Origin of the sequence: Pseudomonas sp. TR47 (assembly GCF_044143025.1) — a bacterium.
Taxonomy (GTDB): Bacteria; Pseudomonadota; Gammaproteobacteria; order Pseudomonadales; family Pseudomonadaceae; genus Aquipseudomonas; species Aquipseudomonas putida_E.
Genome location: NZ_JBHFCS010000020.1, coordinates 1 through 101,439 on the forward strand (window position 1 = coordinate 1; position 101,439 = coordinate 101,439).

A 101,439-nucleotide genomic window follows, 5' to 3' on the forward strand; every position below is an offset into this window, starting at 1 on the left:
AAGGCGCTTGGCCAACCTCGCTAGGAATCCGCTCCCTGGGGTACCTCGCACAGGCAGTCGACCTCAGCACCCGTTAGCTCATTGCGCGCAGCTTTGCCAAAATAATGGAAGAATGACTGATCGGACCAATTACCTCATGCGTCCTTTGCGCCATACCCAGCATGGCACTTGGGACATTCCCACTGACCGACAAATCGGAATTCGCTGGCCAAGTCGGTCAAGCGCATCTTGCGCTCATCGCTGTCCCAGCAAGCGGTGCAGAAGCGACCAGCCTCGCCTTCAAAGGTATAGACCCCTCAGAGTTGTAGGTGAGTTTACCTTTGTCTCGCTGCTCGATCAGCTGCTTCAGCCTGACTATCTCCTCTTGCGCCAATGCCAATTTCATCTTCAACTCCCCAGACTCAAGTTTCGCATCAGCCAAGGCGCTGTGAAGATCTGCCAGTATCATTTTGAAATCCGCGTCTCCGACCTTTTTCGAGAGGTCTCGCAGCTTCCCTGACGCTTCAAGCGCCTGCTGAATCAGAGCCATCAAATCCATAGAAATACACCGCCTTGCTGAGTGATATCGGTCGAACGTATGCAGTTCGATGATTGTAGGTGTGGAATTGAAAAAGGTCGGGCCTTTAGCCGCTGAGCCAGCCTATACCGGGAACCCGCGCCTTAATGCGATCTTGACCATCTTAATCGTGCCGAAGGAAACTCATCGGCGACCTTAATCCTAGAGCTGAGTATGGATGAGCATCGCGATCCACCTGCACGGGAAACGCCGCCGGCCTCAGCAAAATCACTCGCGGCTGATCGGAAAACCGAACGGAGAATGCTGAGTGATGCATACTGCTAACAGTTATGTGAAAAGGCTCCGGCGGGTATCAGCCATATCTGCTGCAGCGATCCTTAGCTCCTTCGCTGGAGGTGCTTGTGGCTACTCCCTTCGCACGCATCCAGATTAGGCGCGAGCCTCCCACTGAATCGAAGGCGCCTGAAAGAAAGGCAGCCTTGATTGCTACCTTGTCGATTGAGGCCAATTCAGACCGGACGATCGATGCGTACCTCAGCGGGCTGCACATGTACAACGACCTATTCGAGTGGAGGCTGAGCGAATATCCCCAAAAAGCGCTAGACCTCATTATCGACTGCTTCCTCCCCGCAGAATCGGTACCCCAATCGATATTGGAGGAAGGCGTTTCTGCAGGCATAATCCGCTCTAAGCTTTTCCAAAGCGGAGACTGGATATCAGCCAGGCAGTGGATGCATCTGGCCTCGTTCAGCAACCCTGGGGTCGAGCTAGACCCTAATGAGTTGCTAGCTAGTGGGAAGATCTTTTCTCTGCGACCGGGCAAGGTTGATTTTTTTCCTATATATGGGTTGGACGGTAGCAATGGATACCAACCGATTCACAGCCTTTGCGATGTTTTGTCGGTGCTAACTGCCCGGATGAATGACTGGTCAATCGCAGCATGGTTCCAGTCGGAAAATACTTCTCTTGGCGGGGTCGCACCGAAAGCACTGCTGGCGTTTGCACCAGACAAGGTACTGGCCGCGGCGAAGATAAAACCTAGGCGGAATCGTGTCAGCAGATAATTGCATCCAGATCCTGCGCAAGGACTTACGACGCCTCTAAACCCGGCGTCCCTGGCCAACGATTTTTTGAGTGCGCTTCGCCACATGCGTACGAGACGTTCGGCGCCTGCTGCCCTTTCCAATTGCGAATGGCGCCTCAAGGAATATAAGATGAAAAGTAACCAAGCACTCCCAAGCCCCGACATCCAACGACCTCTCTTCCGCGATTGCTACTCGACATTGATCAGCGCAGTTGATGCGAGGTATGACGTTCGCGGATATTTGCTCTCGGAACTAGTGAAGTTATGCCTAAAAAACCGAGCGACAATCCCGCTTGCCAAGCGCCACTATTACGAAGGGTGTGTTCGGACAGAGGCCATAACTTATTTGGAGCAACTAACGACTCATCTACTATTCGGCCCTAATGGACGACTCTCGCCCGATGAATATCGATACAGCCAAAATTGATGCTTTTAAGGTTTTCGCTCTAGCGCGAAAGTCGATTGAATGCCGATTAATCACAAAGCAGATTATCGCTGAATTGGTCAACTTGGGCGAACTAATATTACGTAAATTTAGCAGTAAACGCCGTACTCGATTCGCAGTAAAAAATCTTGTACTTCCTCAAATCCGGAATGACTAACAAGCAACGCACAAGGTGAAATCCGGCCAAGACCCAATGCCGCTTCACACATCCAACGCATAGCAAGCGCTCGCCCTCCGAGCACTCTTTGAGCCTCGGCTAGGATCCATGCTTTTCGCCATTCGTAATAGCGCTGACCTACGGCCCAACACCCGAATTGAGCAGCCTCGCAAGGGCCGATGAGTCGAGTCGGTATCATTGACAAAGTTCCTTTCGGCCAAACCAAAAAAGCCACAGAAGGAGGATGTTAACTCAGATACGACCGAAGCCAGAAGCTTGAAGTTGACGTCACCTGATGGTTTTTTCTCAACGGGCAAGGAGGCATGCAGATGGAGGAAGGCGTCAATCGCTCGACATACACCCGACCAGAATGCACGCTAGTCGCATAGGTCTGTGGGCAGAAGCGATTGCGGGGTGCATTTCAGCTCAGTCGCTATTCTATAGAGCTTCTCGATAGTCAAATTCACTTCCCCTCTCTCTATCCGCCCTATGTAGCTCCGATCCATCTGGCAGGCGAAAGCTAAAGCATCTTGCGAAATCCCGACCACCCCTCTCTGCTCCCGGACTTTGCGTCCTAGAGCCCTCGCCAACTTTTGCATATCCGCCTCGGTGTACATAAGGCGGGACTATCAGCGTTTGCGGGTTGATCGGCGACGGATTATAATCCGCATTTGATGTATTTCTGCTAGCTAGGTGCCTGTATGAAACCTGCTTCATTCGCTCTCGACAGGCACGTCTACGAGCTCTTACAAAGCGGCGAGCTAGAAAGCTTCACCTGCCGCGGCTTTCGAGACGCTTACGCGCGGTCACATGGGGTCGCGCGCGAGCATACCTCTGATCTCCGCCGCTATATTTTCAGGCAGATCCTACGCCTCGAAAGGATCGAATGGGTCGTACGAGACCCAGAAAAGCGAGGCCGCGACCAGCTCTATCACCTCCGAGATCTACCATCGTCAGTCAACCTCCGATTGATTGACGAGGGGTTTCAATTCGTCGCACCTCGCCCCGAACTACCTGCAAGCGACATCGAAAAATATGCCTCGACCAACGAACATACAACTCGACGTCTCCAAGCAATGGTCAAAGAAACCCGCTTAGACTTCCTCACCTCAATGGGTGAAGCAGAAAGATACAAGCAACTATTGGATGATCTGCCACACCTTTACTCGAAACTGGAAAGCGACTACGTGGAAGCGAGAGATCGTAGCTCCCGCCTGCTAGGTCACCTTAAAGCGGTGGAAAAAACCCTAAAAATATTAGGTATTGAATGAACAGTAATCTAAGAGAGTGGCAGACATCATGTATCGAAAAAGCACTAAAACACTTTCAGGTGAATAGGCATTTCTTTTGCCAAGCAACGCCAGGAGCAGGTAAGACGAGAATGGCCGGCGAGCTGGCAAAAGAGCTGCTCAAAAAAGATGTTATCGATCTCGTGCTGTGCTTCGCGCCATCCTGTCAAGTAGTCGATGGCTTTAGGGCAACATTCTCAAAAATTCTTGGACGTCGAATGGATGGATATGTGGGAGCAATTGGTGATGCTTCTACTTACCAAGGAATGGATGCGAAAGGTGAAGAGTTTTGGGACCTATTTAAACAGTATAGAGTGTTCGCCATATTTGACGAAATTCACCATTGCGCAGGTTATGACCTTCAAGCCAGCAACACTTGGGGAGCGACGATTATAGCCAAAATAGAACAACAAGCGACGCTAACATTATCGTTGTCAGGCACACCTTGGAGAACAGATGATAAGGCTATTGCACTTGGACGGTATTCAGCGCCGGCGAGAACTTTGACCTGCGATTATCGCTATGGACTTCAGCAAGCCATCGACGACAACGTTTGTAGATCCCCCAGAATAACCTTGATTGACAATCACAATCTGCAGTTGACCCAAAAAAACCAGCAGAGCCGACTAACATCTAATTATGAAAACTTCGCGCATCTACTTGAAAGCTCACCACTTTGCTTCGAGGATATTCTTTGGAATGACGATATAATAGATCACATTCTCGAACTGGGATGTAGAAAATTAGCTGAAATAAGAAAAGGAAATCCATCTGCTGCTGGACTTATCGTCGCAACAGACACTAATCACGCCAAGTTAATCGAAAACAAGCTGCAAAGCCGTGGCGAAAACTGCCGTGTGGCTACGACGAAAACTGGTAGCGCGCAGGCTAGCATTAACGAGTTCAGATCGGGGATAGGTTGCTGGATTGTTGCGGTTGGCATGATCAGCGAGGGCACTGACATCCCACGCTTACAAGTTTGCTGTTATCTCAGTCGCATTCGTACAGAGCTGCATTACCGTCAGGTCCTTGGTAGAATTTTGAGGCGAACAGGGATCAATGATGATCAAGCATGGTTGTTTGTGGTAGCTGAGCCTTCACTAATAGAATACTCAAGGCGCATCTCTGAGGATCTACCTGAGGATCTGGCTGTTTTCAGCATGCAGACAGCAACGCCAATTGAGGAGCAAGAAGCTTTAACAGGCTGGGAGAATAAAGACTTTGAAGCTTGGCCAATGTCCACAGCAGATACTCATCTACCATCCAAGGTCGATTACCTTGCATATGCGCCAGATTGGCACTCAGCCACGACCTACGAACTGGGCGTATCTTCGCAGTTTCGATCCGAGCTATTGGAAATCTTATAGATATACACGATCGCGAACTCCTAAAGCCAATCAGGCCGACTCAATTGCTCATACCAGGATCTGGTCTAGACTATAAGTACTGCTCCATACACACCCGCTTTCAATGAGTTAGGCGATGCGAAGCTGCTTACCATCCAACCGATACTTGCCAGGTGTTTGCAATGGCTTACGTCATAAAGGTTAAAGCCCGCTACCAGAACGACCAAACCGGCCGAACCCTAAAGCTCCCAGCATTATTGACCGAAAGTGGATTATTAATATCACATCTTCGCTACCTTGCTTATAACAGCAAGAAGAGCTCTTCTTGGAAAGAGAAATCTACACAAGCCGTTAAGCTACTAATAGAGTACATTAACGCTAACGTGGGCTTATTTAAAAAAACAACAAAGCTTCTCACCTCATTTGTAAGAGCCTTAGAAGAAGGTACAATTGATCCTAGAACGCTAAAAGACCCCTCGCACCTCTATTGGCTTCCAAAATCTAGCGAACACTGCTCAGACCTCCTGTTCTTAATAACAGATTATACCGATTGGCTTACCCGCCAAAATGAGTTCGAAATTAAACCCGCCAATCCTTTCAGGCAAGCCACCTCTACGGAGCAGCGGATGAACTGGTGCGCTTTCCACCACAAGCGAAATAGAATATTTTTGAATCATCTCATGGACCCGGACAAACACGCCGAAGCTTTAAGCACCATTCGCGAAATAAAAGGACCGCAGCGTCCCCCTGAAAATATTGCACCTGCAATCAGATTCCCTGAAGATAAAATTGATTCATTGATAAAACAGGGCTTTATTATCCCTAACACCATACATCCCGACAGATCGACTCCTGACTACAAAGGTCAAGCCTTAACTCTGCTAATGCACTATGGTGGTTTGCGTAAGTCAGAAGCGCTGCATCTTTACTTGTCAGACATTATTGTAGACAGCAAGAATAACGAAGCCATTGTTAGAGTTTTCCACCCGTCTAACGGTAAACCCCCAGACAAACAATATTTTACCCGTAAGCAATTTCTAGCAATACATTACGGGTTAATACCTCGCACCGAATATCTGAAAACAGAACGGTTGCATTTGGGATGGAAAAATCCAGTACTTGACAACAAAGATGGTTACTTTGCGGTTCAATTCTTTCCACCCTATAAAGCGTCAGAGTTTTTGAATATATGGATCAAGTACTTAAAAGAACAGCGTATTGATCCAGATTCTGCCCGAGACCACCCATATGCATTCACGAACTCTCAGGGAGAGCCTGAAACGCTAAAAAATGCTCAACGCCTGCACAAATCAGCTGTTGAACGAATTGGCCTACTGCACCGAAAAATTGTTGGCACGAGTGAGCACGGGCATCGACACAGCTATGGGTACAGGTTGCGAGAACACGGATTCAATCAGATCGAAATTCAGAAAGCTATGCATCACAGAAGCCCAGATTCATGCTTGGTATACATTCAGCCCACGCACGAAGAAATCCGACAGAAGATGTCAGCAAGCCATAGAAACAGCCTATGCTGAATAGGAGATTACCTACAGCTGAGGCGAGGTCAAATGCCAATAGCAAGCAAATATCAAACCTTAGCCGAGGCGAGGGCCGCAGTTGAGAAGCTTGGCATCAGAAATAGCTCAGACTATAGACTTCGCCGAACACAAGATCCAAAACTTCCGGCTTGGCCAAATAAAGTTTATGCTAGCGAATGGACTTCCTGGTACGACTTATGCGGAAATATAAAACCAATTGAAAAATACGCAACACTAGCTGAGGCTAGGATTTCAGTGAGGCAGCTTTCCATAAGAAACAGCCTTGAATATCATCGTTACTACCAGAAGGATCCGAAACTACCATCTAATCCCGAAGTGGAATACGTACATGAATGGATCTCATGGTACGACTTATGCGGCACACAAAAGCCGCATGATAAATATCAAACATTAACACAAGCCAAAGCTGCCGTCAGGAAGTTAGGAATTAATAACAGCAGGGCCTACAGACTTCGCTGGCAAGAAGACCCCAAGCTTCCGGCTAACCCTTATAACAATTACGCAAGCGAATGGCTGTCATGGTACGATTTTTGTGGTAGTGAAAGGCCAATCGAAAAGTATCTAACACTTGAAGAAGCACGTGAAGCAGTAATACGCCTGGGCATTTGGACTGTAGCCCAATATCAGACTGACCACGATAAAGATCCGAAACTCCCGGGCGACATGAGGTTTTACCCCGACTTCAAGGGTTGGCCAGCCTTTATCGGTAGAAGTAAATATAAAGATTTTTACCAAACGCTCAGTGCAGCAAGCAGAGCCGCGTTGACGCTCGGAATTAATAGTTACCACCAATACCACACAAAAAAAAGGTACAAAGAAGACCCGAAACTCCCTGCCAACCCTAGCACCGTTTATCCCGAGTGGCAAAATTGGAATCATTTCTTCGGAACCACTCATTCAACCCCACCGTATGAAAGTTATGAACTAGCTTCTGCGGCCGCTGTATCTCTGGGCATCAAATATTCAACTGAATATTTCAATCGCCGTGAAGAAGATCTGAAACTACCTATTGACCCTAAAAGCAAATACAAAGAGCAGTGGAAGGGCTGGGTACAATTTCTCCATCCAGGGAAAACAAGAAACGCTTATGATACTTTCGATGAAGCTAGATCTGCAGCCCGCAGCATGAAATGCCAGTCACGAAAAGACTATTACAATAGATTTAAACATGACTGGCGCCTACGACGAGATCCAACTTGCGTTTATCCGAATCAGTGGACATCATGGAAGGACTACCTAGATCTAACGGAACAGTATGACTGTTTACTTGAAGCTCGCGAAGCAGCACAACGATTGGGTATCAGCACAAAGCGGCAGTACGAACTTAACTACCACAAAGACCCACGACTTCCGAGCAGCCCAGAACAATTCAAGAACGAATGGAAATCATGGGTCCATTTTTTATTGCCTGCCAAATACGACCACCTAAACGACATTAGAGCAGCGGTAATTAAGCTTGACATTAAAGACAGTCAAGATTATAGAAACCGTTATAAAGATTACCCACCTCTTCCTGCACATCCTGAGCGGGTATTCAAAGATGAGTGGAAAAGCTGGTATGACCTGTGTTCCATAAGAACATTTTACACCTACGATGAAGCAATAAAAATTATTCATCCGCTCAATCTGTCATCCATAAAAGAATACAAGGAGTATGTAAAATCCTCTAAAAATGATAAATTACCAGCAACTCCTGACAAAGTGTACTACCGAGACTGGACGACCTCATATGCTTTTCTCGGAAAAATGGAACCCTTCTCAGAAAGCTCTATTGATGAAGTTCATTCCAAGTGGCTTGAAGATTTAAATCGTTTCAAGAAAGAAGCTCGCGGCGGCCGAATAAAGCAGATATCAATTTGCCGATTTTTGGCAACCTATATTCAACCAAATGGTTTCGGCACGACACCGGGAGAGTTCCTTTCAAACAAACACATAGACTTGCAACATTTCAAGAACTATGTCACCACTTCAATCCAAGAGCCTCTTAGGCGTAGCTTCGTCATGGCAATCAACGAGCTTTTGCGTTTCATCATACGTGAAGATTTTACCCTGGAAGATGACGAAACCGGCGAGTTGATAATCGCAGAAGGAATGAGCAATCCACTACGCGGCAGTGAAATTGAATACTCAGCAACGGCCAATAACAGCAGTCCTGGTGAAACGGCCAAACCAGCTTTGGCTTATCAATATGTCGCAGCCGTGCAGAAATGGATAACACCAGATACTGCTACCAGCTTCTCTGACTTAACCCACCTTCATAGTTTCGACGCCGACTGGATTGAGATTGACGTTAGTAATTTCCCATTGGATTATAACGATCCCGATCTAGTCACACGATGGATTGGAGGAAAGTTTAAAGCTTGGTTCCCAATGTATTGGATGCAGGTACTCACCCTAGTATCTGTCCCGTCCAGAGGTAGGCAAATTGCGTACTGCGATTCAGGGGAAGGCGATGCGTACATTCCCATCTATGATGATAGTAAGGTCGTCTGGACTAAAAATGAAGCTTCACTTGCAGGGGTCACAAAAGATCAGGGATTCATTAAACGTTACCCTGGCGACAACTGTGGAATGTTCGTCACGAGCAATAAAACCAGTATTGGGTACAGGGGTTATAGTGTGCCGTGGATGCCCCCACATTTAATCCCCTGGATAATCAAACTCCGTCAGTGGCAGGAAAAATATAATCCTATAGTACGCCCGATGCCCTGGATTGAATGCATTCGAACTAACTTAAATGAAAGCCAGCGCCATGCAAAAGGGGCAAACTGCTTCTTGTTCCGGCTCTATGGCGCTGAAGAACCAGGATCGCCGACAAATATATTAACTCCCCGGCTTGCCGCCGCACTCTACCACTCGCAGCCTCGGGATTTACCATTAGCGACGCTAACAGGGCCAAAAGAAAAATTAACCTGCTACTCCTCCATATACACCCCACACAGTATGAGGGTAAGCCTTATCACGGCATATGTCCATGAGTTCGGACTACCCATTGAGATCACAATGAAGATTGCTGGCCATTCCTCAATCGTCATGAATTTATACTATGTAAAGATCGGCAGCGTCGAACTGCAGCGTCGATTTACTGAGGGTGAGAAACGTGCACTCCAAAATCAGGCCTTTATCGCACAGAGCATGATTGAGCAAGGCAGGATCGACCAGATCAAGGGGCAGCTAGTAGCAAACAGCCAAGATGCCCTTGAGTTGATTTACAGACAAAAGTCTCCTGGTAGTTATTTATTTCGTGATTACGGATTTTGTCCGTATGCTGGGGCTAGATGCGATGACGGAGGGTCGCTCGGTAAAGGCGATATTTGGCTTCCAGTACCTGGCGGATATCTAGGTAGTCAAAATTGCATAAGATGTCGCCACTTCGTAACCGGACCGGCATTCATAGGCGGCCTGCTAGCTCTCGGCAACGAAATATCATTGCAAGTAAATTTTCAATTTGCAAAATACGATGAACTTCAGAATAAAGCTGAAGACCTGAGAACTGAAATTGACGACCATGACGAACGCGAATATGAGTTAGTTAAGTCGGGAGGGCAATTCGAAGGTCGAGACTTGGGCCTAGAAGTTAAGCATCGTAAGCTGCTAGCCGAAGCGAAAAGCGCAGCTAAAAAGCTCGACGTATTGATTTGTGATGTACAGGCTAGCGCTAGCCTTATAAAACAAATTGAACAGGTAACCCTTATAAGGTCCGAATCAGCGCAACAAGACTCGCTCATGCTTATTGTACAAGATGGTCACGAACTTAGGCTCGCGCTTGAAGAAACCACTCACTTCCATCAGTTAAGCGAGGTTTGCGAAAATGCTGAGATTTATGAATGTGCTTCGGCCAGTTCTGCATTGACAGCAAGATCACAATTATTGGACAAAATGTTAGAAGACAACAAATCCCCGCAGCGCATGTTCAGACTAAACGAAGATCAGCAGCTTTTGGTTGGCAATCAAATTGCAAGACTGTTGATATCAAGACTCAGAAGCTGGGAGCGTATTGATTCACTAATTGAAGGTAGATTCAGGCTCGCTGAATTGGTCGGCCTTGAAAGTATTTCACTTAAAGAGATTAGTGAAGTCTTCGTAAGTAAAGGCAAAAGCTTACCTCAGGTCTAAAATCATGACACCATCTGAAACTCTGGAGCACTTGAAACAGAATTGCAGCGCAAAAAAACAACGCACGTTAGACGCTGTGTATAAGGTATGCAATGAGCTGCTATCTAGCAGGGAAAAAGACTTCTCATTTTCGAGAATTGCCCGCGCCGGAGCTAACAGCGGAGTGCCAAACGCCCAAAGCATGCGAAATAGCTCCGGTCAAGCGTATCGGGTGCTGATACTAGCGTTTAAAGAGGCGGCAGGACCAGCTCATCAGGAACGAGAGCCCTCAGATTGGATAGACTCTATAAAAGACGGCAAGGCTAAATTTTTGGCGCGCGCGCAAGAGGCGGAAAACCACCGTCTCCGAAGTCTCTTAAGGGAAATTACACCACCTAATCTCGAAATCCAGGTAGATGATCGCATTCCATTTTCAGCCGAGAATAAATTATCTGAAATAGAACGGAGGGCTCTTTTATATTTAATGTCTGAAGAGTTCAGGCTACAATGGGGGTGTACTCTGGGCAAGCACGGCGACTTGATTGACAAAAAGGGAGCAAAGGTTTTTCGCCCAGGAACACTTGATGCAATACAGAAGGCTCTCAGGGCATTGTGACCGATCTTGAATCAATAACAGGCAAAAAATGGCTACCAATCTCATTACTGAAGCTGGCTATCAGTCCTTGAAAGATGAACTAGATTGGCTCTGGCGCGAAGAGCGGCCGGAGATCACCAGAAAGGTAACCTGGGCTGCGTCTTTGGGTGACAGGAGTGAAAATGCTGACTACCAATACAATAAAAAACGGCTAAGGGAAATAGATCGCCGTGTAAGATATCTCCGTAAGCGGATCGAAGATCTTCGCGTAGTTCCATATTCCCCTACTCAGGAAGGTAAGGTGTTTTTCGGAGCTTGGGTAACCATTGTCAACGACGAAGATAAAGGAAAAAAATTCCGCATTGTCGGTGCTGATGAAATCTACGATAGGAATGACTTCATCTCTATCGACTCTCCGATGGCACGCGCGTGCATTGGCAAGTGTGTAGGAGATGAGATTGTAGTTCGGACTCCAACTGGCGACGCTTATTGGGAGGTCACCGAAATTGAGTACAGTGCGGCGGAAGACGCACCTCGGTTCATTAAGCCCTGAGGTGCTTCCAAATCGGCCACCACTATTTCAAGAGCAGGCTGCAGTGATGGCCGATATTCAATAGTACGATGCACGAGTACTGTACTATTCCGAAAAACGAGTAAAATCAATGCCTAAGACGTAATAGTACAGCAGTTTGGGGTTCTACTTTCCAGTCGGCATTCTCGCTGCGATCCCCCAGCGAGGCAGCCCAAGCCACCTTCTGGGTGATTTCCGGGCGATACACCCGCCACAGATGGTCCAGCTCTTTCTTCAGAGCTTCATGGCCTTCTGTCGTGATGATATTGGTACTCAACAGCGGGTTCCTCAGCGTCGGGTAATCAGGCCCTGGCGTGCGATGCGGGTGAGGTGGCCGATCACTTCGGCAGCGTCTTGCGCGGCAGGTGCCTGGATCACCGCCAGATCGAAGCGGTCGTTGCCAAACTGCTCCAGCCGACACGCGGTTTCGGCAAACTGGATGAGGAAGGCGCGGGCCTGGCCTTTGCGACGGGACAAGCCTTCGAGATGACGCAAAAGAGTGGGCTGATGCTGGCCACCGAGCAGAATGCGCGGTGTGCGGGTGGCCTGGCTGGCAGGCAGTGGGCTCAAGCAGACACTGGTACGTGGGCAACTCATGAAGTGTTTCTCCGCCTCGCAAATCCCGCTGGGCAGCGGTGGGAGGCGTCACCGAACCAGCGCTTTAGCGGTATTTCGGATGACCCGGGGCTGGGTTTTCCTGCGCCCCGCAAGTAGCTGTTTAAATCGGCGCAGGCGGTATGCTAGAGCTACACGCGGCAAGCTGCAAGCCCCAAGCTGAAAGTCATCAACTTGAGGCCTGCAGCATGAGCTGTCAGCGGGCGATCAATCGGTCTACGGAGAAGCGACCAGCGCCTTCGATCAGTACCGCGACGGTACCCGCCAGCAACGCCAAGGCGAACTCATAGCCATTGTTGGACATGAACAGGCCGTTACCGATGTGTACCGAGAAAATTGCCACCACCAGGGTTACGCTCAGTGCCAGCGCCGCCGGGCGAGCCAGCAGGCCGATCACCAAGGCCAGGCCGCCGAAGAACTCGGCGCTGCCGGACAGCAGGGCCATCAGGTAGCCGGGGGCCAGGCCGATGCTCTCCATCCACTGGCCGGTGCCCTCCAACCCGTAGCCGCCGAACAGGCCGAAGAGTTTCTGCGCACCGTGCGCCATGAAGATGATGCCGACCAGGATGCGAACCACGCTCAGGCCCAGGCCAGCGTGGGTGGAGAGCAGTTTGATGATTGCATTGTTCATTGGGTGACTTCCTTGAAAGCTGGGATGTTGTGTTGGGATGGGCGCCATAATAATCGACATGAAAGATATATAAATCGCAAAAAACCCAGCATACCAATCAAATAAATCGATTTATCAGCGATTCCCCCTCCGTTCCAGCACCGCACGCTCGCGGTTGAACGCCAGGAAGTACTTGTTCACGCTATTGACGAAGTTGACCGGCCCCATGCCCACCTGCTCCATCGCGACCCGCTCGGTCTGAAAGAACCATTGGTTGCCATTGAGCCCACGCTTGCGAGCCTCGACACGCATGGCCTGGACCCGCTCGGGCCCAAGGTTGTAGGCGGCCAGCACAAAGGCCATGCGCTCACGCTCGTTGATCTTCGGGCTGGCAAAGAACTTGCGGCGGATCAACGCCAGGTAACGGGCGCTGGCCTGGACATTGCCATCCACCGTTGCGGTATTGCTGACCCCGACCCGTTGGGCAGCTGCAGGAGTGATCTGCATCAGGCCATGCGCCCCGCCACTGCCGCGCGCCGCCGGGTTGAGGGTCGACTCCTTGAAGGCCAACGCAGCAAGGTTCAGCCAGTCGATCTGTTGCGCCTGGCCATGTTTCTGCAGCACCGCGCGCACAGAAGCCAGGCGCTGACGGTCCTTGCGCGCAAGCGGGTTGTGCACGCGGTACTGGCGCCGGTAGATGCGCTCGAAGGCAGCGTCCTGGTTCTCGGGCGCGCGGTAGCCCTGCAGAAAACGATCGACCGTGACCTGCAGCAGCGTCGCATCTCGGCGCACATACCAGCGCATGGCTTGCGGCGGGCCCAGTTGCAGTCGGCTATCCAGGCGCAGGCGTGGCATTACCCGGGCCCAGCGCAGCGCGATCGGCCGCTCCACCACGGTCAGGTGATAGATGCCGGCCTGGACCATCTCCAGCACGTCCTCCACCGCCAGGGTCGAATCGACCCACTCGATCTTGACGGGCGGGCGCTTGCGCAGCGCCAGGTGCTGGTTGATCTGCTGGATCAGCGCGCCGGCGGCACTGGCACTGGTCAACGCCACGGTGCGCCCGGACAACTGCTCGACGCGGGTGAAACTGCGCTCGCCCTTGCGCCCGACCAGCCACAACGGCACCTGGTCCAGGACCGGAGCACTGCTGTTCACGCCACCGACCAGGCTCGGGTCGAGCAATTCGCCCGGGGCGGCAAGGTCGCCCTCACCGCGCTGCAGGGCCCCGAGTAGTTGCTCTTTGGCTCTGGGGATGAGTTTGAGCCGCACCTGTTGCCCGTCGCCGGCCCGGGCGTTGAGGTAATGCTCAAGCGCACGCAAGCGGTAGTACTCGATGCCGACGGGCTCGCCCTTGACCTCACCGGAACTGTTGCGGCTTTGGTTGACCAGTACCCGCAACACCTTGCTGCTGCGGATCTGTTCAAGGTCACGGGCCTTGCTCACCGGCACGTTCTGCTGCGGCCCCGGCAGGCGTGCGTAGGCGGGACCGACGCTCATCAGGCCAAGCGCCAGCAGCAGGGCGAGCAGGTATCGCAGCATGCGAAGACGTATCCGAGGTCGGTGGGCAGCATCCATGTGTGCGAGCAACTCGTGATAAATGACGGCAAAAGACCATCGCAACAGCCTGAAGTTCTTGGCTTTTTCCCGGAAATCGCGCTTTTTGCTATGCTGGCCGTCCCGCGGCACGAGGTAGCACCATGCAACTGATCGATATCGGCGTCAACCTGACCAATAGCAGTTTCCACGACCAGCAGGCCGCCATCGTCGAGCGCGCCATCGAAGCCGGCGTAGTGCAGATGATCCTTACCGGCACCAGCCTCGCGGTCAGCGAGCAGGCGCTAGAGCTGTGCCAGCAGCTGGACCCCGCCAGCGAGCACCTGTTCACCACAGCCGGCGTACACCCGCACGACGCCAAAGCGTGGGACGCCAACAGCGACCAACGACTGCGCCAGTTACTGAATGAAGCGCGTGTGCGCGCCGTAGGCGAATGCGGGCTGGACTTCAACCGCGACTTCTCCCCTCGCCCACTCCAGGAAAAAGCCTTGGAAGCTCAGTTGGCGCTGGCCGCCGAGTTGCGCCTGCCCGTGTTCCTGCATGAGCGTGATGCCAGCGAGCGCTTGCTGGCGATTGTGAAGGACTACCGCGACCACCTGCCGGCCGCCGTGGTGCATTGCTTCACCGGCGAGCGCGACGCACTGTTCGCCTACCTGGACATGGACCTGCACATCGGCATCACCGGGTGGATTTGTGACGAACGCCGCGGCACGCACCTGCATCCGCTGGTGGGCAATATCCCACAAGGGCGCCTGATGCTGGAGAGTGATGCCCCGTATCTGCTGCCGCGCAGTCTGCGACCGAAACCGAAGAGCGGGCGCAACGAGCCGGCGTTTCTGCCAGAGGTGCTGCGGGAGGTAGCGTTGCACCGAGGTGAACGTGTTGAAGATACCGCGGCGCACACCACTGCAACGGCTCGGGCATTTTTCAAGCTGACCTGAGCTTGATCGGGCATAAACGGTTTGTTGATACACGTCAAAACCTCCCAGGCGTGAGCGGGCACAATGATGGCACCTTGCCAATAATGTTTCCGCTCAACTCAGAGAAGACCTACCCATGGGTGCCTGGCTTAGCAATATTTCCCTGAAGTACAAGTTCTGGGCCGTCAACGCAGTGGCCTTTGTCACCACCTTGATGCTGGTGCTTTATGCCGTGCACCTAGAGCAGCGAGCCCGCGCCGAAGCTGTGCAGATCCAGGCGCAATCCCAGGCACAGCTGCTGGCCGCCTGGCCGCAAGGGCTTGCCCTGCCCCGCCAGGCCAACGTGATCACCTGGCAACCCGGCCAAACCCCGACCTTTGCCGGCCAAAGCCTGGATGCACTGCGTAATGCACAAGGCTGGGTAGCACTCCCGGCCGCCTGGCTCTTCGGTAACAACCCGCTGCGGGGTGCTCAGGTACTGCGCCATGGCGACGAGCAGGTGGCGGTACTGGCCCAGGCACCGAGCGTGCGCCAGGTGTTCTTCGAGCGTTTTGCCAACTACGCGGTTTGTGTGCTGATCCTGATGCTGGCCATGCTCTGCGCCTCGCAACTTTTGATCCGCTTCCTGCTGAGCCAACTCAACACCCTCAAGGACGTCATGCTGCACGTGGAAAAAACCGGTGACCTGTCGGCCCGCGTGCCTCTGGCTTGCGGAGACGAAGTGGGCCAGATGGCAGGCGCGTTCAACGCCATGCAGTCGACCTACCACCGCGTGGTCAGCACCGTGGCACGCACAGCCGCGCAACTCGATTCGGGCGCCGCGCGCCTGGCCACGAGCATGAACGAAGTTCGCCACGGCATGCTCGGCCAGCAAAGCGAGACCGACCAGGCAGCTACGGCGATCAACGAGATGTCCGCCACCGTGCACCATATCGCCCAGCATGCCGGTGCCACCCGCGACCTGTCGCAGACCGCCGACACCCTCGCTGGCAGCGGCAAGAATGTGGTCAACCGGGTGCAGGATTCGATTGCCGGGCTATCCAGCGGTGTGCAGCAGACCGCCGAAATGATCCGCCAACTGGCCGAGGACAGCCAGAAGATCAATGGCGTGGTCAACGTCATCCACAGTATTGCCGAACAGACCAACCTGCTGGCGCTCAATGCCGCCATCGAAGCAGCGCGCGCCGGCGAAATGGGCCGTGGCTTTGCGGTGGTCGCCGATGAAGTGCGCAGCCTGGCCAAACGCGTGCAAACCTCCACCGACGAGATCACCGGCATGGTGGCCGACCTGCAGGCCGGTACCCGCGATGCGGTGGAGTTCATGCAGGAAAGCTCTTACAAAGCTGACGACTGCGTGCGCCAGGCCAAGGAAGCCGGCGCAGCGCTCGCCGAAATTACCGGCGCCGTGGCGCAGATGCGCGAGAGCAACACCCAAATAGCCGTCGCCGCCGAGCAGCAGAGCCAGGTGGCGGAAGAAATGAACCGGGCAGTAGTCAGCATCCGTGATGTCACGGAGGAAACCGTGCAGCAGACTGTCGACTCGGCCACCACCAGCAGCGAACTGGCGACCCTGGCCGGCGAGCTGAACAAGGCCATCGGCCAGCTCAAACTATAGTCACCATAGCCAGCCTCGATTGGCTGTGACCACCGGGCCGCACTAAGCTTTGGGCATGACCGCGAGGAACTGCCCATGAGCAAACGACTGCCCAACTTGCCCGCCTGGCAATGGCGCGGCTATCACCACAACCACCGCCATCCGACCAACCTGGTGCTGCACCTGATTGCCGTGCCGCTGTTCATCCTTGGCGCTCTGCTGGTGCTGTCAGGCTTGTTCGCCCTGGACCTTGGCCAGATTGCTGTCGGCATCATTTCCCTGATCGCCGGCCTGGGCCTGCAGCGTCAGGGCCACCGCCTGGAGGCCGAGCAGCCGGAACCGTTCGCCAACCGCAAGGACGCCGTGCAGCGCCTGCTGACCGAGCAATTCATCACCTTCCCGCGTTTTGTGCTCAGTGGTGCCTGGTGGCGCGCCTGGCGCGAACGGCACAAACATCGGCGTTGAATCTCAAGCGAACACTGTGACCGTCTGCCGGCTCAATGCCAGCAACTCACCTTCAGCCGTCCACAGAGCAGCTGCGGCATGCCCGTAACCATCGCGGGCGTGTTCCGTCTCGACGCAGTAGCGGCACCAGTCCAACGTCGACAGCCTGGCAACCGGCTGGATGAATTCGATGGTCCAGGTCAGCGTACTGCCTGCTGCGGGCTGCTTCAGGTAAGGCATGAGGCTGGGCGGCCAGGCATCGACCAGCGCTAACAGGTGGGCCTCGTTGACCTGCTCCTGGGCAACATCCCGCAAGCGCACCCAGCCGCCCATGTGCCGTGACTGATTGCCACTGAACGGCAACCCACCAACCGCCCAGCGCAGGGCAACATGGCGCATGAACTCAGGTGTGACGCCTTTGATGTAAGGAAGCTCAGGGGCGGCATCCTCAAGCGCCTTCATCTCCATGGCCGGCACTGCAGGAACATTCACCACCGATGCCCGCCCGGCGCCGAAATTGCCCTGCACCAAAGTCACCACTTGGCCATCCTGAATCGCTCGACCAAGCAGGGTGCTGACGGCTTTGCCCTCGCGCAGCACTTCGACTTCAAAACGGGTTGGCACGTCGGGAGCGGCGGGGGCGACGAAACTGATGGCCAGGGAACGCACCGGGCGGCTATCGGCGAGCTTCAGGCGCATGGCCTCATACACCATGGCGGCCATCAGGCCACCGAATGCGGCACGCCCTTGGGCCCAGTTGGGCGGAACACTGACGCCGTCGGGGTGTGCGCGCACGGCGTCGAGCAGTTGGTTGAAATTCATGGGCCGGCTCCTGCAGCAGCGAAAGGTGTCAGCCAATACTAGCGAGCAACTTTGCGTCGAACAGCCCGCATATCGGTCATTTGCCGGGCTTGCGCCGCTGCAGCGCTGCCTGCAAGGCATCCAGTGTCACGTCGGACTGGCGTTCGGCGTCATCCAGCTCCTGCTCCCAATCGACCTTGCAGGGCGCGAGATCCGCATGCGATTGAGCCTGCAACAGCCATTGCAAGCGATCATGCCAGTTACCCAAATCGCTCTGGGCTTGTTTTAGCATGCGCTGCAGCGGCTTGCCGGCATGATCGAGTTGCGGATAGGCCTGGTCGCCATAGCGCACACGTTTGATCAACAGGCGCAGGCGGTGGCGGTCGTGGGCCGGGTCCTGCAAGGCTTCCTGCAGCTTGCGCCATTGCTTGACCAGGCGTTTGTCGACACGCTTGCGCAGTGACTTGGCCAACCCTTCACGGCCCGCTGCGCGCAGGAACAGCGGGAAGGCATCGAGGATGGCAAGTACACGGCTCAGCTGCGCGCTGGTGGCCACGCCGGCAAAGGTGGCAGCCCGCCCTTGCAGACGCCGCTGCCCCGCCTGGGCAACGCCGCGCTTGATCAACTCGGCCGCCAGTACCTCACGGTCACGTAGCGGCGTGGTCAAGGTACCAAGGGCTTTCGCAGCGTCCTCCAACTGCTCGACCCCCGGCAAGCCCCTCAGCGGCCGTAACAGGCTGCGCAAGCGCCTCAGGCCTATGCGCAGATCGTGCAAGGCCTCGCTGTCGGTATCGGCAGCAAGGCGCTCGCGACAGGCCAGCAGGTGCACCTGCAAGGCCACTACCTGGGCAACCACATGGTCGAGCATGCTGGACATACAGCGCTCCTCGGTCAGCGCCCGGCGCGCGACTCACGAATGTAGAAACGCGCCTTTTCGGCTTTATTGGTGCAACCTTCGAAGCCTTCGAACTGCTGCTGGGTCTTGGCCCCGGTCAAAAGCGACAAAGCCTTGGAATAGCTGACAGTACCGGCAAAGCCTTCAGCCTTGGCCAGGTCAAGCTCCTTCCAGGCGGCATCGAGCTGCGACGCGCAGCTGTCACGGTAAGCCGTCTTGCCCGCACAGCCGGCAAGGGCCAGGGCAATCAGAGGAAGGCAGATCCAGGCTTTCATCGGTAATACCTCAGAGGTTCAAATAGAATGGCTGTTCGACGCTTGGGCACCTGAAAAGTGCCGCGCCCGGCACGTTTTGCCTAGAGTCTACATTGAAGCACAGGCAACGCTCGGTGCATTGTAGGACCATGGATGCAGAAGCCGGGGATGATCATGAGCAAACGTGTAGCACTGGTATTGGGATCGGGGGGCGCTCGGGGCTATGCCCATATCGGCGTGATCGAGGAAATCGAACGGCGCGGCTACGAGATCGCCTGCATTGCCGGTTGCTCGATGGGCGCGGTGGTCGGGGGCATATACGCGGCGGGCAAACTCGATGAATACCGCAACTGGATCGAAAGCCTGGATTACCTGGACGTACTGCGTCTGGTCGATGTCAGCTTCCGCCTTGGTGCCATTCGCGGCGACAAGGTGTTTGGGCAAATCCGCAAGATCGTTGGCGAAATCAATATCGAGCAATTACGCATCCCCTACACGGCAGTGGCCACCGACCTGACCCACCAGCAGGAGATCTGGTTCCAGGAAGGCTGCCTGCACCAGGCAATGCGCGCTTCGGCGGCAATTCCAAGCCTGTTCACGCCAGTAATGCAAGGCAACCGCATGCTGGTCGACGGCGGCATCCTCAACCCGCTACCGATCGTGCCGGTGGTGTCCAGCCACTGCGACATGATCATTGCGGTGAACCTCAACTCCACCAACCAGAAGCAATACCAGTTGCCTGTCATCGAGCGGCCGGCAGCATTCAGGATGCGCTTTGACGCGCTGATCAATTCGCTGGGGTCGCGCATGCCGTTTCGGCGCAAGCCCGTCGAGGAACTGATGCGCATCGAGCAGGAGATCACCGGCGAGGGCCTGATTCCACCCAACCCCTGGCTGACCGATGCGGCCGACCCCGAAGCGCAGCAACCGGCGGCGGCACCGCAGAGCGAGGGCGCGCCAAAATCAGCCACAGGGTCGATCATCGTCGACAACGTGGGGCCAGCTTCGCTGCTGGACCTGATCAACCAGAGTTTCGAGGTGATGCAGACGTCGTTGGCGCAATACAAGATCGCGGGGTATCCACCGGACGTGCTGATCAACGTGCCCAAGCGGGTATGCCGCTTCTTCGAGTTCTACAAGGCGCCGGAGCTGATTGCCTTGGGCCGGGAGATTGCGCGGGATACGCTGGATAACTATGAGGGGGAAAAGCGCTGAGGCGAACCCGGCGCTTACGCCCGTGCCACAGAAACGAAACAGGCCGCATCATGCGGCCTGTTTCATTACCAGACAGTCACTCAGTAGCGAGTGATGTCCGCACTGCCTTCGAGCTGCTTGCGGTATGCCGCAAAGTCCTGCTGGCCCGCACGCGAAGCGAGATAGCGGCGGATCTGCTGCTTCTCTTCAGCGCTGGCGGCGGCACCTTCGTTGACACCTTTGAGCTGCAGCACGACCAGGCTGCCATCGGCCAGAACCACGCTGCCATATACCGGCTTGCCCTTGGCTTGCGGCTTGGCCAGGCGGAACAGTGCCTGCAACTCGGCCGGGTCGATACCGTCCTGGCTGCGGGTGACTGCTTCGTAGGCCTTCCAGCTCTGGCCTTCCTGGGCAGTATCGGTAGCGACCGAGCCGTCACGCAGGCCGGCGATCAGCTTGTCCGCCTTGGCCTTGAGCTCGGCGGTTGCCTTCTCCTTGGCCAGGTGTTCGCTGATGCTCTTGGCCACGGCTTCGAGCGGCATCTGCTCCGGCTTGCGGTGCTCCTTGACGCGCAATACCACCGTGGTTTCCGGGTCCAGCTCGATGGCGGTGCTGTTGGCAGCCTCCTCCAGCACTTCCTCGGAAAACGCAGCCTGGACCACGGCACGGTTGGCCGTGATGCCTTCACCGCCCTCACGGCCGAATGGCGCCGACGTATGCACCTTGAGGTTCAGGTCCTGGGCGGGCTGGGCCAGGTCGGCAGCCTCGTAGGCAGCATCCTGCAACTGCTTGCTGGCATCGACATAGCGCTGCTCGACCAGCGGAGTCTTCAGGTCTCGCGTGAGCTTGTCCTTCAGGCTGGCAAAACTCGGGACTTCCGGCGCCTGCTTGCCCAGCAGCTTGATCAGGTGATAACCGAACTGGGTACGCACCGGTGCAGACACCTGGCCATCGTCGAGCTTGTACAGCGCGTCCTCGAAGACCGGGTCATACACACCCGGGCCGGCGAAGCCAAGGTCGCCACCACTGTTGGCCGAACCCGGGTCCTGGGAGAACTCCTTGGCCAGTTTGGCGAAGTCTTCACCTTTGGCCAGGCGTTGCTCGACCTCTTCGATGCGGGCCTTGGCCTGGGCATCGGTGACCTTGTCATTGACCTCGACAAGGATGTGCGCAGCGTGGCGCTGTTCGGCCAGGTTGGCGATTTCCTTCTCGTACTGGGCCTTGAGCTCGTCGTCGGTAACCTTCACCTGATCGAAGAATGCCGACTTCTTCAGCTCGACATAGTCGATGACCACTTGATCCGGCGTCATGAACTCCTTGGCATGCTGTTCATAATGGGCCTTGACCTCGTCATCGCTGACCTTGACCGCAGCCGGGTTGGCCTTGAAGGTCAACGAAGCGAAGTCGCGGGTCTGGTTTTCCAGGCGAGCGAAGGCGTCGACCTGCTGGTCGGTCACGAAGCTGCTGCCGGCAATACCCGTGCGTACCTGGCCGATCAGCATTTCTTCGGCGAGCATCTGGCGGAACTGCAAGCGGCCATAGCCCATCTGGCGGATGACCTGGTCGAAACGGTCGGCGTTGAACTTGCCATCAACCTGGAATTCCGGCGTCTGCAGGATCACTTGATCCAGCGCGGCCTCACTGAAGGCGAACTTGGCATCTTCGGCACCCTGCAGTAGCAGCTTGCGTTCGATAAGCCCTTTGAGCGCGGCATCGCGCAGCAATTTCTCGTCCAGCAGTGCCGGGTCGAAATCCTTGCCCAGCTGTTGCATCAGCTGGCGGCGCTGCATGTCGGCCGCCTGGCTCAGCTCGTTCTGGTTGATGGTCTGGCCGTTCACCTTGGCGGCGTCCTGGCTATGGCTGGCGGCCTGGAAAATGGCCTCGAAGCCCGTCAACGCCATCAGCACGACGATGAGGCCGATGATGGTCTTGGCAATCCAACCTTGTGAATTGTCCCTGATATTTTGCAGCATGCGTCCCCCAGAAACGGCTGTACCACTGCGTCGACAACCGCGGAGCGTGGGTAGAATCCTGATAAAAGAAAGGCGCATCCGAGGATGCGCCTTTTCTTAGCAAACGTGTCAGGCGGGAACGTTTGCGACCCGCCTTCAGCGTGCTCGGACCTGGCCAGGCCGGGTCCGGCTGAAAGAGACGACTTAGTTGACGGCGTCTTTCAGGCCTTTGCCAGCCTTGAAGCCTGGAACCTTGGCAGCAGCGATCTTGATGGTCTTGCCAGTTTGCGGGTTACGGCCATCGCGCTCTGGGCGGTCTTTGACCGAGAAGGTACCGAAGCCAACCAGAACGACGTCGTCGCCTGCTTTCAGGGCATCAGTCACGGAGCCAATTACTGCATCCAGCGCGCGGCCGGCTACAGCTTTCGGGATGTCAGCAGATGCGGCGATAGCGTCAATCAGTTCCGACTTGTTCACTCTAAGTCCCCTTATTTTCTATTGAGTTTGTTTCTAAGTATGTAATGAAAAGCTTATGAAACGTGCGCTGGGTGGCCTGGTGACAATAGCGTGCCGCTTTATAGCAAGGCCCCGAAAATACTGTCAAGGAAAGCCCCCCAGCCAAAAACTACTAATGCGTGCTAATTCGTTCCTTAGCATCGCCGTCGCGCTTTTCATCTTTCGCGACAATCTCAGGAGCCACATCTGGCAAGGGCTCCGGGGCGTATTGCAGCGCAATTTGCAGGACTTCGTCAATCCATTTGACCGGTTTGATCTGCAGATCCTGTTTGATATTTTCCGGAATCTCCTTCAGATCGCGAACATTCTCCTCTGGAATGATCACTGTCTTGATCCCGCCACGGTGTGCCGCCAGCAGTTTTTCCTTCAACCCGCCAATGGCCAATACCTGCCCACGCAAGGTGATTTCACCGGTCATGGCAACATCTGCACGCACTGGAATCTGCGTCAGCGCCGACACCAGCGCGGTGCACATGCCGATACCAGCGCTCGGGCCATCCTTGGGCGTAGCACCCTCGGGCATGTGGATGTGCACGTCGTGCTTCTCATGGAAGTCGGCGGCAATCCCCAGGCTGCGGGCGCGGCTGCGGACTACGGTTTGCGCGGCGGTGATCGACTCGACCATGACGTCGCCGAGCGAACCGGTCTTGATCAGTTGGCCCTTGCCAGGGATGACCACCGACTCGATGGTCAGCAATTCGCCACCCACCTGGGTCCAGGCAAGGCCGGTCACCTGGCCGATCTGATCCTGCTGCTCGGCCAGGCCGTAGCGGAACTTGCGCACACCCAACAGGTGCTCGAGCTGCTCACTGGTGACCTTGACCTTGACCTGCTTCTGGCCGGTATGTTCCTTGACGACCTTGCGGCAAACCTTGGCAATTTGCCGCTCAAGGCCACGTACACCGGCTTCGCGGGTGTAGTAACGGATGATGTCGCGGATCGCCGAGGTGTCGATCTCGAGCTCTTCCTTCTTCAAACCGTTGGCCTTGACCTGCTTGGGTGTCAGGTATTTGACCGCGATGTTGATCTTCTCGTCCTCGGTGTAACCCGGCAGGCGAATGACTTCCATGCGGTCAAGCAGCGCCGGCGGGATGTTCATCGAGTTCGAGGTGCACAGGAACATCACGTCAGAGAGGTCGTAATCGACCTCCAGATAGTGGTCGTTGAAGTTGTGGTTCTGCTCAGGGTCGAGCACTTCCAGCAGCGCCGAGGCCGGGTCGCCACGCATGTCGCTGCCCATCTTGTCGATCTCGTCGAGCAGGAACAGCGGGTTGCGCACACCCACCTTGGTCATCTTCTGGATCAAGCGGCCTGGCATCGAACCGATGTATGTCCGACGGTGGCCGCGAATCTCGGCCTCGTCACGCACGCCACCCAAGGCCATGCGCACGAACTTGCGGTTGGTCGCAGCGGCGATCGACTCGGCCAGCGAGGTCTTGCCCACGCCTGGCGGGCCAACCAGGCACAGCACCGGGCCGCGAATTTTCTTCACGCGCTTCTGCACGGCGAGGTATTCGAGGATGCGTTCCTTGACCTCTTCAAGGCCATAATGGTCGGCATCGAGAATTTCCTCAGCCTTGGACAAGTCCAGTCGAACCTTGCTCTGGGCCTTCCACGGCACCTGCACGAGCCAGTCGAGGTAGGTCCGCACCACGGTGGCCTCGGCCGACATCGGCGACATCTGCTTGAGTTTGTTCAGCTCCGCCTGAGCCTTGGCCAGGGCATCTTTCGGCAGGCCAGCGGCTTCAATGCGTTTTTTCAGCTCTTCGACTTCGTTGTGGCCTTCGTCGCCATCGCCGAGCTCTTTCTGAATGGCCTTCATCTGCTCATTCAGGTAGTACTCGCGCTGGCTGCGCTCCATCTGTTTCTTGACCCGGCCACGGATACGCTTCTCGACCTGCAGCAGGTCGATTTCAGCATCCAGCATCGCAAGCACATGCTCGACACGGGTGGACAGATCGACGATCTCGAGAATTTCCTGCTTCTGCTCGATCTTCAGGGCCATGTGTGCGGCCATGGTATCGACCAGGCGCCCAGGCTCCTCGATGCTGTTCAGCGACGACAGCACTTCGGCAGGGACTTTCTTGCCCAACTGCACGTACTGTTCGAACTGCGACAGCAGCGTGCGCACGAAGACTTCCGACTCGCGCTCGGCGGCGTCGGTTTCGTCGATCAGGGAAACTTCGGCACGGATGTGCCCTTCAACTTCGGTAAAGCGCTCGACTGCACCCCGCTGCTCGCCCTCGACCAGCACCTTGACGGTGCCATCAGGCAGCTTCAGCAGTTGCAGCACGGTAGCGACGGTACCGACGCGATACAGGGCGTCTTCGCCCGGATCATCGTCGGCGGGGTTCTTCTGGGCCAGCAGAAGGATCTGCTTCTCGCCAGTCATCGCAGCCTCAAGGGCCTCGATGGACTTCTCACGCCCCACGAACAGTGGGATGACCATGTGCGGATAAACAACGACATCGCGCAATGGCAAAAGAGGCAAGTCGAGGGTGGTCTTCATGATTTCGCCTCTACAGCGGCCTTATGGCCGGAAACCGGTGGAAATGATGCTTGGACCTAATGTGGGGGCACGCCTGGGAAATTACAAGCGCTTGCACAGGAAAAGCAGAAAGGGGCCCGCATGGGCCCCTTTCTTGCTTGCTGCCACCTGACCGACTCAGGCGTCGGGTGCGGCCTTGGCTTGCGGCTCGCTGTTCTCGTAGATCAGCAACGGCTGCGAAGTGCCTTCGATGACGCTCTCGTCGATCACCACTTTGCTGACTTCCTTCTGCGAAGGAATTTCATACATGGTGTCGAGCAGAACGCCCTCGAGGATCGAACGCAGGCCGCGGGCGCCAGTCTTGCGCTCCAGGGCCTTGCGTGCGACGGCCTTGAGCGCATCACTGCGGAACTCAAGGTCAACGCTTTCCATCTCGAACAGCCTGGCGTACTGCTTGGTCAGGGCGTTCTTCGGCTCAGTGAGGATCTGCATCAGCGCAGCCTCGTCCAGCTCGTCGAGGGTTGCCAGAACCGGCAGACGGCCGACGAACTCGGGGATCAGGCCAAACTTGACCAGGTCATCCGGCTCGACTTCACGCAGCGACTCGCCAACCTTCTTGCCCTCTTCCTTGCTGCGTACTTCAGCGCCAAAACCGATGCCACCCTTGGTGGAGCGGTTCTGGATGACCTTTTCCAGGCCTGAGAAGGCGCCACCGCAAATGAACAGGATGTTGCGGGTATCCACCTGCAGGAATTCCTGTTGCGGGTGCTTGCGCCCCCCTTGCGGCGGAACGGAGGCAACGGTGCCTTCGATCAGCTTGAGCAGTGCCTGCTGCACGCCTTCACCCGAAACGTCACGAGTGATCGACGGGTTGTCCGACTTGCGCGAAATCTTGTCGATCTCGTCGATATAGACAATGCCCATCTGAGCCTTTTCCACATCGTAGTCGCACTTCTGCAGCAGTTTCTGAATGATGTTCTCGACGTCCTCACCCACGTAACCGGCTTCGGTCAGGGTGGTGGCGTCAGCAATGGTGAACGGCACGTTCAACAGGCGAGCCAGGGTTTCGGCGAGCAGGGTCTTGCCCGAGCCTGTAGGCCCGATGAGCAGGATGTTGCTCTTGCCGAGTTCAACCTCGTCACCTTTCTTGTCACGCTGGTTCAGGCGCTTGTAGTGGTTGTACACCGCTACCGAAAGCACCTTCTTGGCGCGCTCCTGACCAATCACATACTGGTCCAGAATGCCGCTGATTTCTTTCGGCGAAGGCAATTTGTGCGCGCTGCTTTCGGCCTGGGCTTCCTGCACCTCCTCTCGGATGATGTCGTTGCACAGGTCGACGCACTCGTCGCAGATAAATACCGAGGGCCCGGCAATCAGTTTGCGCACTTCGTGCTGGCTTTTGCCGCAGAAGGAGCAATAAAGCAATTTGCCGCTGTCCTCGCCGTTACGGGTGTCAGTCATTCGATCGATCCAATCCGGTAGGCTTGCAACACAAGATGAAGGCAATTGCGGGCTTTTTCAAGTCCGCAGGTAGGCGCTTTGGGCGCCTGCCTGCTCTGGCACCTGGGTTCAGGAGGCCAGTTGCCGCTTGTCGTATACCGAGTCGATCAGGCCGTACTCGGCCGCGCGCGAGGCGCTCATGAAATTGTCACGTTCGGTGTCGCGCTTGATGGTCTCCAGATCCTGGCCGGTGTGGTAGGCCAGCAGCTCGTTCAGACGCGCCTTGATGTTGAGGATTTCCTGGGCATGGATCTCGATATCGGTCGCCTGGCCCTGGAAGCCGCCGAGCGGCTGGTGAATCATCACCCGCGAGTTAGGCAGGCAGTGACGCTTGCCCTTGGCACCGGCGGCCAACAGGAAGGCACCCATGCTGCAGGCTTGGCCGATGCAGATGGTCGAGACGTCCGGCTTGATGAATTGCATGGTGTCGTAGATCGACATGCCAGCCGTTACCGAGCCGCCTGGGGAGTTGATGTAAAGATGGATATCCTTGTCCGGGTTTTCCGCCTCAAGGAACAGCATCTGCGCCACTACCAGGTTGGCCATGTAGTCCTCTACCGGGCCGACCAGGAAGATCACTCGCTCCTTCAACAGGCGCGAGTAGATGTCATAGGCACGTTCGCCACGGGCGGACTGCTCGATAACCATCGGGACCAGGCCGCCTGCGGCCTGGATGTCAGAGCTCTGCTGAATATAAGAATTGCGGGACATGTCCTGCGCTCACTCCCAAATAGTCATGGCTTGAATACGCACAAGCCAGCGCGAAGGCTGGCTTGTGGGGGTTTCCTACGAGAGGGCCGCCTTACTCAGCTTCGGCAGGAGCCTGTGCTGGTTTTACGGCTTCTTCGTACGAGACCGATTTGTCGGTCACAGTCGCTTTCTGCAGAACAGTATCTACAACTTGTTCTTCCAGTACAACCGAACGTACCTCGTTCATCTGCTGGTCGTTTTTGTAGTACCAAGCGATGACCTGCTCAGGCTCCTGGTAAGCCGAAGCCATTTCTTCGATCATTTCGCGAACCTTGCCTTCGTCCGGCTTCAGTTCGAACTGCTTGACCACTTCGGCGACGATCAGGCCCAGCACCACACGGCGCTTGGCTTGCTCTTCGAACAGCTCGGCCGGCAGCTGCTCAGGCTTGATGTTGCCACCGAACTGCTGAACAGCCTGGACGCGCAGGCGGTTGACTTCATTTTCCAGCAGAGCCTTCGGCACTTCGATCGGGTTGGCGGCCAGCAGACCGTCCATGACCTGGTTCTTCACCTTGGTCTTGATCGCCTGACGCAGTTCACGCTCCATGTTCTTGCGAACTTCGGCGCGGAAGCCTTCCAGGGTCGATTCCTTGATGCCGAACTGGGCGAAGAACTCTTCGTTCAGTTCTGGCAGCTGAGGTGCCGAAACGCTGTTGACGGTGATGGTGAACTCGGCAGCTTTGCCAGCCAGGTCCAGGTTCTGGTAATCCTCAGGGAAGGTCACGTTGACAACGCGCTCTTCGCCAGCCTTGGCGCCAACCAGGCCGTCTTCGAAGCCTGGGATCATGCGGCCGGAGCCCAGTACCAGCTGGGTACCCTTGGCCGAACCACCGGCGAAGGCTTCACCGTCGATCTTGCCGACGAAGTCGATGTTGACCTGGTCGTCTTTCTCGGCAGCGCGCTCGACGGCCTCGAAGCGCACGTTCTGCTTGCGCAGCACTTCCAGCATGTTGTCCAGGTCGGCATCAGCCACTTCGGCGCTCAGGCGCTCGACGCTGATCGACTCCAGGCCGGCAACGGCGAACTCTGGGAACACTTCGAAGATGGCGACGAACTCCAGGTCCTTGCCCTTTTCGAAGGACTTCGGCTCTACAGCAGGCGCGCCAGCCGGGTTCAGCTTCTGCTCGACGATGGCTTCGTAGAAGGAAGCCTGGACCAGGTCACCGAAAGCCTCTTGACGGGCATCGGCTTCGAAACGCTGGCGGATCACGCTCATCGGCACTTTGCCTGGGCGGAAGCCCGCGACCTTGGCGCGCTTGGCAGTCTGCTGCAGACGCTTGTTGACTTCGTTCTCGACGCGCTCGGCCGGAACGGCGATGGTCATGCGGCGCTCGAGAGCGGAAGTGTTTTCAACAGAAACTTGCATGGATATTCCTCGTTGCACAGACGTTAGCCGGCGTTAGCCCGACTCCAGAATCAAGGGCAAGCATTCTAGTGAGTCACGCACCAGAAGTCACCCCACCCGGGACGACGGGAAACCACGCCGGTCGATTAGCTTGCAAGGCCCGCACGGCGTATCGCCGGGCCTCTATATATATGCAGGCTGCGCAACGCCGTCGGCGGCACGCAACCGTAATACTTTGTCAAACAACTACAGCCCGCAAAAACGCCCTTATTCAGGGTCGATTTCATTGAACTGGCAGTACTCTTCCCAAGCCATACCCAGCGCTTGGGCCACTTCGCGATGGGTCTCCAGGCGCATGGCCTGCAGTTGCTCGGGGCTTTCGGCGATCAACTGCAGCGCCAGCTCCCAAGGCTGGATGCCCTGCTGGTCGGCGGCATCCTCGAACGCCCATTCGATCTGCTGGGCCTGTTCGCGCGCATCCAGCCCACGGATTTCCTCGAGCAGTTGCGGATTGGCCTCGGCGAAGCGCTGAAGCGCCAGCGCTTGACGGGCTTCTTTTGCAATCATTGGATTAATCCTTTGCTGGCCTAATCCAGCCGGTATTTCAACCGACTGAAATCTATCAGCTTTTATTGGGGTGTCGCCAGAGGATTGCAAGGGCTGGCAGAGCTATTGCGCAGGCCTCAAGAACTGCGCGCCCCTGCAGGAGCCGGCTTGCCGGCGAGGCTGCATAGTTACGCGCTCGTACGCATAACGCAGAAACAACAAAGGCGCCTGATCATACAATCAAGGCGCCTTCGAAAATATGGGGTGGACGATGGGAATCGAACCCACGACAACCGGAATCACAATCCGGCGCTCTACCAACTGAGCTACGCCCACCATATTGCGGTGTTACGGTACAACCTTACATAAACATGGTGCGGACGAAGAGACTCGAACTCTTACAGCTTGCGCCGCTGGAACCTAAATCCAGTGTGTCTACCAATTTCACCACGTCCGCATAACGCTTAAAACAAAGGCGCCAGATCTACAATCAAGGCGCCTCTGAAGAATATGGGGTGGACGATGGGAATCGAACCCACGACAACCGGAATCACAATCCGGCGCTCTACCAACTGAGCTACGCCCACCATATCGCTTTACTGCCTCACTTGCTTGCCCAAGCTGCCTAATGGCGCACCCGGCAGGACTCGAACCTGCGACCATCCGCTTAGAAGGCGGATGCTCTATCCAGCTGAGCTACGGGCGCATAAGCGTAAAGCCTAACCGAACGAGCAATACTAAAACCACTCATTCTGCCCGACTTCGCCAACCAGTGCTAGGCTGTGCCCGACAAGTGCGGCGAATCTTATAGGCGACCCGTATAAGCGTCAACACCTTTCTATAAAAAATTTAAATTATTTAAGGGGTTAGGGCATTTGCCCGACCACCCGCCTTTGCCCTCGGGCCGTGTCGTGCGAGAATGCGCCCTCTTTATTGTTCCTTTCTCGATGGTTAATCACGCGTCTATGACTGCACACCTAATCGATGGCAAGGCGATCGCCGCCAACCTGCGCAAGCAGATCGCTCAACGTGTCGAGGAGCGTCGCCAGCAAGGCCTGCGCACGCCGGGCCTGGCGGTGATCCTGGTCGGCACCGACCCCGCCTCCCAAGTCTATGTCTCGCACAAGCGCAAGGACTGCGAAGAGGTCGGTTTCATTTCGCAGGCCTTCGATCTGCCCAGCGAAACCACGCAGCAAGCCCTGACCGAGCTGATCGACCGCCTCAACGACGACCCGGCAGTGGACGGCATCCTGCTGCAACTGCCGCTGCCTGCACACCTGGATGCATCGCTGCTGCTCGAGCGCATCCGTCCGGACAAGGACGTCGATGGCTTCCACCCGTACAACATCGGCCGCCTGGCCCAGCGTATTCCGCTGCTGCGCCCGTGCACCCCTAAAGGCATCATGACCCTGCTCGAAAGCACCGGTCAGGACCTGTATGGCATGGACGCCGTGATCGTCGGCGCTTCCAACATCGTTGGCCGCCCGATGGCCATGGAGCTGCTGCTGGCCGGCTGCACCGTGACCGTCTGCCACCGCTTCACCAAGGACCTGGCCGGTCATGTCGGCCGTGCCGACCTGGTGGTCGTGGCTGCCGGCAAGCCGGGGCTGGTCAAGGGTGAGTGGGTCAAGGAAGGCGCCATCGTCATCGACGTGGGCATCAACCGCCAGGAAGACGGCAAGCTGGTCGGCGATGTGGTCTACGAGACCGCCCTGCCCCGCGCGGGCTGGATCACGCCGGTGCCGGGCGGCGTAGGGCCGATGACCCGGGCCTGCCTGCTGGAAAACACGCTGTATGCGGCAGAAGAGCTGCATAAGTAAGCTTGCGTGAAATGAAAACGGCACCTCTGACAGGTGCCGTTTTTTTGCCTTGGATTCAGCAGCTTGCCGACGATGAACCCATTTGGGTCCCTAGCCGGTCACTTGCGCGCCGACTCCCACGATTTCAGCAGCTCGTCATAGCTGACCGTCTCGCCCTTGGGCTTCTCGTTGGCCAGTTTCGGTTTTGGCGCCCCCGGCTGATCGAACCAGTACTGTGCGTCTTTTTCAGGGTTCAGCTTAGGCGCGCAGGTGGCCTGGGCATTGGAACGCTGCAACCGCTCCATCATGCGGTCCTGATCGCGGGCCAAGCCATCCAGCGCTTCTTGCGGCGTTTTCTCGCCACTGGCCACTTCGGCGATATGGCTCCACCACAGTTGTGCCAGGCGAGGATAGTCCGGCACGTTGGTCCCGGTCGGGGTCCATTGCACCCGTGCCGGGCTACGATAGAACTCCACCAGCCCGCCAAGCTTGGGCGCCAGGTCGGTCATGGCCTGGGAGTTGATGTCCGACTCGCGGATCGGCGTCAGGCCAACGATGGTCTTTTTCAACGACACGGTCTTGGAGGTGACGAACTGGGCGTATAGCCAAGCGGCCAGGCGCTGCTTCTCGGGGGTGGACTTGAAGAAGGTCCAGGAGCCGGTGTCCTGATAGCCCAGCTTCATCCCCTCCTCCCAGTATGGCCCCTTGGGCGAGGGCGCCATGCGCCACTTCGGCGTGCCGTCAGCGTTGACCACCGGCAGCCCCGGCTTGGTCATGTCGGCGGTAAAGGCGGTGTACCAGAAGATCTGCTGGGCGATGTTGCCTTGCGCAGGCACCGGGCCAGCCTCGGAGAAGGTCATGCCTTGCGCTTCCTTGGGCGCATAGGCGCGCATCCAGTCGACGTACTTCTGCGTGGCATAGACGGCCGCCGGGCCATTGGTGTCGCCGCCACGGGTCACGCTGGACCCTACCGGGTGGCAATCCTCCACGCGGATGCCCCACTCGTCCACTGGAAGGCCATTGGGGAGCCCTTTGTCGCCACCACCGGCCATGGAGAACCAGGCATCGGTGAAGCGCCACCCCAGCGAAGGGTCCTTCTTGCCATAGTCCATGTGGCCATAGACGCGCTTGCCATCGATTTCCTTGACGTCTTCGGTGAAGAATTTGGCGATGTCCTCATAGGCGGACCAGTTCACCGGCACGCCCAGCTCGTAACCGTACTTTTCCTTGAACCTGGCCTTGAGCTCGGGCCGCTCGAACCAGTCGGCGCGGAACCAGTACAGGTTGGCGAACTGCTGGTCGGGCAACTGATAAACCTTGCCATCCGGCGCGGTGGTGAACGAAATGCCAATGAAGTCCTTCAGGTCCAGGGTCGGCGAGGTGTAGTCCTTGCCTTCGTTGGCCATCAGATCAGTGATCGACTCCACCTTGCCGTAGCGAAAGTGCGTACCGATCAGGTCGGAGTCGTTGACCCAGCCGTCGTAGATGTTCTTGTCCGACTGCATCTGCGTCTGCAGCTTCTCCACCACGTCGCCTTCCTGCAGCAGGTCGTGGGTCAGCTGGATCCCGGTGATCTCGCTGAAAGCCTTGGCCAGCACCTTGGACTCGTACTCATGGGTGGTGATGGTTTCCGACACCACATTGATCTTCATCCCGCGAAACGGCTCGGCGGCCTTGATGAACCACTTGAGTTCGGCCAACTGCTGCTGCGGCGCCAGGGTCGACGGTTTGAACTCGCTGGTGATCCATTTCGACGCCGCATCCTCGTACTGGTCGGCCCACGCCGCACCGTGTACGCCCGCCAGTACCAGCATCGCGGCCAGGGTCAAATGTCGCCGGTTGTGTTTGTTATGGAACATTGTGCTCTCCCGTTTGAGTTATTCCCCGGAGCCGTCGCTCAGCCCCAGCGCAGCACCACCACGAGCCAGCCCAGCGACAGCAGCGAGGCCACCCATAAAGGCCAATCGCTGACCCCGACTACCAGCAAGTGCAGGTAGGCGCTGACCAACAGGCCGATGAACAACCGGTCGCCACGGCTGGTGACGATCGGCAGAAAGCCGCGCCGCTCCACACAGGGGCGGCGCAGTTCGAACAGGGTCATGCACAGCAGCAGTACGCCGACGACGGCGAAGAACAGCGCCGTGGGCAAGGTCCAGGCCATCCACTCCATGCGTTGCCCTCCTCACACCCGGCCCAGGGCAAAGCCCTTGGCCACATGGTTGCGAACGAACCAGATCACCAGCATGCCTGGCAGGATGGTCAACACCCCTGCCGCCGCCAGCACGCCCCAGTCGATGCCCGAAGCAGACACCGTGCGGGTCATCACGGCGGCAATCGGCTTGGCGTTCACCGAAGTCAGGGTGCGCGCCAGCAACAGTTCGACCCAGGAAAACATGAAGCAGAAAAACGCCGTCACGCCGATGCCGGAGCCGATCAGCGGAATGAAAATTTTCACGAAGAAACGCGGGAAGCTGTAACCGTCGATGTAGGCGGTTTCATCAATCTCCTTCGGCACGCCCGACATGAACCCCTCGAGAATCCACACTGCCAGCGGCACGTTGAACAGGCAGTGGGCCAGGGCAACGGCAATGTGCGTATCGAACAGGCCGATGGACGAATAGAGCTGAAAGAACGGCAGCAGAAACACCGCAGGTGGGGCCATACGGTTGGTCAGCAACCAGAAGAACAGGTGGCGGTCACCGAGGAAGCGGTAGCGCGAGAAGGCATAGGCCGCCGGCAGCGCCACCAGCAGTGAAATCAGCGTGTTCAGGCACACGTAGTACAGCGAGTTGATGTAGCCGCTGTACCAGCTGGCATCGGTGAAGATCACCCGGTAGTTGTCGAGGGTGAACGCCTGCGGCCACAGGGTGAGGCCACCAAGTATCTCGGTGTTGCTCTTGAACGACATGTTCAGCAGCCAGTAGATCGGCACCAGCAGGAAGAAGAAGTACAGCAGCAGGGCCAGCGTCTTGCGTGTACTCATGGCCTAGTCCTTGTCGGCGTGGGTCATGGCGGTATAGAACAGCCACGACACCAGCAGAATGATCAGGAAATACACCAGCGAGAACGCCGCCGCCGGGCCCAGGTCGAACTGCCCGACCGCCATGCGGGTCAGGGTCTGACTGAGGAAGGTGGTGGCGTTACCCGGCCCGCCTCCGGTCAGCACGAACGGCTCGGTGTAGATCATGAAGCTGTCCATGAAGCGCAGCATCACCGCGATCAGCAGCACGTTCTTGAGCTTGGGCAACTGGATATGCCGGAACACCGCCCAGCCCGATGCCCGGTCGATGCGCGCGGCCTGGTAGTACACGTCGGGGATGGCGCGCAGGCCCGAGTAGCACAGCAGCGCCACCAGTGATGTCCAGTGCCAGACGTCCATCACCAGCACGGTGAGCCAGGCGTCGAACGGGTCGCCGGCATAGTTGTAGCTGACGCCAAGCTTGGCCAGCGTGGCACCGAGCAGGCCGATATCGGCGCGGCCAAAGATCTGCCAGATGGTGCCGACCACATTCCACGGGATCAGCAGCGGGATGGCCATGACGATCAGGCATACCGAAGCCAGCCGCCCCTTGGTCGGCATGGTCAGGGCGATGCCGATGCCCAGCGGAATTTCGATCAGCAGCACGCAGGCGGAATAGATGAATTGGCGCAGCAAGGCATCGTGCAATGCCGGGTCGCGCAACACCTGGCGGTACCAGTCGGCGCCGACGAAGTAGCGGCTGGACTGGTCGAAAATGTCCTGCACCGAATAGTTGACCACCGTCATCATCGGCATCACGGCACTGAACGCCACCAGCAGGAACACCGGCAGCACCAGCCACCAGGCCTTGTTGTTCGGCACCTTGTTCATGGCACGGCCTCCAGCAGCAGATCGTCGACGTACAGCAGCAGCCACTGCGTCGGCAGGCTGACCCAGGCATGTGCCACCGGCACCGGGCGATCTTCTGCCAGGCGCGCCTTGAGCGCCACGCCGCCAAGCACCAGGGTGACGATGCGATAGGTGCCCAGGTCCTCGACGTCCAGCACTCGCCCAGGCAAGGCGCCCTCGAATGGGCTGTCCCACAGCTGCACGAACTCCGGGCGAATGCCCACTTGCAGGCGCCCGCCGCGCGTGCCCGCCAAGCGTTCGCGCAGGCCGTCGGGCAGTGCCAGGTGTACATCGCCGAACGCGACCCCCGCCGCGTCGGCGCGCACGTCGATCAGGTTCATCCCCGGGCTGCCGATGAAGTAGCCGACAAAGGTATGCCGGGGCCGCTCGAACAGCTCACGCGGGGTGCCGAACTGGACGATGCGCCCGCCATGCATCACCGCGATCTTGTCGGCGAAGGTCGAAGCCTCCAGTTGATCGTGGGTCACGTAGATCATGGTGATGTTGAACTGCTCATGGATCTGCTTGAGCTTGCGCCGCAACTTCCATTTCAGGTGCGGGTCGATCACCGTCAACGGCTCGTCGAAAAGGATGGCCGAGACGTCATCGCGCACCAGGCCACGGCCCATGGACACTTTCTGCTTTTCGTCGGCGCTGAGGTTGCGCGCCTTTTTCTTCAGCACTGCGCCCAGGTCGAGCACTTCGGCGATTTCCTCGACCCGCGTGCGCACCCTGGCTTCGTCCAGGCCCTGGTTGCGCAAAGGGAACGCCAGGTTGTCGAACACCGTCATGGTGTCGTACACCACCGGGAACTGAAACACCTGGGCAATGTTGCGCTGCTGCGGCGAAAGGTCATTGACCGGCTTGCCGTCGAACAGCACCTGGCCATGGGACGGTGTTAGCAGCCCCGAGATGATGTTCAGCAAGGTCGACTTGCCACACCCGGAAGGCCCGAGCAACGCATAAGCGCCGCCCTGCTCCCACACGTGCTCCAGTTGATGCAGCGCGTAGTCGCCCTCGGCGGTGGGTTGCCGGCTGTAGCTGTGCGCCAGCTGGCGCAGGCGGATTTCGGCCATCAGGCGCTCCTTGCCTGGCGCAGGCCCGGTGCCTGTACCAGTGCCCCGGCGCTGTCGAAAACGAACAGCTTGTGGGTGGGTATGAAGACACGGATCGGCGTATCCACCTGATACTCGTGCACCCCCGGCAGGTGCAGGACCATCGGCCAGTGCTCGTTACGCACATGCAGAAATGTCTCGGAACCGCTGATCTCGGCCAGTTCCACCCGCACCGCCAGTTCCAGGTCGTCATCGTGCGCCGGCACCAGAGTGAGGTGGCTGGGGCGCACGCCAAAGCGGTAATCGCCGTCGCCCAGGCGGTGCAGGTCGACATTGCGGGCGAAGTGCACGGCCTGGGCCAGGCTCACCTCATTGCCATTGATACGCCCCGGTATCAGGTTGATCGGCGGCTCGCTGAACAACTCGGCGGCCAGCACGCTGCCGGGCCGCTGGTAGACCTCGGCCGTCGGCCCGCTCTGGACGATTCGCCCCTCGTGCACCAGGGTGGTGGTGCCGCCCAGTGCCAGCGCTTCGTTGGGCTCGGTGGTGGCATACACGGCAATGCAGTTGCGCGCGGCGAACAACTCGCGCAGCTCCTGGCGCAGCCCTTCGCGCAGCTTGTAGTCGAGGTTGACCAGCGGCTCATCGAACAGGATCAACCCGGCATCCTTGACCAGCGCCCTGGCCATCGCCGTGCGCTGCTGTTGGCCGCCAGACAGCTCCAACGGCAAGCGTTGCAGGTAGGGTTCGATACGCAGCATTTCGGCAGTTTCCTGCACGCGCCGACGGATGTCCGGCTCGGCCAGGCGCGCCTGGCGCAGGGGTGAGGCGATGTTCTCGTACACGCTCAGGGTCGGGTAATTGATGAACTGCTGATACACCATCGACACATTGCGCCGGCGCACCGGCACGCCAGTGACATCTTCACCCGCCATCAGCACGCGGCCACGGTCGGGGTGGTCGAGCCCGGCCATCAGGCGCATGAGGCTGGTTTTGCCGGCGAGGGTCCGGCCAAGCAGCACGTTGAACGAGCCAGGCTCGAACTGCAGGGACGCGTCGATGATCCAGGGCTGGTTATCGACACTGCGGCTGACCTGTTCCAGCACCAGAGACATGGCAGGACCTTGTTATTGTGGTTGTCCGGCACAGACAGCCAGTTCCGTGCCAGTTCCACTCTGGCCCTCTGGCCTGCGGCTTTGACGGTGCCGACAGGCCAGCAGCGATTCACAACTGAACACTTTCGCTGAACACCTGAACACCTGAACAGTGGCGGGTTTGACAATGAACAACGGTGGACGACACTCAACAGCGGTCGGCTGATAACAACAATCACACAGGACAGGCCCATGGCCACCGCCACTTCGACCCATGCCCAACTGATCCAGGCCTCCTGGGCGCGCTGCCGCGATCACGGCCTGCAGCCACAGAGCGCCCCCGACTTCGATTGCCTGACCAAGGCCGAACTCAGCGCCCTGCTGGAGCGGCGCCAGGCACTGTTGCAACACACCCGCGATGGCGTGCTGCCGCAGTACGCGCACCTGCTGGGCAATGCCAGCTACCTGGTGATGCTCGCCGACGCCAACGGCTGCCTGCTCGAGACCTGGGGTTCGCGACGCTTCGTCTGCCCCCAGCACCAGCACGGTTTCAGTGCCGGTGCCCACTGGCACGAACGGGGCGTGGGCACCAATGCGCTGGGTACCGCGCTGGTCTGCGCCGAGCCCGTCCATGTTGGCCAGGACGAACACTTCCTGCGCCAGAACCGCTACATGGCCAGCGCCGCAGCCCCGCTGTACGATGCCCTGCGGCAACTGGTCGGGGTGCTCGATGTGGCCAGCGACGGCTACCTGCCGGCCACCCAGACCCTCGGCCTGGTGCGCATGATGGGCCAGAGCCTGGAGAATCGCCTGATCCTTGCGCAGCATACCGAACAGCACGCCCAATTGCTGTTCAACAGCGCCTGCGACAACCTCGACAGCCCCTGGGCCGGGCTGCTGGTATTCGATGAGCGTGGCCAGGTACTCGCCGCCAATCATCGAGCCGACAGCCTGCTGGGCGGCAACCCGCTGCAACAAAACGTCGAGCAACTGTTCCAGATCCCCTTGTGCCAGTTGCTTGCCCACCCCCAGCAACAGCCATTCGCTTTGCAGGCAGCCGGGCGCAACCGCTTCCACTGCCAGTGGCAAGCACCCCGGCAAAGCCCCCCGCGCTCAGCGCTTGGCAGTGGCGACCCACGCATGGAAAAGGCCCTGGCCCAGGCCAGCCTGATGCTGGAAAAAGACATCCCGCTGCTGGTCCAGGGTGAAACCGGCGTCGGCAAGGAAGTCTTCGTCCAGGCCCTGCACCGCGCCAGCAGCCGTGCCCGCCAGCCGTTGATTGCGGTCAACTGTGCGGCGATCCCGGCAGAGCTGGTGGAATCGGAGTTGTTCGGTTATGACAAAGGCGCCTTCACCGGCGCTCATCACAAGGGCAACCCGGGGCTGATCCGCAAGGCCGACCAGGGCATCCTGTTCCTCGACGAAATCGGCGACATGCCGCTGCCGACCCAGGCCCGCCTGCTGCGCGTGCTGCAATCGCGCAGCATTCAGCCACTGGGCAGCGGCGAACCGGTAGCGGTGGATATCCGCGTGGTCTCGGCAAGCAATCGGGACCTGACCGAAGAGGTGCGTGCGGGGCGCTTTCGCCAGGACCTCTACTACCGCATCGCGGCAATGGCGGTCGTGTTGCCGGCGCTGCGCGAGCGCACTGACCGGCGAGCATTGATCGAGCACATCCACGCACGTTATCGCGACCCTCACCAACCCCAGCGCTTGGGGCAGCCTATCCTCGAACTGCTTGACCGCCACCCCTGGCCGGGCAATGTGCGCGAGCTGGTGAGTGTGATGCAGGTGGCGCTGGCACTGGCAGGCGATGGGCCGGTCGGCGTCGAACATCTGCCTGGCGTATTTCTGGCTGAAACACAAGGGCGCCCGGTGGTGAGCGACTGCAGTGACGATGAGACGGACCTGCACAGCCTGCTGAAACGGGCCAATGGCAACCTCTCGGCCGTGGCGCGGGCCCTGGGGATCAGCCGGACGACACTGTACAAACGCCTGCGCGAGCAATGACCGAGGGACGACAGCCGATTCGGCTGCCCTCGCCCTGAAGTCAGCCGGCCCCGCTGCCCGCACCGCCTTTTTCAGCCGGCATTCCCGCCCTGATCGCCCGACAATATCCCTACAGCCCAACCGGCAAGTTGCAGGGAGATGCCATGACCCGTTTCATCGATGTGCAAGACCTCGCCCGCCTGGTCAACCGCAAAGGCCTGGCCACCTGCCTGGTGGAGATGGCCGAGTACATCCGTCAGGACTACCTGCGCTGGGACGATTTCGAGAAGTGCCCGCGCCTGGCCAATCATTCGGCGGACGGCGTGATCGAACTGATGCCGGTTTCCGACTCCAGCCGGTATGCCTTCAAGTATGTCAACGGCCACCCGAAGAACACCCGCCTCGGCCTGCCCACGGTGATGGCCTTTGGCGCCTTGAGCGACGTTGGCTCCGGTGCGCCGCTGCTGCTCAGCGAGATGACCCTGACCACAGCGATGCGTACCGCCGCCACTTCGGCCCTCGCCGCCCGCTACCTGGCGCGTGAAGACAGCCGCAGCATGGCGCTGATCGGCAACGGTTCGCAAAGCGAATTCCAGGCCATCGCCTTCAAGACCCTGCTGGGCATCGACGAGATCCGCCTGTTCGACATCGACCCTGCAGCCACGGCGAAGCTGGTGGCCAACCTGGCGGGCCGCCCAGGGCTCAAGGTGAGCGTCGCCCACAGCGTCGCCGAAGCCGTGCGCGGTGCCGATATCGTCACCACGGTCACGGCAGACAAGACCTACGCGACCATCCTCACGCCGGACATGATCGAACCGGGCGTGCACCTGAACGCCGTGGGCGGCGACTGCCCAGGCAAGACCGAGCTGCACCGCGCCATCGTCGAGCGGGCCCGGGTGATCGTTGAGTACGAGCCGCAAAGCCGGGTCGAAGGCGAAATCCAGCAAATGCCGGCCGATTCGCCGGTCTTCCCATTCTGGCAGGTGGTCGCAGGCCTTGTTCAGGGCCGTGAAAACGCCGACCAGGTGACCCTGTTCGATTCGGTAGGTTTTGCGCTGGAAGATTATTCGGCACTGCGCTACGTGCTCGATACAGCGCTCACGTTAGGGATCGGCCAGGATATCGGGCTGGTACCGGTGCTGGAAAACCCCAAGGACTTGTATGCACTGCTGCAGCCTCGGGTGGTGGCGGTTCGTTCAGTGCACCGGGCCGACAGCGCCTGCGCCTGACGGACCTAGGGCTGCTGCGCAGCCCAATCGCCGGCGCGTGAGGACGATCACCCGATAACCGCCTAACCTGTCCATGCCCCGCCTTCAAAAAAGAAGCACCGCGCATGGACACCAAGGACGCCACCTCTGCCCCGCTGGACCGCATCGACCAAGCCATCATCGACATACTGCGCGTCGATGGCCGCATCACCTTCGAAAAGCTCTCGACCCTGGTGCATCTTACTCCGCGCCCCTGCCTGGAACGCGTACGCAAGCTGGAACGGCGCGGCGTGATCCGCGGTTATGGCGCAATCATCGACCCGCAGAAGCTCGCACCAGGGCTGTCACTGCTGGTACTCGTAGCCCTTTCCAACCTGCGCGGGCGGTCCGCACAAAAGGCGTTCGAGGCAACCATGCTGGCCTGCCCTGACGTTCATGAATGCCAGCTGATCAGTGGCCATTTCGACTACAGCTTGCGCGTGCGCTGTCGCGACATGGAGCACTATCGGGTGCTGAGCGAAAGCTGGATGAACGACGACGCCCTGCACATCGACAAGCTGGTGGCCCACCCTGAACTGGCTTCGGTCAAAAGCATCGCCCCGCCGCCCTGATCGGGCAAGAAGTTGGCAGGCCGATTGCTAACACCCTGCAGGTATTGGCAAATGCCGGCCAACGGCGCATCACCTCAATCTGCAGCACGCACCGAACTAGAGCCCGGCAAGCCGAAATGCCCCACAACTGGTCAGACCGGTAAGGCCAAAAAACCTTGCATATTCGGATTTTTCGCGCTTTTATGACTTCGCGCTGAACAAACCGGTAAGACCACAAAAATAAATAAGTCCTGCGCTCTTTCGCCCCGTGCGGCACCGAAGCAAGGACACCGATCAGAGATCACTCCCATGCTCAAATGGTGCTCGCGTTCGATCTTCCTGCAAGTTGTGCTCGGCCTTGCCCTCGGCATCGCCTGCGGCCTCAGTTTCCCCGACCTTTCCCTGCAGCTCAAACCCCTCGGCGACGGCTTCATCAAGCTGATCAAGATGCTTATCGGCCTGATCGTCTTCTGCGTGGTGGTCAGCGGCATTTCCGGTGCCGGCGACCTGAAGAAAGTCGGGCGCATCGGCCTGAAATCGGTGATCTACTTTGAAGTGTTGACCACCATCGCCCTGGTGATCGGCCTGGTGTTCGCCTTTACCAGCGGCATCGGCAGCGGCGCCAACATCCACCTGGATCAGCTTTCTGCTGCCGACGCCAGCGGCCTGGCCGAGCGCGGCCAGCATATCCATGGCGCCACCGCGTTCTTCATGGACCTGATCCCCACCTCCGTGGTGGGCGCCTTCGCCGACAACAACATCCTTCAAGTCTTGCTGTTCTCGGTGCTGTTCGGCAGCGCGCTGAACCTGGTGGGTGACTCGGCCGCCGGTATTTCGCGGTTGATCAACGAACTCAGCCACGTGATTTTCCGCATCATGGGCATGATCGTGCGCCTGGCGCCGATCGGCGTCTTCGGCGCCATCGCCTTCACCACCAGCAAATATGGCCTGGAGTCGCTGCAGCACCTGGGTGGCCTGGTAGCGTTGTTCTACCTGACCTGTGCGGGCTTCGTGCTGATCATCCTGGGCACTGTGATGCGCGTGTCGGGGCTCAAGTTGCTGCCTTTCATCAAGTACCTGCGCGAAGAGTTGACCATCGTCCTGGGCACCGCTTCCTCCGATGCCGTGCTGCCGCAGATCATGCGCAAGCTCGAGCACCTGGGCATTGGCAGCTCCACCGTTGGCCTGGTGATCCCGACCGGCTACTCGTTCAACCTTGACGGCTTCTCCATCTACCTGACCCTGGCCATCGTGTTCATCGCCAACGCCACCGGTACGCCGCTGGCGATGACCGACCTGCTGACCATCCTGCTGGTGTCACTGGTGACGTCCAAAGGCGCTCACGGCATCCCAGGCTCGGCACTGGTTATCCTCGCCGCCACCCTCACCGCCGTGCCGGCGATCCCGGTGGTAGGCCTGGTACTGGTACTGGCAGTGGACTGGTTCATGGGCATCGGCCGGGCGCTGACCAACCTGATCGGCAACTGCGTGGCCACCGTGGCCATTGCCCGCTGGGAAAAAGACATCGATCTGGAGCGTGCGCAGAACGTGCTCGATGGCAAACCCGGCTTTGCCCATGCACCTCGCAAGCAGCCCAACGCCCATCAACAGGAATTCTGAGCCCACGTGGCCGGCGCTGACGCCGGCCCTTTCAGGAGAAAACCGTGATCAGCTCATCGACCGTCGTCAACTCAGTGGTGGAAAAACTGCGCCAGGCCCTGGCCCGCGGCCAGTGGCGCTCCGGCGACATGCTGCCTGGCCAGCGCGAGCTGGCCGAACAGTTGGGCATCAGCCGCCCCAGCCTGCGCGAAGCCGTGACCGTTCTCGAGACCCTCGGCCTGGTGCGCTCCATGCCGGGCAAGGGCGTACTGGTGCTGGATGCCGAAACGGCCGTGCTGGAGCCAGGCGTCGACAGCAGCGCTGCGGCGAGCCTGGCCGATGTCCTGGAGCTGCGCTACACCCTCGAACCGTTCATCGTCGGCCTGGTGGCGCAATCGGCCAACAGCCAGGACATCGGCCAGCTACGCCTGACCCTGATGGACATGCGCGAAGCGCTGGATGCCGATGACAGCGATGCCGGGGCCAAGGCCTACATCGCCTTCCACGAGGCGCTGTTCGCGCTGACCACCAACCCGATTTTCCAGAGCGTGGTACAGCAGACCGGCAATGCCCTCAAGCAAAGCGCCAACATGCTGCGCAACTCACCCGAACACCTTGCTGCGCGGCTCAAGGAAAACGAAGCCGTGGTACGCGCCATTCGCGACCGCAACAGTGCCCAGGCCAGCGCCCAGATGCGCCAGCACATCCTTGCCGAAGGGCAGCGGATGGGCATCGAACTGAACATCCCGGATGACCATCCGCGCCAATGACCCCAGGAGAGCGACCATGACCGCCTGCGCCCACGCCGCCCCCCACCTGCCTGCCCTGCTCGGGGCCGGCGAAACCCGCCTGTCGGCCGAGCAGATCTACCCCCGCCTGTTCGACGCGATTCTCGAGCAGCGCTTGCCACCCGGCAGCCTGCTGCCCGAGCAGGCACTGGGCAACGCCTTCGGCGTCAGCCGCACGGTGATCCGCCGGGTACTCGGGCGCCTCTCGGACCAGCAGGTGGTGGTGCAGCGCCCCAGCCACACCGCGCACCTGGCCGCCCCTGATCCACAACAGGCGCGCCAGGTGCTGAGCGCCCGGCGCCTGGCCGAAACCACCCTGATCAGCCTGGCAGCGCAACGCGCGCGGCCGGCGCAGATCCGCCAACTGCGTTCGCTGGTGGAGCGCGAGCGCCAGCACCACGAGCGTGGCGAACGTTGCGCGGCAATCCGCCTGGGCGGCGAATTCCACCTCAAGCTTGCCCAGGTGGCCGCCAATGCACCGCTGGCACGTTTTCTCAACGGTCTGGTGCCGATGACGTCTTTGATCATCGCCCGCTATGAATCGCCCTGCTGCGACCACTGTGCCTGGCAAGAGCACGCGGCGATCATCGATGCCGTGGAGGCTGGTGACGCGGCAGCGGCGCTTGCACTGATGGACGAGCACCTGGACCGCCTGGAAGAAAAACTCGACCTCGCCTGACAGGGCGCATGCGCAGCCGATCACCGGCCCTATACTCGGTTAACCACCCAGCCTCGAAACCCGGGAGGCGGTCGTGTGAACCCACGCATCCTCGTGCTGCTCTGCCTTCTGCTGGCCCTCGGCGGCTGCGCCGGCAAGCGCCCGCCTGCCCCGCCACCGCCCGCCGTGCTGACCTCCGCCGCCTGGCAACGCATCGACCAGGAACTGATCGATGCATCGGTAGGCGCCGCAGGCTCGGCCAACGACTATGCGCGGCGCTCGATGCGGGTATGGAAAGAACAAGTACAGCAACGTACCGAAAGCCACTTCATTCCCTGGTTCACCGGTTACTGGACCCAGCAATGGCTGACCCTCAAGGTCGCCTGGTACAAGCTCAACAGCGGTGAGGGCCGCGAGCCTGCGGAAAAACGCCTGGCCCTGTACCTGCAGGAGCAGTACCAGAACCGGGTGATCGAGCCGGTGGCCGAGCAGATCAACCCCGAAGTCATCCGCGACCGCGCCTGCGAGTTGTACCTGCAACTCTTTGGCCAGCAACTGCCGGCCATCATCCAGCGCTACAACGCCCCACCCGATCAGCTCAGCCAGCGCCTGAACCGGGTCCCGGCCATTGCCCTGGGGCCGCCGCCGGCGCGCAACGCCAGCCTCTATCAATTGCTCAAGGCCAAGCCACTCGACCAGCAACCCGCCTGGCTCGCCCTGCGCGACCACCTGCACCGGCAAGCGGCCAAGGGCCCGGGGCAGACCGACGTAGGCCTGTCGTCGGTGGCCACCCGCGCCAGCGAAAAGCTTGGCGCCACCCTGGCCCCTCGCGGCATTGCCAGTGCCGTGGCCAGTGCGGTGGGCAAGGTGGCCGGGGCGATGATCTCGGTGGCGGCAGCCGGCTACGGCATGATCACCCACGATCGCGATCACCCGGAGATGGTCGAGCAATTGCGGGTGATCCTCAACGTGGCGCTCAATCAGGAATGGCAGGAGTTGATGGAGAACCGCCAGAGCGGCGCCATGGCGGGGGTGTACTACCTGTCGGGGCAGGTCGAGGACAGTTTGCTGGCCAGTGCGCCGCGGCCAGTGGACCCGGCCGTGCAACCGGAACAACCTGCGCGGCAGGAACCCTTGTTGATCCGCCTGCCGCCATAGCGGTACCGACACCCTCAGGCGGTGGCCATGGCCGATGCCGGCAGACCGAAGATGCGGTCGAACGCCCAGTTGTAGGCAAAGGTGTAGCACGGCACCAGGATGATAAAGGCAAGGTCCACCAGGAACGCCTCGACCAGGCTCATGCCCAGCCACCAGGCAATCAGCGGGATCAGGTACACCACCAGGGTCAGCTGGAAACCGACGGCATGCACCACCCGCCGCGCCACGCTGCGGCCGCGCTTGGCCTGGCGGCTCTCCCAATACTCGAACAGGCTGTTGTAAATCAGGTTCCAGAGCATGGCGATGGTGGTGATCATCACCGCCAGCGGCCCGGTATGCGAAGCCTGGGTATCGGACAAGTAAGCCAGCCCCAGCGTCGACATGCACAAGCCGATCAGCTCGTAGAAAGTCACGTAGACCAGTTTGCGTTTCAGTCCTTGCACCGGTTTTACCTCATGTGGAATCAAGCGAAGGGCGCGAGAATGATTCAAATTTATTGACAGAAAAAGTCGGTAGCTTTCAGATTGACTGATAGGAGGCCGACATGAACTTTTCCAGTGACAATATCCAGCTGTTCCTCGCCGTGCTCGACCGGGGTTCGTTTTCCGCTGCGGCGCGCACCCTTGGCCGGGTACCTTCTGCCGTCAGCATGGCCATCGGCAACCTTGAAGCCGAACTGGGCTACCCCCTGTTCGAGCGTGGCCCGCGCGAGGTTCACCCCACCGCCCAGGCTGCGGCGCTAGAGCCACACGCCAGGCTGATCGCCGAGCAACTGGGGCTATTGCAGGTGCACGCACTGGAGTTGTCGCAAGGGCTGGAAAGCAGCCTGACCCTCGCCGTGGTCCCGGACATCGATCAGCGCCCGCTGTTTACTGCCATCGCCAGCCTGGGTGAGCGCTACCCGCTGCTGGACATCCAACTGCTCAGCGCCCCGCAGGAAGACGCATTGCAGTTGCTCGACAGCGGCCGTGCCGACCTGTGCCTGGCCTTCGCCGGCCTGCACGTCGATGCCCGCCGGGGGTTCCAGCACATTGGTACGCAATCGCTGGTTGCCACCCTGTCACCGGCGCACCCGGCACTGCGCGACGGGCGCATCCGCTACCTGGAAGACCTGATCAACGTGCGCCAGATCCTGGTGCGCAGCCGCGACCTGCCGCTGGCCGACCCGCGCGCGCTGATCGGCGCCACGCACTGGTCCACCGACAGTTTCGACTTCGCCGTGCAAATGGTCGAAGCAGGCCTTGGCTGGGGCGATTTGCCCTTGGCCAGGGTGGCGCCACTGATCGCTGCCGGGCGCCTGGTGCGCCTGCGTTTTGGCAATACCCGCAACGAACTTCAGTTGCCGATTCATGCCTTCTGGCGCAGGCAGCAACCGCTGCGCCAAGCGGCGCGTCTGCTGATCGAACAGCTAGCCAACTGCTAGCGCACCGTCCGTCGAAATCGCCTCAGCCTGATGACGTAAGTGCTTCAATTTTTTATGAGATTTGCCGATACCAGAGTGGACAGGCCCATCGCGCCACAAGCGCGCAGTGCCCTTCCCTCCATGGCTCAAGGTCTCGAAACATGAACCTGAAATTTCGCCACAAGATCCTCCTCAGCGCGTGCGGCGTCGTGGTACTGGCCTTTGCCCTGTTCACGCTCTACAACGATTACCTGCAACGCAATACCATCGCCCAGAACATCGAATCGTCGGTGCAGCAGTCCGGTGCGCTGACTGCCAGCAGCGTGCAGAACTGGATGAGCGGGCGCATCCTGGTGCTGGAGAACCTGGCCCAGGACATTGCTGAACAAGGGACGGGCGATACCCTGGCCGGGCTGATCGAGCAGCCTTCTTACACAACAAACTTCCTCTTCACCTACCTGGGCCAGGCCAATGGTGTGTTCACCCAGCGCCCCAATGCCCAGATGCCGGCCGGTTACGACCCACGCCAGCGCCCCTGGTATGGCGCCGCCGCAAGCGCCGGGCAGACCGTGCTTACCGCCCCTTACCAGGGCGCTGTCGGAGGCCTGATGGTGACCATCGCCACGCCGGTGAAGCGTGACGGCGAAATGCTCGGAGTGGTCGGCGGCGACCTGACCCTCGATACCTTGGTGCAGATCATCAACTCGGTCGACTTCGGCGGCATCGGCCACGCCTTCCTCGCCGACAGCAGCGGCCAGGTGATCGTCAGCCCCGACAAAGACCAGGTGATGAAGAACCTCAAGGACATCTACCCAGGCGCTGGCTTGCGCGTGGAGCCCGGCATGCAGGATGTCACCCTCGATGGCCAACAGCGGTTGATCTCCTTTGCCCCGGTGGCCGGCTTGCCGTCTGCCCAGTGGTATATCGGCCTGTCGATCGACAAGGACAAGGCCTACGCCGCATTGGGCCAGTTCCGCACCTCGGCGATCATCGCCATGGTCATTGCCGTGGCGGCCATCGCCGGGCTGCTGGGCTTGCTGATCCCGGTGCTGATGCGCCCGCTGACCACCATGGGCCGCGCCATGCGCGACATCGCCGAAGGTGAAGGCGACCTGACCCGCCGCCTTGCCGTGCAGCGCAAGGACGAGTTCGGCGAGCTGGCCACCTCGTTCAACCACTTTGTAGAACGCATTCACACCTCGATCAGCGAAGTGTCGTCGGCCACGCGGCTGGTGCACGACCTGTCGGAAAAGGTGGTCAACGCCTCCAATGCCTCGATCATAGGTTCCGAAGAGCAGAGCATGCGCACCAACAGTGTCGCTGCGGCCATCAACCAACTGGGTGCCGCCACTCAGGAAATCGCACGCAACGCTGCCGACGCTTCGCAGCACGCCAGCGGCGCCAGCGAGCAGGCCAATGGCGGGCGCGAAGTGGTGGAAGAAGCGATCAACGCCATGACCGCCCTGTCGCAGCGCATCAGCGAATCCTGCGAACAGATCGAAACGCTCAATGCCAGCACCGACGAAATCGGCAAGATCCTCGACGTGATCAAGGGCATCTCCCAGCAGACCAACCTGCTGGCGCTCAACGCCGCGATCGAAGCGGCCCGTGCTGGTGAAGCCGGGCGCGGGTTTGCCGTGGTCGCCGACGAGGTTCGCAACCTGGCGCACCGCACCCAGGAATCGGCGGAAGAGATCCACCGCATGATCACCAGCCTGCAGGTCGGCTCGCGTGAGGCGGTGCACACCATGAACACCAGCCAGGTGTCCAGCGAACAGACCGTGCAGGTCGCCAACCAGGCCGGCGTGCGCCTGGCCAGCGTGACCCAGCGCATCGGCGAAATCGATGGCATGAACCAGTCGGTGGCCACCGCTACCGAAGAGCAGACCGCCGTGGTCGAAAGCCTGAACCTGGACATCACCCAGATCAATGCGCTCAACCAGCAAGGGGTAGAGAACCTCAACCAGACACTGCAGCATTGCGATGCGCTGGCGCAGCAGGCCGGGCGTTTGAAGCAACTGGTGGGCAGCTTCCGCATCTGAGGGGATGTGCCGGCACGCTCGCCTTCTGCAGGGGATGAGCGTGCCGGCGCTGAAGCTCAGGCAGTTATAACCTAATAACGAACAAGTCTATTTGGCTATATAAACTACCTATATGCTGGCACCCATCCGATCACGGGCAAAGCTGGGCAGTCGAGTAGCGTATGGATGTAGGTTCTTTCGGTTTCACCATAGCCGGGCTGGTTGTGGGGTTCATCGTCGGCATGACCGGCGTCGGTGGCGGTTCGCTGATGACGCCGATCCTGCTGTGGTTTGGCATCAGCCCAGCCACCGCTGTCGGCACCGACCTGCTATACGCCGCCATCACCAAGGCCAGTGGCGTGTGGGTGCACAGCCGCAACAAGAACATCGATTGGAGAATCACCGGCCTGCTCAGCCTGGGCAGCGTCCCGGCAGCAGCGCTGACCCTGTGGTTCCTGAGCACCCTGCACACCGACACCTCGGCGCTCAATGGCATCATCAAGCAGGGCCTGGCGGTGGTATTGATCCTCACTGCGCTGGCAATCCTGTTCAAGTCGCGGCTGCAAGCGTTCGCCAACCGCCATGCCGGTGACCATTACCAACTCAGCGACCGTAGCCTAAACATCCTTACCGTCCTCACCGGCGTGGTGCTGGGTGTCATGGTAACCCTCACCTCGATCGGTGCCGGCGCCCTGGGCACAGTGGCGCTGTTTTTGCTTTACCCGTTCCTGGTCACCCGCCGCCTGGTGGGCACCGAGATCGCCCACGCGGTGCCGTTGACCCTGGTCGCAGGCCTGGGCCACGCCGGCATGGGCAACATGGACTGGTCGCTGCTGGGTTACCTGCTGCTCGGCTCGTTGCCCGGCATCTACCTGGGCAGCCACCTCACCGGGCGGATCTCCGACCGCGTGCTGCGGCCCTGCCTGGCGGGGATGCTGTTGCTGATCGGGTACAAGCTGGCGTTTTGAGGAAAGGGTTTGGCGTGAGACGGGTTGGCCGGCCCTCACGCCATCACAAGCCACACCTCACCCGAGCCGCAAGCGCCATCGCCCGGTAAAGCTCAGTTGCACACGCGACAAAGGCAGCACATCAATCTGCCGATGGGCAGCCAGGGGGCAGCCAAGCACCTGCACCAGCACCGCGCGAATCACCATGGGATGGGTCACCGCCACCCACTCGCCCGGTTTATCGAATGCCGCCAGCCACCCCGCCATGCGCTGGCACAGCTCGGCAAACGACTCACCACCATGCGGCGCACTGTGCGGGTCGTCCAGCCACAACGCCAGCGCCTGCGGTTGCTCAGCCTGCAATTGTTTCAATGCCAGCCCGTGCCAGCACCCCAGGTCGCAATCGGCCAACGCTGGCTCGACCTGCACCGGCATCGAAAAACCTGCCGCCGTTGCCCTCGCACGCTGCTCCGGCGCGGTCAGCATGCGCGTTTCAGGCGCCACGGCGAACGGCTGGGCGTGCAGCGGCAAGATGCTGTCGTCAGGGCGGTGCAAGCGCCCGGTCTTCTGGGCCGTTGTCAGGGCATGACAGATCAAGGTCAGGTGTACGGCTTTCACCAGGCGGCTTCTTCGCAGGGGACGGCCGACTGGTTTAGCACGCCGAGGTTATTTTTTCCGCAACAATGTCGCAGCCCTGGAGGAACACTGCGTTACGATGGCCAGTCCAAATTAGGCGAAATGCCACTAGAGCCGACCCGAATGCCAGCCAGCTCCTCCTCTCCCAGCCCGTTGCTGCTAGCCCTGCGCGAGGGCACACGCGACTGCCACAAGTCGCTCGAAGCCCGCCTGCCGTTCTTTCAAGCGCACTTCGATGCCGCTGCCTACTGCCGGCTACTGCAAGCCTATTACGGGTTCCACGCCCCTCTCGAAGCGCGGCTGGGCGATTATCAGGAACCCGTGAGGGCCAAGACACCGGCTCTCACCCTGGACCTGCAAGCCTTGCACCTGAGCGCCGCCGACATCGATGCCCTGCCCCTGTGCCAGGCGCTGCCTGCCATCAACGATGAGGCAAGCGCGCTGGGTGTGATGTACGTAATGGAAGGCTCGACCTTGGGCGGCCAGGTACTCAAAAAGGCAATGTCCGAACGCCTGGGTCTCGACCCGGCCAGCGGCACAGGTTTTTTAGATGTATACGGTGCGCGGACCGGCAACTACTGGCGCAGCTTCCTCGACCGCCTTGGCCAGGCCTCGACAGCACCTGCAGCGCAGGCCGCCACCGTGCAGGCGGCCATCGAAACATTCCAGAGCTTCGAGCGCTGGCTTGGGCAACGCAACGTGCTGAACCAAAAACCCGGCTAAAGAGGCCTGTTTGCTCTGACCCTGCCGCCGGCAAGCCGGCGATGGGGCCCGCTCAGGCAAACAGCTGCAGCAGCACCCACCCCGGCACCAACCCCGCCAGCCCGACCGCCAGCCGCGGCCAATACGGCAACAGCACGACCAGCAGCATTGCCCCCAGCGACATCATCGCCAACCAGGCCACCGGCGCCATGGCCCAGCCCCAGGCCTGGGCACAGAGCAACAGGCTGATCATCAGTGCCAGCCAGCCAGCGCCACGCAGCACCACGCGCAATGGCCGCGGGCAAGCCCGCTGCCATACCTGCTTGTAGTGCCGCTCCAGGCCTTGGCAAAGGCCAAGCATGCCGGCATAGGCGAACAGCGTGCCGCCCGCGATCAGCATCATCATGCGCCTGCCTCCACGCTGCGCCCTGCCTTGCGTGCAAGCGGCGCCGGCTCGGCGTTCTGCACGCGCCACGCCACCACACCGAGCAATACCCCCAGCACCAGTGCGCAAGCCGCCACGCCCAGGCGCAAGGCATCCGCCAGCCCACCGAACAGCCCAAGGCCCATGCACAGCAGTGCCGTCAGTCCCAACTGCTCCACCCACGCCCGGCGCGCAGGCCTGATACCCGCATGCAACAGCGCCAGCAGCCATACACCAAAGAACGCCCGCACCTCCCAGGCTTCGCGCTGTACCAGCTCGACCGGCAGCAGGCGGCTGGCCCAGAGCAAGCCGGCACAGGCCAGCAGCAAACCGGCAACGAAACCGACATTGCACACCTCGGCCACCCGGTACCAACGCCGCGCCGACAACTGCGCGCTGGCGCTGGCGTACTTGCGCCCACGCTTCACGCAAAACAGCACCAGGCCACTGGCGATCATCACGCAGCTGATGACGCCACAAACGAAGTACAACCAACGCATCGGGTACCCGCCAAACTGGGCAAAATGCAGGCCGACCATGACCCGCTGGGTCAAGGGGGCCGCACGCCACTCGGTCACATCGCTGAGCAACTGGCCGCTGACACCATCGAATACCATGGCCTGCCCCTTGGACAGGGCGATGCGGTTACCCAGTTCAGGGCGGACCTCGATACGTGCCCCGGCAGTGTTGGGATTGCGGATATTGAAACCGGCTATGGGCCCCAAGCGTGCCTGCGCCTGGGCCAGTAGCGGTACCACATCGGCCAGCTCCGCGGGCTGCCTGGCCATGCCCCTTGGCTGCTCCAGGCGGGCGTTGCCCTGGGCCTTGAAGTAGGCCCGGTTGTCCCCGGCGAACAGCGCATCGACACCTGCAGGAATGTAGATGAGCATGAAGATCACCAGCCCGGTGTAGGTGATCATCAGGTGGAACGGCAGCAACAGCACTGCACTGGCGTTGTGAAAGTCCAGCCAGGAGCGCTGGCCCTTGTTCGGCCGGAAAGTGAAGAACTCCTTGAAGATCTTCTTGTGGATGACAATGCCGGTGACAAGCGCCGCCAGCATCACCAGCGCCAGTGCACCGACCACGAAGATGCCCCAGTTGCGCGGCAGGTCGAGGGTGAAATGGAAGCGGAAAAAGAAATTGCCGCCGACACTGTCGCGTACCTCGATGGCCTCGCCCGTCTGCGGGTCGAGCTGTACGCCGCCGCCATGGCGCCGCTCACCGGTAGACACCCGCAGCCCGGGCGAACGATCGGTGGGCAGGCTGACGCCCCAGTTGCCGGCCTGCGGCTCATGGGCTTGCAGGTAGGCAATGGCGCGCCGCGCGGCATCGGCCTGGGTCACTTCACTGGCCGGGATTTCCGGCTGCATCCAGTGGTTAAGCTCTTTGTCGAACACCGCCAGGGTGCCGGTGACGAAGATGGCGAACAGCAGCCAGCCGAAGATCAGCCCGCCCCAGGTGTGCAGCCAGGCCATCGATTGAGTGAAGGTGTTCTTCATGCCAGCCACTCCAGCGCCTGGGGCCAGAAGCCGATCAACGCCAGGGGCGCAGCCAGGGCCAGCGGTAGCCAGGCGCGCACCGCGTCACGGCTGGCAAAGGCCCAGAGGATGGCTGCGGTGTAGAAAATGAAGGCCGGCAGGGTCGCGACGATGACCGCATCGGCAGGTGACAGGGGCAGCAGCCGCGCCAGGCAGGCGGTGGCCGCATAGCTAAGCGCGTAGCCCCCCAACAGCGCGGCGCTGCTGCGCGAGAGGATCTGCAACCAGGCGGTTTTAGTGTTCATTGGGGTATTTCCTGGTAGTCACATCGAGGCAAGCCCGCTCCCCAGGTACACCACTGCGCTTGCGCCCGTGGGGTATCTGCAGGAGCGGGCTTGCCCCGCGAATGGGCCGCAGCGCGGCCCCTGCATCAGAACGAGATATTCAAGGAAGCAAACACCGCACGTCCCGGCTGGTTGTAGGTGTTGGCACCCGAGCTGCTGGCATTGCCACCGCGATAGATCTGCTTGTCGAACACATTGTTCACGCCCACCCGCACGTCATAGTTGGCGTTGAACTTGTACCCGGTGCTGACATCCACCAGGCCATAGGCCTCGACATCCTGCTGCGCCTCGGCGTCGTAGCTCTCCTCGGTGCGGTAGTTGTAAGTCGGCGACTTCTGCTTGCCGTAGTAGGTACCGGCCACCTGGAACGAAAGCTTGTCGGTGGCGCGCCAGTCCAGGGTGCTGTTGACCGTGTACTCGGGGATCACCGACAGCGGCTCGCCCGTCTCGCGGTTGTCGTTGTCGAGCATCCAGGTCAGGTTGGTGTTCCAGTCCAGTACCGGGGTCAGTTCGACGAACAGGTTGCCCTCGATGCCTTCCACACGTGCCTCGCCGGCGTTCTCCCACTGGGTCACGCGGCGGCCGCTGTTGATGCTGTAGAGCACATCGGTGTCACCGATGATCTTGTTCTTGTAATCGTTGCGGAAGTACGTCGCGCTGGTACGCCAGGTGCCGCGGTCGTACAACAGGCCGATTTCCTTGTTGACGCTGATTTCCGGCTTGAGGTCGGCATTGCCCTGCAGGTAGCAGCCCCCGGAGTTGCTCTGCTGCACACTGCAACCGTTGCCACGGCTGTAGAGCAGGTAGTTGGGGTTGGACTGATACAGGTTCGGCACCTTATAGGCCCGGGCGATACCGCCCTTGACCGACAGCGCATCGGTCAGCTTGTGCGACAGGTTGAGGCTGGGGCTGAAGTTGTCGCCAAAGGTTTCGTGGTGGTCGAAGCGCAGGCCCGGGGTGACGGTGGTGTCGCCCAGCACAATGTTGTCCTCGACGAACAACGCGTAGCTCTTGGCGGTCATCTTCGAGTTGCTGCGGTCGAAGCCACTGATGACGTCACTGCCACCGCCGCTGGGGTCGAAGCTCTGGGGGCGGAACGAGCCCTGGTCGTTGAGCGATTCGTACAGGTACTCGCCGCCCAGGGTCAGCACATGTTCAGTACTGCCCATGGCAAACGGCAGGTTCACTTCGCTGCTCAGGCGAGTGTTGCGCAGCCGCGACATGGCTGCACCGCTGTCGTTGATCGCACCTTCCGGGCCACCGGCCAGGCCTTCGTTGAGACGCCAGTTGCGTACGTATTCGTAAGCCAGGCTGGTCTTGCTGGTGCCCCAGCTAAAATCGCCAAGGTGGGTCAGGTCATAGGTGTTGCGCTGCATGACATTGGTCTCGTGGCCATACAGGCTGGAGATCAGGTCGACATTGCTGCCACCGTTGCTGTTCATGGTATCGCCGGCATAGAGGTTGCCCTGGCGGCTGTAACCGGCGCTGGCTTCAAGGCGGTGCTCGTCGTTGAGCCGCCAGCTCAGCAGGCCGTTGATGTCCTTGTTGCGCACGCCCTCACGGCCGGCGACCAGCGCGCTGTTGGCGTGGTCGGCGTTGATGTCCAGGTCGTCGGCGTCGGTCTTGGCCAGGCCACCGTACAAACGGAAACCGAGGTTGTCGGTAAGCCCACCGCTGAGGTTGAAGTTGGCACGACGGCTGACACCCTCGGCACTGTCTTGCGGCATTTGCGTGAACAGGTTGAGGCTGCCCTTGAACGCCTCGGTGGGCCGCTTGGTGATGATGTTCACCACCCCGCCCATGGCGCCCGAGCCGTAGCGCGCCGCCGCGGGGCCGCGCAGGATTTCGATGCGCTCGACCGCCTCGGCCGGCACCCAGTTGGTTTCGCCGCGGGTGTCGCGGTCGCCGTTCCAGCCGTAGCGCACGGCGTTGCGCGCGCTGGACGGTTTGCCGTCGATGAGGATCAGGGTGTTCTCCGGGCCCATGCCGCGCAGGTCGATCTGCCGGTTGTTGCCACGCGCACCACTGGCGCTGTTGCCGGTCAGGTTGACCCCCGGCTCCCGACGGATGATGTCGGACAGGTCGTTGGCCGGCGGGCGACGCTTGATGTCTTCTTCAGTGATGATCGACGAACCCAGCGCCTGTCGTGCCTCGCGCTCTGCAGTGACCAGAGTGTCCTGGATCACCAGTGCGTCGTCGGCCACCGGCATTTCCAGCACCTCACCAGGGCTGCGCTCCACTGTTTCAGCGGCGGTCGCCATCATGGCCGGTGACGCCAACGCGACAAACGCCAGGGCCAGGCTGTTGGGTGAAGTTCTGCACTGCATTGACACATCTCCTGCGATGGGTAAGCGAAGGGCACATCCCTGCCAGGAAGCCGGAAGGCCCGCGCCCACCGGCCTCGCAAACACTGTTCGGGGGCCAACAGGGTTGGTAAATATAGTTATTCTCAAATGGGTTTAAATCTTATTTACGAAACTTACATGTTTGCACCGGAACTTTTCCGACGCGTAGCCAGCCCGTGTACAGTCACTTTTGCCCCTCTCCCCTGAGATGAGACAGCGTTTCCATGCTCCCAGCCGCTCTGATCTTCCTGTTCACCCTGACCCTGGTCATCTGGCAGCCCAAAGGCCTCGGCGTTGGCTGGAGCGCCACACTCGGCGCCGTGCTGGCCCTGGTGTTCGGCGTGGTATCGCTGCATGACATCCCCACGGTATGGGCCATCATCTGGAACGCCACCGCCACCTTCATCGCCCTGATCGTCATCAGCCTGCTGCTGGACGAAGCGGGCTTTTTCGAATGGGCGGCGCTGCATGTGGCGCGCTGGGCGCGAGGGGACGGGCGCCGCCTGTTCGCCTTCATGGTGCTGCTGGGCGCGGCGGTGTCGGCGCTGTTCGCCAATGACGGCGCGGCGCTGATCCTCACCCCGATCGTCATGTCGATGCTGCTGGCGCTGCGCGTCTCCCCGGCGGCGACCCTGGCCTTCGTCATGGGTGCAGGCTTCATTGCCGACACCGCCAGCCTGCCGCTGGTGGTATCCAACCTGGTGAACATCGTCTCGGCGGACTACTTCGATCTGGGGTTCAACGCCTATGCCGCGGTGATGGTGCCAGTGAACCTGGTAGCAGTGGCTGCCACGCTACTGGTGCTGTGGCTGTATTTTCGCCGCGACATTGCGCTGCGCTATGCCACCGAGGACCTCAAGGTGCCGGCAATAGCCGTGCGCGACCGCGCAACGTTCCGTGTCGGCTGGGCGGTGCTGCTGGCATTACTGGCCAGCCTGTTCGTGCTCGAGCCCATGGGCATCCCGGTCAGTGCCGTGGCCGCAGCCTGCGCGGCGGTACTGTTCGCCGTTGCCGCCCGGGGCCATGTGATCTCCACCCGCCGCGTGCTGCGCGAGGCACCGTGGCAGATCGTGGTGTTTTCGTTGGGGATGTACCTGGTGGTCTACGGCTTGCGCAATGCCGGCCTCACCGACTCGCTCGGCAATGTGCTGAGCTGGCTGGCCGGGCACGGGCTATGGGCAGCCTCGCTGGGTACCGGCCTGATTGCGGCGCTGCTGTCGTCGGTCATGAACAACATGCCCAGCGTGCTGATCGGCGCGCTGTCGATTCATGCCAGCGAGGCGCAGGGTGTGGTGCGCGAAGCGATGATCTATGCCAACGTGATCGGCTGCGACCTGGGGCCGAAGATCACCCCGATCGGCAGCCTGGCCACGCTGTTGTGGCTGCATGTGCTGGCGCGCAAGGGCGTGACCATCGGCTGGGGGTATTACTTCAAGGTAGGCGTATTGTTGACGGTGCCCGTATTGCTGGTGACCCTGGCGGCACTGGCGGTGCGGCTGAGTTTTTGAGGGCAAAGCCTGCGTTGGCGGCTGCACATGGCTAGCGACACACAGGCCGGTTGACCCGCCACAACCCACGCATCTGGGTCGTATACCCGGCACTCATCAACTCCCGCCGCATGGCCCAATCCGCCGCCGCCGGCACCGCCGCGCTGCGCAGGGTGCCTCGGCCCCAACGCGCGTTGACGCCATCGATCACGCCCATTACCCGCTCTGCCTGAGCGGTCTGTGACGGCGCGAACAGGTCGCCGGTGACCTCCCCGCGTTGGCAAAGCTCCAGCAGCAAAACCTCCGCCTTGCTGTAGCGAAACCCTGGGCGATACACGCGCTCCAGCGCCTCCAGCGCCATGCGCGTGAGCAAGCGCACGTCATCGGTGGGGTATGGCAGTTGCACCACTACGCCATTGGCATAGCGGGCTTCGTCGGGGTTGAACATGCCGGTGCGGATGCTCACCCGCATCCTGCACGCCAGCGAGCGTTGCTGGCGCAGCTTCTCGCTGGCGCGCATCACGTAAGTGGCCACGGCCTCCTTGATCGGCGCCAGCTCGGTCAGGCGCGTGCCGAACATCCGGCTGCAGCAGATTTCCTGGCGCGGCGGGTCGACGTCCTGCAGTTGCAGGCAAGGCGTACCGGCCAGTTCGCGGGCGGTCTTTTCCACCACCACGCTGAAGGTCTTGCGCAAAAGCCCGGGGTCGGCGCGGGACAGGTCCCAGGCCGTGCGGATGCCCATGCCCTGCAGGTGCGCTGTGAGGCGTTTGCCGATGCCCCACACCTGGGACACGTCGCACCTCTTGAGCACCCGCTCACACCGTAGCGGGTCGCGCAGGTCGACCACCCCGCCGCTCTGCACAGCCCAGCGCTTGGCCGCATGGTTGGCAAGCTTGGCCAGGGTTTTGGTACCGGCGATGCCGACCCCCACGGGGATGCCGGTGTACTTGAGCACTCGCTCGCGAATGCGGCGGCCCAGGTAGTCGAGATCGCCCGGCACACCTGCCAGGTCGGCGAAGGCTTCGTCGATGGAATACACCTCCACTGCCGGGACCATACCCTCGATCACCGTCATTACCCGCTGGCTCATGTCGCCGTACAGCGCGTAGTTGGACGAAAACGCCACCACCCCGTGCTGACGCAGCAGGTCCTTGACCTGGTAAAACGGCTGGCCCATCTTCACCAACGCCTTGGCCTCGGCACTGCGGGCGATGATGCAGCCGTCGTTGTTGCTCAACACGACGATGGGCGTGCGCAGCAAGTCGGGGCGGAACACGCGCTCGCAACTGGCATAGAAACTGTTGCAGTCGATCAGGGCGAAAACGGGAGCAGGCTTCATCGGGGCTATTTCACATCGTGGCTGCGGACACTGAAGGTCACTACGCCCCAAATCGTCAGTTCGTCACCCTCCAGAATGTATCGTGGCGCAAACCGCGGGTTTTCCGAGCGCAGCGCCACCTGGCTGCCGACACGGTGCAGCCGTTTGCACAGCGGCTCGCCATTGACCGCAGCAATGACGATATGGCCATGGCGCGCCTCGATCGAACGGTCGACCAGCACCAGGTCACCGTCGAAGATGCCGGCGCCCTGCATGCTGTCGCCGTCTATCCTCACCAGATACATGTGCGGCGCACGCAAATTGAACAACTCGTCCAGCGAGATGGGTTGCTCCATGTGATCGGCAGCCGGCGACGGGAAACCCGCTGGCACACGAAACAGATAACGCGCCAGCACGGTGCTGGCGCAGGTGACCGGACCCAAAATGGACGTCATGTGACAGCCTTGAAGTCAAACTGTATGTATATACAGTAAACGCTGTAGTGGGTGGCAGGTCAAATTCGGCATAAGACATTTCGACAAATGGGGGTACACGCCATGTGCGGACGCTTCGCCCAGTATCAGGGGCTGGCCGATTACCTGCGTGAGCTGAACGCCGAGCAGGACGTGATCAGCGGTTACGACAACGTGCCCATTGGCCGTTACAACGTGGCCCCTGGCAGCCGCGTGTTGGTGTTGCACAACGCCGCCAATGGCCTGCGCATCGACCCCTGCCATTGGGGTTGGGCACCGTTCTGGGCCAAGGGCCCGAGGCCCGCGCCGATCAACGCACGGGTGGAAACCGTGACCACGGGCAAGTTCTTCAAGGCACTCTGGCCTCAAGGGCGAGCCCTGGTCATGGCAGACGGCTGGTACGAATGGGTGAGCGACCCGCACGACCCCAGGCGCAAGCAACCCTACTTCATCCGCCTGAAAAGCCAGGCACCGATGTTCATGGCCGCGCTGGCTCAGGTACGTTCTGGGCTGGAGCCGAACGAAGGGGATGGGTTCGTGATCATTACCGCAGCGAGTGATGCAGGAATGGTCGATATCCATGACCGCCGGCCACTGGTACTGGGGCCGGCGGATGCGCGGGCGTGGATCGACCTGGAAGTGCCTGCCGATCAGGCCGAGCGGTTGGCACGGGAGCGGTGCCTGCCGGTAGAAGCCTTTGAATGGTTTGCGGTAGGCGAGGCCGTGGGGAATGTCCGTAATGAAGGCGCGCAGTTGATCGTGATGCAGCCCTGAACAGGGTACAGGCCTCCTAGACCTGCAACGCTACCTCCGGCTTTTGCTCCAGCAGCGACCAACCACCCTGCCCGTCCACTTCCAGCCGGTGGGTATGGAACCCGGCCAACGTGCTGCGATGGCCGACACTCACCAGCAAGGTTTGCGGCATTTCATTGCGCAGCAGCGAATACAACGCATGCTCCAGGCCTTCATCCATCGCCGAGGTGGACTCGTCGAGGAACACCACCTGCGGCCGGTTGAACAGCACCCGGGCAAACGCCAGCCGCTGCTGCTCACCGACCGAGAGGATATGCGACCAGTCGCAACTGACCGCCAGCCGCTCAGCCAGGTGGGCCAGGTTGACCTGGCGCAGCGCCTGCTGCATGCGCGCCTCGTCCTCCGGCTTGCTGTCAGCCGGGTAGGCGATGGCGGTTCGCAGGTCCCCCAGGGGCAGGTACGGGCGCTGCGAGAGGAACAGCGCCTCGGTGCCGGTGGGCCGCCTGACCTCACCCTCGGCGTAAGGCCACAGCCCTGCCAGGGCGCGCAACAAGGTGGTCTTGCCACTGCCCGACGGGCCCTTGATCAGCAGCGCCTGGCCGGCCTGCAGGCGCAAGTCGAGGTCGGCGATCAACGCGTGGCCGTCGGGGCGCATCACCTGCAAACCCGAGATATCCAGGGCCTGCGCCTGTTCCTGGGTGCTGACCCGCGGCAAGGTGCTGGCCTGCTGGTTGGCATCGAGAAACCCGGTCAGACGGTCGAGCGTGGCGCGGTACTGGGCAAAGGTGTCGTAGGACTCGCGGAAGAACGACAACGCATCCTGCACCTGGCCAAACGCTTGGGAGGTCTGCATGACATCGCCCAGCTTGATCGCGCCACTGAAGAAGCGCGGCGCCTGGAGGATGAACGGGAACACCACTGCCACCTGGCTGACGCCCAGGTTGAAACCGCTGAACTTCAGGTTGCGGAACACCAGTGCCCAGACATTGACGATCAATGCCCCGAAGCGGCCCAGCAAGGTCCCCCGCTCCACTTGCGCGCCCTGGTAGAACGCGATGTTCTCAGCGTTCTCACGCAGGCGCATCAGCGCATAACGGAAGTTGGCGGTGAGTTTTTCGTTGAGGAAGTTCAGGCGGATCAACGGCTGCCCGAGGCGGAAGGCGATCCAGGTGGCGATCAGCACATACACATACACGGCAAACACCATGGCCCGGGGGATTTCCACACCTGCTACCGCCAGCGGCGCCGACAGCCCCCAAAGGATGGCGGTGAACGCCACCAGCGACACCAGCGCGCTGACCGCGCCCAGCGCCAGGGTTACCGAGTTGGTGACGAAGGCGTTGACGTCCAGTTCGATACGCTGGTCGGGGTTGTCTACAGGCTCGGCGAGGAACTGGCCGCGGTAATAGGCGTCACCGTGGAGCCAGTCGTTGGTCAGGCGCTCGGTCAGCCAGACCCGCCAGCGGATGCTGAAGGCCTCGGTCACGTAGAAGGTGAACAGCGAACGCAGCACATGAAGGGTGGCCAATACCGCGAACACGCCCAGCAAGTACCAGAAGGCGGTTTGGTCGAGGGCCTGCAGGGCGCTGTAGAAGCCGTTGTACCAGAACGAGAACAGCACGTTCATGCGTACCGAAAACAGGGTCAGCACCAGCAGTGCGGCAAACACCAGCAGCGGTCGCCAGCTGCGCCTGAAGGAGAAATAGGGCCCGGCAAGCTGCCAGAACTGGCTACCCCAGCGCGTGTAGCGCACAGCCAGCGCAGCGGCGGCGGTGAAGCCGATCAGGGTGATGAACGAAGCGATTGCAAGCCAGCTCAGGCTCTCTTGCAGGGCCTGGTGCCAGTTCATGTCCATGGTGGGTATCCGTGACGAGTGTTTACGCGAGCGTAGCATTGCGACGGCTTTGGTCAGGCATTCATGACGGACATTTCATTTTGTCGGCACCGCCCCTATCGCCGGCAAGCCGGCCCCACAGGAATTGCACTCGATTCGAGGGCAGTCCAGGAGTCCCACCGCTTGCTGGCGACGGGGGCAGCGCAGACAAACGCTAAGCCAAGGCCTCCACCACCTTGGGGTCCAAACCCTCCCCTGCATGGGCCTGGGCCCATTCCCCCAACTGCCTGCGCATCGCCGGGGTCCAGAAGTTCTGCAAATGCTGCTGCACCCCTTTCACCGCCAACGCATGATCAGGCTCGCTGTCGAAGTAATGGGCAATCTGGTTGGCCATCTTGACCAGGTTTTCGATGCTCATCGGCGTACCTCGGCCTGCTCGGGCTTGTCGGCCGTGCGGCGCTCCTTGAGCAGGCGCCGCTGTTCATCGCTGAAGTCCTGGTAGCGCTTTTGCCACTGCGACGGGTGGAACACCTTGACCACCTCCACCGCCGTGACCTTGTACTCCGGGCAGTTGGTGGCCCAGTCGGAATTGTCGGTAGTGATCACGTTGGCGCCGGACTCGGGGAAGTGGAAGGTGGTGTACACCACCCCCGGCGCCACGCGCTCACTCACCTTGGCACGCAGGGCCGTCTGCCCGGCGCGGCTGCCGATGCCGACCCAGTCGCCGTCATGGATGCCGCGGCTTTCGGCGTCGGTGGGGTGCAGCTCCAGGCAGTCGGCAGCATGCCAGGCGACGTTCGCGGTGCGCCGGGTCTGGGCACCGACGTTGTACTGGCTGAGAATGCGCCCGGTGGTCAGCAGCAGTGGGTAGCGGCTGTTGACCTTCTCGTCGGTGGGCACATAGCCGGTGAGCATGAAGCGCCCTTTGCCCCGCACGAACTGATCGATGTGCATGGTCGGCGTGCCGTCGGGCGCTGCGTCGTTGCACGGCCACTGCAGGCTGCCATGGCGGTCGAGTTCGGCGTAGCTGACGCGGTGAAAGGTTGGTGTCAGGCGGGCGATTTCGTCCATGATCTCGGACGGGTGGCGGTAGCTCATCGGGTAGCCCAGGGCATTGGCCAAGGCCACGGTGGCCTCCCAGTCAGCCTTGCCGGCCAGCGGCTGCATCACCTTGCGTACCCGCGAAATACGGCGCTCGGCGTTGGTGAAGGTGCCGTCCTTTTCCAGGAACGAGCTACCCGGCAAGAACACATGGGCGAACTTGGCCGTCTCGTTGAGGAAGATGTCCTGCACCACCACGCATTCCATGGCCCGCAGCGCGGCAGTGACGTGCTGGGTGTTGGGGTCGCTCTGGGCGATGTCCTCACCCTGGCAGTACAGCGCCTTGAAGCTGCCGTCCAGCGCCGCTTCGAACATGTTGGGGATGCGCAGGCCCGGGTCGGGCTGCAGAGTCACACCCCAGGCCTGCTCGAACTCGGCACGCACGGTCTCGTTGGAGATATGCCGGTAGCCTGGCAACTCATGCGGGAACGACCCCATGTCGCACGAGCCCTGCACGTTGTTCTGCCCACGCAGGGGGTTTACCCCTACCCCTTCGCGGCCAATATTGCCGGTGGCCATGGCCAGGTTGGCGATGCCCATCACCGCCGTGCTGCCCTGGCTGTGTTCAGTCACGCCCAAACCGTAGTAGATCGCCGCGTTGCCGCCTGTGGCATACAGGCGGGCGGCGGCGCGGATCTGCTCGGCGGGCACGCCGCACACGGGGCCCTGCACTTCAGGGGCGTTTTGCGCGAGGCTGACGAAGTCGCGCCAGCGGGCGAAGGCCTCGCTCTCGCAGCGCTCGTCAATGAAGCGCTGGGCCAGCAGCCCCTCGCTAACGATCACATGGGCCAAGGCGTTGAGCATGGCCACGTTGGTGCCAGGGCGCAGTTGCAAGTGCAGCTCGGCACGGGCGTGGGGCGAATCCACCAGGTCGATGCGCCGCGGGTCGATGACGATCAGCCGCGCCCCTTGGCGCAGGCGGCGTTTGAGCTGCGAGCCGAACACCGGGTGGGCATCGGTAGGGTTGGCACCGATCACCAGGATCACGTCGGCCTGCATCACCGAATCGAAACTCTGGGTACCCGCCGACTCGCCGAGGGTCTGTTTGAGGCCATAGCCGGTGGGCGAATGGCAAACCCGCGCGCAGGTGTCGACGTTATTGTTGCCAAACGCCGTGCGCACCAACTTTTGCACCAGGTAGGCTTCTTCGTTGGTGCAACGGCTGGAGGTGATGCCACCGATGGAGTCGCGCCCGTACTTGAGCTGGATGCGCCGGAACTCGCTGGCCGCGTAGGTGACGGCCTCGTCCCAGCTGACTTCCTGCCACGGGTCATCCACATGCTTGCGGATCATCGGTCTGGTGATGCGATCAGGGTGGGTGGCATAGCCCCAGGCGAAGCGGCCCTTGACGCAGGCATGGCCGTGGTTGGCGCCGCCGTTCTTGTCCGGGACCATGCGTACCAACTGGTCACCCTTCATTTCCGCACGGAACGAGCAGCCCACGCCGCAGTAGGCGCAGGTGGTGATCACCGCTCGTTCCGGCTGGCCGCTCTGCACCAGGCTTTTTTCGGTCAGGGTAGCCGTCGGGCAAGCCTGCACGCAGGCGCCGCACGACACGCATTCGGAGGTGAGGAAGTTGTCACCACCGGCTGCCGCCACCCGCGACTCGAAGCCGCGCCCGGTGATGGTCAGGGCGAAGGTGCCCTGGATGTGCTCACAGGCACGCACGCAGCGGCTGCAGACGATGCACTTGCTGGGCTCGTAATCGAAGTACGGGTTGGACACGTCCTTCTGCTCAGCCAGGTGATTGGCGCCGTCATAGCCGTAGCGCACCTCGCGCAGGCCGACCTGGCCGGCGACCGTCTGCAGTTCGCAGTTGCCGTTGGCCGAGCAGGTCAGGCAGTCGAGCGGGTGGTCGGAAATGTACAGCTCCATGACATTGCGACGCAGGTCGGCCAGGCGTGGTGTCTGCGTGCGCACCACCATGCCTTCGCTGACAGGCGTGGTGCAGGACGCCGGGTATCCGCGCATGCCGTCGATTTCGACCATGCACATGCGGCAGGAGCCGAAGGCCTCCAGGCTGTCGGTGGCGCACAGCTTGGGGATGCTGGTACCCAGCAGGGCGGCGGCGCGCATCACTGAGGTGCCCGCCGGCACGCTCACGCTGCGCCCGTCGATGTTCAGGCTGATCTGCACATCGCCGTAGCGTTCAGGGGTGCCCAGATCGGTCTCGGGGTCGAAGTAATTGATCACTGCGCGGCCTCCGTGGTGGTCAGCCCGAAATCGGCCGGGAAGTACTTCAGGGCGCTGGCCACCGGGTAGGCGGTCATGCCGCCCATGGCGCATAGCGAGCCGTATTGCATCGTGTCGCACAGGTCGCGCAGCAGCAGGGCCTGGTCATGGCGGTCGGTGAGGTCGCTGCTGGCGATCAGGCGGTCGACCACCTCCATGCCGCGGATAGAACCGATGCGGCAAGGCGTGCATTTGCCGCAGGACTCTTCGGCGCAGAACTGCAGGGCGAAACGCGCCATGCTGGCCATGTTCAGGGTGTCGTCAGCCACCACCACGCCGCCGTGGCCCAGCATCGCGCCCATGGCAGCGAAGGCCTCGTAGTCCAGTGGCGTGTCGAAGTGACTGGGCGGCACCCAGGCACCCAGCGGGCCACCGACCTGGGCAGCCTTGAGCGGACGGCCGCTGGCGGTGCCGCCCCCGTAGCCTTCCACCAGCTCGCGCAGGGTCAGGCCGAAGGCACGTTCTACCAGGCCGCCATGGCGGATGTTGCCGGCCAGCTGGAACGGCATGGTGCCCAGCGAACGGCCCATACCGAAGTCGCGGTAGAACGCCGCGCCCTTGGCCAGGATGGTGGGCACCGAGGCCAGGGTGAGCACGTTGTGCACCAGGGTCGGCAGGCCGAACAGGCCCTGCAGGGCCGGTAGCGGCGGCTTGGCACGGACGATGCCGCGCTTGCCCTCGATGGATTCGAGCAGCGCGGTTTCCTCACCGCAGATATAGGCACCCGCACCCACGCGTACTTCCAGGTCGAAGGCCTGACCGCTACCGGCCACGTCGAAACCCAGATAACCGGCGTCGCGGGCGATGACGACGGCCTCATCGAGCACGCGGATGGCGTCGGGGTACTCCGAGCGCACGTAGATATAGCCCTTGTCGGCACCCACCGCGAGGCCGGCGATGATCATGCCTTCGATCAGCAAGAAGGGGTCCCCTTCCATCAGCATGCGGTCGGCGAAGGTACCCGAATCGCCTTCGTCGGCGTTGCACACCACATACTTCTGCCCTGCCCCGGCGTCACGCACGGTGCGCCATTTGATACCTGCCGGGAACGCTGCGCCGCCCCGGCCGCGCAGGCCGGAATCGAGCACGGCGGCGACCACTTCGGCGCCGCCCAGCGCAACGGCTTGCGCAAGGCCGGCAAAGCCGCCGTGGGCGCGGTAGTCCTCCAGCGACAATGGCCGGGTGATACCGGCGCGGGCGAACAGCAGACGTTGCTGGGTCTTGAGGTAAGGGAGCGCTTCCACCGGCCCGAGCGCCAATGGATGGCTGCCGGGTTCTGCCGCCAATGCATCGAGCAGCGCAGGCACATCCTCAGGGGTGACCGGACCGAAGCCTTGCCGCCCTCCAGCGCGCTCGCACTCCACCAGTGGTTCGAGCCAATACAGGCCACGCGAACTGGTGCGCTGGATGTCCAGCGCCAACTGGCGCTGCTCGGCCTCGCGCTGCAACGCCTCGACAACCTGATCTGCGCCCACGGCGCGGGCCACCGAGTCGCAGGGGATGAACAGCTTCAGCATGCTGTGTCCTCCAGGCAACCGTTGACCAGCGAGCGCAGGCGCTCAGGGGTCAGGCGCGCATGCACCTGGCCATCGAGCTCAAGTGCCGGCGAGCAGGCGCACGCGCCCAGGCAGTACACCGGGCGCAGGCTGATGGCGCCATCGGCGCTGGTGCCATGGTCGTCCAGCGCCAACTGTTCGCGCAGCTGCGCGGCGAGTGCCTCGCTGCCACGGCTCTGGCATGACTCGGCGCGGCACAAGCGCAGGGTATGGCGGGCCGGCGGCGCGGTGCGGAAATCGTGGTAGAAGCTGATTACCCCGCGCACCTCGGCCAGGCTGAGGTTGAGGGCATGGGCAATATCGGCGACGGCGGCATCGGGGATGAAACCGATGCTTTCCTGCACGGCATGCAGGATCGGCAAGAGCGCGCCGGGGGTGTCCTGGTGGCGACTCAGGATACTGTGGATCACGGGCAGGTGGGGCAATTGATCAGGCATACAGCGGACCTCGGCATCACGGCCCCCGCCTGTTGTTGTAGTGGGCAGGTGACCGGCGTGTTCTGCTGCGGCACACCGCCCACGTCACGGTCGCGTGGTTGTCGGTGGCCTCCTTGCCGGTGGCCGTGCGTCTGCGCGCACTGGGCTCAGGGGCATTCCACAAGCATGGCACTTGTGGCGCCGAAGGGATGCACGCGAACGACCAGGCGCATCCTGAAACCGACCTGGGTCGAATCCGTTAACTCAGCGCTTGGGCCTCGGTTCAAGGCGCTTTCTCATCCGCTGCCTTGAAGCCCAGACTGCGCATCAGGTCACGCGCTGTTTCGAAGAACAGGTTTTTGATGCTTTCCGCACTTTCCTCGGTCAATCGGCTGGCTGGCCCGGACACAACAAGGGCCCCCATCAACTCCTGCTGAGCACCGTATATCGGCAATGCAACTGATGCCGCATGCGGGTCGGTTGCACCGCGCGAGTAATAGGGTTTGTGCAATGCAATTCCGACCTCAAACGGCGAGCGCAAGGCTTGCGCACCGGCAGCCTCGTCCATCGGGCGCATGTCACCGGGCTGAAGATTGAGCCGCAGCCGGTGAGAGGAGTTCACCCGGTATTGGCACATGCGATAGGCGCCATGGCGCACATAGAAGGATGCGGTCTCGCCCGTTTGTTCGGCGAGGTAGTGCAAGCGCGGCATCACATGCCGTTCAAGGTCGAGCGATTCCTGGTAGACCGCATTCAACCTCATCACTTCACTGGCCAACTGATAGCGCCCATCCGCCATTCGGGTGATGAAGCCATGATTTTCCAGCGAAACCATCAAGCGCATGATCGTGCTCTTGATAAGCCCGGTTCGCTCGACGAGCTCCACCAGGCTAAGCGACGAATCACCAATTTGAAACGCTGTGAGCACGGTCAAGACACGGTCGGCCGAAGCCACACCATTTACCGCTGGACGCGGCCGCGCTTTCACCATTTGAAAGACCTCACAAGATTGGTGCCCTCAGTTTACGTGGGGGCAGAAGAAATCATTATCCGATAACGATCTCGTCCTCGCCAGCTTGTGCACACACACGCCCGGCGCAAAAAACAAAAATGCCAGCAGGCAACAAGGGCCTGCTGGCAAAGTGAATCGAGATTCCGGAGCCTTTATGCCGCCAGAGTGCGCTCACGCAGTTCGCATTGAGAATGCGGTCGTTCTCACTGCAATCGACCGGACAATCGATAGCCTGGACGCCTGCGTTGGATACAGTGATCCAGCAGCGGCTGCGAGGCATTGGTGAATTTTGAAATCGTACTGGTTAGAACAGCGCCAAGGTGTAGTTGATGATCAGCCGGTTCTGGTCGCTATTGCGGGCCGCTTCACTGTGCGATTTGCCATTGCGCCAGGCCACGCCCAAACCTTCGAATGTGCCCCCCTGAATGACGTAGTCGAGGGAGAAGTCACGCTCCCATTCGGACTGCTGAGCGCCGACCGTCGTCTGGATATGTTCACCCTTGAGGTACATCACCGAGGCCCTGAGCCCCGGCAACCCTAACGCTGCGAAATCGTAACCGTACTGGGCAAAACTGGTGCGCTCGCCGGCTCGCGTGAAGCTGAGCAGCATTTTGTCGGTCCACAAGTACAAGCTGCTGCCGCCGGCGCCTTTGTCGATAGAACCCTGGTTAATCTGTACGAAATTACTGTCGTCCGAGACGCTCTGGTATCCCAGGGTCAGCGAGTGGCCACGCAGGCGGTAGGTGAACGCCGCACTCCACAGATCGTTGTCAATCTCGCCATCGCCATCGGCCGTGTAGCCACCTACTGCATAGCCCCGCTCGCGACCCGACGCACCTCCATTGGCGCCATCCGAACGGGTACGGAAGTAGCGCAGGTCGGTGGTCAGCGAACTGTCGTCGGCCAGCGTCAGGAGATGGTTGAGACCGACGAACTGCTGAAGGTAGTAATCCTCGAGCTGCCCGGCGTAATACTGCAGCGTCAGTGCCTCCGTTGCACGGTAATTGCCCCCAGCAAAATAGAACCGGCCACTCTCTTGCGACCCTCCGTTGACGGCCATGCCGGTGAGGTCCGTAGAGGCTCGCCCACGTGCTCGATTCAACGCACCGCCCATCAACGTGAGGTTGTCGATGTCCTTGGATTGCAACTGCACACCCTGGAACGTCTGTGGTAACAACCGGCCGTCGGAAGCCACCAGCACCGGCAGCCTGGGAGCCAACTGCCCCAGGCGCAGCTCGGTTTTACTGACTCGCATCTTGGCCGTTGCCCCGGCGCTGCTCCATCGATCGGATGCGCGATCACCGTCGGATGGAATCATGGTGCTACCGACGTGCCTGCCCCTGCCACTGTCCAGTGTGATGCCCATCGCCGCCGTGGCATCCACGCCGAAACCGACCAGTCCCCCGGTATAACCGGAGCGAAAATCCAGCAAAAAACCCTGCGCCCACTCCTCGGTCAGGGACGGCTGCGCCGCACCGTCGCGGTTGTCACTGCTGAAGTAGAAATTGCGCAGCGCCAGGTTGGCGTGGCTGTCATCGATCAGGTTGGCTTGTGCAGGCAAGACGTAAGCGGCGCTACCAGCCGCCAGTACAAACCCATAGAGATAAGGTGCGAATTTCAAGGGAAAAACTCCAGCAACTCGTTATTGTTATTTTGAAACATCATTTCCTTTTAGTAAGATCAGAATTGCCAGAACCCGTCAATAGCCACGCAAAAATTCCGAGATTCACTCAAAAAAACTACAAAAAGGCTTCACCCCTCAATGGAGGATGGTTTATTTTGAAATAGCGTTTCATTAGACGCATAAAACAACAACGGACGCTTCAAGGCGTCACCACGCTACCAGGAGCGCTCATGAGCTTCTTCGCTGCCCCACCCATTACCGAAACCACGATCTTCACGCGCCTGCCCGACCATTTTCGCACCCCTCGCCCGACCACTTGGGCCAACGCCAATCGCCAGGGCCGGGCGATCGACTCGTTCCTCGAAGGGCCGTCATTCGACCGCCAGGGTAACTTGTACGTGACAGACATCCCCTACGGCCGGATTTTCCGCATCTCGCCCAAAGGTGAGTGGGAACTGGTGTGCCAGTACGACGGCTGGCCCAACGGCCTGAAGATTCACAAGGACGGTCGGATATTCATCACCGACTACAAGCGCGGCATCATGCTGCTCGATCCGCAGACCGGCAGCCTCCAAACGCTTTTGGACTCGGCTGGCTCCGAAGGTTTCAAGGGCGTCAACGACCTGGTGTTCGCGCCTAATGGCGACCTGTATTTCACCGACCAGGGCCAGACCGGCCTGCAGGATGCCAGCGGCCGCGTTTACAAACTCGACACCCAAGGCAACCTGACCTGCTTGCTGGGCACCATCCCCAGCCCCAACGGCATCGTCTACGACCCGCACCTCAACCACCTGCTGGTGGCTGTGACCCGTGCGCAACAGATCTGGCGCATTCCCCTGGGCAACGGCTCGATCGTTGGCAAGGTGGGCGTGTTCGCCCAGTTGCATGGCGGCCTAGGCGGGCCAGACGGGCTGGCACTGGACGCGCTGAGCAATCTCTACATCGCGCATACCGGTTTCGGCTCGGTGTGGAAGCTGTCGAAAGTCGCCGAGCCGCTGCAGCGTATCGTGTCATGCGCCGGTATCAGCAACACCAACCTGGCCTTCGGCGGTGAGGACGGACAGACCCTCTACATCACCGAGTCGGAGACCGGCAGCATCCTCCAGACCCACATCGGAACCCCAGGCTTGCCGATGTATTCACACAGCTGATCTGCGCCTGTCAGCGCACACAACAACTACAAAAGAGTGACGACATGACCCACGAAAACCTCCCCGCTGAGGCGTCGATGAGCGACGCCGAGGGCGAACGACTGATGCGCCGCATTCTGTGGCGCCTGCTACCGTTCATTTTCTGCTGCTACGTCATCAGCTACCTGGACCGCACCAATGTTGGCTTCGCTGCCCTGAGCATGAACCAGGACCTGGGCCTGACTGCGACGATGTTCGGCTGGGCAGCCGGCCTGTTCTTCTTCGGCTACTTCATCTTCGAACTGCCCAGCAACCTGTTGCTGCAACGATTCGGCGCAAGGGTGTGGATCGCCCGAATCATGATCACCTGGGGCCTCCTGTCGATGGCCACGGCCTTCGCTACCGGACCGGTCAGCTTCAGCATCCTGCGCTTCCTGCTGGGCGTCGCCGAAGCCGGCTTCACCCCGGGCATCTACCTGTTCTTTACCTACTGGTTCCCAGGCAAGTGGCGCGCCAAGGCGACCGCCGCCTTTCTGCTGGGCATCCCTACCGCTAACATCATCGGCTCGCCGCTGTCGGGCTGGTTGATGGAGCAGCATGGCGTGCTGGGCCTGAAGAACTGGCAGTTGCTACTGGTGACCGAAGCCCTGCCAGCCGTGCTGCTGGGCATCGCCTGCCTGTGGGTGCTGGTCGATTCCCCGGCAAAGGCCAGATGGCTGACAGCCCGGGAAAAGAACTGGTTGACCAACAAGATCTCCAAAGAGCAGTCGCTAATCGGCGCCTCCCACGGCAATACGCTGCGCGCTGCCCTGACCAACCCCAAGGTGTTCATCCTGGCAGCGGTCAACTTCTGCTGTATCGTCGGCTCCATCGGTATCGGCATGTGGCTGCCGCAAGTCATCAAAGGCCTTGGCATTTCGGGCGGCACGCTGGGCTTCGTGGTCGCCCTGCCCTATGTACTGGGTGCGATCAGCATGACCCTTTGGGCCCGCCTGGCCAACCGCAGCGCTCATCGTCTGCCGTATGTAGCAAGTGCACTGGGCATGGCCTCCGTGGCCTTGGTGGCCGCGGCCCTGATCGCCAATCCAAGCCTGAAGATCGGCGCACTGTGCATCGCAGTGGCCAGCATCCTGTCATTCCAGGCGACCTTCTGGGCCATCCCGTCGACCTTCCTCACCGGCCGCGCAGCAGCAGGGGGGCTGGCAATGATCGTATCGATCGGCAACTTGGGCGGCTTTACCGGGCCGTTCCTGATCGGCGTGATCAAAGACGCCACCCACAGCTTCACCCTGCCGTTTTTCGCCGTGGCGTCGATCCTGCTGATCGGTACCTGCCTGATGCTGTGGCTGGGCGATCCGGCCAAGCACCAGAGCGCACAAGGGCAAACCCAAACCGCATGATCAATCAGGCCCGCGTGCGGTGGGCGGCCAACACCCCAACCAGGAGTACGCCGCCAGCGATCCCCAGGGTCGCCGGCGCGCCCCAGCGGGCGGCAATCAACCCGGCGAAAAGCCCACCCAAGGCCTCGAAACCGAAACGCATGGCTATATAAAAGGCGATGACCCGGCCACGCAAATGGCCAGGTGCAGCACTTTGCAATTGCATGTTGGTGCTGACATTGCTCAAGGTGATACCAAACCCCAACAGAGCCAGAGCCACCAGTGCCAGCGCCAGCTCGCCTGCCTGCCACAGGCCTGCCAGAGCCACCGCGCACAATAAAGCACCCGCCGTGGTGAACTGGCGCAAACGGGGCAATGCGCCCCCGACCGCCAACACAAGTGTGGCCGCAAATGCGCCGGCACCGGCCGCCCCCCACAACCAACCCAGCACACGCGCGTCACCGGCGAATACAGTCTTGGCCAGGATCGGCAGCAACGCGGCGTAACACGAGGCCAGCAGGTTGATCATGATCACACTGGCCAGAAGCTCACGCACGCTGCGGGTCTGCCACATGTACGCCAGCCCCTCACGAAACACCTGCACCGTCGAGCCGGCGGCCTTGGGGCTGGGGGCGCCGCGCACCTTCAGCAGGCCACCCAGCAACGCCAGGAATGCGACCGCTGTCAGCAGAAAACAGGCTGCTTCGCCAGCCCATGCGATCATTGCCCCTGCCAGTGGCGGGCCGACAAAGCGCGCCGCGTTGATCAACATGGCGTTGAGCACCAAGGCGTTCGGCAGGTCGGCCGGGTCATCGACGAAGCTGCCGATCAGCGCTTGACGCAACGGGGTTTCCAAGGCATTGAGCAGCCCCAGCAGCAGTGCCATGAGCGCAATGAACACGCCGTCCACCCAGCCCAACCAGGTTGCGCTGGCCAGCACCAGGGACTGCACTACCAGGATCGACTGCACGAAGATCAGCAACCGGCGCTTGTCATGTCGGTCGGTCCACGCGCCAGCCAACGGCCCTACGAGCAATTGCGGCGCCAGCGAGAGAAAGGTGATCAGCCCCAGCAACACAGCCGAGCCTGTGAGGTGATATGTCAACCAGGCCAACGCCACCTGCTGCACCCACTTGCCCAACGTGGAGATGCCCTGGCCGGCGAAGTAGATCTGGAAATTGCGATAGGCGAGCGCCCGAATGGCCGAAGGCCAAGGGTTGCGATGCGACGACGATGAATCGGACAAGTAGACGAATCCTCTAGAAACCCGCCGCCAGCACCAACCCCTTGCACACTGCGCACCCCATCGCAAGGTGCGCAGCGTATAACCGGGTCAGCCTGGCAACAGGCAGCCTTTCTTCTTCAAGGACTCCAAGACCCATGAGCGGTCGTTGGTGCCTTGGGCAATGTGCTCCATCTGAGCAGTTTCGGCGGCGTGCTTGGCGGTGGCACGCGCATAGACTTCGGCAACATGGTCGTAAGGCACGCAGAGCAGGCCATCGTCATCACCAATGACCAGATCGCCCGGCTCGATAACCATACCATCAATGGCAATCGGCACGTTGATCTCGCCAGGACCGTCCTTGTACGGGCCACGGTGCGAAATGCCTGCGGCGAACATCGGGAAGTCACCTGCACCAATCTGCGCGGCATCACGGATGGCACCGTTGATGACGATACCGGCCACGCCACGTTTCACCGCGTAGGCCACCATCATTTCGCCGATCAGCGCGTTGCTGAGGTCGCCGCCAGCGTCGACCACGATCACATCGCCTGGCTGCGCGATGTCGATCGCGTAATGCAGCATGAGGTTGTCACCCGGGCGCGCCTTCACCGTCAGGGCCGGGCCGGACAGCACGCCTTCACGGTGCATGGGGCGCAGACGGGCGCCACCTGCAGTCATGCGGTTCATGGAGTCGCTGACGTTGGCGACGGGGACCTCGCGGTAGCGGTTGACCCATTCCTCGCTGACTTTGCGTGCACGCTCAAGCACCTGGAACCCAATGCTCATATGACAAACCTCTTTTGGTGTTATTCGATGTCATCGACGGCTGCCGAATCTATTTTTAGAATGTCATTTCGAATTACTTCGTGCAATTTCTTTTTTTTGGGTCTAACCGGGACTCAGAGATCTTTATGCGTATTTTCTTGCAACGCCATTTCGTTATGGTAGGGTTTAACTCATCGCCGCCCCGCAGCGGCAGAGACTGCCCCGACAAGAACAAGGTATTCACGATGTCCCGTACCATTCTGCTTACCGGCCCGGAGCTCGCAGCCGAGGCCATGAACCTGGCGGCCGAACATGGCGTCCGGATCATCCCCACCACGCCTTACATGCCGGAAGAGGAACTGGAAGCGATCATTCGCGCCGAGCAGCCCGATGCCATCATCGTGCGCCAGGGCAACCTGACCCGCGCCATGATCGACGCCTCGACCACGCTGGAAGTGATCGCCAAACACGGCGTCGGCTACAACACCATCGACATCCAGGCCGCCGCCGACCGCCGCATCCCGGTGTCGATCGCTGTCGGCGCCAACGCCCAGTCGGTGGCTGAGCACGCTTTCGCCCTGATGTTCAGCGTGGCCAGGCAGACCGCCCTGCTGGATTCACGGATGCGCGACGGGCACTGGGACAAGACCTCGGCCAACGGCATAGAGCTATCGGGCAAGACCTTGGGCCTGGTCGGCCTGGGTTCGATCGGCGGCATCCTGATGGATCTGGTGGCACCGCTGCGCATGAAGGTCAAGGTGTTCGACCCTTACCTGAAGCAACTGCCGGCGCGCGACCATGTCGAGCGTGAAGAGGATTTCGATCGACTGCTGGCCGAAAGCGATATCATCAGCCTGCATTGCCCGCTGACCGACACCAATCACAACCTGATCGGCGCTGCCCAGCTTGAGCGCATGCGCCCAGGGGCAATCCTGATCAACACCGCCCGCGGTGAGCTGGTCGACACCGACGCCCTGGTGCAAGCGCTCAGCGAGCGTCGAATTGCCGGTGCCGGCCTGGACACCTTCAACCCAGAGCCCCCACCGGCCGACAGCCCGCTGTGGGGCTTGCCTACGCTGGTTGCCACGCCACACGTCGGCGCCAATACCTCCGAAGCCCGGGACCGGGTGGGCGTGGTCGCCTTGAAGCAGATAATGGATGTCTGGGCAGGCAATGCCCTGGATCCGCGCTGCGTGGTCAACCGCCACCTGATCGATAGCTGATTCACCCTCTCGCGCCTCTGCTACGCGAGCAGGGGCGCTCTCATCAAGCGTCACTCCAGAAAAAATAACAATTGGAGAGCACTATGACTTCAGCAACGTCCCTGCCGGATGAACTCGAACGCAGCACCATGCGGCGGGTAGCTTGGCGCCTGCTGCCCTTTCTGATCATCTGCTACCTGATCGCGATCATTGACCGCGGCAATATCGGCATGGCCTCCCTTCAGATGAACGAGGACCTGGGGCTGACGGCCAGGGTTTTCGGCTTCGCCAGCAGCCTGTTCTTCTTCGCTTACTTCCTGGTTGAAGTACCCAGCAACCTGGCCATGCAGCGTTACGGTGCACGCATCTGGATTGCCCGTATCATGATTACCTGGGGCCTGATCTCCGCGGGTACGGCGTTCGTACAGGGCGCCAACTCCCTGTACGTTATGCGCTTCCTGCTGGGCGCTGCCGAAGCCGGCTTCTTCCCGGGCGTTCTACTCTACCTCACCTACTGGTTACCATCGGCATACCGGGCGCGCATGGTAGCGCTGTTCATGGTTGCGATCCCGGCGGCTAACTTCATCGGTTCCCCCCTGTCCGGCCTGCTGCTGAGCCTGGATGGCTGGCTGGGCATGCGCGGCTGGCACTGGCTGTTCATCCTGGAAGGCATACCCGCAGTACTTCTGGGTATCGCCTGCCTGTTCGTGCTGACCGACCGGCCCGAACACGCCAGGTGGCTGAGCGACGAGCAGCGTGGCTGGCTGACCCACCGCCTGACAGAGGAAGCGGCGAAGAAAACCACCATCGGCCATATCTCTCTGTGGAAACTGCTGCGCCACAAAGACATCTGGGTACTGGCGCTGATCTACTCGGGTGCTTCCGCCGCCGGCAGCACGATGAGCGTATGGGCCCCGCAACTGCTAAAGACCTTTGGCCTTACCTCGATGGAAATCGGCCTGGTCAACGCCATCCCCTATGGCATTGCCTCAGTACTGATGATCATCTGGGGCCGCAGCTCCGACCGCACCGGAGAGCGACGCTGGCACACGGCAATGACCATGCTACTGATCGCGGCCGGCCTGCTGATGACCCTGTTCACCTCCTCGCTGCCCGCGACCGTGGTCATGCTGACCATGGTGCTGGTGGGCGCCTACTCGATGAAAGGCCCGTTCTGGGCGCTGGTTTCGGGCTGGCTGTCGTCCTCGACTGCCGCAGCAGGGCTTGCCGCAGTAGGTGCCATGGCCAACCTGATCGGCGGCGGCCTGATGGTAAACGCCTACGGCGCTATCCATGAGGCAACCAACAGCCATGCCCTGGCCCTGATGCCGTTGGCAGCCCTGTGCACCCTGGCCGGAGTACTGGTCCTGGTGATCGGCCGCAAGCGCCAGCGCGAACAGGCTGAAACGGCGGCCGCAGCCGCTGCGAGGTAAAGCAATACGCACTGCATGTCGATGCCCACTTTCCTTGGGAAATGTGGGCATCGCTTTTTCCAGAACAATAACAACCGAGGAACACAGATGCTTTTGTCTCGTCGTCAGTTTCTACAGGCCACAGGCGCTGTCAGCGCACTGTTTCCCCTGGCAGCATTGGCCAATGTACCTTTCAGCCTGGGTGAAGCCCACCCTCGCCTGCCCCCCCCCGAAGGCAGCGTAGACTGCCACATGCACCTGTATGACAGCCGTATACCCGCCGCACCCGATGCTACGCTGCTGCCTCCGGATGCATCCATTGACGATTATCGGAAGCTGCAGCAACGCCTGAGTATCGGTCGCATGGTCATCGTCACACCCTCGACCTATGGCACCGATAACCGAGTGATGCTGGATGGCCTGAAGCGCAGTTGCGGTGCCGCCCGAGGTGTCGCAGTGGTTGATGCCGCGATCACGGAGACAGAGCTTGCTGCCCTGCACAAGGCCGGCGTGCGAGGAATTCGTTTCAATCTGAGCATGGGTGGCGCATCCCTCGAACACCTTGAGACGCTCGCGGCTAAAGTCGGGCAACTGGGCTGGAACGTTCAGCTGGCCACGGGCCCACGGTTAGCAGAATTGGCACCACGCCTGATCAAACTGCCCGGCAAGATAGTGATTGATCACATGGGGCATGTGCCGCAACCCGAGGGGCTCAATTCGGCGGCGTTCGCCTCGCTTGAGCGCCTGCTCGATACCGGTCGAGTGTGGGTAAAGCTTTCCGCGCCGTATCTACGCTCAAAAGCAGGCGCCCCTACTTATCAAGATGTCGGCAAGGTGGCCAGCAAGCTGATCAGTCTGCAACCTCAACGGATACTGTGGGGAAGCGATTGGCCGCATCCGACGCTGCCTCAGGACCAGAAACCTGACGATGCAGCGCTGCTCGATCTGCTGATGGCCTGGTCACCGGATAACAAGACGCGCACGCTGATCCTGCGCGACAATCCCGTTTCACTTTACGGCTTCTGAGTAACGCCAGTTGCAGCCGAACGTGCCCGTTGCGCGGGCCTCTTCGACGTCAAACTTACACCCACAGGCTGGCCCAGCACTGTACCCAATGGAGCGGGTTACCCACGGCGGCACTGCCGCCACAAAGCTTATGGCTCAAGGGCACGCAAAGAATGATTCAGAAAAAGGAATACAAGGTGGAGGGGAAATCTGAGCCCGCATCCTAGGTAACCGATAAAAACCATCGTTCCAGTAAAGACGGGTAACGAATTTCACATTTTCCACTTACGCTATTTTCACGCCCACCACTAGCCTATGGACAGGCGAACATCCAGCACTCTTGGTAAACTAGGGCATCCTTTTTATGAGGCTGGTGTTGACGGTGTAGCTCGTCGCCCAAACGGCCTTTTTCCCTGCTTGTATTCCTTACCATTTATCGGCGCAACACACGTGAATACGTTGGTACACCCACTCCCGTGTCACACCACAAGCCCGAAGAAATTGGTACCAAAATGCGTAGACCTGAATGCCCCTAGATACCGCAACCCCACAAACCACGCGCCCTGAGCCTTCCCGCCGCTTCAGCGTGGCGCCGATGATGGACTGGACCGACCGCCACTGCCGGTTCTTCCTGCGCCTGCTCTCCAGGCACACCCTGCTCTACACCGAAATGGTCACCACTGGCGCCCTGCTGCACAACGACGCGCACCGTTTCCTGCGCCACGATGTGTCCGAGCATCCGCTTGCCCTGCAGCTGGGCGGTAGTGTGCCGGCCGACCTGGCAGCCTGTGCGCGCCTGGCCGAACAAGCGGGCTATGACGAGGTCAACCTCAACGTCGGCTGCCCGAGCGACCGGGTGCAGAACAACATGATCGGCGCTTGCCTGATGGCCCACCCGGCGCTGGTGGCCGATTGCGTCAAGGCCATGCGTGATGCGGTGTCGACGCCGGTGACGGTCAAGCACCGCATTGGTATCAATGGCCGTGACAGCTATGCCGAGCTGTGCGACTTCGTCGGGCAGGTACGTGACGCCGGGTGCCGCAGTTTCACCGTGCATGCGCGCATCGCGATTCTGGAGGGGTTGTCGCCGAAGGAGAACCGTGAGATTCCGCCGCTGCGTTACGACGTGGCCGCGCAGTTGAAAGCGGACTTCCCGGACCTTGAGATTGTGCTCAACGGTGGCATCAAGACCGTGGCCGAGTGCCAGATGCACTTGGAGACGTTCGATGGGGTGATGATGGGGCGCGAGGCGTACCACAACTCGTATGTGCTGGCTGAGGTGGATCAGCTGCTGTTTGGCAGTGATGCGCCGGTGGTCAGCCGTAGCGAGGCGATGGCGCAGTTGCGGCCCTATATCGTGGCGCATATGGAAAGTGGCGGTGCGATGCATCACGTCACCCGGCATATTCTAGGGTTGGGCCAGGGCTTCAAAGGGGCGCGGCGGTTCCGGCAGTTGCTGTCGGCGGATATTCACAAGGCGCCGGAGCCGCTGGTGGTGTTCGACCAGGCGGCGGAGCTGTTGCAGGGGCGGTGAGGTGAATGGGCGGGCCCTATCGCCGGCAAGCCGGCCACAGGGACGGTGCTGTTCTTGGGGGTATCGCCCTGCTTGTGCAGGGTTTGCTGCAGTGTTGCAAGGCGGTGGGGAACCTCGTGCTGGCTGGTGACTCGAATCATCACCCCAGACAATTCGCCACCGCCCCACTGGCCCCTTGAGCGGCCGTCGGGGCTCGGGTAATGTCGAAACATCGCACAGGACAGAGCACGCCATGACTTCCAAGCTGGAACAACTCAAGCAGTTCACCACCGTGGTCGCCGACACCGGGGACCTGGACGCCATCACCCGCCTCAAGCCGGTCGATGCCACCACCAACCCCTCGTTGCTGCTAAAAGCTGCCGCCATCCCGGGTTATGCCGACCTGCTCAAGCAGGTAAAAAGCGATGCCAAGGGCAATGTCGACCTGGCGTGCGACAAGTTCGCCGTGGCGGTGGGCGCTGGCATTCTGAAAGTGATCCCTGGGCGCATCTCCACCGAAGTGGATGCGCGCCTGTCGTTCGACGAACCGGCACTGCTGAGCAAGGCCCGCCAGTTGATCGAGCTTTACCAGGCCGCCGGGATTTCCAAAGACCGCGTGCTGATCAAGCTGGCCTCCACCTGGGAAGGCATCCGCGCCGCCGAGCAGTTGGAGAAGGAAGGCATCCAGACCAACCTGACCCTGCTGTTCTCCTTCGCCCAGGCCCAGGCCTGCGCCGATGCCGGTGTATTCCTGATTTCGCCGTTCGTGGGCCGTATCTACGACTGGTACAAGAAAAGCACCGGTCAGGAGTACGTGGGTGCCGAAGACCCGGGCGTACAGTCGGTCACGCGCATCTACAACTACTACAAGGCCAACGGCTACAACACCGTGGTCATGGGCGCCAGCTTCCGTAATATCGGCCAGATCGAACAACTGGCAGGCTGCGATCGCCTGACCATCAGCCCGGAGCTGCTGCAGCAGCTGAGCGATGACCAGGGCGAGCTGCCGCAGGTGCTCAAGCCGGGCAATGCCGGCGAGGCCAAGCAGGTGCTCAGCGAAAGCCAGTTCCGCTGGGCCATGAACGAAGACGCCATGGGTACCGAGAAGCTGGCCGAGGGCATTCGCCAGTTCGCCCGTGACCAGGAGAAGCTGGAAAAGCTGATGGCTGACAAAGCCTGATACATATCCGGTTTGCCAGGCGGGCGGTGAATGTTAAGCATTTTCCGCCCGCTTTGCTTTAGCCGTTCAAAAAGCGTCTTGAATTCAAGGGCCTGTTCGCGACGGTTCGACGCGAATGGGCCGATTAGCCACCAGAGCTGTCCATGACTTCCTCCCCTTTGCCCCTTGTTCTCGCCGGCCCTGTACTGCGCCGCCTGGAGCCTCAGCGCCTGGCCATCTGGCTGGTCGGCAGCCAACCCTTGCAGCCCGAGTTCACCTTGGACGGCGCGGCCAAGGTGGATTGCCAGGTCGTACCGATCGGCCAGCACGCCTTCATCCACCTGCTGGACATTCACTTTGCCCAGCCGCTGCCCAGCAACGTCGAACTCGAATACGACCTGCTGATCAATGGCCAAGGTATCGCTGGCTGGGCGCCGCACCTGCTCTACCCAGGCCGCCGGCGCCCGAGCCTGGTGCTGCGCGACCGCCTGGACCAGTTGCTGCACGGCTCTTGCCGCAAGCCGCACCACCGCGCTGCCGATGGCCTGCTTTGCGCCGACCGGCTGCTGCAGGCCTGTACGCGCCCCGAAGAGCGCCCGGCCGTGCTGTTGATGACCGGCGACCAAGTCTATGCCGATGATGTCGCAGGGCCGATGTTGCGGGCGATTCATTCGCTGATCGAGCGCCTTGGCCTGTTCGATGAACACTTGGACGGCGCGGTCGTGGCCGACAGCAGGTCGCTCTATGACCACCCGGCCAGCTATTACCACCGCGCCGACTTGCTGCCTGCCCAGGAACGCAATGAAACCCTGCGTGAGCGATTCTTCGGCGGCAAGCGCAAACCGATCTTCTCCTCAAGCAATGCCGACAACCATCTGGTGACCTTCGCCGAGGTCATGGCCATGTACCTGCTGGTCTGGTCACCAACACCTTGGCAACTGGTCGCACTCGACATGCCTGCGGGCCTTGCCGACCCGCACCAGGCGCGCTACCGCAAGGAACTGCCGCTGATTCAGGCGTTCGCCGACGACTTGGGCCAGGTGGCGCGGGTAATGGCGCATTTGCCTTGCCTGATGATCTTCGACGATAGTCCGAACGTAGGGGTGCGGGCAGCGTAATCCGAACGTACAGCAGTTATGGACACCATCTAATCTCTGCCTCTCTGGGAAAGACCTTCAACGTCCTGATTTCCATCCATGCGAACATGAGTGACTACAACTACGTTAAGTCGGTGAACGTCTAGAAATGCTTCGGCTAGCCTACGCTCCGTCCTGGAGCCTGTATGCTGAAAGCGAAAGTCAGGGGCATTTGTAGGAATCAGCGATGAAAATAACCGGAAGAGCTGAGGTCGAGACCGTTACAGACGTCGTGTGCGATGTATGCAGTTGCTCCACCCGCTTGGATACTGACGGGCATCAGTTCGGCACACTGGGGCTATGGCACTGCCCATGATGGGGAGCGCTATGAGCTGCACAGCTGTCATACCCATATTGAATGGAGCCCACTGCAGGAGCCAAGCTACTCTGGCTGGCGTAACCAGGGATTACGAGATCCTCTCAGTTGTAACTGGTGCCCCAGGCCCTACGGGCGGAGATATGCGATGAAGGGTCGACGGAAAATAAAGACTGACAGATGGCTTCTAAAATCGACAATTGAAGACGGCGCACGAGAGATTCTGCTTGCTCGGTCTGAGAAACAAGGAAGATTGCTCGACATTGCCGCGCAAAGTGGCAAAAAAATGGAGCCCGCTGGGCGACTGTGTGGCTGAAAGGCAGGATTCACCTTTGAGGGGTGCAACATGAACAAAACTGAAATAATCGCGTTTTGCCCCATTGCACCATTGGGTTGCTGGAGCTTCGTCCATCGGTGTTTCGTTGGAAGGTGCCAGCAGGCATTAGCACTAGCTACGCATGTGCTTGGATCTCGAACGCTTGCCGTACTCTGGCTGTACAAGCCCGCCATCGGATTAGCACATCAAGTGCCTTGCAGCATACTGATGACTAGATCGGGCTATGAGCAAGTGAACACGCTTTTGGGGCGAATTGAACATTGTGTATACATTTAACGCCTTCAGCCCGGGGCAGACGCGCAATGAGCTCTTCTATGGCGCCGACTCGTCCAGCGGCAGCCTATGGCCTTAACCAAGTGGATCAATGGATCGAGCTCAGTCATTTACAAATTTCAGCAATCGACACGTAGTACACGTCCGCATCATTACGACCTCAACCTCCCACACATGTCACACGCTTGCGGGGCACGTCGAAGTGCACTCATGCCTCGAGGCAATCTGCTATAGTCGCCCTATAGCCCCGCTTGGTGAATTGCTGTGCGTCGGATTGGATTGATCCTGGTAATGATTGCTAGCCTCGTGCTGCCGACCTTCGGCGGTATGGCTTTCAGCATGCCGGCACAACCTTGCCCGATGCAGAGCGCCGATCATCAGGGCCATGCAACGGCCGATGCTCCGTGCTGCGAGCAAATGGACACGTCTGATGGGGTGGCCAATAAGTCTCCCTGCAAATCCGGCCAGGAATGCAAGACCGGAGGACTTCTCCAGACCAATGTGATCAAGAGCATATCCCCTCTTCCCTCACGCCCCGAAATATTGCTGACACAGTCGGTGATTAAGCGAGAGCCAGCAGGACTCTGGCGCCCTCCTCGTTTCGTCTAATGCAGTGATCATCCCGCGCCTTACAGTCAGGCGCATCGTCGCGGCCACGTTTCGTAGCTGCGACCTCGATCAATCGCATTGGAGGCGAAAGCATGTCCGCTTTCCTTTTTCCACGCCGTGGCTATCTCGGTGTGTTGGCTGCCGCATTCTGGGCAGCTCCCTGGCTTGCCGCGCAGGCGCAGCCCCTAACCTTCGAACGAGCCCAAGCTCTGGCCGAGCAGAGTGCCCCTGAGAACCTCGCGCGCCAGGCGCAGGTGGCTTCGGCACAACAGGCTGTAGGGCCCGCAGACGCCCTGCCCGATCCCAAGCTGATTCTAGGCATCGACAACCTGCCGATCGAAGGCCCTGACCGTTACACACTTAATCGTGACTCCATGACCATGCGCCGCATTGGGCTCATGCAGGAAGTCCCCAACAGTGACAAGCGTCAGGCTCGGCGCCAGGTGGCCGAGGCTTCAGTTGTCCGAGCCGAGGCCGAGCAGCGTGCCATGCAGTTGGAGATCAAGCGCCAGACAGCAGTGAGCTGGCTGGACGTGTACTACGCCGAACGCAGTGTTGGCCTCTTCGATCAACTGGACCGTCAGATCGAGATGCTCCGCTCGACCGTGCAATCGCTGATTGCCGGCGGTAGTGCTCAGCCTGGCGAGCTGTTGCAGGCCGACCAGGAAGCTTTGGCGTTACAAGATCGGCGAGATGAACTGAATCGCGATGTGGCAGTAGCTCGTGCCAAGCTGCGCCGCTGGATAGGCAACGAGGCTGACCAGCCTTTGCAAGGAGGTGTTCCCAATCTGAACCTGGTGGTACCGCACCTGCAGCAACGCATTGCCTCACACCCTGAGTTGCGCGCTGCCTCCGCCCGAGTCGGCGAGGCTAGCGCCGAGCTGAACGAGGCCATCGCCGAGAAGACCCCCGACTGGGGTGTTGAGTTTGCCTACAACAATCGCGACAACCAATTCGGCGATATGGTGATGGTGCAATTTACCTTCGACCTGCCGTTGTTCGTAGGCACACGTCAGGGGCCCAAGATCAACGCCAGACAACAAAGCGTGTCGCAGATGGAAGCCGAGCAGGAAGCATTACTGCGCGCCCATCAGGCTGAGCTGGAAGGCGGTATTGCCGAGCTTGAGCAACTGCGCAGGACCTTGTCACGCACCGAAAAAACCTTGATCCCGCTTGCAAGCAAACGTGCCGATCTCGAACTTGCCGCTTACCAGGCCGGCAACAGCCAGCTGACATCCGTCCTCACCGCCCAGCGCGACCTGATCGAGGCTCAGCTACGGCAGATTGAACAGCAGCGCAAGCTGAGCCAGCTCTCCGCAAGCCTGTACTACGCCTATGTGGAGGGACTGAAATGAAGATATCGGCATTTGGTTTTGCGGTCGCCTTGCTGGCCGTGGGCATTGGCGCGGCGGGCGGTGGCTACTGGCTGGCCCAGCGGCAAGCCAAACACGAGATCCTGCCTAGCTCCGCACCGACGGACGAGCGCAAGGTGCTCTATTGGTACGACCCGATGCAGCCTGAGCAGCGCTTCGATAAGCCGGGCAAGTCACCTTTCATGGATATGGAACTTGTCCCTAAATACGCAGGATCCGAGCAGGATCCGTCTGTCCTGAGCATCCCCGCTCAAGCCGTGCAGAACCTCGGAATGCGAACCTCGATGGTGATCCGAGGTGTACTGCCCTCGGATATCGAGGCGGTGGGTTCCCTGGCCTATAACCAGCGAGAAGTGGCGAACCTCCAGGCCCGCGCCGGCGGATTCGTCGAGCGGGTTTACGGTCGCGCCCCGGGCGATGTGCTGCCTGCCGGAGCCCCCCTGGTCGACCTGCTGATTCCCGAATGGTCCGCCGCGCAGTTGGAGTTCCTGGCGGTACTGCGTACCGCTGACACTCGCTTGATAAGTGCGGCCCAAGAGCGCCTGCGCCTGCTTGGCATGCCTCAAACGTTGATCGAGCAGGTCCGCCGCAGCGGCAGACCACGGGCGGTGCAAACCCTCACCACACCTATCAGCGGCGAGCTCCAAGCCTTGCAGGTACGCGCCGGGATGACCGTCGAAGCCGGGCAGGATCTGGCGTTGATTAACGGGCTATCCAGTGTCTGGCTCGATGCGGCGATACCCGAGGCCATGGCCGGAAGTATCCAGGTCGGGGACGAGATCCGCGCCAACCTGACGGCCTTTCCTGATCGACCGCTGCTGGGCCGCGTCATAGCCTTGCTGCCGAGTGCCGATCCGCAAACACGCACGCTCACGGTACGCAGCGAGCTACCCAACCCTGCCGGTAAGTTGCGCCCCGGCATGTTCGCCGCCGTACGCCTGAACAGTGCCGTCGAACAATCCACGCTTCTTGTGCCGAGTGAAGCCGTGATTCGCACCGGGAAGCGTGCGTTGGTGATGCTGGTAGAAGGCGATGGGCGCTACCGCCCCCTGGAAATAACCTTGGGCCGCGAGGCTGATGGGCGTCTGGAGGTGTTGTCCGGTCTTGAGGAGGGTCAGGCGGTCGTTACCTCCGGCCAGTTCCTCATCGATTCGGAGGCCAGCCTACAGGGTGTCATGGCCAGCCATGCCGAGCAGGACAATAAGAAGGAACTACATGAGGCCCATGGTGTGATTCGTGCTCTGGACGCGGAGTCAGTCACCCTGGAGCACGGGCCCTTCGAGAGCCTGAATATGCCAGGTATGACCATGGCTTTTCCATTGGTCAGCTCAGAAGTAGCTGTGGGACTTAAGCCAGGAGATCACGTACGTATCGGCGCCCGCCAGAAAAACTCCGGCCTGATGATCGAGCAGCTCAGCAAGGAAGGAGACCAGCCATGATCGCACGCCTGATCCACTGGTCTATCGGCAATCGCTTTCTGGTGCTGCTGGCGACCCTGTTCATCACCGCCCTGGGCATCTGGTCGCTGCGCAACACGCCGTTGGATGCACTGCCGGATCTGTCCGACACCCAGGTCATCATCCGCACAAGCTTCCCCGGGCAGGCACCGCAGATTGTCGAGAACCAGGTGACCTACCCGCTGGCCACCACCATGCTCTCGGTGCCGGGGGCGAAGACAGTGCGCGGCTACTCGTTCTTCGGCGACTCCTTCGTTTATGTGCTGTTCGAGGACGATACCGACCTCTACTGGGCACGCTCGCGGGTGCTGGAGTACCTCAACCAGGCGCAGGAACGCCTGCCCGAGGGTGTTACCACCACCCTTGGGCCGGATGCCACCGGCGTGGGCTGGATCTACCAGTACGCCTTGGTCGACCGCAGCGGCCAGCATGATCTTGCCCAGCTGCGGGCACTGCAGGACTGGTTCCTTAAGTACGAACTCAAGGGCCTGCCCAACGTAGCCGAAGTGGCCACCCTCGGCGGCATGGTCAAGCAATACCAAGTGCTGCTCGATCCCCAGAAGCTGGTGGCTTATGGGGTAACTCAGCAGGAGGTCGAAGCGGCGCTGAAGAGCGCCAATCAGGAAACCGGCGGCGCCATCCTGGAGCTGGCAGAGCGCGAGTACATGGTCCGGGCTTCAGGCTATCTAGAGAGCCTGGCGGATTTCCGCAATGTGCCGCTGCGGGCTTCGGCCAGCGGAGTTCCGGTGCTGCTGGGTCAGGTGGCCACCATTCAGTTGGGGCCAGAGATGCGTCGTGGCATTGCCGAGCTGGATGGCCAGGGTGAAGTTGTAGGTGGCGTGGTCATCTTGCGCTCCGGAAAGAATGCCCGCGATACCATCGCCGCGGTGAAGACCAAGCTGGACAGCCTGAAGGGCAGCTTGCCGGCCGGCGTCGAGGTGGTCACCACCTATGACCGTTCGCAATTGATCGACCGCGCCATCGATAACCTCAGCTACAAGCTGCTGGAAGAGTTCGCGGTGGTTGCCCTGGTTTGCCTGATCTTCCTCTGGCACCTGCGCTCGTCGCTGGTCGCGATCATCACCCTGCCCCTGGGCATCCTGATGGCCTTCATCGTCATGCGCTACCAGGGCGTCAATGCCAACATCATGTCGCTCGGCGGGATCGCAATCGCCATCGGCGCCATGGTCGATGCCGCCGTGGTGATGATCGAGAACGCGCACAAGCACATCGAGGCCTGGAAGGCTCGACACCCCGGTGAACCGCTTCAGGGCGAGGCGCACTGGCGGGTGATCGGCGAAGCTGCGGCCGAGGTCGGGCCGGCGCTGTTCTTCAGCCTTTTGATCATCACCCTGTCTTTCCTCCCGGTCTTCACCCTGGAGGCCCAGGAGGGTCGCTTGTTTGGCCCGCTGGCATTCACCAAGACCTATGCCATGGCTGCCGCTGCTGGCCTCTCGATCACCTTGGTACCGGTGCTGATGGGCTATTGGATTCGTGGGCATATCCCCAGCGAACAACAGAACCCCTTGAATCGTTGGCTGATCGGTGCATACCGGCCGGTGCTGGAGTGGGTGCTGGCTTGGCCTAAGGTGACCCTAGCGCTGGCCTTGCTAGTGTTTTTGTCCAGTCTCTGGCCCCTCAGCAGACTCGGAGGAGAGTTTCTACCGCCGATGGACGAGGGCGACCTGTTGTACATGCCATCAGCCCTGCCCGGCTTGCCGGCCAGCAAGGCCACCCAGCTGCTGCAGCAAACCAACCGGATGATCCTCACGGTGCCCGAAGTGGCACGGGTATTCGGCAAGGCCGGGCGAGCAGAGACCGCCACCGATCCAGCACCGCTGGAAATGTTCGAGACCACGGTGCAGTTCAAACCACGCGATCAATGGCGCGCGGGGATGACACCCGAAAAGCTGATCGAGGAACTGGATCGCGCGGTAAAAGTTCCGGGGCTGTCCAATATCTGGGTGCCGCCCATCCGCAACCGCATCGACATGCTGGCGACGGGGATCAAGAGCCCCATTGGGGTGAAAGTGTCCGGAACCTCCTTGGTCGACATCGAGCGCATAACGCGCGATATCGAGGCCGTGGCCAAAGAGGTGCCTGGGGTGAGTTCGGCCTTGGCAGAACGCCTTACTGGCGGCCGTTACGTGGACATCCAGATCGATCGACTGGCCGCGGCGCGCTATGGCCTGAGCATCGCCGATGTGCAGGCGGTGGTATCGGGCGCCATCGGCGGCAGCAATATTGGTGAGACGGTTGAAGGACTGGCCCGCTTCCCGATCAACCTGCGCTATCCCAAGGAGTGGCGAGACAGTCCGCAGGCACTACGGCGTATGCCGATCCTCACGCAAGCCGGCCAGCAGATCACCTTGGGCACCGTCGCCCAGGTTAGTCTGACCGAAGGGCCGCCAATGCTGCGCAGCGAGAACGGGCGTCTGTCCGGTTGGGTCTATGTCGATGTCCGTGGGCGCGACCTGGCATCGACCGTGCGCGAGTTGCAGCAACGCGTAGCTGAGCAGGTACAACTCGATGCTGGCATGACCGTCTCCTACTCCGGTCAGTTCGAGTTCCTGGAGCGCGCCAATGCACGGCTGGCCTGGGTGGTACCGGCGACCTTGTTGATCATCTTCGTGCTGCTTTACCTGACCTTCAGCCGCTTCGGTGAGGCCCTACTGATCATGGCAACCCTGCCCTTCGCCCTATCGGGCGGCATCTGGCTGCTCTACTGGTTCGGCTTCAACCTGTCGGTTGCCACTGGGGTCGGCTTTATCGCCTTGGCCGGCGTCTCGGCGGAATTTGGGGTGATCATGCTGCTGTACCTGAAGAATGCCTGGCATGCACGTATGGATGCCGGGCGCAGCGGTGACCCGGCACTACTGGAGGCAATTCGTGAAGGCGCAGTGCTGCGCGTGCGGCCCAAGGTGATGACGGTGGCCGTGATCATCGCCGGCCTGTTGCCAATCCTCTGGGGCGGAGGTGCCGGATCTGAGGTGATGAAGCGCATCGCCGCGCCCATGGTCGGCGGCATGATTACCGCGCCGCTGATGTCCATGTTGGTTTTGCCGGCCGCGTACTGGCTGATGCGAAGGCAGCGTACACAGAAGGTTCGCGCACCGCAGGAGCTATAGCTTTACAAACCCGGGCAAGCCACGCGCCAAGCTGACTCGCCCGGGTAACGCGGCAGGAAGCATTACGGCGATGTAACTTTGACTTCATTTTTATGACAGGTTGAGCGGATATATTTTAATCACCACCTTGAAGGAGTGATTAAACATGAAAAGCCTCAAAGTTATTGCAGCCCTTGCCGCTATGGTTGTTTCCTCTGCCACTCTGGCAGAAGGCGGCGCTGATCGTGTTTATGGTCGGATGATTCAGGCCAATGAGCAGGCCATGCAAGAGTATGCTGCCGCTAACGGAAAGAATCCGCCTGAAGTTATTCATTACCGCTACGGCATGAAACTCGATATCGCCAGGGTCGTGGCCACTACCCCGACGGACTCTAGCTGCGGTGTGATGCCGGCCCAGATGACCTACGAGGACTCCAATGGCGATCTGAATATTCTTGAATACCGGGCAGCCGGGACAGGTTGCCGTAATCAAAACTAGATAAATGACATCGCGCTGACTGAAATGTAATTTCCAAGTCACCCTGACGTTATTTGGCATGTGGAAATATGACCAAGGCGTGCCTGGCTATGCCCGGCGCGCTTGGCACATATATGCGACCACACAATGACAACTGCCAATAACATCAGGAGCATTTATGAATAACAGAACCCTGTTAGGACTTTCTCTGCTCACTCTGAGCGTCAGTACCGGGCAAGCTGCAATGGCCGCCGGCGAGAAAGGCGAGGGATTTATCGAAGGCAGCAGCCTGACCATTCTCAATCGAAATCTCTACTTCAACCGCGATTTCCGTAAAGGCCAGTCCAGCAGCTCGGGTAATGGCTATTCGGAAGAGTGGGCGCATGGCGTGATAGGCAGATTCGAGTCTGGTTTCACCGAGGGCACCATAGGCTTTGGTGTCGATGCCTTTGCCATGCTAGGGCTCAAGCTTGACACCGGCGACGGCCGTTCTGGAGCAGGCGGCTCAGTCGACGTGATGCCTTACAACAGCCTCGGGCAGGCTGAGGACAACTACTCAAAACTGGGGGGCGCGGTGAAAACTCGGTTCATGGATACCGAGATCAAGGTAGGCGACGTCTTTCCCGTCAGCCCGGTCGTCCAATACGGTGATGCACGGCTTTTACCGGAGAGTTTCCGAGGTGTCACCGTGGTCAACAGCAGCGTGGAAGGACTGTCGCTTCAGGGCGGTCGCCTCCACTCGATGAGCCAACCCAATACCAGCAGCATGCGCGACGGCTTCGCTACCTTCTACGCGGGCGAAGTGGACTCGCCATGGATCGCCTATTTCGGTGGTGATTACACGCTTAATGACAACGTCGGCTTTAGTCTCTACACCAGCCGCCTCAAGGATGCCTGGAATCAATATTACGCGGGCACCACGCTGAGCTACCCGCTTGCGGACGATGTCGCCTTGATCGGCGGGCTGAACTACTACAAGGCGGTCGATGAAGGGAGGCAGCTCCTCGGGAGCTTCGATAACAACATCTGGAGCGGCAAGGTCGGCATCCAATTCGGCGCTCATACAGTGCTGGTGGGTCTCCAGCGCAACAATGGCGATGATGACTTCGACTACTTGCGCCAATCGGACTCCATCTACCTCGACAACTCCATCCAGTACAGCGACTTCAACTCGCCGAAGGAGAAGTCATGGCAAGTGCGCTATGACCTGGATATGGAGCCTTTCGGTGTGCCTGGATTGAGCTTCATGACTCGATATGCCCAGGGCTGGGATGCCGACTACAGCAACGCCAACGAAGTCTATATGCGCCGTGATGACAACGGCGATCCGTTGACCAACCAGAAGCGCTGGGAGCGGGACATCGAGGCCAAGTACGTTGTGCAGTCTGGGTCGTTGAAGGACATGTCCTTTCGCATTCGACAAGCCACGACTCGCGCCACCGACTTCGAGTCGGATTTGGATGAGTTCCGCCTGATTGTCGAGTACCCGCTGGAAGTTCTCTAACCCTGGCAAGCGAGCGGGTTGATTGCCCGCTCGCTCCTTGGTCCTGCTGTCCCCTCGTAGTGCTCCTTTGGTTTGGAGACAGCCCTTGGCGCCCTAGGGCGCCTTTTTTACTTAGGTTAAAGGACGTATGAAAATGAGTCGGCCACTACACACAAGCGGCCGTGCTGGCAGGCAGTACTACTGGGCGGGATATTCTGCAACGACCTGATCAGAACCCGTCTTGGTCAAGCCAATGACCTGGTAGGCATGCTGTACGCCATCGACTTCCATGCCGGGGGAGCCCGCCGGCATCCCGGGAACAGCGATGCCCAGCAGATCATCGCGCTTGGTGAGTTCGATGACCTGAGCCGCCGGCACATGACCTTCGACGAACTTGCCGTCAATCACCGCGGTGTGACAAGACGCCAACCGCGGCGCAACGCCCAGACTTTGCTTCACTGCCGTCATGTTGCTTTCGACATGGTCGACGACTTTGAAGCCATTCGCTTCGAGGTGTGAGATCCACTTCTTGCAACATCCGCAATTAGCATCACGATGGACATCAATCGTCAGGGCATCAGCGGCTTGAACTGCAGATGTGACGGAGAGAGCGGCCAGCAAGGCCAGATATTTAGCTTTCATGCACGTGCTCTTTGCCATCGGCGTGGGTATGGCTCTTGGGCGAGGCATTCGGAGTTTGCTCGGAATGATGGTCTCCGCCGCTTGGGGCGGCCTCATCCCCGGCATGGTGGTCATCGCTACTCATGTCCGAATGGTGACCTGCCTCAGGTGCGGAGCCACCCTCGCTATCAGTAGCCGCGGCATCGTGATGGCCAGGCTCTCCGGCATCACCTGTTCCATGATGGTCTTCGCCACCGCCGCTATTGCCATGATGGCCAGGCTTGTTGTCGCCGTGCTGACCTTCATGATTGTGCATTTGCGTTTCCCCACCACCATGCTGATGGCCGCCACTGGATGCGACGAGTGCTTGGTATTGCTTGGCATCCATCGCCGGCAATTGGTCAAGGAAGGCAACCATGCCCCAGATGTACTCATCGCCCATGCTCTTGCCCCACGCAGGCATACCCGTTGCCTTGATGCCATGCTTGATCACCCAGAACGCTGCTGACGGATTGCCATCGACACCGATTTTGGCGAGGTTGGGAGGCGCAGGATAAAGCGATTGGCTTAGCTCGGTCTCCGCCACACCTGGCGCCAAATGACAGCCGATACACATGGAGTTGTAGTTGCCCGCACCGGCGCGAATAAGAGCTTGATCATCCAGGTTGGGAACCTCGATGTTCCGCGAACGGACTTCGATAGAGCGGTCACGGGCCATCGTGAGAAACGCATGCACTGCAGGAAAATGGGGATCGTCGGCCCCCACGTTGACCACGCCAAAGTAGGCACCGGCCAGGACAGCTGTGCTACCGACCACGCCGGCCGCCACCAAAGTTTTAATTGTTCTTTTCATGTCAGGTTCTCAAAACCACATCCGGATACCGGCGACAAAACGCGCCTCGTCTACATCACCGCCCTCGTCGCGCACCATGTCTGCCGTGTTGCCATAGGAGCGGCTCCAAGAAACCCCGATATAGGGGGCAAACTGCCGGACAATCTCGTAACGCAGACGTAAACCGAGCTCGGTATTGGCCAACCCGGACCCCACACCTCGCTCAGGATCGTTCTTGCCGTAGAAGTTCATTTCGGCAGTTGGCTGGAGAATCAGCCGGTTGGTCAGCAGAATGTCGTACTCGCCCTCCAGTCGGGCAGCAGTTTGGCCATTCTCGCCGACGAAGGCCGTGGCTTCGGCCTCAAAGGCGTAAAGCGCCATGCCCTGGATACCGAAGGCGGCCCAAGTCTGCGGCGACTCCGGTTTGAAGTCCTGGCGGACGCCCGCGACGACATCCCACCAAGGGCCGATCGAGCGGCCGTACAGCAGCTGTAATTCAGCGTCCTCGGTAACGCCGTTGGTACGCTCGCCTTCGGAGCGGAACCAGACCCGGTTGATATCACCGCCTACCCAACCCGACGCATCCCAGGCCAGGGTGCTGCCCTCATCTGCGTCTTGGTATTCGAGCTGATCGAGCAGGAAAAAGCTGTTGATGGCGCTGTCATGCACCTTGTGGCCAGGCAGTGGCGGGAAAGCCGCTTGGCGATCAGCATCCGTCAGAACGGGAATCGGCGTACGACTGGTAGTTCTCGGGGCTTCAGCGGAGCCATGGTTCATCTTCGAATGATCCATGCCCTCCATCTGTCCCTGCATGGTGCCGTGTCCCATCTTGCTGTGGTCCATGGCTGGGGCCTTCTCTTGGCTCTGGCTGTGGCCCATCTGGCTATGGTCCATGCTGCCCGATTCGCTCTGCATGGCACCATGATCCATCTTGCTGTGATCCATGCCCTCCATCGGCGCTTTGGCGGAACCGTGGCCCATCTGGCTGTGGTCCATCGACATGGAGCCGTGCCCCATTGCCGAATGATCCATTTCTTCCGCAGCCTGGGTAACGCCGCCGCTGAGTGCACTCAGCGACACGACCAGCGCTATGAGGGACGGGCGTGAAAACCTAGTGGTCATGGTTCGAACCTGCTTCGGCTTCGGTGCCGCCATGCTTATCCATCATCTTCTCGTGCCCCATATCGTCATGGTTCATGCCCTCATGATCCATGGTGCCATGATCCATCTGCTGGCCAGCGGCCTTGCCTTTCGATTGATCTGCAGGCTTGTCACTGATGGCCTCGGGCGCAGCCGACTCGGCAGCATGTTGTTCGTGCTCGCTGTGCCCCTCACCTGCCAATGACGTCGGCGCGTACAAAGCAGCCAAAAAACTGAACATCGCTGCGCTGCCAAACAGGGCATTACGCTTCATAAAAGTACTCATCAGAAATCTCCTTTACTCATCCACACGGACTTCACGGAACATGCCCATTTCCATGTGGAGCAACAGGTGGCAGTGGTAGGCCCAACGCCCCAACGCATCGGCGGTCACCCGATAGCTGCGCTTGGAACCTGGCGGCATGTCGATGGTGTGTTTACGCACCAGGAAATTGCCGTTCGCATCCTCCAGATCACTCCACATGCCATGAAGATGGATCGGGTGAGTCATCATGGTGTCGTTGACCAGCGTGATGCGAACACGCTCGCCGTACTTGAGGCGTAGAGGCTCGGCGTCAGAGAACTTGATTCCATCGAAGGACCAGGAGAATTTCTCCATATGCCCGGTGAGGTGCAGCTCGATGGTGCGACTTGGCTCACGCCCGTCCGGATCAGGGAAGGTGCTGCGCAGGTCAGAGTACGTCAGCACGCGCCGGCCGTTATCACGCAGGCCGATACCTGGGTCGTCCAGCTTGTGCGTCGGCGTCATGGTCTGCATGTCGACCAAAGGATTGTTGGTCTCTGAGGCCGGGTGTGCCTGCATGTTGCCAGCCATGCCAGCCATGCCAGCCATGTTTGAATGATCCATTCCGGCCATCTGGCTGTGATCCATACCAGCCATGCCACCCTGCATGCTGCCATGATCCATTCCCGCCATATTGCCCTGATCCATCCCGGCCATGTTCCCGTGATCCATACCGCCCATGCTGCCGTGATCCATACCCATGTCGCCCATGGCAATCAGCGGACGCGGGTCGGGGCTGGGTACTGGTGCACTCAACCCCTCCTGTACAGCAAGGGTGCCGCGCGCATAGCCAGTGCGATCCATGGATTGTGCAAACACGGTATACGCCTGTTCGCTGTCTGGTTCGACGATCACGTCGTAGGTCTCGGCCACGGCGATACGGAACTCGTCGACGCTGACCGGTTTGACGTGCAGACCATCGGCCGCAACCACAGTCATCTTCAGGCCCGGGATGCGCACATCGAAATAGGTCATCGCCGAGGCGTTGATGAAGCGCAGGCGGATCTTTTCGCCTGGTTTGAATATGCCGGTCCAGTTGCCATCAGGTGCCTGGCCGTTCATCAGGTAGGTGTAGGTGTAGCCACTGACGTCGGCGAGATCAGTCGGGCTCATCTTCATTTCGGCCCACATCTTACGGTCGGCTACGGCGGCGGACCAACCCATCTCGCTTACGTCATCGATGAAGTCACCAACGGTGCGTTTGTGCTGGTTGTAGTAGTCCGACTGTTTCTTGAGCTTGGCCAGTACCCGCGTTGGATTTTCATCCGTCCAGTCGCTCAGCAACACGACGTAATCACGGTCGTAACTGAAGGGCTCGGGCTCCTTGGCATCGATGACCAGCGCACCGTATACGCCGACCTGCTCCTGGAGCCCAGAATGGCTGTGATACCAGTAGGTGCCGTTCTGGTTGACCTTGAACTTGTACTCATACATGCCATCAGGGGCGATGCCATGGAAGCTCAGGCCAGGAACGCCATCCATGTTCGCCGGCAGGATGATGCCGTGCCAATGGATGGAGGTGTCCTCCTTGAGGCGGTTGCGCACGCGCAATGTGACGGTATCGCCTTCGCGCCAACGAAGAATCGGCCCAGGGAGCGAGCCGTTGATGGTCATGGCCGTGCGCGCTGCGCCGGTGATGTTCACCGGGGTTTCACCGATGAATAGGTCGAATTCGTTACCAGTCAGTACGTTGGGCTGGCCGGGGCTGTTCACCGCCCAGACCGGCGTGCGCCACAGGCCAAGTCCGCCGATAATACCGGTGGCTGCCAGGCCTTTGACGAAGGTGCGCCTTGTGGTTTTGCTTTGCATGCCGTTTTGTCCAATCCGTCAAATGAGCCGGTGATGGTGTGCCCGGTCTCGGGTTCATGGCTGCTTCAATGTCGGGGATTTACCCCTCAACTTTCCACGTCGGTGCATTGCACAAGCCTTACCGACGATGAGCAGTATGAAACTGCCATATCCCAACCATCCGGGTGATTACATTTCTGTAAGGTAGATGACTTCAGCAGTTGGTGTGCTCTGCTTGCTCGGTTGGACTGCTGGCTACAGGAGCCTCAACTTTCTGCTGCTGGGCCACCCGGTAGGCCTCCAGAGACGTCTGGCGTGCCTGCTCCATGCGCGCGAAGGTTCGGTCAGCACCACCTTCAGCCATTGCCAAGCTGGAGATGCTCAGAGCAGTAACTACAAGCAGAGCTTTGATCGATTTCATTTTGGGTATTCCTCGTAAGTTAAGTGGTCCCTGCAACTGCAGAGGCCGAGCTTTAGGCTCGATGTCACGTTAACTAAGAGGGCCTGTCAGCAACCTGAGCCGAACATTACAGTTCTGTCAGGTTGCTATTTCTTTCTTGTAGCCCATCCAGAAGGCTCGGTACTGTCTTTCATGCCCTCATAAAGCCTTGCGAATTTCTTGAGAGGGCATGCTCGGCAGCGATGCCTAAGCTACTCAGGGTCATTCGCACCCGCGGATAAGACCACCAACAATTAAGAGAGATTGTCACTATGTCGAATAAATCCAACGTCGCTACCGGTGCCGCTCTGGCTCTCGTGGCCGCCAGCCTGTTTGCTACCCTGCCTGTCCAGGCCGCCCAGGACACCAAAGCAGCTGAAGTGAAGTGCTTCGGCGTCAACGGTTGCAAGGGCCAGAACGACTGCATGACCGCCAAAAATGCCTGCAAAGGCCAGGGAGAATGTAAAGGCCAGGGTTTCAAGCTGATGACTCAGGCCAAGTGCGATGAGGCCGGTGGTAAGACCAGCGAATAATGCCGTTGCGGGGAGTGCCTGCCACTCCCCTGCTGGAGTCTTGAATGAGTAAGCACAAAACACTGGGGTTCGGTCTTGGCCTTCGCAGTGAGTATTACCAGCAGATTCTTGAACAGCGACCTGCGGTCGACTGGTTTGAGATCATTTCCGAGAATTACCTGGTGGGCGGTGGCAAGGCCCTCTACTTTCTCGATGCGATTGGCGAGCAATACCCGTTGGTGATGCACGGAGTATCGCTGTCGATCGGCGGTTCACATAACCTGGACATGGGCTACCTACGACAGCTCAAGCAACTGGCGGACCGGATACAGCCCCAGTGGGTTTCCGACCACTTGTGCTGGAGTCGCGGCAACGCCCATCAACTCCACGACCTGCTGCCGCTGCCATTTACCCAAGAAAGCCTGCTGCATGTCGCCGCGCGGGTGCGTCTAGTGCAGGATGTTCTGGAACGTCCCATTGTGCTGGAGAACGTTTCCTCTTACGTGCAGTGGAAGACGTCCAGCATGAGCGAATCGCAGTTTCTCTCGGAACTGAGTTTCCTGACCGGTTGCGAATTGCTCCTTGACGTGAACAACGTCTACGTCAGCGCACGAAATCAGGATTTTGACCCATGGCAGTTCATCTTGGAATTGCCGCACGAGCGGATTCGTCAAATTCATCTGGCCGGGCATAGCGATTACGGGCAATACCTCATCGACACCCACGACCAGCCCATCGCTGACCCGGTTTGGGCGCTCTACAGCAAGACTTTGAGCTACTTGGGTCCAACGTCGACGTTGATCGAGCGGGATGATCATTTTCCACCGTTCGAGGATCTGTTATCCGAGTTGGAGCATGCCCGAGCTATCGCCAATGGCGTGATATCGAGGGCAACCCTTTGAGCCTGAGCGCCTTACAGACTGCATTTGAAACTTACCTGACAGATGGTGCCCTGCCCTCCAACGAGCTTTTGGAGCAAGTCCGGGGTTGCACTGCGCTGAGTGCCCTCGAAGGCCTGCGGATCTACCATAACGCCTATCGCTCGCGCCTGCTGGCGGTGCTGCGCGAGGATTTCCCGGCGCTGCAGCAATGGCTGGGAGAAGAGTCGTTCGAGCAACTCGCACTGGCCTATTTCACCGCCTGGCCACCACGGCATTTCAGCATTCGCTGGCTTGGTGAGAAGCTGCCCGAGTTTATTGGCAGCTACATTGCGGAACCTCAACTTTCACCGATTCGCGAACTCGCGGAGCTTGAGTGGGCTTTTACACTGGCTTTCGATGCGCAGGACGTCGAAGCGCTTTCACTGCAGGCCATCAGTGAGTTTTCGGCTGAAGACTGGGTTTCATTCAGGGTTTCCCTGACTCCATCTGCCAGATGGCTGCGATTGCAGTACAACACCCTGGCGCTGTGGAAGGCTGCCAAGTCTGGGGATCTGCTTCCCGTTGCCACCCAACCAGCCGGGAATCGAGACTGTCTGGTCTGGCGTCATAACCTCGTATGCCAGTACCGAAGCCTGGAGCCAGAAGAGGCGTCAGCATTGCGGTTTTTCGTCGAGGGTGGATCGTTCGCCGAACTCTGCGAGTCATTGAGCGCAACACATGGAGAGCAAGCCCCCCTGCAGGCCGCAACTTGGTTGAAATTGTGGGTCAACGAAGGTTTGCTAAAGCTCAGGGCAACTATTCACGAATGACCCGGAACCTATAGGCTAGCGACTTCTCTTTGGCCACTCCCGAGCGCGTCTATGACACACCGCATCATTCATTTCAAACAGCAAGCCTTGCTGGACCCAGAGACTTACCAGGCGATGCTGGCCGACGGCGTAGGTCATTGGGAGGCGCTTGTAGGAAAAGTCGTCGGAATAGAAGACGAGAAAAGCCACGAGTTCGCCGCATTGAAAAGCCTGTTCAAGCGAAAGCGCTACTCCTATGACACGCTGGAAATGCGCGAGCCAGGCAATCACTCAAACTGGCTTCGCGGCCGAGATGGGGAAGAAGGTATTACTAACGGGTATACGGATTTAATGGTTGATGGGGCACCTTCACCCCATCAATCTGATACCACCCTCAGATGGTTGATAGATCGACTCCGTAGTTGAGTTCCTCTGCGAAGTCCGGCAGTCCGTAACCGATGGTTTTCTTGTAGAAAGGAGAGACCTTCGCAGTCGGTGCCTTCTTCTTGTGCTTCGTGGTGTAGAGCATTCGTGCCCGCATCACCTCGAAGGAGTAACCGCGCCCTTCACGGTTCTTGTCCTTGGCCAGTCGGTTGATGGACTCCGTGTAAGCGTTGGTGACGGGCATGTCCGTCTCGAAGTAGGTCATGGTCTCTTCGCGCCAGTTTCCCACTGCCCTGACCAGATCGCTCCAGACTTCCTTTTGGCCCTTCGGGATGGTGGCTATCCACTCGTCCAGGGCGGCTTCTGCCTGGAGCCGTGTGGTGGCGTCCCAGATGCCGTAGAAGCGCTCCTTGTGCTCGTAGGCGGCCAGCAGTTGCGGGAACGCGCCTGTCCAGGTCTCCATGATGAGGCGCTCCCGGTCTGAGACTTCGTGAGCGCGTTTCAGCAGGATTTTCCGGTCTCCCTTGAGAGTCCGGCTCTGGGACGGTTTCAGCTCCTTTCTGAGGCCCTTGCGCACTCTCTCTAGGGCATCGTTGGCCATGCGCACCACATGGAACTTATCGACCACGATACGGGCCTGGGGCAGCACAGCCTTGACCGCTGCCCGGTAGGGGTTCCACATGTCCATGCTGACGATCTCGACCTTCTGCCGGTCTTTCAGCTTCATCAGGTAGTTGGTCACCACGTCCTGGCGGCGGGTGGCCAGCAGGTCGAGCAGGGTTCGCTCCTCAATGTTGGTCAGAATGCAGCGGTAGCGCTTGTTCAGGTATAGCTCGTCAATGCCCAGGATGCGGGGCGTCTCGAAGCGGTGCCAGCGCCCCAGGAACTCGGCGCGGGCGTTGAAGATGTCGCGCACCGTCTTCTCGTCCAGGCCGGTCTGTGCCGCCACAAAGGTGTAGGGGTGGTTGAAGGATTCCTTCTCCACGTACTCATGCAGCCGCAGTGTCATACGGAATCCGTCCACCATCTCCGGTAGCTGGGGCCTGAATGTTGTCTTGCAGGCCCGGCAGGTGTATCGGCGGCGGACCACCCAGAGAGTGACCCGCTTGCCGTGGATGGGCAGATCACGATAGGGAACGTCACGCTTGCCGAACCGTACGAACTCACCCTGCACGCCGCATTCCTCGCAGGCGATGGGATCGGGCACGTCCACCTGGAAGTGCATTTCGTCGTCGGTTGATTTGCAGCCCAGTACTTGGTATTGCGGCAGGTGAAGGATGTTGTCGGGAAGTTCGGTCATGGTGTTGTATAGGCGTAGGTGTCAGTCAGATCCATCCGACTCGGCATTGGTGTTTGCTTTTTTACCCAACAAGCTGCTGGAAACGAAAAGTAAGGCACCGAGGACAATTGCAATATCAGCCAGGTTGAAGGCCGGCCAATGCCAGTCTCGCCAATAGAAATCAAAGGAATCCACAACATAGCCGCGAAAGACCCGGTCAATCAGGTTGCCCATGGCGCCACCGAGGATAAGACTGTAAGCGATGGCTTCTCCTTTATGACGATTTTCAAGGATCAGCTTGATCAGAAAAATCGAGACCACTACCGCGATTCCGATAAAAAAGTAGCGCTGCCAGCCTCCACCATTCGCAAAAAGACTGAATGCGGCACCGGTGTTCCATAGGTGCACCCAGTTAAAGAACGGGGTCACCGAAACATACTCGCCATAGGCCATTGATTGCTGCACCAGCCACTTTACAGCCTGATCAGACGCTGCCAGCAGGCCCGATATGGACAATAGGGCATACGGCGAGAGCTTTTTGCCAATAATGAGCATTATTTAACCCTTCAACGCCAAAATGCGTCTGGCACCGTTAAGTACAATGCCCCCCGCGATGGTGCCGATAATCAGATCCGGATAATTGGAACCGGTCCACGCGACCAGGGCGCCGGCGGTGATGACCCCCAGGTTGATCACCACGTCGTTGGCCGAGAATATCCAGCTTGCCTTCATGTGCGCCCCGCCTTCCCGATGTTTGGATATGAGCAGCAGACAACTGGTATTGGCAATCAATGCGACGAATGCGATAGCCATCATCACCAGCGATTCAGGCTCACTACCGAATACAAAGCGTCTCACCACCTCTACGAGCACGCCCACAGCCAAGATCAGTTGCAGTACACCAGCAAGATGCGCGGCACGTACCTGCATTTTCACGCTATGTCCAACCGCATAAAGGGCAAGCCCGTACACCGCCGCATCGGCAAAATTGTCCAGGGATTCTCCAATCAGGCCGGTGGACCGGGCGATCAGACCGGCAGTCATTTCCACCACGAACAGAAGTGCATTGATGCCGAGCAACCAGCGCAGGGTCCCGGATTCTTGCTTAGCAGAAGCTGCCGAAAACTCGGCGGCCTTGATGGTCTCCGGATTTGCAGCGACGGTTTCCTGAAGCGAGGCGCCTAGCCCCAAGGTCTTCAGTTTCGAGGTGACGGGCTCGACCTCGCCGTCATGCACGACCTTCAGCCGGCGGTTCGACAAGTCGAAGGACAGCGCCCGAATCTCCTCAAAGCCGTTCAGGGCTAGGCGAATCATTCGTTCTTCTGATGGACAGTCCATCTTCGGCACGGCATAAACACTGACCCATCTCCCTGGCGCCTCGGAGGAGGCCTGTATATCGGTATCCGCTGCGGACGTTGCATCACCGCCACAGGCGCCACCACAGGATTTGCTCATGATACGACTCCACTTGAACAATGTTGTGGTACCATTTAAAACTATAAAGCTACTATAAGGTCAATAGAGTAAAGAATCCGTTGGGGAGGAGGCTGATGCGCATT

90 protein-coding genes, 4 tRNA genes and 4 pseudogenes are annotated in these 101,439 nt (G+C 59.9%); 44 read left to right on the top strand and 54 right to left on the bottom strand.

The window, feature by feature from the left end; genetic code table 11:
• Positions 1–217: 217 nt before the first annotated feature.
• The gene (locus ACEWE8_RS19320; RefSeq protein WP_046787947.1) at positions 218–538 is read right to left on the bottom strand and encodes a hypothetical protein; all 321 of its coding nucleotides are present in this window, start codon (positions 536–538) and stop codon (positions 218–220) included.
• 380 nt (positions 539–918) lie between these two features.
• Between ACEWE8_RS19320 and ACEWE8_RS19325 the strand changes: the two genes are divergently transcribed.
• Entirely contained in the window at positions 919–1,581 is a 663-nt protein-coding gene (locus ACEWE8_RS19325) for a hypothetical protein (RefSeq protein WP_046787946.1), read from the top strand.
• 554 nt (positions 1,582–2,135) lie between these two features.
• Here ACEWE8_RS19325 and ACEWE8_RS19330 read toward each other — a convergent pair.
• Together ACEWE8_RS19330 and ACEWE8_RS19335 are read right to left on the bottom strand one after the other, a co-directional pair.
• A complete protein-coding gene (locus tag ACEWE8_RS19330; protein WP_080952196.1) occupies positions 2,136–2,402 on the bottom strand; it encodes an antitoxin Xre/MbcA/ParS toxin-binding domain-containing protein in 267 nt (88 codons plus the stop codon).
• Positions 2,403–2,580: 178 nt separating this feature from the next.
• Positions 2,581–2,802, bottom strand: a complete 222-nt coding sequence (locus ACEWE8_RS19335) for a helix-turn-helix domain-containing protein (RefSeq protein WP_046787955.1) — start codon at positions 2,800–2,802, stop codon at positions 2,581–2,583.
• Between the two features lie 102 nt (positions 2,803–2,904).
• Here ACEWE8_RS19335 and ACEWE8_RS19340 point away from each other — a divergent pair, with 102 nt between their 5' ends.
• The 6 genes from ACEWE8_RS19340 (at position 2,905) to greB (ACEWE8_RS19365) (ending at position 11,643) form a co-directional block, all read left to right on the top strand.
• Entirely contained in the window at positions 2,905–3,474 is a 570-nt protein-coding gene (locus ACEWE8_RS19340; protein ID WP_046787945.1) for a hypothetical protein, read from the top strand.
• Positions 3,471–4,859, top strand: a complete 1,389-nt coding sequence (locus tag ACEWE8_RS19345) for a DEAD/DEAH box helicase (protein ID WP_046787944.1) — start codon at positions 3,471–3,473, stop codon at positions 4,857–4,859. Before ACEWE8_RS19340 ends, ACEWE8_RS19345 begins: the two co-directional genes overlap by 4 nt.
• A 161-nt stretch (positions 4,860–5,020) precedes the next feature.
• A complete protein-coding gene (gene gmtY, locus ACEWE8_RS19350; RefSeq protein ID WP_046787943.1) occupies positions 5,021–6,376 on the top strand; it encodes a gamma-mobile-trio recombinase GmtY in 1,356 nt (451 codons plus the stop codon).
• Between the two features lie 33 nt (positions 6,377–6,409).
• Positions 6,410–10,516 carry a VPA1269 family protein gene (locus ACEWE8_RS19355; protein ID WP_080952195.1) on the top strand — a complete coding sequence of 1,369 codons (4,107 nt, stop codon included), beginning with the start codon at positions 6,410–6,412 and terminating at the stop codon, positions 10,514–10,516.
• 4 nt (positions 10,517–10,520) lie between these two features.
• A complete protein-coding gene (gene gmtX, locus ACEWE8_RS19360; RefSeq protein ID WP_144415506.1) occupies positions 10,521–11,111 on the top strand; it encodes a gamma-mobile-trio protein GmtX in 591 nt (196 codons plus the stop codon).
• Between the two features lie 28 nt (positions 11,112–11,139).
• Positions 11,140–11,643, top strand: a complete 504-nt coding sequence (gene greB / locus ACEWE8_RS19365; protein WP_046787941.1) for a transcription elongation factor GreB — start codon at positions 11,140–11,142, stop codon at positions 11,641–11,643.
• A 148-nt stretch (positions 11,644–11,791) separates the two neighbouring features.
• Here the strand turns inward: greB (ACEWE8_RS19365) and greB (ACEWE8_RS19370) are convergent.
• From greB (ACEWE8_RS19370) to ACEWE8_RS19385, 4 genes and pseudogenes are all read right to left on the bottom strand, one after another.
• A pseudogene (gene greB / locus ACEWE8_RS19370) lies at positions 11,792–11,938 on the bottom strand (transcription elongation factor GreB); the annotation flags it as partial.
• A gap of 11 nt (positions 11,939–11,949) precedes the next feature.
• Positions 11,950–12,258, bottom strand: coding sequence for a hypothetical protein (locus ACEWE8_RS19375; protein WP_046787940.1), 309 nt, complete (start codon positions 12,256–12,258; stop codon positions 11,950–11,952).
• A 214-nt stretch (positions 12,259–12,472) separates the two neighbouring features.
• Positions 12,473–12,907, bottom strand: a complete 435-nt coding sequence (locus ACEWE8_RS19380) for a DoxX family protein (protein ID WP_046787939.1) — start codon at positions 12,905–12,907, stop codon at positions 12,473–12,475.
• 114 nt (positions 12,908–13,021) lie between these two features.
• A complete protein-coding gene (locus ACEWE8_RS19385; RefSeq protein WP_046787938.1) occupies positions 13,022–14,428 on the bottom strand; it encodes a transglycosylase SLT domain-containing protein in 1,407 nt (468 codons plus the stop codon).
• Between the two features lie 158 nt (positions 14,429–14,586).
• Here ACEWE8_RS19385 and ACEWE8_RS19390 point away from each other — a divergent pair, with 158 nt between their 5' ends.
• The 3 genes from ACEWE8_RS19390 to ACEWE8_RS19400 all read left to right on the top strand — a co-directional run bounded on the left by ACEWE8_RS19390 (position 14,587) and on the right by ACEWE8_RS19400 (position 17,422).
• Entirely contained in the window at positions 14,587–15,384 is a 798-nt protein-coding gene (locus ACEWE8_RS19390; protein ID WP_046787937.1) for a TatD family hydrolase, read from the top strand.
• 115 nt (positions 15,385–15,499) lie between these two features.
• Positions 15,500–16,978, top strand: coding sequence for a methyl-accepting chemotaxis protein (locus ACEWE8_RS19395; protein WP_046787936.1), 1,479 nt, complete (start codon positions 15,500–15,502; stop codon positions 16,976–16,978).
• Between the two features lie 75 nt (positions 16,979–17,053).
• Positions 17,054–17,422: an Mpo1-like protein gene (locus tag ACEWE8_RS19400; protein ID WP_046787935.1), complete on the top strand. Its 369-nt coding sequence runs from the start codon at positions 17,054–17,056 to the stop codon at positions 17,420–17,422.
• Between the two features lie 3 nt (positions 17,423–17,425).
• Here ACEWE8_RS19400 and ACEWE8_RS19405 read toward each other — a convergent pair whose 3' ends face one another.
• The 3 genes from ACEWE8_RS19405 to ACEWE8_RS19415 form a co-directional block, all read right to left on the bottom strand.
• Positions 17,426–18,223 carry an acyl-CoA thioesterase II gene (locus ACEWE8_RS19405; RefSeq protein ID WP_046787934.1) on the bottom strand — a complete coding sequence of 266 codons (798 nt, stop codon included), beginning with the start codon at positions 18,221–18,223 and terminating at the stop codon, positions 17,426–17,428.
• 76 nt (positions 18,224–18,299) lie between these two features.
• Positions 18,300–19,079, bottom strand: a complete 780-nt coding sequence (locus ACEWE8_RS19410) for a CHAD domain-containing protein (RefSeq protein ID WP_046787933.1) — start codon at positions 19,077–19,079, stop codon at positions 18,300–18,302.
• 14 nt (positions 19,080–19,093) lie between these two features.
• The gene (locus ACEWE8_RS19415; RefSeq protein WP_012313650.1) at positions 19,094–19,372 is read right to left on the bottom strand and encodes a hypothetical protein; all 279 of its coding nucleotides are present in this window, start codon (positions 19,370–19,372) and stop codon (positions 19,094–19,096) included.
• 153 nt (positions 19,373–19,525) lie between these two features.
• Between ACEWE8_RS19415 and ACEWE8_RS19420 the strand changes: the two genes are divergently transcribed.
• A complete protein-coding gene (locus ACEWE8_RS19420; RefSeq protein WP_046787954.1) occupies positions 19,526–20,566 on the top strand; it encodes a patatin-like phospholipase family protein in 1,041 nt (346 codons plus the stop codon).
• A gap of 80 nt (positions 20,567–20,646) precedes the next feature.
• Here ACEWE8_RS19420 and ACEWE8_RS19425 read toward each other — a convergent pair whose 3' ends face one another.
• The 11 genes from ACEWE8_RS19425 to ACEWE8_RS19475 form a co-directional block, all read right to left on the bottom strand.
• A complete protein-coding gene (locus tag ACEWE8_RS19425) occupies positions 20,647–22,518 on the bottom strand; it encodes a SurA N-terminal domain-containing protein (RefSeq protein WP_046787932.1) in 1,872 nt (623 codons plus the stop codon).
• Between the two features lie 183 nt (positions 22,519–22,701).
• Entirely contained in the window at positions 22,702–22,974 is a 273-nt protein-coding gene (locus tag ACEWE8_RS19430; protein ID WP_046787931.1) for an HU family DNA-binding protein, read from the bottom strand.
• Between the two features lie 151 nt (positions 22,975–23,125).
• Positions 23,126–25,522, bottom strand: a complete 2,397-nt coding sequence (lon, locus tag ACEWE8_RS19435) for an endopeptidase La (protein ID WP_046787930.1) — start codon at positions 25,520–25,522, stop codon at positions 23,126–23,128.
• A 156-nt stretch (positions 25,523–25,678) separates the two neighbouring features.
• Positions 25,679–26,962, bottom strand: coding sequence for an ATP-dependent Clp protease ATP-binding subunit ClpX (clpX, locus tag ACEWE8_RS19440; RefSeq protein WP_012313645.1), 1,284 nt, complete (start codon positions 26,960–26,962; stop codon positions 25,679–25,681).
• Positions 26,963–27,070: 108 nt separating this feature from the next.
• Positions 27,071–27,712 (bottom strand): ATP-dependent Clp endopeptidase proteolytic subunit ClpP, encoded by a 642-nt coding sequence (gene clpP / locus ACEWE8_RS19445; RefSeq protein WP_009683825.1) that lies wholly within the window; start codon positions 27,710–27,712, stop codon positions 27,071–27,073.
• Positions 27,713–27,803: 91 nt separating this feature from the next.
• Complete coding sequence (gene tig / locus ACEWE8_RS19450; protein WP_046787929.1) at positions 27,804–29,117, bottom strand: trigger factor; 1,314 nt, start codon at positions 29,115–29,117, stop codon at positions 27,804–27,806.
• Between the two features lie 246 nt (positions 29,118–29,363).
• Positions 29,364–29,663, bottom strand: a complete 300-nt coding sequence (locus ACEWE8_RS19455) for a DUF6388 family protein (protein WP_046787928.1) — start codon at positions 29,661–29,663, stop codon at positions 29,364–29,366.
• A 239-nt stretch (positions 29,664–29,902) separates the two neighbouring features.
• Positions 29,903–29,978: transfer RNA gene (locus ACEWE8_RS19460), tRNA-His, on the bottom strand.
• Between the two features lie 36 nt (positions 29,979–30,014).
• A tRNA-Leu gene (locus tag ACEWE8_RS19465) sits at positions 30,015–30,099 on the bottom strand.
• 54 nt (positions 30,100–30,153) lie between these two features.
• Positions 30,154–30,229 (bottom strand) — tRNA-His (locus tag ACEWE8_RS19470).
• A gap of 42 nt (positions 30,230–30,271) precedes the next feature.
• Positions 30,272–30,348, bottom strand: a tRNA-Arg gene (locus ACEWE8_RS19475).
• Between the two features lie 259 nt (positions 30,349–30,607).
• On the opposite strand from ACEWE8_RS19475, the gene folD reads away from it, so the two are divergent.
• The gene (folD, locus tag ACEWE8_RS19480; protein ID WP_039603436.1) at positions 30,608–31,462 is read left to right on the top strand and encodes a bifunctional methylenetetrahydrofolate dehydrogenase/methenyltetrahydrofolate cyclohydrolase FolD; all 855 of its coding nucleotides are present in this window, start codon (positions 30,608–30,610) and stop codon (positions 31,460–31,462) included.
• Positions 31,463–31,560: 98 nt separating this feature from the next.
• Here the strand turns inward: folD and ACEWE8_RS19485 are convergent, their stop codons facing one another.
• The 6 genes from ACEWE8_RS19485 to ACEWE8_RS19510 are packed head-to-tail and all read right to left on the bottom strand — an operon-like array spanning position 31,561 to position 37,479.
• On the bottom strand, positions 31,561–33,300 hold the full coding sequence (locus ACEWE8_RS19485) for a carbohydrate ABC transporter substrate-binding protein (RefSeq protein ID WP_395589349.1): 1,740 nt from the start codon (positions 33,298–33,300) through the stop codon (positions 31,561–31,563).
• A gap of 38 nt (positions 33,301–33,338) precedes the next feature.
• The gene (locus ACEWE8_RS19490; protein ID WP_046787926.1) at positions 33,339–33,611 is read right to left on the bottom strand and encodes a DUF2160 domain-containing protein; all 273 of its coding nucleotides are present in this window, start codon (positions 33,609–33,611) and stop codon (positions 33,339–33,341) included.
• A 12-nt stretch (positions 33,612–33,623) separates the two neighbouring features.
• Positions 33,624–34,424 (bottom strand): carbohydrate ABC transporter permease, encoded by an 801-nt coding sequence (locus tag ACEWE8_RS19495; protein WP_039603433.1) that lies wholly within the window; start codon positions 34,422–34,424, stop codon positions 33,624–33,626.
• 3 nt (positions 34,425–34,427) lie between these two features.
• On the bottom strand, positions 34,428–35,291 hold the full coding sequence (locus tag ACEWE8_RS19500; protein ID WP_039603432.1) for a carbohydrate ABC transporter permease: 864 nt from the start codon (positions 35,289–35,291) through the stop codon (positions 34,428–34,430).
• The gene (locus ACEWE8_RS19505) at positions 35,288–36,385 is read right to left on the bottom strand and encodes an ABC transporter ATP-binding protein (protein WP_046787925.1); all 1,098 of its coding nucleotides are present in this window, start codon (positions 36,383–36,385) and stop codon (positions 35,288–35,290) included. Before ACEWE8_RS19505 ends, ACEWE8_RS19500 begins: the two co-directional genes overlap by 4 nt.
• Positions 36,385–37,479, bottom strand: a complete 1,095-nt coding sequence (locus ACEWE8_RS19510; RefSeq protein WP_046787924.1) for an ABC transporter ATP-binding protein — start codon at positions 37,477–37,479, stop codon at positions 36,385–36,387. The genes ACEWE8_RS19505 and ACEWE8_RS19510 overlap by 1 nt, the downstream gene beginning before the upstream one ends.
• A gap of 231 nt (positions 37,480–37,710) precedes the next feature.
• On the opposite strand from ACEWE8_RS19510, the gene ACEWE8_RS19515 reads away from it, so the two are divergent.
• The 7 genes from ACEWE8_RS19515 (at position 37,711) to ACEWE8_RS19545 (ending at position 45,448) form a co-directional block, all read left to right on the top strand.
• Positions 37,711–39,468: a sigma-54-dependent Fis family transcriptional regulator gene (locus ACEWE8_RS19515; RefSeq protein ID WP_046787923.1), complete on the top strand. Its 1,758-nt coding sequence runs from the start codon at positions 37,711–37,713 to the stop codon at positions 39,466–39,468.
• 143 nt (positions 39,469–39,611) lie between these two features.
• Positions 39,612–40,676 (top strand): ornithine cyclodeaminase, encoded by a 1,065-nt coding sequence (locus ACEWE8_RS19520; RefSeq protein WP_046787922.1) that lies wholly within the window; start codon positions 39,612–39,614, stop codon positions 40,674–40,676.
• 104 nt (positions 40,677–40,780) lie between these two features.
• On the top strand, positions 40,781–41,266 hold the full coding sequence (locus ACEWE8_RS19525) for an Lrp/AsnC family transcriptional regulator (RefSeq protein ID WP_046787921.1): 486 nt from the start codon (positions 40,781–40,783) through the stop codon (positions 41,264–41,266).
• Positions 41,267–41,554: 288 nt separating this feature from the next.
• Positions 41,555–42,865, top strand: coding sequence for a C4-dicarboxylate transporter DctA (locus ACEWE8_RS19530; RefSeq protein ID WP_046787920.1), 1,311 nt, complete (start codon positions 41,555–41,557; stop codon positions 42,863–42,865).
• Positions 42,866–42,909: 44 nt separating this feature from the next.
• Positions 42,910–43,614, top strand: a complete 705-nt coding sequence (locus ACEWE8_RS19535) for a FadR/GntR family transcriptional regulator (protein ID WP_046787919.1) — start codon at positions 42,910–42,912, stop codon at positions 43,612–43,614.
• Between the two features lie 16 nt (positions 43,615–43,630).
• Positions 43,631–44,311, top strand: a complete 681-nt coding sequence (locus tag ACEWE8_RS19540) for a GntR family transcriptional regulator (RefSeq protein ID WP_046787918.1) — start codon at positions 43,631–43,633, stop codon at positions 44,309–44,311.
• Between the two features lie 75 nt (positions 44,312–44,386).
• Positions 44,387–45,448 carry a hypothetical protein gene (locus tag ACEWE8_RS19545; RefSeq protein ID WP_046787917.1) on the top strand — a complete coding sequence of 354 codons (1,062 nt, stop codon included), beginning with the start codon at positions 44,387–44,389 and terminating at the stop codon, positions 45,446–45,448.
• 14 nt (positions 45,449–45,462) lie between these two features.
• Here ACEWE8_RS19545 and ACEWE8_RS19550 read toward each other — a convergent pair whose 3' ends face one another.
• The gene (locus ACEWE8_RS19550) at positions 45,463–45,891 is read right to left on the bottom strand and encodes a PACE efflux transporter (RefSeq protein WP_012313628.1); all 429 of its coding nucleotides are present in this window, start codon (positions 45,889–45,891) and stop codon (positions 45,463–45,465) included.
• A 101-nt stretch (positions 45,892–45,992) separates the two neighbouring features.
• On the opposite strand from ACEWE8_RS19550, the gene ACEWE8_RS19555 reads away from it, so the two are divergent.
• The 4 genes and pseudogenes from ACEWE8_RS19555 to ACEWE8_RS19570 all read left to right on the top strand — a co-directional run bounded on the left by ACEWE8_RS19555 (position 45,993) and on the right by ACEWE8_RS19570 (position 49,839).
• Complete coding sequence (locus tag ACEWE8_RS19555) at positions 45,993–46,871, top strand: LysR family transcriptional regulator (RefSeq protein WP_046787916.1); 879 nt, start codon at positions 45,993–45,995, stop codon at positions 46,869–46,871.
• Positions 46,872–47,011: 140 nt separating this feature from the next.
• A pseudogene (gene mcpA, locus ACEWE8_RS19560) lies at positions 47,012–48,034 on the top strand (methyl-accepting chemotaxis protein McpA); the annotation flags it as partial.
• A gap of 117 nt (positions 48,035–48,151) precedes the next feature.
• Positions 48,152–48,892, top strand: a complete 741-nt coding sequence (locus ACEWE8_RS19565; RefSeq protein ID WP_371316843.1) for a methyl-accepting chemotaxis protein — start codon at positions 48,152–48,154, stop codon at positions 48,890–48,892.
• A gap of 161 nt (positions 48,893–49,053) precedes the next feature.
• Positions 49,054–49,839, top strand: coding sequence for a sulfite exporter TauE/SafE family protein (locus tag ACEWE8_RS19570; RefSeq protein ID WP_012313625.1), 786 nt, complete (start codon positions 49,054–49,056; stop codon positions 49,837–49,839).
• A gap of 57 nt (positions 49,840–49,896) precedes the next feature.
• Here the strand turns inward: ACEWE8_RS19570 and ACEWE8_RS19575 are convergent, their stop codons facing one another.
• Positions 49,897–50,436, bottom strand: coding sequence for a histidine phosphatase family protein (locus ACEWE8_RS19575; RefSeq protein WP_046787914.1), 540 nt, complete (start codon positions 50,434–50,436; stop codon positions 49,897–49,899).
• 141 nt (positions 50,437–50,577) lie between these two features.
• Here ACEWE8_RS19575 and ACEWE8_RS19580 point away from each other — a divergent pair, with 141 nt between their 5' ends.
• Positions 50,578–51,177 (top strand): biliverdin-producing heme oxygenase, encoded by a 600-nt coding sequence (locus ACEWE8_RS19580; RefSeq protein ID WP_046787913.1) that lies wholly within the window; start codon positions 50,578–50,580, stop codon positions 51,175–51,177.
• Between the two features lie 52 nt (positions 51,178–51,229).
• Here the strand turns inward: ACEWE8_RS19580 and ACEWE8_RS19585 are convergent, their stop codons facing one another.
• The 4 genes from ACEWE8_RS19585 to ACEWE8_RS19600 all read right to left on the bottom strand — a co-directional run bounded on the left by ACEWE8_RS19585 (position 51,230) and on the right by ACEWE8_RS19600 (position 55,729).
• On the bottom strand, positions 51,230–51,562 hold the full coding sequence (locus ACEWE8_RS19585; protein WP_046787912.1) for a DUF3325 domain-containing protein: 333 nt from the start codon (positions 51,560–51,562) through the stop codon (positions 51,230–51,232).
• Complete coding sequence (locus tag ACEWE8_RS19590; RefSeq protein ID WP_046787911.1) at positions 51,559–53,079, bottom strand: PepSY domain-containing protein; 1,521 nt, start codon at positions 53,077–53,079, stop codon at positions 51,559–51,561. Before ACEWE8_RS19590 ends, ACEWE8_RS19585 begins: the two co-directional genes overlap by 4 nt.
• Entirely contained in the window at positions 53,076–53,363 is a 288-nt protein-coding gene (locus ACEWE8_RS19595) for a hypothetical protein (RefSeq protein ID WP_046787910.1), read from the bottom strand. Before ACEWE8_RS19595 ends, ACEWE8_RS19590 begins: the two co-directional genes overlap by 4 nt.
• Before the next feature lie 125 nt (positions 53,364–53,488).
• Positions 53,489–55,729 (bottom strand): TonB-dependent siderophore receptor, encoded by a 2,241-nt coding sequence (locus tag ACEWE8_RS19600; RefSeq protein WP_046787909.1) that lies wholly within the window; start codon positions 55,727–55,729, stop codon positions 53,489–53,491.
• A 242-nt stretch (positions 55,730–55,971) separates the two neighbouring features.
• Between ACEWE8_RS19600 and ACEWE8_RS19605 the strand changes: the two genes are divergently transcribed.
• Positions 55,972–57,255 (top strand): arsenic transporter, encoded by a 1,284-nt coding sequence (locus ACEWE8_RS19605; protein ID WP_046787908.1) that lies wholly within the window; start codon positions 55,972–55,974, stop codon positions 57,253–57,255.
• A 31-nt stretch (positions 57,256–57,286) separates the two neighbouring features.
• Here ACEWE8_RS19605 and ACEWE8_RS19610 read toward each other — a convergent pair whose 3' ends face one another.
• Together ACEWE8_RS19610 and ACEWE8_RS19615 are read right to left on the bottom strand one after the other, a co-directional pair.
• Positions 57,287–58,573, bottom strand: coding sequence for a Y-family DNA polymerase (locus tag ACEWE8_RS19610; protein WP_046787907.1), 1,287 nt, complete (start codon positions 58,571–58,573; stop codon positions 57,287–57,289).
• Between the two features lie 5 nt (positions 58,574–58,578).
• Positions 58,579–59,007, bottom strand: a complete 429-nt coding sequence (locus ACEWE8_RS19615; RefSeq protein WP_046787906.1) for a LexA family transcriptional regulator — start codon at positions 59,005–59,007, stop codon at positions 58,579–58,581.
• 102 nt (positions 59,008–59,109) lie between these two features.
• Here ACEWE8_RS19615 and ACEWE8_RS19620 point away from each other — a divergent pair, with 102 nt between their 5' ends.
• Positions 59,110–59,799: an SOS response-associated peptidase family protein gene (locus ACEWE8_RS19620; protein ID WP_046787905.1), complete on the top strand. Its 690-nt coding sequence runs from the start codon at positions 59,110–59,112 to the stop codon at positions 59,797–59,799.
• A 16-nt stretch (positions 59,800–59,815) separates the two neighbouring features.
• On the opposite strand, the gene ACEWE8_RS19625 is transcribed toward ACEWE8_RS19620, so the two are convergent.
• From ACEWE8_RS19625 to ACEWE8_RS19660, 8 genes and pseudogenes are all read right to left on the bottom strand, one after another.
• A complete protein-coding gene (locus ACEWE8_RS19625; protein WP_115275389.1) occupies positions 59,816–61,633 on the bottom strand; it encodes an ABC transporter ATP-binding protein/permease in 1,818 nt (605 codons plus the stop codon).
• A gap of 193 nt (positions 61,634–61,826) precedes the next feature.
• Complete coding sequence (locus tag ACEWE8_RS19630; protein ID WP_046787904.1) at positions 61,827–62,030, bottom strand: formate dehydrogenase subunit delta; 204 nt, start codon at positions 62,028–62,030, stop codon at positions 61,827–61,829.
• The gene (fdhF, locus tag ACEWE8_RS19635) at positions 62,027–64,906 is read right to left on the bottom strand and encodes a formate dehydrogenase subunit alpha (protein WP_395589350.1); all 2,880 of its coding nucleotides are present in this window, start codon (positions 64,904–64,906) and stop codon (positions 62,027–62,029) included. The genes ACEWE8_RS19630 and fdhF overlap by 4 nt, the downstream gene beginning before the upstream one ends.
• A complete protein-coding gene (locus ACEWE8_RS19640) occupies positions 64,903–66,462 on the bottom strand; it encodes an NADH-quinone oxidoreductase subunit NuoF (RefSeq protein WP_046787902.1) in 1,560 nt (519 codons plus the stop codon). The genes fdhF and ACEWE8_RS19640 overlap by 4 nt, the downstream gene beginning before the upstream one ends.
• Positions 66,456–66,938: a formate dehydrogenase subunit gamma gene (locus ACEWE8_RS19645; protein WP_046787901.1), complete on the bottom strand. Its 483-nt coding sequence runs from the start codon at positions 66,936–66,938 to the stop codon at positions 66,456–66,458. Before ACEWE8_RS19645 ends, ACEWE8_RS19640 begins: the two co-directional genes overlap by 7 nt.
• 262 nt (positions 66,939–67,200) lie before the next feature.
• Positions 67,201–67,908 (bottom strand): IclR family transcriptional regulator, encoded by a 708-nt coding sequence (locus ACEWE8_RS19650; RefSeq protein WP_080952194.1) that lies wholly within the window; start codon positions 67,906–67,908, stop codon positions 67,201–67,203.
• 173 nt (positions 67,909–68,081) lie between these two features.
• Positions 68,082–68,198 (bottom strand): annotated as a pseudogene (locus tag ACEWE8_RS19655) (hypothetical protein); the annotation flags it as partial.
• Positions 68,199–68,233: 35 nt separating this feature from the next.
• Positions 68,234–69,550: an OprD family porin gene (locus tag ACEWE8_RS19660; RefSeq protein ID WP_395589351.1), complete on the bottom strand. Its 1,317-nt coding sequence runs from the start codon at positions 69,548–69,550 to the stop codon at positions 68,234–68,236.
• A gap of 233 nt (positions 69,551–69,783) precedes the next feature.
• Between ACEWE8_RS19660 and ACEWE8_RS19665 the strand changes: the two genes are divergently transcribed.
• On the top strand, positions 69,784–70,704 hold the full coding sequence (locus ACEWE8_RS19665) for an SMP-30/gluconolactonase/LRE family protein (protein ID WP_046787900.1): 921 nt from the start codon (positions 69,784–69,786) through the stop codon (positions 70,702–70,704).
• A gap of 44 nt (positions 70,705–70,748) precedes the next feature.
• Complete coding sequence (locus ACEWE8_RS19670; protein ID WP_046787899.1) at positions 70,749–72,083, top strand: MFS transporter; 1,335 nt, start codon at positions 70,749–70,751, stop codon at positions 72,081–72,083.
• A 4-nt stretch (positions 72,084–72,087) separates the two neighbouring features.
• On the opposite strand, the gene ACEWE8_RS19675 is transcribed toward ACEWE8_RS19670, so the two are convergent.
• Together ACEWE8_RS19675 and ACEWE8_RS19680 are read right to left on the bottom strand one after the other, a co-directional pair.
• Complete coding sequence (locus ACEWE8_RS19675; protein ID WP_395589352.1) at positions 72,088–73,308, bottom strand: MFS transporter; 1,221 nt, start codon at positions 73,306–73,308, stop codon at positions 72,088–72,090.
• An 87-nt stretch (positions 73,309–73,395) separates the two neighbouring features.
• Positions 73,396–74,073, bottom strand: a complete 678-nt coding sequence (locus ACEWE8_RS19680; protein WP_046787898.1) for an RraA family protein — start codon at positions 74,071–74,073, stop codon at positions 73,396–73,398.
• A 224-nt stretch (positions 74,074–74,297) separates the two neighbouring features.
• Here ACEWE8_RS19680 and ACEWE8_RS19685 point away from each other — a divergent pair, with 224 nt between their 5' ends.
• From ACEWE8_RS19685 to ACEWE8_RS19740, 12 genes and pseudogenes are all read left to right on the top strand, one after another.
• A complete protein-coding gene (locus ACEWE8_RS19685; protein WP_046787897.1) occupies positions 74,298–75,275 on the top strand; it encodes a hydroxyacid dehydrogenase in 978 nt (325 codons plus the stop codon).
• An 83-nt stretch (positions 75,276–75,358) separates the two neighbouring features.
• Entirely contained in the window at positions 75,359–76,687 is a 1,329-nt protein-coding gene (locus tag ACEWE8_RS19690) for an MFS transporter (protein WP_046787896.1), read from the top strand.
• An 87-nt stretch (positions 76,688–76,774) separates the two neighbouring features.
• On the top strand, positions 76,775–77,692 hold the full coding sequence (locus tag ACEWE8_RS19695) for an amidohydrolase family protein (protein WP_367903811.1): 918 nt from the start codon (positions 76,775–76,777) through the stop codon (positions 77,690–77,692).
• Between the two features lie 505 nt (positions 77,693–78,197).
• Positions 78,198–79,205, top strand: a complete 1,008-nt coding sequence (gene dusA / locus ACEWE8_RS19700) for a tRNA dihydrouridine(20/20a) synthase DusA (RefSeq protein WP_046787894.1) — start codon at positions 78,198–78,200, stop codon at positions 79,203–79,205.
• 232 nt (positions 79,206–79,437) lie between these two features.
• Entirely contained in the window at positions 79,438–80,364 is a 927-nt protein-coding gene (tal, locus tag ACEWE8_RS19705) for a transaldolase (RefSeq protein WP_046787893.1), read from the top strand.
• Positions 80,365–80,507: 143 nt separating this feature from the next.
• Positions 80,508–81,431 (top strand): annotated as a pseudogene (locus tag ACEWE8_RS19710) (alkaline phosphatase family protein); the annotation flags it as partial.
• A gap of 710 nt (positions 81,432–82,141) precedes the next feature.
• Positions 82,142–82,408 (top strand): antitoxin Xre/MbcA/ParS toxin-binding domain-containing protein, encoded by a 267-nt coding sequence (locus ACEWE8_RS19715; RefSeq protein ID WP_080952193.1) that lies wholly within the window; start codon positions 82,142–82,144, stop codon positions 82,406–82,408.
• Positions 82,409–83,106: 698 nt separating this feature from the next.
• Positions 83,107–84,369, top strand: a complete 1,263-nt coding sequence (locus ACEWE8_RS19720; protein ID WP_004574340.1) for a TolC family protein — start codon at positions 83,107–83,109, stop codon at positions 84,367–84,369.
• Complete coding sequence (locus tag ACEWE8_RS19725) at positions 84,366–85,826, top strand: efflux RND transporter periplasmic adaptor subunit (RefSeq protein ID WP_004374629.1); 1,461 nt, start codon at positions 84,366–84,368, stop codon at positions 85,824–85,826. Before ACEWE8_RS19720 ends, ACEWE8_RS19725 begins: the two co-directional genes overlap by 4 nt.
• A complete protein-coding gene (locus ACEWE8_RS19730; RefSeq protein WP_004374632.1) occupies positions 85,823–88,972 on the top strand; it encodes an efflux RND transporter permease subunit in 3,150 nt (1,049 codons plus the stop codon). The genes ACEWE8_RS19725 and ACEWE8_RS19730 overlap by 4 nt, the downstream gene beginning before the upstream one ends.
• Positions 88,973–89,117: 145 nt before the next feature.
• Entirely contained in the window at positions 89,118–89,450 is a 333-nt protein-coding gene (locus ACEWE8_RS19735) for a DUF2790 domain-containing protein (protein WP_004574339.1), read from the top strand.
• 157 nt (positions 89,451–89,607) lie between these two features.
• Complete coding sequence (locus ACEWE8_RS19740; RefSeq protein WP_024616830.1) at positions 89,608–90,933, top strand: OprD family porin; 1,326 nt, start codon at positions 89,608–89,610, stop codon at positions 90,931–90,933.
• Between the two features lie 177 nt (positions 90,934–91,110).
• Here ACEWE8_RS19740 and ACEWE8_RS19745 read toward each other — a convergent pair whose 3' ends face one another.
• From ACEWE8_RS19745 to ACEWE8_RS19770, 6 genes are all read right to left on the bottom strand, one after another.
• On the bottom strand, positions 91,111–91,554 hold the full coding sequence (locus ACEWE8_RS19745) for a DUF411 domain-containing protein (protein WP_024616829.1): 444 nt from the start codon (positions 91,552–91,554) through the stop codon (positions 91,111–91,113).
• Positions 91,544–92,386 (bottom strand): c-type cytochrome, encoded by an 843-nt coding sequence (locus ACEWE8_RS19750; protein WP_395589353.1) that lies wholly within the window; start codon positions 92,384–92,386, stop codon positions 91,544–91,546. The genes ACEWE8_RS19745 and ACEWE8_RS19750 overlap by 11 nt, the downstream gene beginning before the upstream one ends.
• A gap of 9 nt (positions 92,387–92,395) precedes the next feature.
• Positions 92,396–93,487, bottom strand: a complete 1,092-nt coding sequence (locus ACEWE8_RS19755) for a copper resistance protein B (protein WP_024616827.1) — start codon at positions 93,485–93,487, stop codon at positions 92,396–92,398.
• The gene (locus ACEWE8_RS19760; RefSeq protein ID WP_024616826.1) at positions 93,477–93,791 is read right to left on the bottom strand and encodes a hypothetical protein; all 315 of its coding nucleotides are present in this window, start codon (positions 93,789–93,791) and stop codon (positions 93,477–93,479) included. The genes ACEWE8_RS19755 and ACEWE8_RS19760 overlap by 11 nt, the downstream gene beginning before the upstream one ends.
• A gap of 12 nt (positions 93,792–93,803) precedes the next feature.
• Positions 93,804–95,618 (bottom strand): copper resistance system multicopper oxidase, encoded by a 1,815-nt coding sequence (locus tag ACEWE8_RS19765; protein WP_046787892.1) that lies wholly within the window; start codon positions 95,616–95,618, stop codon positions 93,804–93,806.
• A gap of 193 nt (positions 95,619–95,811) precedes the next feature.
• The gene (locus ACEWE8_RS19770) at positions 95,812–96,018 is read right to left on the bottom strand and encodes a co-regulatory protein PtrA N-terminal domain-containing protein (protein WP_003139535.1); all 207 of its coding nucleotides are present in this window, start codon (positions 96,016–96,018) and stop codon (positions 95,812–95,814) included.
• A 290-nt stretch (positions 96,019–96,308) separates the two neighbouring features.
• On the opposite strand from ACEWE8_RS19770, the gene ACEWE8_RS19775 reads away from it, so the two are divergent.
• From ACEWE8_RS19775 to ACEWE8_RS19790, 4 genes are read left to right on the top strand one after another with little or no spacing between them, the layout of a single operon-like run.
• Positions 96,309–96,569: a membrane protein gene (locus ACEWE8_RS19775; protein ID WP_004577564.1), complete on the top strand. Its 261-nt coding sequence runs from the start codon at positions 96,309–96,311 to the stop codon at positions 96,567–96,569.
• Positions 96,570–96,613: 44 nt separating this feature from the next.
• The gene (locus ACEWE8_RS19780) at positions 96,614–97,450 is read left to right on the top strand and encodes a DUF692 domain-containing protein (RefSeq protein ID WP_024616824.1); all 837 of its coding nucleotides are present in this window, start codon (positions 96,614–96,616) and stop codon (positions 97,448–97,450) included.
• Complete coding sequence (locus ACEWE8_RS19785) at positions 97,447–98,238, top strand: DNA-binding domain-containing protein (RefSeq protein ID WP_024616823.1); 792 nt, start codon at positions 97,447–97,449, stop codon at positions 98,236–98,238. The genes ACEWE8_RS19780 and ACEWE8_RS19785 overlap by 4 nt, the downstream gene beginning before the upstream one ends.
• 51 nt (positions 98,239–98,289) lie before the next feature.
• Positions 98,290–98,643, top strand: coding sequence for a hypothetical protein (locus ACEWE8_RS19790; protein ID WP_075044229.1), 354 nt, complete (start codon positions 98,290–98,292; stop codon positions 98,641–98,643).
• Here the strand turns inward: ACEWE8_RS19790 and ACEWE8_RS19795 are convergent.
• From ACEWE8_RS19795 to ACEWE8_RS19805, 3 genes are read right to left on the bottom strand one after another with little or no spacing between them, the layout of a single operon-like run.
• Positions 98,612–99,901, bottom strand: coding sequence for an ISL3-like element ISPpu12 family transposase (locus ACEWE8_RS19795; RefSeq protein ID WP_004574636.1), 1,290 nt, complete (start codon positions 99,899–99,901; stop codon positions 98,612–98,614). The genes ACEWE8_RS19790 and ACEWE8_RS19795 overlap by 32 nt on opposite strands.
• 21 nt (positions 99,902–99,922) lie before the next feature.
• Positions 99,923–100,435 carry a signal peptidase II gene (gene lspA, locus ACEWE8_RS19800; protein ID WP_003821921.1) on the bottom strand — a complete coding sequence of 171 codons (513 nt, stop codon included), beginning with the start codon at positions 100,433–100,435 and terminating at the stop codon, positions 99,923–99,925.
• A 3-nt stretch (positions 100,436–100,438) separates the two neighbouring features.
• Positions 100,439–101,335 (bottom strand): cation transporter, encoded by an 897-nt coding sequence (locus ACEWE8_RS19805; RefSeq protein WP_004364974.1) that lies wholly within the window; start codon positions 101,333–101,335, stop codon positions 100,439–100,441.
• Positions 101,336–101,439: the final 104 nt, after the last annotated feature.

Coding starts and splice junctions, on each gene's coding strand:
- ACEWE8_RS19610 (WP_046787907.1), bottom strand. CDS start 58,573: ATGAAGCCTGCTCCCGTTTTCGCCCTGATCGACTGCAACAGTTTCTAT.
- clpX (WP_012313645.1), bottom strand. CDS start 26,962: ATGACTGACACCCGTAACGGCGAGGACAGCGGCAAATTGCTTTATTGC.
- ACEWE8_RS19605 (WP_046787908.1), top strand. CDS start 55,972: ATGCTCCCAGCCGCTCTGATCTTCCTGTTCACCCTGACCCTGGTCATC.
- ACEWE8_RS19565 (WP_371316843.1), top strand. CDS start 48,152: ATGCGCACCAACAGTGTCGCTGCGGCCATCAACCAACTGGGTGCCGCC.
- ACEWE8_RS19500 (WP_039603432.1), bottom strand. CDS start 35,291: ATGAACAAGGTGCCGAACAACAAGGCCTGGTGGCTGGTGCTGCCGGTG.
- gmtY (WP_046787943.1), top strand. CDS start 5,021: ATGGCTTACGTCATAAAGGTTAAAGCCCGCTACCAGAACGACCAAACC.
- ACEWE8_RS19650 (WP_080952194.1), bottom strand. CDS start 67,908: ATGGTGAAAGCGCGGCCGCGTCCAGCGGTAAATGGTGTGGCTTCGGCC.
- ACEWE8_RS19580 (WP_046787913.1), top strand. CDS start 50,578: ATGCCAGCCAGCTCCTCCTCTCCCAGCCCGTTGCTGCTAGCCCTGCGC.
- ACEWE8_RS19680 (WP_046787898.1), bottom strand. CDS start 74,073: ATGAGCATTGGGTTCCAGGTGCTTGAGCGTGCACGCAAAGTCAGCGAG.
- ACEWE8_RS19645 (WP_046787901.1), bottom strand. CDS start 66,938: ATGCCTGATCAATTGCCCCACCTGCCCGTGATCCACAGTATCCTGAGT.
- ACEWE8_RS19600 (WP_046787909.1), bottom strand. CDS start 55,729: ATGCAGTGCAGAACTTCACCCAACAGCCTGGCCCTGGCGTTTGTCGCG.
- ACEWE8_RS19530 (WP_046787920.1), top strand. CDS start 41,555: ATGCTCAAATGGTGCTCGCGTTCGATCTTCCTGCAAGTTGTGCTCGGC.
- greB (WP_046787941.1), top strand. CDS start 11,140: ATGGCTACCAATCTCATTACTGAAGCTGGCTATCAGTCCTTGAAAGAT.
- ACEWE8_RS19670 (WP_046787899.1), top strand. CDS start 70,749: ATGACCCACGAAAACCTCCCCGCTGAGGCGTCGATGAGCGACGCCGAG.
- clpP (WP_009683825.1), bottom strand. CDS start 27,712: ATGTCCCGCAATTCTTATATTCAGCAGAGCTCTGACATCCAGGCCGCA.
- ACEWE8_RS19740 (WP_024616830.1), top strand. CDS start 89,608: ATGAATAACAGAACCCTGTTAGGACTTTCTCTGCTCACTCTGAGCGTC.
- ACEWE8_RS19525 (WP_046787921.1), top strand. CDS start 40,781: ATGGACACCAAGGACGCCACCTCTGCCCCGCTGGACCGCATCGACCAA.
- ACEWE8_RS19555 (WP_046787916.1), top strand. CDS start 45,993: ATGAACTTTTCCAGTGACAATATCCAGCTGTTCCTCGCCGTGCTCGAC.
- ACEWE8_RS19715 (WP_080952193.1), top strand. CDS start 82,142: ATGAACAAAACTGAAATAATCGCGTTTTGCCCCATTGCACCATTGGGT.
- ACEWE8_RS19380 (WP_046787939.1), bottom strand. CDS start 12,907: ATGAACAATGCAATCATCAAACTGCTCTCCACCCACGCTGGCCTGGGC.
- ACEWE8_RS19345 (WP_046787944.1), top strand. CDS start 3,471: ATGAACAGTAATCTAAGAGAGTGGCAGACATCATGTATCGAAAAAGCA.
- ACEWE8_RS19420 (WP_046787954.1), top strand. CDS start 19,526: ATGAGCAAACGTGTAGCACTGGTATTGGGATCGGGGGGCGCTCGGGGC.
- ACEWE8_RS19665 (WP_046787900.1), top strand. CDS start 69,784: ATGAGCTTCTTCGCTGCCCCACCCATTACCGAAACCACGATCTTCACG.
- ACEWE8_RS19690 (WP_046787896.1), top strand. CDS start 75,359: ATGACTTCAGCAACGTCCCTGCCGGATGAACTCGAACGCAGCACCATG.
- ACEWE8_RS19355 (WP_080952195.1), top strand. CDS start 6,410: ATGCCAATAGCAAGCAAATATCAAACCTTAGCCGAGGCGAGGGCCGCA.
- tig (WP_046787929.1), bottom strand. CDS start 29,117: ATGCAAGTTTCTGTTGAAAACACTTCCGCTCTCGAGCGCCGCATGACC.
- ACEWE8_RS19515 (WP_046787923.1), top strand. CDS start 37,711: ATGGCCACCGCCACTTCGACCCATGCCCAACTGATCCAGGCCTCCTGG.
- ACEWE8_RS19400 (WP_046787935.1), top strand. CDS start 17,054: ATGAGCAAACGACTGCCCAACTTGCCCGCCTGGCAATGGCGCGGCTAT.
- ACEWE8_RS19755 (WP_024616827.1), bottom strand. CDS start 93,487: ATGACCACTAGGTTTTCACGCCCGTCCCTCATAGCGCTGGTCGTGTCG.
- ACEWE8_RS19405 (WP_046787934.1), bottom strand. CDS start 18,223: ATGAATTTCAACCAACTGCTCGACGCCGTGCGCGCACACCCCGACGGC.
- ACEWE8_RS19375 (WP_046787940.1), bottom strand. CDS start 12,258: ATGAGTTGCCCACGTACCAGTGTCTGCTTGAGCCCACTGCCTGCCAGC.
- ACEWE8_RS19335 (WP_046787955.1), bottom strand. CDS start 2,802: ATGCAAAAGTTGGCGAGGGCTCTAGGACGCAAAGTCCGGGAGCAGAGA.
- ACEWE8_RS19620 (WP_046787905.1), top strand. CDS start 59,110: ATGTGCGGACGCTTCGCCCAGTATCAGGGGCTGGCCGATTACCTGCGT.
- ACEWE8_RS19510 (WP_046787924.1), bottom strand. CDS start 37,479: ATGTCTCTGGTGCTGGAACAGGTCAGCCGCAGTGTCGATAACCAGCCC.
- ACEWE8_RS19780 (WP_024616824.1), top strand. CDS start 96,614: ATGAGTAAGCACAAAACACTGGGGTTCGGTCTTGGCCTTCGCAGTGAG.
- ACEWE8_RS19725 (WP_004374629.1), top strand. CDS start 84,366: ATGAAGATATCGGCATTTGGTTTTGCGGTCGCCTTGCTGGCCGTGGGC.
- ACEWE8_RS19795 (WP_004574636.1), bottom strand. CDS start 99,901: ATGACCGAACTTCCCGACAACATCCTTCACCTGCCGCAATACCAAGTA.
- tal (WP_046787893.1), top strand. CDS start 79,438: ATGACTTCCAAGCTGGAACAACTCAAGCAGTTCACCACCGTGGTCGCC.
- ACEWE8_RS19505 (WP_046787925.1), bottom strand. CDS start 36,385: ATGGCCGAAATCCGCCTGCGCCAGCTGGCGCACAGCTACAGCCGGCAA.
- ACEWE8_RS19735 (WP_004574339.1), top strand. CDS start 89,118: ATGAAAAGCCTCAAAGTTATTGCAGCCCTTGCCGCTATGGTTGTTTCC.
- ACEWE8_RS19760 (WP_024616826.1), bottom strand. CDS start 93,791: ATGAGTACTTTTATGAAGCGTAATGCCCTGTTTGGCAGCGCAGCGATG.
- ACEWE8_RS19630 (WP_046787904.1), bottom strand. CDS start 62,030: ATGAGCATCGAAAACCTGGTCAAGATGGCCAACCAGATTGCCCATTAC.
- ACEWE8_RS19340 (WP_046787945.1), top strand. CDS start 2,905: ATGAAACCTGCTTCATTCGCTCTCGACAGGCACGTCTACGAGCTCTTA.
- ACEWE8_RS19720 (WP_004574340.1), top strand. CDS start 83,107: ATGTCCGCTTTCCTTTTTCCACGCCGTGGCTATCTCGGTGTGTTGGCT.
- gmtX (WP_144415506.1), top strand. CDS start 10,521: ATGACACCATCTGAAACTCTGGAGCACTTGAAACAGAATTGCAGCGCA.
- ACEWE8_RS19770 (WP_003139535.1), bottom strand. CDS start 96,018: ATGAAATCGATCAAAGCTCTGCTTGTAGTTACTGCTCTGAGCATCTCC.
- ACEWE8_RS19390 (WP_046787937.1), top strand. CDS start 14,587: ATGCAACTGATCGATATCGGCGTCAACCTGACCAATAGCAGTTTCCAC.
- ACEWE8_RS19585 (WP_046787912.1), bottom strand. CDS start 51,562: ATGATGATGCTGATCGCGGGCGGCACGCTGTTCGCCTATGCCGGCATG.
- ACEWE8_RS19595 (WP_046787910.1), bottom strand. CDS start 53,363: ATGAACACTAAAACCGCCTGGTTGCAGATCCTCTCGCGCAGCAGCGCC.
- ACEWE8_RS19425 (WP_046787932.1), bottom strand. CDS start 22,518: ATGCTGCAAAATATCAGGGACAATTCACAAGGTTGGATTGCCAAGACC.
- ACEWE8_RS19625 (WP_115275389.1), bottom strand. CDS start 61,633: ATGGACATGAACTGGCACCAGGCCCTGCAAGAGAGCCTGAGCTGGCTT.
- ACEWE8_RS19455 (WP_046787928.1), bottom strand. CDS start 29,663: ATGATTGCAAAAGAAGCCCGTCAAGCGCTGGCGCTTCAGCGCTTCGCC.
- ACEWE8_RS19490 (WP_046787926.1), bottom strand. CDS start 33,611: ATGGAGTGGATGGCCTGGACCTTGCCCACGGCGCTGTTCTTCGCCGTC.
- folD (WP_039603436.1), top strand. CDS start 30,608: ATGACTGCACACCTAATCGATGGCAAGGCGATCGCCGCCAACCTGCGC.
- ACEWE8_RS19540 (WP_046787918.1), top strand. CDS start 43,631: ATGACCGCCTGCGCCCACGCCGCCCCCCACCTGCCTGCCCTGCTCGGG.
- ACEWE8_RS19695 (WP_367903811.1), top strand. CDS start 76,775: ATGCTTTTGTCTCGTCGTCAGTTTCTACAGGCCACAGGCGCTGTCAGC.
- ACEWE8_RS19495 (WP_039603433.1), bottom strand. CDS start 34,424: ATGAGTACACGCAAGACGCTGGCCCTGCTGCTGTACTTCTTCTTCCTG.
- ACEWE8_RS19730 (WP_004374632.1), top strand. CDS start 85,823: ATGATCGCACGCCTGATCCACTGGTCTATCGGCAATCGCTTTCTGGTG.
- ACEWE8_RS19415 (WP_012313650.1), bottom strand. CDS start 19,372: ATGAAAGCCTGGATCTGCCTTCCTCTGATTGCCCTGGCCCTTGCCGGC.
- ACEWE8_RS19410 (WP_046787933.1), bottom strand. CDS start 19,079: ATGTCCAGCATGCTCGACCATGTGGTTGCCCAGGTAGTGGCCTTGCAG.
- ACEWE8_RS19520 (WP_046787922.1), top strand. CDS start 39,612: ATGACCCGTTTCATCGATGTGCAAGACCTCGCCCGCCTGGTCAACCGC.
- ACEWE8_RS19765 (WP_046787892.1), bottom strand. CDS start 95,618: ATGCAAAGCAAAACCACAAGGCGCACCTTCGTCAAAGGCCTGGCAGCC.
- dusA (WP_046787894.1), top strand. CDS start 78,198: ATGCCCCTAGATACCGCAACCCCACAAACCACGCGCCCTGAGCCTTCC.
- ACEWE8_RS19395 (WP_046787936.1), top strand. CDS start 15,500: ATGGGTGCCTGGCTTAGCAATATTTCCCTGAAGTACAAGTTCTGGGCC.
- ACEWE8_RS19385 (WP_046787938.1), bottom strand. CDS start 14,428: ATGCTGCGATACCTGCTCGCCCTGCTGCTGGCGCTTGGCCTGATGAGC.
- ACEWE8_RS19750 (WP_395589353.1), bottom strand. CDS start 92,386: ATGAAAAGAACAATTAAAACTTTGGTGGCGGCCGGCGTGGTCGGTAGC.
- ACEWE8_RS19805 (WP_004364974.1), bottom strand. CDS start 101,335: ATGAGCAAATCCTGTGGTGGCGCCTGTGGCGGTGATGCAACGTCCGCA.
- ACEWE8_RS19615 (WP_046787906.1), bottom strand. CDS start 59,007: ATGACGTCCATTTTGGGTCCGGTCACCTGCGCCAGCACCGTGCTGGCG.
- ACEWE8_RS19570 (WP_012313625.1), top strand. CDS start 49,054: ATGGATGTAGGTTCTTTCGGTTTCACCATAGCCGGGCTGGTTGTGGGG.
- ACEWE8_RS19590 (WP_046787911.1), bottom strand. CDS start 53,079: ATGAAGAACACCTTCACTCAATCGATGGCCTGGCTGCACACCTGGGGC.
- ACEWE8_RS19640 (WP_046787902.1), bottom strand. CDS start 66,462: ATGCTGAAGCTGTTCATCCCCTGCGACTCGGTGGCCCGCGCCGTGGGC.
- lon (WP_046787930.1), bottom strand. CDS start 25,522: ATGAAGACCACCCTCGACTTGCCTCTTTTGCCATTGCGCGATGTCGTT.
- ACEWE8_RS19685 (WP_046787897.1), top strand. CDS start 74,298: ATGTCCCGTACCATTCTGCTTACCGGCCCGGAGCTCGCAGCCGAGGCC.
- lspA (WP_003821921.1), bottom strand. CDS start 100,435: ATGCTCATTATTGGCAAAAAGCTCTCGCCGTATGCCCTATTGTCCATA.
- ACEWE8_RS19320 (WP_046787947.1), bottom strand. CDS start 538: ATGGATTTGATGGCTCTGATTCAGCAGGCGCTTGAAGCGTCAGGGAAG.
- ACEWE8_RS19775 (WP_004577564.1), top strand. CDS start 96,309: ATGTCGAATAAATCCAACGTCGCTACCGGTGCCGCTCTGGCTCTCGTG.
- ACEWE8_RS19790 (WP_075044229.1), top strand. CDS start 98,290: ATGACACACCGCATCATTCATTTCAAACAGCAAGCCTTGCTGGACCCA.
- ACEWE8_RS19485 (WP_395589349.1), bottom strand. CDS start 33,300: ATGTTCCATAACAAACACAACCGGCGACATTTGACCCTGGCCGCGATG.
- ACEWE8_RS19745 (WP_024616829.1), bottom strand. CDS start 91,554: ATGAAAGCTAAATATCTGGCCTTGCTGGCCGCTCTCTCCGTCACATCT.
- ACEWE8_RS19330 (WP_080952196.1), bottom strand. CDS start 2,402: ATGATACCGACTCGACTCATCGGCCCTTGCGAGGCTGCTCAATTCGGG.